Annotated in this window: 104 protein-coding genes and 2 tRNA genes (1 of these 106 running past the window's edge); 67 read left to right on the top strand and 39 right to left on the bottom strand. The window is 56.8% G+C overall.

Annotation, left to right across the window (positions count from 1 at the left end):
* The 3 genes from HZB23_07840 to HZB23_07830 all read left to right on the top strand — a co-directional run.
* Window positions 1-1,086 carry the 3' end of a leucine--tRNA ligase gene (locus tag HZB23_07840; GenBank protein MBI5844562.1) on the top strand. The gene continues 1,512 nt to the left of window position 1, outside the view, so the window shows 1,086 of its 2,598 coding nt (coding positions 1,513-2,598); the start codon falls outside the window, past its left edge; its stop codon occupies window positions 1,084-1,086.
* Between the two features lie 147 nt (window positions 1,087-1,233).
* Window positions 1,234-1,782, top strand: a complete 549-nt coding sequence (locus HZB23_07835) for an LptE family protein (protein MBI5844561.1) — start codon at window positions 1,234-1,236, stop codon at window positions 1,780-1,782.
* A 1-nt stretch (window position 1,783) separates the two neighbouring features.
* The gene (locus HZB23_07830) at window positions 1,784-2,638 is read left to right on the top strand and encodes a methyltransferase domain-containing protein (GenBank protein MBI5844560.1); all 855 of its coding nucleotides are present in this window, start codon (window positions 1,784-1,786) and stop codon (window positions 2,636-2,638) included.
* A 162-nt stretch (window positions 2,639-2,800) separates the two neighbouring features.
* Here the strand turns inward: HZB23_07830 and rpsT are convergent, their stop codons facing one another.
* Window positions 2,801-3,076, bottom strand: a complete 276-nt coding sequence (gene rpsT, locus HZB23_07825) for a 30S ribosomal protein S20 (GenBank protein ID MBI5844559.1) — start codon at window positions 3,074-3,076, stop codon at window positions 2,801-2,803.
* A 230-nt stretch (window positions 3,077-3,306) separates the two neighbouring features.
* Here rpsT and HZB23_07820 point away from each other — a divergent pair, with 230 nt between their 5' ends.
* The 8 genes from HZB23_07820 (at window position 3,307) to HZB23_07785 (ending at window position 9,705) form a co-directional block, all read left to right on the top strand.
* Complete coding sequence (locus tag HZB23_07820) at window positions 3,307-4,074, top strand: AAA family ATPase (protein ID MBI5844558.1); 768 nt, start codon at window positions 3,307-3,309, stop codon at window positions 4,072-4,074.
* A gap of 61 nt (window positions 4,075-4,135) precedes the next feature.
* Complete coding sequence (locus HZB23_07815; GenBank protein MBI5844557.1) at window positions 4,136-5,038, top strand: ParB/RepB/Spo0J family partition protein; 903 nt, start codon at window positions 4,136-4,138, stop codon at window positions 5,036-5,038.
* Between the two features lie 28 nt (window positions 5,039-5,066).
* Window positions 5,067-5,579: an NYN domain-containing protein gene (locus HZB23_07810; GenBank protein MBI5844556.1), complete on the top strand. Its 513-nt coding sequence runs from the start codon at window positions 5,067-5,069 to the stop codon at window positions 5,577-5,579.
* Between the two features lie 29 nt (window positions 5,580-5,608).
* Entirely contained in the window at window positions 5,609-6,031 is a 423-nt protein-coding gene (locus HZB23_07805; GenBank protein ID MBI5844555.1) for a DUF3842 family protein, read from the top strand.
* 138 nt (window positions 6,032-6,169) lie between these two features.
* Window positions 6,170-6,361, top strand: coding sequence for a CooT family nickel-binding protein (locus HZB23_07800; protein MBI5844554.1), 192 nt, complete (start codon window positions 6,170-6,172; stop codon window positions 6,359-6,361).
* 20 nt (window positions 6,362-6,381) lie between these two features.
* Complete coding sequence (gene ispH / locus HZB23_07795; protein MBI5844553.1) at window positions 6,382-8,106, top strand: 4-hydroxy-3-methylbut-2-enyl diphosphate reductase; 1,725 nt, start codon at window positions 6,382-6,384, stop codon at window positions 8,104-8,106.
* A 237-nt stretch (window positions 8,107-8,343) separates the two neighbouring features.
* Window positions 8,344-9,030 (top strand): NAD(P)H-binding protein, encoded by a 687-nt coding sequence (locus HZB23_07790; protein ID MBI5844552.1) that lies wholly within the window; start codon window positions 8,344-8,346, stop codon window positions 9,028-9,030.
* Window positions 9,031-9,033: 3 nt separating this feature from the next.
* Window positions 9,034-9,705, top strand: coding sequence for an HAD-IB family hydrolase (locus HZB23_07785; protein MBI5844551.1), 672 nt, complete (start codon window positions 9,034-9,036; stop codon window positions 9,703-9,705).
* Between the two features lie 99 nt (window positions 9,706-9,804).
* On the opposite strand, the gene dctP is transcribed toward HZB23_07785, so the two are convergent.
* Complete coding sequence (gene dctP, locus HZB23_07780) at window positions 9,805-11,100, bottom strand: TRAP transporter substrate-binding protein DctP (protein MBI5844550.1); 1,296 nt, start codon at window positions 11,098-11,100, stop codon at window positions 9,805-9,807.
* Between the two features lie 402 nt (window positions 11,101-11,502).
* Here dctP and HZB23_07775 point away from each other — a divergent pair, with 402 nt between their 5' ends.
* Genes HZB23_07775 through HZB23_07755 form a run of 5 tightly spaced genes read left to right on the top strand, consistent with a single transcriptional unit; the run spans window position 11,503 to window position 16,657 of the window.
* Window positions 11,503-11,868 carry a hypothetical protein gene (locus HZB23_07775; GenBank protein ID MBI5844549.1) on the top strand — a complete coding sequence of 122 codons (366 nt, stop codon included), beginning with the start codon at window positions 11,503-11,505 and terminating at the stop codon, window positions 11,866-11,868.
* Window positions 11,865-12,800, top strand: a complete 936-nt coding sequence (locus tag HZB23_07770; GenBank protein MBI5844548.1) for an ATP-binding cassette domain-containing protein — start codon at window positions 11,865-11,867, stop codon at window positions 12,798-12,800. The genes HZB23_07775 and HZB23_07770 overlap by 4 nt, the downstream gene beginning before the upstream one ends.
* A 51-nt stretch (window positions 12,801-12,851) precedes the next feature.
* Window positions 12,852-13,565: an ABC transporter permease subunit gene (locus tag HZB23_07765; protein ID MBI5844547.1), complete on the top strand. Its 714-nt coding sequence runs from the start codon at window positions 12,852-12,854 to the stop codon at window positions 13,563-13,565.
* A gap of 45 nt (window positions 13,566-13,610) precedes the next feature.
* Window positions 13,611-15,524: a GldG family protein gene (locus HZB23_07760; GenBank protein MBI5844546.1), complete on the top strand. Its 1,914-nt coding sequence runs from the start codon at window positions 13,611-13,613 to the stop codon at window positions 15,522-15,524.
* Window positions 15,521-16,657 (top strand): DUF4340 domain-containing protein, encoded by a 1,137-nt coding sequence (locus HZB23_07755; protein MBI5844545.1) that lies wholly within the window; start codon window positions 15,521-15,523, stop codon window positions 16,655-16,657. The genes HZB23_07760 and HZB23_07755 overlap by 4 nt, the downstream gene beginning before the upstream one ends.
* 93 nt (window positions 16,658-16,750) lie before the next feature.
* Here HZB23_07755 and HZB23_07750 read toward each other — a convergent pair whose 3' ends face one another.
* From HZB23_07750 to HZB23_07725, 6 genes are all read right to left on the bottom strand, one after another.
* Window positions 16,751-17,704, bottom strand: coding sequence for an NAD-dependent epimerase/dehydratase family protein (locus tag HZB23_07750; GenBank protein MBI5844544.1), 954 nt, complete (start codon window positions 17,702-17,704; stop codon window positions 16,751-16,753).
* A gap of 28 nt (window positions 17,705-17,732) precedes the next feature.
* On the bottom strand, window positions 17,733-18,686 hold the full coding sequence (locus tag HZB23_07745) for an NTP transferase domain-containing protein (protein MBI5844543.1): 954 nt from the start codon (window positions 18,684-18,686) through the stop codon (window positions 17,733-17,735).
* 26 nt (window positions 18,687-18,712) lie between these two features.
* On the bottom strand, window positions 18,713-19,450 hold the full coding sequence (locus HZB23_07740) for a glycosyltransferase family 2 protein (protein ID MBI5844542.1): 738 nt from the start codon (window positions 19,448-19,450) through the stop codon (window positions 18,713-18,715).
* The gene (locus tag HZB23_07735; protein ID MBI5844541.1) at window positions 19,447-21,630 is read right to left on the bottom strand and encodes a tetratricopeptide repeat protein; all 2,184 of its coding nucleotides are present in this window, start codon (window positions 21,628-21,630) and stop codon (window positions 19,447-19,449) included. The genes HZB23_07740 and HZB23_07735 overlap by 4 nt, the downstream gene beginning before the upstream one ends.
* Window positions 21,631-21,720: 90 nt before the next feature.
* Window positions 21,721-22,167, bottom strand: coding sequence for a CBS domain-containing protein (locus HZB23_07730; protein MBI5844540.1), 447 nt, complete (start codon window positions 22,165-22,167; stop codon window positions 21,721-21,723).
* 87 nt (window positions 22,168-22,254) lie between these two features.
* Window positions 22,255-23,553 (bottom strand): CBS domain-containing protein, encoded by a 1,299-nt coding sequence (locus tag HZB23_07725; protein MBI5844539.1) that lies wholly within the window; start codon window positions 23,551-23,553, stop codon window positions 22,255-22,257.
* Between the two features lie 241 nt (window positions 23,554-23,794).
* On the opposite strand from HZB23_07725, the gene HZB23_07720 reads away from it, so the two are divergent.
* The 5 genes from HZB23_07720 to HZB23_07700 all read left to right on the top strand — a co-directional run bounded on the left by HZB23_07720 (window position 23,795) and on the right by HZB23_07700 (window position 29,836).
* Window positions 23,795-24,679 carry an ankyrin repeat domain-containing protein gene (locus HZB23_07720; GenBank protein MBI5844538.1) on the top strand — a complete coding sequence of 295 codons (885 nt, stop codon included), beginning with the start codon at window positions 23,795-23,797 and terminating at the stop codon, window positions 24,677-24,679.
* 70 nt (window positions 24,680-24,749) lie between these two features.
* Window positions 24,750-26,342, top strand: a complete 1,593-nt coding sequence (locus HZB23_07715; protein ID MBI5844537.1) for an acyl-CoA dehydrogenase family protein — start codon at window positions 24,750-24,752, stop codon at window positions 26,340-26,342.
* A 249-nt stretch (window positions 26,343-26,591) separates the two neighbouring features.
* Window positions 26,592-26,960, top strand: a complete 369-nt coding sequence (locus tag HZB23_07710; GenBank protein ID MBI5844536.1) for a prepilin-type N-terminal cleavage/methylation domain-containing protein — start codon at window positions 26,592-26,594, stop codon at window positions 26,958-26,960.
* A gap of 102 nt (window positions 26,961-27,062) precedes the next feature.
* On the top strand, window positions 27,063-29,144 hold the full coding sequence (locus HZB23_07705; protein ID MBI5844535.1) for a tetratricopeptide repeat protein: 2,082 nt from the start codon (window positions 27,063-27,065) through the stop codon (window positions 29,142-29,144).
* On the top strand, window positions 29,141-29,836 hold the full coding sequence (locus tag HZB23_07700; GenBank protein ID MBI5844534.1) for a glycosyltransferase family 2 protein: 696 nt from the start codon (window positions 29,141-29,143) through the stop codon (window positions 29,834-29,836). Before HZB23_07705 ends, HZB23_07700 begins: the two co-directional genes overlap by 4 nt.
* Before the next feature lie 144 nt (window positions 29,837-29,980).
* Here HZB23_07700 and HZB23_07695 read toward each other — a convergent pair whose 3' ends face one another.
* Window positions 29,981-31,543: a hypothetical protein gene (locus tag HZB23_07695; GenBank protein ID MBI5844533.1), complete on the bottom strand. Its 1,563-nt coding sequence runs from the start codon at window positions 31,541-31,543 to the stop codon at window positions 29,981-29,983.
* A gap of 359 nt (window positions 31,544-31,902) precedes the next feature.
* Here HZB23_07695 and HZB23_07690 point away from each other — a divergent pair, with 359 nt between their 5' ends.
* The 8 genes from HZB23_07690 (at window position 31,903) to HZB23_07655 (ending at window position 40,085) form a co-directional block, all read left to right on the top strand.
* Entirely contained in the window at window positions 31,903-32,943 is a 1,041-nt protein-coding gene (locus HZB23_07690; protein MBI5844532.1) for an alcohol dehydrogenase catalytic domain-containing protein, read from the top strand.
* 79 nt (window positions 32,944-33,022) lie between these two features.
* Window positions 33,023-33,331: a hypothetical protein gene (locus HZB23_07685; GenBank protein MBI5844531.1), complete on the top strand. Its 309-nt coding sequence runs from the start codon at window positions 33,023-33,025 to the stop codon at window positions 33,329-33,331.
* Between the two features lie 550 nt (window positions 33,332-33,881).
* Complete coding sequence (locus HZB23_07680; GenBank protein ID MBI5844530.1) at window positions 33,882-35,261, top strand: exodeoxyribonuclease VII large subunit; 1,380 nt, start codon at window positions 33,882-33,884, stop codon at window positions 35,259-35,261.
* Window positions 35,258-35,488, top strand: a complete 231-nt coding sequence (gene xseB, locus HZB23_07675; GenBank protein ID MBI5844529.1) for an exodeoxyribonuclease VII small subunit — start codon at window positions 35,258-35,260, stop codon at window positions 35,486-35,488. Before HZB23_07680 ends, xseB begins: the two co-directional genes overlap by 4 nt.
* A gap of 13 nt (window positions 35,489-35,501) precedes the next feature.
* Window positions 35,502-36,389: a polyprenyl synthetase family protein gene (locus tag HZB23_07670; GenBank protein ID MBI5844528.1), complete on the top strand. Its 888-nt coding sequence runs from the start codon at window positions 35,502-35,504 to the stop codon at window positions 36,387-36,389.
* A gap of 26 nt (window positions 36,390-36,415) precedes the next feature.
* Window positions 36,416-38,275: a 1-deoxy-D-xylulose-5-phosphate synthase gene (locus HZB23_07665; GenBank protein ID MBI5844527.1), complete on the top strand. Its 1,860-nt coding sequence runs from the start codon at window positions 36,416-36,418 to the stop codon at window positions 38,273-38,275.
* The gene (locus HZB23_07660) at window positions 38,275-39,018 is read left to right on the top strand and encodes a TlyA family RNA methyltransferase (GenBank protein ID MBI5844526.1); all 744 of its coding nucleotides are present in this window, start codon (window positions 38,275-38,277) and stop codon (window positions 39,016-39,018) included. The genes HZB23_07665 and HZB23_07660 overlap by 1 nt, the downstream gene beginning before the upstream one ends.
* The gene (locus HZB23_07655; protein ID MBI5844525.1) at window positions 38,991-40,085 is read left to right on the top strand and encodes a tetratricopeptide repeat protein; all 1,095 of its coding nucleotides are present in this window, start codon (window positions 38,991-38,993) and stop codon (window positions 40,083-40,085) included. Before HZB23_07660 ends, HZB23_07655 begins: the two co-directional genes overlap by 28 nt.
* A 72-nt stretch (window positions 40,086-40,157) precedes the next feature.
* Here the strand turns inward: HZB23_07655 and HZB23_07650 are convergent.
* From HZB23_07650 to HZB23_07615, 8 genes are all read right to left on the bottom strand, one after another.
* Window positions 40,158-40,232: transfer RNA gene (locus HZB23_07650), tRNA-Cys, on the bottom strand.
* 10 nt (window positions 40,233-40,242) lie between these two features.
* Window positions 40,243-40,317 (bottom strand) — tRNA-Gly (locus tag HZB23_07645).
* Between the two features lie 321 nt (window positions 40,318-40,638).
* The gene (gene pgsA / locus HZB23_07640; protein ID MBI5844524.1) at window positions 40,639-41,178 is read right to left on the bottom strand and encodes a CDP-diacylglycerol--glycerol-3-phosphate 3-phosphatidyltransferase; all 540 of its coding nucleotides are present in this window, start codon (window positions 41,176-41,178) and stop codon (window positions 40,639-40,641) included.
* 166 nt (window positions 41,179-41,344) lie between these two features.
* On the bottom strand, window positions 41,345-41,878 hold the full coding sequence (locus tag HZB23_07635) for a prepilin-type N-terminal cleavage/methylation domain-containing protein (protein ID MBI5844523.1): 534 nt from the start codon (window positions 41,876-41,878) through the stop codon (window positions 41,345-41,347).
* Entirely contained in the window at window positions 41,875-42,327 is a 453-nt protein-coding gene (gene gspG / locus HZB23_07630; protein MBI5844522.1) for a type II secretion system major pseudopilin GspG, read from the bottom strand. Before gspG ends, HZB23_07635 begins: the two co-directional genes overlap by 4 nt.
* 48 nt (window positions 42,328-42,375) lie before the next feature.
* On the bottom strand, window positions 42,376-43,605 hold the full coding sequence (gspF, locus tag HZB23_07625; protein MBI5844521.1) for a type II secretion system inner membrane protein GspF: 1,230 nt from the start codon (window positions 43,603-43,605) through the stop codon (window positions 42,376-42,378).
* 3 nt (window positions 43,606-43,608) lie between these two features.
* Window positions 43,609-44,121 carry an NUDIX domain-containing protein gene (locus HZB23_07620; protein ID MBI5844520.1) on the bottom strand — a complete coding sequence of 171 codons (513 nt, stop codon included), beginning with the start codon at window positions 44,119-44,121 and terminating at the stop codon, window positions 43,609-43,611.
* Window positions 44,122-44,220: 99 nt separating this feature from the next.
* A complete protein-coding gene (locus HZB23_07615; GenBank protein MBI5844519.1) occupies window positions 44,221-45,501 on the bottom strand; it encodes a class II fructose-bisphosphate aldolase in 1,281 nt (426 codons plus the stop codon).
* A 367-nt stretch (window positions 45,502-45,868) separates the two neighbouring features.
* Between HZB23_07615 and HZB23_07610 the strand changes: the two genes are divergently transcribed.
* The 5 genes from HZB23_07610 to HZB23_07590 all read left to right on the top strand — a co-directional run bounded on the left by HZB23_07610 (window position 45,869) and on the right by HZB23_07590 (window position 51,250).
* Window positions 45,869-47,452: an AMP-binding protein gene (locus HZB23_07610; GenBank protein ID MBI5844518.1), complete on the top strand. Its 1,584-nt coding sequence runs from the start codon at window positions 45,869-45,871 to the stop codon at window positions 47,450-47,452.
* A 54-nt stretch (window positions 47,453-47,506) separates the two neighbouring features.
* A complete protein-coding gene (locus HZB23_07605; protein ID MBI5844517.1) occupies window positions 47,507-49,378 on the top strand; it encodes a GNAT family N-acetyltransferase in 1,872 nt (623 codons plus the stop codon).
* Between the two features lie 93 nt (window positions 49,379-49,471).
* Complete coding sequence (locus tag HZB23_07600; GenBank protein MBI5844516.1) at window positions 49,472-49,714, top strand: hypothetical protein; 243 nt, start codon at window positions 49,472-49,474, stop codon at window positions 49,712-49,714.
* Between the two features lie 63 nt (window positions 49,715-49,777).
* Entirely contained in the window at window positions 49,778-50,029 is a 252-nt protein-coding gene (locus HZB23_07595) for a hypothetical protein (GenBank protein MBI5844515.1), read from the top strand.
* A gap of 108 nt (window positions 50,030-50,137) precedes the next feature.
* Window positions 50,138-51,250 (top strand): FAD-dependent oxidoreductase, encoded by a 1,113-nt coding sequence (locus HZB23_07590; GenBank protein MBI5844514.1) that lies wholly within the window; start codon window positions 50,138-50,140, stop codon window positions 51,248-51,250.
* A 237-nt stretch (window positions 51,251-51,487) separates the two neighbouring features.
* Here HZB23_07590 and HZB23_07585 read toward each other — a convergent pair whose 3' ends face one another.
* The 5 genes from HZB23_07585 to HZB23_07565 all read right to left on the bottom strand — a co-directional run bounded on the left by HZB23_07585 (window position 51,488) and on the right by HZB23_07565 (window position 58,120).
* Window positions 51,488-52,672, bottom strand: a complete 1,185-nt coding sequence (locus tag HZB23_07585; protein MBI5844513.1) for a lipid-transfer protein — start codon at window positions 52,670-52,672, stop codon at window positions 51,488-51,490.
* 38 nt (window positions 52,673-52,710) lie between these two features.
* On the bottom strand, window positions 52,711-54,273 hold the full coding sequence (locus tag HZB23_07580; GenBank protein ID MBI5844512.1) for an AMP-binding protein: 1,563 nt from the start codon (window positions 54,271-54,273) through the stop codon (window positions 52,711-52,713).
* A gap of 330 nt (window positions 54,274-54,603) precedes the next feature.
* Window positions 54,604-54,957, bottom strand: a complete 354-nt coding sequence (locus HZB23_07575) for a hypothetical protein (GenBank protein MBI5844511.1) — start codon at window positions 54,955-54,957, stop codon at window positions 54,604-54,606.
* A 441-nt stretch (window positions 54,958-55,398) separates the two neighbouring features.
* Window positions 55,399-57,909 (bottom strand): formate acetyltransferase, encoded by a 2,511-nt coding sequence (locus tag HZB23_07570; GenBank protein MBI5844510.1) that lies wholly within the window; start codon window positions 57,907-57,909, stop codon window positions 55,399-55,401.
* 46 nt (window positions 57,910-57,955) lie between these two features.
* Window positions 57,956-58,120 (bottom strand): benzylsuccinate synthase gamma subunit family protein, encoded by a 165-nt coding sequence (locus HZB23_07565; GenBank protein MBI5844509.1) that lies wholly within the window; start codon window positions 58,118-58,120, stop codon window positions 57,956-57,958.
* A 359-nt stretch (window positions 58,121-58,479) separates the two neighbouring features.
* Here HZB23_07565 and HZB23_07560 point away from each other — a divergent pair, with 359 nt between their 5' ends.
* The 16 genes from HZB23_07560 to nuoB all read left to right on the top strand — a co-directional run bounded on the left by HZB23_07560 (window position 58,480) and on the right by nuoB (window position 80,407).
* The gene (locus tag HZB23_07560; protein MBI5844508.1) at window positions 58,480-59,973 is read left to right on the top strand and encodes a TetR/AcrR family transcriptional regulator; all 1,494 of its coding nucleotides are present in this window, start codon (window positions 58,480-58,482) and stop codon (window positions 59,971-59,973) included.
* Window positions 59,974-59,985: 12 nt separating this feature from the next.
* Window positions 59,986-60,576, top strand: a complete 591-nt coding sequence (locus HZB23_07555; protein MBI5844507.1) for a YceI family protein — start codon at window positions 59,986-59,988, stop codon at window positions 60,574-60,576.
* 103 nt (window positions 60,577-60,679) lie between these two features.
* The gene (locus HZB23_07550) at window positions 60,680-61,420 is read left to right on the top strand and encodes a 16S rRNA (uracil(1498)-N(3))-methyltransferase (protein ID MBI5844506.1); all 741 of its coding nucleotides are present in this window, start codon (window positions 60,680-60,682) and stop codon (window positions 61,418-61,420) included.
* Window positions 61,417-62,514, top strand: coding sequence for a hypothetical protein (locus tag HZB23_07545; GenBank protein ID MBI5844505.1), 1,098 nt, complete (start codon window positions 61,417-61,419; stop codon window positions 62,512-62,514). Before HZB23_07550 ends, HZB23_07545 begins: the two co-directional genes overlap by 4 nt.
* A gap of 258 nt (window positions 62,515-62,772) precedes the next feature.
* Window positions 62,773-65,853, top strand: a complete 3,081-nt coding sequence (locus tag HZB23_07540; protein MBI5844504.1) for a PAS domain S-box protein — start codon at window positions 62,773-62,775, stop codon at window positions 65,851-65,853.
* Window positions 65,854-65,978: 125 nt separating this feature from the next.
* Window positions 65,979-68,183: a PAS domain S-box protein gene (locus tag HZB23_07535; protein ID MBI5844503.1), complete on the top strand. Its 2,205-nt coding sequence runs from the start codon at window positions 65,979-65,981 to the stop codon at window positions 68,181-68,183.
* 55 nt (window positions 68,184-68,238) lie between these two features.
* Window positions 68,239-69,108 (top strand): class I SAM-dependent methyltransferase, encoded by an 870-nt coding sequence (locus HZB23_07530; protein MBI5844502.1) that lies wholly within the window; start codon window positions 68,239-68,241, stop codon window positions 69,106-69,108.
* A 30-nt stretch (window positions 69,109-69,138) separates the two neighbouring features.
* Window positions 69,139-69,894, top strand: a complete 756-nt coding sequence (locus HZB23_07525; protein MBI5844501.1) for a DUF3047 domain-containing protein — start codon at window positions 69,139-69,141, stop codon at window positions 69,892-69,894.
* Window positions 69,895-70,355: 461 nt separating this feature from the next.
* Window positions 70,356-72,023 carry a long-chain-fatty-acid--CoA ligase gene (locus HZB23_07520; GenBank protein ID MBI5844500.1) on the top strand — a complete coding sequence of 556 codons (1,668 nt, stop codon included), beginning with the start codon at window positions 70,356-70,358 and terminating at the stop codon, window positions 72,021-72,023.
* Between the two features lie 189 nt (window positions 72,024-72,212).
* Window positions 72,213-72,908 carry a PTS sugar transporter subunit IIA gene (locus HZB23_07515; GenBank protein MBI5844499.1) on the top strand — a complete coding sequence of 232 codons (696 nt, stop codon included), beginning with the start codon at window positions 72,213-72,215 and terminating at the stop codon, window positions 72,906-72,908.
* 4 nt (window positions 72,909-72,912) lie between these two features.
* Window positions 72,913-74,868, top strand: coding sequence for a hypothetical protein (locus HZB23_07510; GenBank protein ID MBI5844498.1), 1,956 nt, complete (start codon window positions 72,913-72,915; stop codon window positions 74,866-74,868).
* Between the two features lie 178 nt (window positions 74,869-75,046).
* Complete coding sequence (locus tag HZB23_07505) at window positions 75,047-75,958, top strand: NADH-quinone oxidoreductase subunit H (protein MBI5844497.1); 912 nt, start codon at window positions 75,047-75,049, stop codon at window positions 75,956-75,958.
* Between the two features lie 6 nt (window positions 75,959-75,964).
* On the top strand, window positions 75,965-76,606 hold the full coding sequence (locus tag HZB23_07500) for a hydrogenase (GenBank protein ID MBI5844496.1): 642 nt from the start codon (window positions 75,965-75,967) through the stop codon (window positions 76,604-76,606).
* Between the two features lie 5 nt (window positions 76,607-76,611).
* Window positions 76,612-78,099, top strand: a complete 1,488-nt coding sequence (locus HZB23_07495; protein MBI5844495.1) for an NADH dehydrogenase FAD-containing subunit — start codon at window positions 76,612-76,614, stop codon at window positions 78,097-78,099.
* Window positions 78,099-79,589, top strand: coding sequence for an NADH-quinone oxidoreductase subunit C (locus HZB23_07490; GenBank protein ID MBI5844494.1), 1,491 nt, complete (start codon window positions 78,099-78,101; stop codon window positions 79,587-79,589). Before HZB23_07495 ends, HZB23_07490 begins: the two co-directional genes overlap by 1 nt.
* 35 nt (window positions 79,590-79,624) lie before the next feature.
* Entirely contained in the window at window positions 79,625-80,407 is a 783-nt protein-coding gene (gene nuoB, locus HZB23_07485; GenBank protein MBI5844493.1) for an NADH-quinone oxidoreductase subunit NuoB, read from the top strand.
* A 22-nt stretch (window positions 80,408-80,429) separates the two neighbouring features.
* On the opposite strand, the gene HZB23_07480 is transcribed toward nuoB, so the two are convergent.
* The 11 genes from HZB23_07480 to HZB23_07430 all read right to left on the bottom strand — a co-directional run bounded on the left by HZB23_07480 (window position 80,430) and on the right by HZB23_07430 (window position 90,976).
* Window positions 80,430-80,840 (bottom strand): response regulator, encoded by a 411-nt coding sequence (locus HZB23_07480; GenBank protein ID MBI5844492.1) that lies wholly within the window; start codon window positions 80,838-80,840, stop codon window positions 80,430-80,432.
* A 7-nt stretch (window positions 80,841-80,847) separates the two neighbouring features.
* Window positions 80,848-81,630 carry a sigma 54-interacting transcriptional regulator gene (locus tag HZB23_07475; GenBank protein MBI5844491.1) on the bottom strand — a complete coding sequence of 261 codons (783 nt, stop codon included), beginning with the start codon at window positions 81,628-81,630 and terminating at the stop codon, window positions 80,848-80,850.
* Window positions 81,624-81,860, bottom strand: coding sequence for a hypothetical protein (locus HZB23_07470; GenBank protein MBI5844490.1), 237 nt, complete (start codon window positions 81,858-81,860; stop codon window positions 81,624-81,626). Before HZB23_07470 ends, HZB23_07475 begins: the two co-directional genes overlap by 7 nt.
* 297 nt (window positions 81,861-82,157) lie before the next feature.
* Window positions 82,158-83,045, bottom strand: coding sequence for a 4Fe-4S binding protein (locus HZB23_07465; protein MBI5844489.1), 888 nt, complete (start codon window positions 83,043-83,045; stop codon window positions 82,158-82,160).
* Window positions 83,042-83,572 (bottom strand): tRNA (N6-threonylcarbamoyladenosine(37)-N6)-methyltransferase TrmO, encoded by a 531-nt coding sequence (gene tsaA / locus HZB23_07460; GenBank protein ID MBI5844488.1) that lies wholly within the window; start codon window positions 83,570-83,572, stop codon window positions 83,042-83,044. Before tsaA ends, HZB23_07465 begins: the two co-directional genes overlap by 4 nt.
* A 324-nt stretch (window positions 83,573-83,896) precedes the next feature.
* The gene (locus HZB23_07455; protein ID MBI5844487.1) at window positions 83,897-84,841 is read right to left on the bottom strand and encodes an NAD(P)H-binding protein; all 945 of its coding nucleotides are present in this window, start codon (window positions 84,839-84,841) and stop codon (window positions 83,897-83,899) included.
* Window positions 84,834-85,376 carry a hypothetical protein gene (locus tag HZB23_07450; protein MBI5844486.1) on the bottom strand — a complete coding sequence of 181 codons (543 nt, stop codon included), beginning with the start codon at window positions 85,374-85,376 and terminating at the stop codon, window positions 84,834-84,836. Before HZB23_07450 ends, HZB23_07455 begins: the two co-directional genes overlap by 8 nt.
* Window positions 85,377-85,545: 169 nt before the next feature.
* Window positions 85,546-86,637 (bottom strand): alanine dehydrogenase, encoded by a 1,092-nt coding sequence (gene ald / locus HZB23_07445; protein MBI5844485.1) that lies wholly within the window; start codon window positions 86,635-86,637, stop codon window positions 85,546-85,548.
* An 11-nt stretch (window positions 86,638-86,648) separates the two neighbouring features.
* A complete protein-coding gene (gene nadC, locus HZB23_07440) occupies window positions 86,649-87,521 on the bottom strand; it encodes a carboxylating nicotinate-nucleotide diphosphorylase (protein ID MBI5844484.1) in 873 nt (290 codons plus the stop codon).
* Between the two features lie 118 nt (window positions 87,522-87,639).
* Window positions 87,640-90,315 (bottom strand): valine--tRNA ligase, encoded by a 2,676-nt coding sequence (locus HZB23_07435; protein ID MBI5844483.1) that lies wholly within the window; start codon window positions 90,313-90,315, stop codon window positions 87,640-87,642.
* Between the two features lie 307 nt (window positions 90,316-90,622).
* Window positions 90,623-90,976, bottom strand: coding sequence for a hypothetical protein (locus HZB23_07430; GenBank protein ID MBI5844482.1), 354 nt, complete (start codon window positions 90,974-90,976; stop codon window positions 90,623-90,625).
* 261 nt (window positions 90,977-91,237) lie between these two features.
* Here HZB23_07430 and typA point away from each other — a divergent pair, with 261 nt between their 5' ends.
* Together typA and HZB23_07420 are read left to right on the top strand one after the other, a co-directional pair.
* Window positions 91,238-93,094 (top strand): translational GTPase TypA, encoded by a 1,857-nt coding sequence (gene typA, locus HZB23_07425; protein MBI5844481.1) that lies wholly within the window; start codon window positions 91,238-91,240, stop codon window positions 93,092-93,094.
* A 101-nt stretch (window positions 93,095-93,195) separates the two neighbouring features.
* Window positions 93,196-94,533, top strand: a complete 1,338-nt coding sequence (locus HZB23_07420; GenBank protein ID MBI5844480.1) for a hypothetical protein — start codon at window positions 93,196-93,198, stop codon at window positions 94,531-94,533.
* 68 nt (window positions 94,534-94,601) lie between these two features.
* On the opposite strand, the gene HZB23_07415 is transcribed toward HZB23_07420, so the two are convergent.
* Window positions 94,602-95,303, bottom strand: coding sequence for a hypothetical protein (locus tag HZB23_07415; protein ID MBI5844479.1), 702 nt, complete (start codon window positions 95,301-95,303; stop codon window positions 94,602-94,604).
* A gap of 125 nt (window positions 95,304-95,428) precedes the next feature.
* Here HZB23_07415 and hemL point away from each other — a divergent pair, with 125 nt between their 5' ends.
* A complete protein-coding gene (gene hemL, locus HZB23_07410; GenBank protein ID MBI5844478.1) occupies window positions 95,429-96,724 on the top strand; it encodes a glutamate-1-semialdehyde 2,1-aminomutase in 1,296 nt (431 codons plus the stop codon).
* Between the two features lie 88 nt (window positions 96,725-96,812).
* Here hemL and HZB23_07405 read toward each other — a convergent pair whose 3' ends face one another.
* On the bottom strand, window positions 96,813-97,307 hold the full coding sequence (locus HZB23_07405) for a cyclic nucleotide-binding domain-containing protein (protein MBI5844477.1): 495 nt from the start codon (window positions 97,305-97,307) through the stop codon (window positions 96,813-96,815).
* 219 nt (window positions 97,308-97,526) lie between these two features.
* On the opposite strand from HZB23_07405, the gene HZB23_07400 reads away from it, so the two are divergent.
* From HZB23_07400 to HZB23_07375, 6 genes are all read left to right on the top strand, one after another.
* The gene (locus HZB23_07400) at window positions 97,527-98,006 is read left to right on the top strand and encodes a MarR family transcriptional regulator (protein MBI5844476.1); all 480 of its coding nucleotides are present in this window, start codon (window positions 97,527-97,529) and stop codon (window positions 98,004-98,006) included.
* Between the two features lie 60 nt (window positions 98,007-98,066).
* Complete coding sequence (locus tag HZB23_07395; protein MBI5844475.1) at window positions 98,067-98,645, top strand: DsrE/DsrF/DrsH-like family protein; 579 nt, start codon at window positions 98,067-98,069, stop codon at window positions 98,643-98,645.
* 78 nt (window positions 98,646-98,723) lie between these two features.
* Entirely contained in the window at window positions 98,724-98,954 is a 231-nt protein-coding gene (locus HZB23_07390; protein ID MBI5844474.1) for a sulfurtransferase TusA family protein, read from the top strand.
* A gap of 61 nt (window positions 98,955-99,015) precedes the next feature.
* Window positions 99,016-99,723 carry a respiratory nitrate reductase subunit gamma gene (locus HZB23_07385; GenBank protein MBI5844473.1) on the top strand — a complete coding sequence of 236 codons (708 nt, stop codon included), beginning with the start codon at window positions 99,016-99,018 and terminating at the stop codon, window positions 99,721-99,723.
* 3 nt (window positions 99,724-99,726) lie between these two features.
* Window positions 99,727-100,986, top strand: coding sequence for a (Fe-S)-binding protein (locus HZB23_07380; GenBank protein ID MBI5844472.1), 1,260 nt, complete (start codon window positions 99,727-99,729; stop codon window positions 100,984-100,986).
* A 60-nt stretch (window positions 100,987-101,046) separates the two neighbouring features.
* Window positions 101,047-102,309, top strand: coding sequence for an outer membrane protein transport protein (locus HZB23_07375; protein MBI5844471.1), 1,263 nt, complete (start codon window positions 101,047-101,049; stop codon window positions 102,307-102,309).
* Between the two features lie 54 nt (window positions 102,310-102,363).
* Here the strand turns inward: HZB23_07375 and HZB23_07370 are convergent, their stop codons facing one another.
* Genes HZB23_07370 through HZB23_07360 form a run of 3 tightly spaced genes read right to left on the bottom strand, consistent with a single transcriptional unit; the run spans window position 102,364 to window position 104,492 of the window.
* Complete coding sequence (locus HZB23_07370; GenBank protein MBI5844470.1) at window positions 102,364-102,894, bottom strand: hypothetical protein; 531 nt, start codon at window positions 102,892-102,894, stop codon at window positions 102,364-102,366.
* Between the two features lie 10 nt (window positions 102,895-102,904).
* Window positions 102,905-103,855, bottom strand: a complete 951-nt coding sequence (locus HZB23_07365; GenBank protein MBI5844469.1) for an MBL fold metallo-hydrolase — start codon at window positions 103,853-103,855, stop codon at window positions 102,905-102,907.
* A 13-nt stretch (window positions 103,856-103,868) separates the two neighbouring features.
* Window positions 103,869-104,492 carry an XTP/dITP diphosphatase gene (locus HZB23_07360; protein MBI5844468.1) on the bottom strand — a complete coding sequence of 208 codons (624 nt, stop codon included), beginning with the start codon at window positions 104,490-104,492 and terminating at the stop codon, window positions 103,869-103,871.
* Between the two features lie 143 nt (window positions 104,493-104,635).
* Between HZB23_07360 and iorA the strand changes: the two genes are divergently transcribed.
* From iorA to HZB23_07335, 5 genes are all read left to right on the top strand, one after another.
* The gene (iorA, locus tag HZB23_07355) at window positions 104,636-106,486 is read left to right on the top strand and encodes an indolepyruvate ferredoxin oxidoreductase subunit alpha (protein ID MBI5844467.1); all 1,851 of its coding nucleotides are present in this window, start codon (window positions 104,636-104,638) and stop codon (window positions 106,484-106,486) included.
* Window positions 106,487-106,716: 230 nt separating this feature from the next.
* The gene (locus HZB23_07350; protein ID MBI5844466.1) at window positions 106,717-107,304 is read left to right on the top strand and encodes an indolepyruvate oxidoreductase subunit beta; all 588 of its coding nucleotides are present in this window, start codon (window positions 106,717-106,719) and stop codon (window positions 107,302-107,304) included.
* A gap of 3 nt (window positions 107,305-107,307) precedes the next feature.
* The gene (locus HZB23_07345; protein ID MBI5844465.1) at window positions 107,308-108,108 is read left to right on the top strand and encodes a TatD family hydrolase; all 801 of its coding nucleotides are present in this window, start codon (window positions 107,308-107,310) and stop codon (window positions 108,106-108,108) included.
* Window positions 108,105-108,680 carry an HD family hydrolase gene (locus HZB23_07340; GenBank protein ID MBI5844464.1) on the top strand — a complete coding sequence of 192 codons (576 nt, stop codon included), beginning with the start codon at window positions 108,105-108,107 and terminating at the stop codon, window positions 108,678-108,680. Before HZB23_07345 ends, HZB23_07340 begins: the two co-directional genes overlap by 4 nt.
* A gap of 54 nt (window positions 108,681-108,734) precedes the next feature.
* Entirely contained in the window at window positions 108,735-109,682 is a 948-nt protein-coding gene (locus tag HZB23_07335) for a DUF3786 domain-containing protein (GenBank protein ID MBI5844463.1), read from the top strand.
* Between the two features lie 131 nt (window positions 109,683-109,813).
* Here HZB23_07335 and HZB23_07330 read toward each other — a convergent pair whose 3' ends face one another.
* A complete protein-coding gene (locus tag HZB23_07330; protein ID MBI5844462.1) occupies window positions 109,814-112,966 on the bottom strand; it encodes a hypothetical protein in 3,153 nt (1,050 codons plus the stop codon).
* A gap of 721 nt (window positions 112,967-113,687) precedes the next feature.
* Here HZB23_07330 and HZB23_07325 point away from each other — a divergent pair.
* The 3 genes from HZB23_07325 (at window position 113,688) to HZB23_07315 (ending at window position 114,948) form a co-directional block, all read left to right on the top strand.
* A complete protein-coding gene (locus HZB23_07325; GenBank protein MBI5844461.1) occupies window positions 113,688-113,900 on the top strand; it encodes a type II toxin-antitoxin system HicB family antitoxin in 213 nt (70 codons plus the stop codon).
* Window positions 113,897-114,094: a type II toxin-antitoxin system HicA family toxin gene (locus HZB23_07320; GenBank protein MBI5844460.1), complete on the top strand. Its 198-nt coding sequence runs from the start codon at window positions 113,897-113,899 to the stop codon at window positions 114,092-114,094. Before HZB23_07325 ends, HZB23_07320 begins: the two co-directional genes overlap by 4 nt.
* Window positions 114,095-114,177: 83 nt before the next feature.
* Complete coding sequence (locus HZB23_07315) at window positions 114,178-114,948, top strand: DUF4393 domain-containing protein (GenBank protein ID MBI5844459.1); 771 nt, start codon at window positions 114,178-114,180, stop codon at window positions 114,946-114,948.
* Window positions 114,949-115,343 lie beyond the last annotated feature (395 nt).

Here is a 115,343-nt window from a genome sequence, read left to right as displayed (position 1 = left end):
TCCTGGTATTTCGAGCGCTACTGCAGCCCGCGCTGGGACAAGGGCATGTTCGACGAGAAGGCCGCCGCATACTGGATGCCCGTTGACCAATATATAGGAGGCGTGGAGCACGCCATCCTGCACCTTCTGTATTCGCGCTACTTCACCCGCGTATTGCACGACTTCGGCCTCGTGCCCTTCAAGGAGCCCTTCACCCGACTGCTCACCCAGGGCATGGTGTGCAAGGAAACCACCCACTGCGAAAAGGACGGCTATCTCTTCCCCCAGGAGGTGGAGGGAACCGGCGAAAAGCGCACCTGCAAAAAGTGCGGTGGGCCGGTGGTTGTTGGGCGCAAGGAGAAGATGAGCAAGTCCAAGAAGAACGTCATCGACCCGGGGGACCTCATCGACCGTTACGGAGCGGACGTTGTGCGGCTCTTCTGCCTTTTCGCGGCTCCGCCGGAGAGCGATCTCGAATGGAGCGAGCAGGGGGTTGAAGGCGCTTCCCGTTTCATGAACCGGGTTTGGCGCATGGTTTTGGGCTGGAAGGACAAAATCGCCGGAATCAAGCCGTACAGGGGCCCTGTGGCCGATCTGCCCGAAGACGCGGCGGCCCTTTACCGCAAGACCCATAAGACCATAGCCAAGGTCAGCCGGGACATCGAGGACCGCTATCACTTCAACACCGCAATCGCGGCCCTTATGGAACTCGTGAACGTGGTTTATGAGACCGACTCCCAGGCGGGAACCTCAAAGCTCTTCAACCGGGTAATGGCTGGAGCGGTGGAAAGCACGGTGACCCTGCTCTCTCCCATGGTTCCGCATTTTTCCGAGGAGCTTTGGGTGGCCCTGGGCAATGCCCCAAGCATTCTCGACACCCCCTGGCCTTCCTTTGACCCGGAAGCCCTTGAAGACGACACCGTTCTGGTGGTGATCCAGGTCAACGGGAAACTTCGCGGAAAGATCACGGTTTCCGTGGATGCCCCGGACGAGGATGTGAAGGCCCTGGCTCTGGAAGACGCCGGGGTAAAAAAATTTGTGGACGGCAAAACCATCCGCAAGGTGGTTTATGTCAAGAACAAGCTGGTGAACGTGGTGGTTGGCTGACGGAGGCTTTGTTTGCAAGCTATGAATCATTACGCCTTCGAAAGCTGAAAGGCTTTTGAAATGGCATGGTCTTTCCGGCTCCCTCTTTTCATTTGATTCCGTAAACCATCGCCCGGGCTTGACGCCGGGTTAAAAACATGAGGCTGGATGCATAAAATCATTTCAAGGTTCGCGCTGGTTCTTGTTCCGGTCATAGCGGTATCGGCCCTGTCATGCGGTTACAGGCTCGGTGGCGGCGATGTCGCATCGCCTTCCGGAGCTTCGGGGGGCCTTCGGCGGAGCGTGTTCGTGAACGTTTTCGATAATGACACCATCGAAAGCGGCCTGTCCGTAATGGTATCGAACGCGTTTTCCAGGAGGTTTTCCGCCGGGGGGCGCTTCATTCCCGACCGCACGGGGGCCGATCTCACGCTCACCGGAAGGGTGGTTTCGCTTACGGATCAAAGCTCGGCAAGAAAGGCCGGGGGGGATTCCGTGGAGCGCACCCTTCGTATGACAGTCGCCGTGTCTCTTGGCGACAAGGCGGGAAAGGTGGTTTTCAGCCACCCAAGCCTTGCCGATTTCGAGAATTACACGGTGCTTTCAGGCGATACGCTTACAACCGAACAGAACCGCCAAAACGCCCTTTTAAGGCTTTCCGAGCGGCTTGCCCAGAAGGGCGCTGTTCTGGCGGAGGCATCCTTGGAGGGATTTTAAGATGCAAACCGACTCATCCGATAAGATCAACGAGGCATTTTCCATAGTTGGCAACGACAAATTTCCCCGCTCCGGCAAGTACGACCCCATGTGGGTGCTGGAAAACCAGATGGGCCCCAACGCCCTCTGGCTTCTGGAATGGCTGTGCGAAAAGATGGATTTCAAGCCCGGAATGCGGGTCTTGGACCTTGGCTGCGGAAGGGCGCTCACCAGCGTTTTCCTCGCCCGCGAGTTCGGCGTCAAGGTCTGGGCAGCGGATTTGTGGATTGACCCGGATTACAACTGGCAACGTGTGCTTGAAGCAGGTTGCGGCGATTCCATCTGCCCCGTGCGCTGCGAGGCCCATGCGCTTCCATTTGCCAAGGGGTTTTTCGACGCAGTCGTTTCAATCGACGCCTACCAGTATTTTGGAACCGACGAGCTTTACCTGGATTACCTCTCCCGGTTCCTCAGGCCCGGAGGCCAGATCGGGGTGGTGGTGGCGGGACTTGCCGCTCCCTTTGAAAACGGGGTGGTGCCGGACTACCTTTTAGAGCCCCAGTCAAACGGGAAGGTATTCTGGTCGGATGGTTGCAGGTGCTTCAAAACCGCCGAGTTCTGGCGTAATCTTTGGGCCGGCAACGCCAAGGTGGCCGACGTTTCCGTCGACACCCAGCCGGAAGGCTGGAAGGACTGGCGGGACTTTGAAAGGGCCATCGAACTGGCCGGAAAGGGGATTTTCCCCTCAGAGGCCGAGGTTCTTACCACCGACGGCGGGCGTTACATGGGCTTTCACCGGCTTGTGGCGCGAACCAGCGGACTGGATGACGTGAACATCTATGACTCCAATCTCGGAGCCAAGGTGGGAATTTACTAGACCCTAAACCGGGGCGCATGGCGAAAATTCCGCCGTGCGCCCCGCTTCCATTGGAAAAAGGCGATAGGGCCTTGAACGCAAAAAGGCGTAAGGGCTTCCCGATAATTTCGGAAGCCCTTACGCCTTGATTTATTAATGCAAAAAGCAGGAACGAGGGGCGGCTTAGGAAACCTGGGCTTTTGCCTTGTTCAACTGCTTGGCCAGCCTGGAAATTTTCCTGGAAGCCTTATTCTTATGTATTACGCCCTTGCCCGCGCCCTTTGCTATGATCGACTGGGCGGTGGAAAGAGCGGTGGAGGCGGCCTCAAGGGCGTTTGCACCCACTTTTTCGGCAAAAGCCTTCACCACGTTCTTGATACGGGTTTTGGCCGAGCGGTTGCGAAGTTGCCGAAGTTTGTTCTGTCTGACTCTTTTTAATGCGGATTTATGGTTTGCCAACTGAAAATGTCCTCCTTTGTCAGTACGTTATCGGGTTTGATGCTGCCAATAAACGATAAGCATGTACGGATAGCCCAAAACCAGAAGCATGTCAAGAAAATTAAGGCGCGATTCGGGGCGGCGGAGCATGAAAGTCGGCAGGCCGCCCTTCATCTGCTTTTTCAAATATTGTTTTCCGGCTCTACATGTTGCGCTTTTCAATAAGGTTCAATTGTGGTAGGACGGCAGCCATGAGCCAGATAATCTCGATAGCCAATCAAAAGGGAGGCGTTGGTAAAACCACCACCGCCACGAATCTTGCCGCCGCCCTGGCCCTTTCGGGCAAGCGGACCCTCCTGGTGGACCTCGATCCCCAGGGAAACGCCACCACGGGGCTGGGCCTGGACAAAAAGGCCCTGGAAACCACCTTCTACCATGCCCTCATGGGGCAGGCGGCCATAACCGACGTTGTGCGGCCCACGGAAATAAAAAAGCTGTCCGTGGTTCCGGGCCGGGTGGAGCTTGCCGGGTTCGAGGTGGAGTTCGTGGACAGGCAGGGCCGCGAGCAGGTGGTCAAAAACACTCTGGCCGCTGTGGCGGACGCTTACCAATATATAATAATCGACTGCCCGCCAGCCCTGTCGCTTCTCACCATCAACGCCATGACTGCGGCTGACGCCCTTATCATCCCGCTCCAGTGCGAGTTTTACGCCCTGGAGGGCCTTGGCCAGCTTGTGGCAACCATCCGCAGGATAAAGCAGAGCCTGAACCCGCGCCTGGGAATAATGGGAATACTTTTAACCATGTTCGATTCCCGCGTCAATTTAAGCCATCAGGTTGCGGAGGAGGCGGACAAGCACTTCAAGGACCTGGTTTTCAAGACCAGGATTCCACGCAACGTGCGCCTGGGCGAGGCTCCCAGCTTCGGAAAACCCATCTGCCTTTACGATCCGAATTCCGCAGGGGCCAGAAGTTACAAGGATTTGGCAAGGGAGATCATCAAGACCCGCGCAAAGTGAGCGGTTTTGAGGATTGAGGCTGACTTTTATTGACCCACCTTCCTTACAAGGATCTTCCTCCATGAGTACTGAAAAGGACAAATCGGCGAAACCAAGGCGATCAGCCTTGGGAATGGGCCTGGACGCCCTTTTTCCCGACATGGGGGTGGTGAGCACCAGGGAGGCTTCCGCATCATCGCCGGATCATTTTTTCTGCGACATAAATCTTCTTGCCCCCAACCGCTACCAGCCCCGAAAGCATTTCAACGACGAGGACTTGCGGGACCTCGCAGATTCCATAAAAACCCAGGGCATTATCCAGCCCCTTCTTGTGAGGCCCGATGGCAAGGGTTACGAGATCGTGGCGGGCGAGCGCCGGATGAGGGCCGCCGTCCTTGCAGGGTTGACCCAGGTGCCTGTTGTGGTGCGCAGTGTGGATAACGAGGAGCTTCTCCTCTTCGCCATCGTGGAAAACGTCCAGCGCGCCGATCTCAACCCCATGGAGGAATGCGAGGGCCTGCACAAGCTGGTGTCAGAGTTCGGCTTCACCCAGGAAGCTGTGGCCGAAAAACTCGGCAAGAAGCGCTCCACCGTGGCCAACACCCTGCGCCTTCGCAACCTGCCTGCCGTTATCCAGGACGCAGTGAGAACCGGCCTCATCAGCATGGGCCACGCCAGGGCCATTCTGGGCCTTGAAAACACGGCCCGCCAGGTTCTGGCCTTCAAAACCGTGTGCTCGAAAAATCTTTCGGTCCGGTCCACGGAAGAGCTTGTGGACGCCCTTAAAGGCGAGCGCGCCGAGGCGGAAAAACCGGCGAAGGCCAAAAGGCCCGATTCCGTTTACATGGCCGATCTGGCCGACGAGCTTTCCCGCAGCCTTGGAACCAAGGTGCAGATTCTGAAAAAGGGCAAAAAGGGGATGCTCACCATAGAGTTTTACGCTGATTCCGACCTGGAAAGGCTCCTTGCGATTCTGAAGCAGTAACCTGCAAATCCTGCGGTGCGGTGGGAAAATGGGCGTACACGTCGTAATCGACGGCTACAACATGATCTTCACCGGAAGCGCCGGGACCAGCGATCTGGAGGCGGCGCGGGAAGAGCTTGCCGGGCTTCTCACCCTTTACAAGAAGGCGAAGGCCCATACCGTAACCGTTGTTTTCGACGCCCATCATGCCCCGGTTGCCGGAGAGCGCAGCGGGCGGATAAAGGGAATTCCGGTGGTTTATTCCCCCGCCGGAAAAACCGCAGATACGGTGATCGCCGAAATGGCTAAAAGGCTTGGCCCCAAGGCCGTGGTGGTGACTTCCGACCGGGGCCTTCAGATTCGCGTGAGCCAGGCTGGGGCCGCCTTCATAAGCTGCGCAGATTTTTCCGTTAAACTCGACGAGGCCCTTTACGAGAGCATGGGCAAGGCGGACGACACCGGCGACAAGGGGCCGGTAAAGGAAGCCGACCGGAAAAAAGGCCCTGCCCGCCGCCTTACCAAGGCACGCAGAACCCTTTTGAAAAAAAGGGAAAAACTATAATATTTAAAGCTGCACCGGAAGGAATCTTAATGCCCAGAATATGCATCATGGACGGGCAGGGAGGCGGCATAGGGGCCGCCGTGATCAAGCGCCTCAAAGAGGTTTACGGGGAATCGGTGGAACTGATAGCCCTTGGAACCAACGCCATTGCCACGGCCCAGATGCTCAAAAGCCGCGCCAACAGGGGGGCTTCGGGGGAAAACGCCATAGTGCGCACCGTTATGAAGGCGGACGTCATTATAGGCCCCATAAGCATAGTTCTGGCTCACTCCATGATGGGGGAGGTGACGCCCGCCATGGCCGCCGCAGTAAGTGAAAGCCCGGCCAAAAAATTCCTTCTGCCCCTTTCCCAGGAAAACGTGGAAATAGTCGGGGTGGCCCACACGCCGCTTCCCAGGCTGGTGGAGGCGCTTGTCACGGAAAACCTCGCGAAGTTCTACCAGCCTGTCTAAAAACGCGAATCGCTGTGTCAGGCGTCGCGCTTCATCGTTTTTATCCAGGCTTCTCATAGTGCCTTTTGCAACGGGCTGATATCCAACGCACCGTGAACAGTATAATAAGTATCGCCAAATCAATCGGGAGAATCAAGCATGTGCGAAGCAAACGCCTATTACGTTGAAGACGGCGGGGAAACACTCGTCATGGAAGCCGTGGACACCGTGGCCCCTGAGCCTGACGGGCTCCTGCTCACGAGCATCTTCGGGGACCAGAAGCTGGTTAAGGCCTCCATCCACTCGCTTTCCCTGGTGGACCACAAGATTTACCTCAAGAAAACCGCATAACGCGGAATCCGGGTTCTTCCATGAAAATCACTCTGGCCAGGACAGCCGGTTTTTGCATGGGCGTACGCCGCGCCGTGGAAATGGTGCTCGATACCGCCAACCGTGCGTCCGGCCCGGTTTACACCTTTGGCCCCCTGATCCACAACCCCCAGGTCATGGGGATTCTTGAGGAAAAAGGAGTCAGCGTTCTTGACTCCGTGCCTGAAAAGGGCGTGGGAACCGTGGTGATCCGCGCCCACGGCGTAAGCCCGGAGATAGAGGAGAATCTCGCCCGCGCCGGTTTCAGGGTGATGGACGCCACCTGCCCGCGAGTGATAAAGGTGCAGACCCTTATCCGCAACCATGCGGCCAGGGGTTACACCCCGGTGATAGTGGGTGACGCCGAGCACCCGGAGGTGGAGGGCCTCGTCGGCCACGGCCAGGGCAGGGCGGTGGTGGTTCGAGGGCCGGAGGAAATCGATTCTGTCCCCTCTGGCAGCCCCCTTGTTGTGGTGGCCCAGACCACACAGGACGTGGAGCTTTTCGCCGAAGTCTGCCGTTTGATCAAGGGCAGGTTCTCTGACGTTAAAATCTTCAACACCATCTGCGACAGCACCGAAAAGCGGCAGGCCGAGGTAGCCGAACTGGCCCGCAACGTGGACGCAGTGGTGATTGTGGGCGGCAAAAACAGCGGCAACACCCAAAGGCTTTTCCAGGTGGCGGCGCGTTCGGGAAAACCGGCGCTTCATGTGGAGACAGAAAAGGAACTCGATGTTTCCGCGCTGAACGGCGCCCGCCACGTGGGCGTCACCGCCGGGGCCTCCACCCCCACCTGGATCACCAGAAGGGTGTGCCGAACCCTGGAAGCCCCGCCCGGAACCGGCCACGGCCTCTCCGAACGCCTGTTTTCGGTTATAAGGGCCTTGGTCCTCACCAACGCCTATATAGCCCTTGGCGCGGGCTGCCTGTGCCTTGCGGCGCTGGCCCTCATAGGCCGCGAGCCCGCATTCGCGCCGGTTGTGATGGCGGTGTGCTACGTTTATTCCATCCACACCTTCAACAACTACATAGGCCGCAACGCCTACCGGTACAACGACCCGGACCGTGCGCTTTTTTACGAGGAGCACAGGACCGCGCTTCTGGCCGTTTCCGGGGCCAGCCTTGCCGTCGGCCTTGGGGCCGGGCTTCTTTTGGGCAAGGCCGCGTTCGCCATTCTTCTGTTCATGACAGTGATGGGGCTTTCCTACAACGTGCCCCTGCTTCCGGGCCGCCTTTCAATGGAATCGCGCTATCCGCGCATAAGGGCCATTCCAGGGTCCAAGACGCTTTCCGTATCCCTGGCCTGGGGCGCGGTTACAGCCTTTCTTCCGGCGCTCTCACACGATTTTTCGCCCTCGTTTTTTGATATCCTGGCCGCGAGCCTTTTCGCCGGGGGCCTCGCCTTCGTTCGAGCCGCCTTTTTCGACGTTCTGGACGCCCAGGTGGACCGCATCGCAGGCAAGGAAACCCTTGCCACCTGGCTCGGCGACGAGGCGACCCTGGCCCTGATCGGGAAGGTGCTGCTTGGCCTGAGCGCCGGACTCGCCCTGTTCAGCCTTTTCGGATGGGTAAGTTCCCTTGGCTATCTTCTTCTCATAAGCGTGGCCTTTCCAGCGGCAATTGTGTGGGCCTACGAAAAGGGCTACGCGCATCCCGGCTACAGGCTTGAATTTCTGATGGACACCACCTTCGTTCTTGCGGGCTTCCTGGCCCTTTTGTGGATGTGAATTTTTCAATGCTTTTTATCAATTGCTGCAGCCTTTTGAAAAGGCTGGCTATTAAGCCTGGATATCAATTTGAACTTGGGCGATGAACACGTCGCGCGAAAAGCCATAAGAGCCACGCGTACCCGCCCAAGAAATCGCAGAGTTCTTGGGCTAAATCAGGATGTTCGTACGTGGCGGAATTGGCTTTAACGCTCGACACTAAAGTATCGCGTTTTTAAACGGGCTGATGGGGGAAACATGGCGGGAAACGGAAAAAGGGTGCTATTGGCCGGAGCCACGGGGCTTGTGGGCGGCCTTTGCCTTTCAAGGCTTTTGGCGGATGACTCCTTTGAGGCCATAATATCGGTGGGAAGGCGTCCGCTCGACCCCGCGCCGTCCGATCCCAGGTTCAAAGAGGTTTCGGTGGATTTTTTCGATCTCGGCTCCCGCTCCCGGGACCTTGTTGCCGACACCGTAATCTGCGCCCTTGGGTCCACCATGAAAAAGGCCGGTTCCAGGGACGCCTTTTATCAGGTCGATTATACGCACTGCCTGAATCTCGCAAAAATTTGCAGGCAAAACGGCGCGTCCCGGTTCATTCTTGTAAGCGCCCTTGGAGCCAACCCCAAGGCATTCAGCTTTTATTCAAGGGTGAAGGGCAGGCTCGAAGAGGCCATCGGGGACTTGAGTTATGACAGCCTCACCATTCTGCGGCCCTCGCTCATCATGGGAAAACGCGGCGAATTCAGGCCATTCGAGGAAATCGCCAAGCTCTTCACCCCGATGGTCAGTTTTCTGATTCCCGACAAGTTTAAGCCCATAGAGGCCGAAACCGTGGCTGCGGCCCTGTGGATTTCCGCCCGGCTGGAAAAGCCCGGCGTCAACATCCTGGAGTCGAACGAGATAAGAAAACTTTACGAGGATGTTACCGGAAAGGGGAGATGACAGGTGGAAACCAAGCCGGAGTTGCGGCCAGCCGCCTTTTTCGATTTCGACAAGACCCTTCTGGCCATCAATTCGGCCAAGGCCGGATTCCGCTATCTATGGGACGAGGGTCATCTGTCCAGGCGCTTCGCCCTTTCGGTGATAATAAGGGGAATGTTTTACCAGAGAAACCTCATTTCCGAAGAGGCCATGGGTCGGCACATGATCCGGTTCTACAGGGGGAAAAAACTGGACACCTTCAAGGCCGGGGCCGAGGGCTTCTACCGCCAGTGCATCGAACCCAACTTCGCCCCGCGAATTCTTGCCCGCGCCAAGGCCCACAAGAACCTTGGACACGTAACGGTGCTCATATCCGGGTCCATCCGCTATTACCTCGAACCCGTGGCCAGGGAGCTTGGATTTGACCACCTCATCTGCTCCGACCTGGAAGAGGACGAAAACGGAATCCTGACGGGCCGCCCCAAATTTTTATGCATTGACGCCAACAAGAAAATACTATTAACCCGGCTGGCCCAGGAGGAAAACCTCGACCTGACGCGATCTTCCGCCTACGGCAATCACCATGCCGACATCCCCATGCTGTCCTCGGTGGGCTACCCCTACGCGGTGGAACCCACCGCCCCCCTTCGCCGCAAAGCCAGGGAAATGGGCTGGCCCATACTTACCTTCAAGTGACCAAAAAATGGCGGAAAGACCTTTCGGCCCTCCCGCCATTCCCTGTCCCCCCCATTTTTCCAAAACAGAAAACCCCGATTCGCGTTATTCAACAGGCGGTCACTTCACGCCCAACGAGTCGGTTGTAGCCTTGTCAGCGGCTCCGGTGACCTTGAGGCCCTTTTCCTTCTGGTACTTGCGGATGGCGTCATAGGACATGGGCCCCAGAACGCCGTCCACAGTGCCGCTGTAATGCCCAAGGGCCCTCAAGCGTTCCTGGACCTGAGTCACCTGTTTGCGGCGCTCCTGCCAAGTGGCGTCCTTGGCTCCGTTGCCGCCTTTCTTGGCCTTCCATTCCGGCTCGGAGGCCTGGCCCTTCCCGGACCGGAAGGCTTGGAGATGCCGCATAAGCTCGTCCAGGAGGTCGGAAGGATATTCCCTGTCCGCCAAAGTGTCGTAAACGGTCATGGCCTTTGTCTTCAGCTTTGCCATCTCGGCCTTGGACATCACGGTTTCCTTCACTCCGTAGCCAAGCATGGCGGCTATGCTTTTCTGGTTGTCCCTGCGGGTTCCCTCGGTGAAACGCCTCGTGATCTGCTCCCGCCTGTCCCATATGGCGTCCAGATAAGCGGTCGGGACGGCATTCCAGGCCTTTAGGGACACCACTATTGCCGCCGGGGAATACCTGATTTTTACGGTGTTGATGAAGCGCACCGTTGAATACATCTGTGCGCCCACCATCCAGATTGCGGGTGATATTCCGCTGTCTATCCTGCCTGAGCGCCATGACGTGGCTATCTGGGGAACATCCAGGGGAACCGTCTGGGCTCCGAGGGCGTCGAAAAGGGTCTTTTCTATGGGGCCGTACCATGTCACGAAGCGGAGCGCCTTGAAATCCTCCAAAGAGGCCATTGGGGACTTGGACGAGTAAAGCTGGTCAAAGTCCTGGTCAATCCAGAAGGCCAGTTTCAGTCCCCGTTTTTCAAAGTAGTAATCGAAACTGTGGATCATGCGCTCGCGGATGTAATCCACCTCGTCGTAATTCCTGAAAAGAAAGGGAAGCTCCACCACCGCAAATTCCGGGCAGGCCACCCGTGCGCCCTGGCCGGAAAGCCCGGCTGCCTGAAGCTGGCCTATCTTCATCTTGGCGATGTACGCCTCGTCATCCCCCACAGCCCCGCCCCAGAAAACCTTGAGGCGAAGCTGGTTGTTGGATGCCGCAGCGATTTCGGGCATGAGGATTTCCTCCACCTGCTTGGCCCAGCCTATTCCTTTGGGGGCCAGGGTTCCCACCTTCCAGATGTATTTTGCGGAATCCTCCTGCGCGCCGAAGACAGGAGCCGCATTTCCCGCCAAAAGCGAACACAGGACCATGCAGGGTAATAAAGCCGCAACGGCGTTTCTGATGCTTTTCATCTCGATCCCCCATTTTGCTGATTCCGCCGGGCTTTCCGGCGAAAAGGTGCAGGCCTTTTTGCAGACCGGCGTGAACCGGAAAAAAACGCGCCTTTGAGTTAACGGCGGTCTTTCGCCAAAGTCAGGTCTGGCACAGGCCTGATAACGGCCCGGAGCTTGACGGATAACACTCCAAAAAAAAATGCAGATGCAACACGGCCATCGACCATGCCTGAGTCAAAACCTCCCGACGGCTGGCTGTCCCGCCCTGTTCCGGAAGGTTTTCATCACGATTTGATTTATAAATGAATCATAATCATCTACATGCTAAATACCAATTTTGCAATACTTTTACATAAGTTTTACATTAGTGGACACAGTATTCTTTAATGATTCCCAATAACAATACGAGAAGGTCAAAAAATGCAGTCCGGCAAGGTTCGACGCAGGCTTCACAGAGCCAGCGCAAAATTTTCAGGCTGCAAACACCATGGAGGACGCCTCAAAAGCCGGAATTTTTCACTGACGCCGGTTTTCAAAGGAAAATTTGGGGCAAAAGGCCGCGCGTTCTTGACAACCGGCCCTGTTTCTGTTTTGTTGCCACACCTGACAGGAAGGCGGGGCCGCCCCCTTTCTTCGGGTCTTTTTTTTTGCCGTGATAACTCTCGCTTGCAGACAAAGCGGCAGATCCTTTGCAATATTTCCGGAAAAGTTGTTCCCCATTTCATCCCGGCCCGTCTTTACCAAAAGACAGGGGCCATTCTAACCCAACAGGACGCCCATCCATGATCGAAGCCAGGCAACTGACCAAGTTCTTCGGGCAAAGCAAGGTTGTGGACAACGTATCCTTTTCAGTCAGGAAGGGCGAGGTCCTGGGTTTTCTCGGCCCGAACGCGGCTGGAAAATCCACAACCATGCGCATGATCGTGGGCTATCTTCCGCCAAGCGCGGGGACTGCCCTGATCGGAGGCTCGGACGTCACCACCGATTCCCTGGCCGCCCGGAAAAAAATCGGGTATCTGCCGGAAAATGCACCGGCCTACCAGGACATGAGCGTAACGGCCTTTTTGGATTTCGTGGCCCGGATAAGGGGTTTTTCCGGGGCGGAGAAGAAAAGGGCCATAGACGCCACCATCGAGAAATGCTTTCTCACCGAGGTGCGCCGCCAGAACGTGGGAACCCTGTCGAAGGGCTTCAAGCAAAGGGTCTGTTTCGCCCAGAGCATACTTCACGACCCGGAATACCTCATTCTGGACGAGCCCACGGACGGGCTCGACCCCAACCAGAAGCACGAGGTAAGAAGCATGATCCGGGCCATGGGCAGGGAAAAGGCCATAATCCTTTCCACCCACATCCTGGAAGAGGTGGACGCGGTCTGCACCAGGGCCATCGTCATCGCCAAGGGAGTCATAGTGGCCGACGACACACCCGAAGGCCTGCGCCGCATGTCCGCAGTCCACGGATGCGTCAACTTCACCGTGCCCAAGGCGTCGGAAAATGAGGCTCTATCCGCCATCCGCGCCCTCGAAGGGGTGATCAAGGTGGAGGTGCTGGATAGGGCAGGGACCGACGTGGTTTTAAGGGCCTACCCTGCGCCGGGCGAGGCCGCCCTTGCCGACGGCGTGGTGAAGCGCCTGGCTCAATCGGGCGTGGCGCTTTCGGCCCTGGATACGGAAAAAGGCCGCCTTGACGAGGTTTTTCGCAGGATTACCCAAAGGTAGGAGCGGGAGCTTACCATGGACAAGCGGTTCGTGCCCAATGTTAGGGCCGTGATGGCCCGTGAGCTGTGGAGCTATTTCGGCTCGCCCATAGCATACGTCTTCATAGTGATCTTCCTGCTTTTATGCGGGTTTTTCACCTTCAATATTTCAAAATTCTACGAGGCCGGCCAGGCTGACCTGCGGCCCTTTTTCGAGTGGCACCCCTGGATATTCCTTTTCATGGTGTCGGCGGTGGCCATGCGCCTGTGGGCCGACGAGCGCAAGAGCGGGACGATGGAGCTGATGCTCACCCTGCCTCTCACCCTCACCCAGGCCATTCTGGGGAAATTTCTTGCAGCCTGGATGTTCATGGGAATCTCCCTCGTTCTCACCTTCCCGCTCGTCATTACGGCGATGTACCTTGGTGATCCGGACCTGGGCGCGGTGTTCACCGCCTACGTGGGAAGCATGTTGCTTGCCGGAGCCTATCTTTCCATAGGCACCATGACCTCCGCCATGACCCGGAACCAGGTCATTTCCTTCGTGGTTTCGGTGGTGATCGGACTTTTTTTCGTCATGGCGGGCTGGCCGCCCGTGACCGACGCTTTGGCGGGAAAACTTCCGAGGCTCGTCATCGAACTCATTTCGGGCTTTTCCATCATGACCCACTACATGGGCATGCAAAAGGGAGTGCTCGATCTGCGGGATTTCATCTACTATTTTTCGCTCATGTCCTTCATGCTCGTCCTGACCGGCGTGATTCTTACGGGCCGCAGGAGCTCATAGTCCAAAAAGACCCGTAATCCGGATAGCGTTCAAGGAGACCAACCAATGCCCGGCAAGGAAGGCAATATCAGCAAGCATCTTTTGTCCACCACGGGAGTCCTGATTCTTCTGGCAAGCCTCATTCTGGTCAACGTGATTTTTTCATTCGTGAGACTCAGGTGGGACATAACCCAGGAGGACCTTTACTCGCTCACCAAAAACACCAAGACCATAATCAGGAACATCGATGAGCCGGTTGTGTTCAAGGTGTTCTTTTCAAAGTCCAACGAGCGCATTCCCATACCCATCAAGGAATACGCCAAAAAAGTGGTGGAGATTCTCAAGGAATACGAAAGCGTCAGCAAGGGCAAGGTGAGGGTTGAGGAATACGACCCCAAGGAGGACTCCGACGAGGAGGACTGGGCCAACAAATACGGCATCGAGGCCCGGACCACCGGAGACGGCAACCGGGTGTACTTCGGCATGGTGGCCGTGGCCGCAGAGCGCGAGGAGGCCATGCCCTTCCTCGACCAGGCCCGCGAGCAGCTTCTGGAATACGACATCACCCGCACCATCATGACCCTTCAGGAAAACAAGAAGAAGACCATAGGCATCCTTGCGGGCCTGCCGGTTTTCGGTGTGCAGAACCAGCCCAACGTGCCGCCCGGAACTCCGGGAACCGAACCCTGGTTCTTCATTTCCGAGCTTAAAAAGACCTACGAGGTAAAGCAGATTTCGCCCAACGCCACGGATATCGATCCCACCATAGACCTCTTGCTGGTGGTCTATCCCAAGCGGCTCGGTTATCGCATGGCCTACGCCGTTGACCAGTTCGTTCTTTCCGGCAAAAACGCAGTCATCTACCAGGACCCCCTGTGCCTGAACGACCCCGAAGCCCGGCCCAACCAGGCCCAGGCCCTTCAGACTTCCGAGCTTGACAGGGTTTTCGCGGGCTGGGGCTTCAACATGGTGGCGGGCAAGGCGGTGGCCGATCTGAAGCAGGCCACCCAGGTGCGCAACCAGTTCAATTTCGTGGAATTCAACCCCGCCTGGATCACGGCCAGGGAAAAGGCCCTGAACACCAAGAGCATACTCACCGCCAACTTGAATTCCATGCTCTTCCCGGTGGCGGGCTCGTTCGAAAAAAGCGAAAAGTGGAAGGGTGAATGGGAGGTCCTCATCAAGAGCACGGCCCAGTCCGGCCTTGTGGAAGCCTTCACCACCACACTGGGCGAGCGCATGATCCAGGAGGAATTCAAGGACGGCCAAAAGGAGCTTGCGCTGGCCGTGAGGGTCAACGGCAAGTTCAACTCGTCCTTTCCCGAAGGCCCGCCCCACGACCCGGAATCTCCGGACGCCGCCGTTGACAAGAGTCGGCACATCGCGCAATCGGCCAAGGAATCCACGGTCATTCTGGTCTCCGACTGCGACGGGCTGGCCGACGATTCCTACATGATAAAGCAGAACTACATGGGCTTTCTGCGCATGGGGCTTTTCAACGACAACCTGACCTTCCTTTTAAACACCTGCGAGCTTCTCACCAGCGGCGACGCGCTCATCGGCATAAGAAGCCGGGGCAAGTTCGACCGCCCCTTCACCAAGGTCCTGGATATTCAGTCCAAGGCCAAGGATAAATGGATGGAGCGGGAAAACGAGCTGATGAAGAAGGAGGAGGAGGCCACTGCAAGGCTGCGCCAGCTGGAGCAGCAGAAGGACGCCTCCCAGCGCATGATAATCAGCCCGGAGCAGCAGAAGGAAATCCAGACCTTCAAGGACCAGTCCGTGGCCATTGCCAAGGAACTGCGGGATGTCCGCAAAAAGCTTCGTGAGGACGTGGATGACCTGGGCACCCTGCTCAAGTTCATCAATATCTTCCTGATGGCCTTCCTGGTGGCGGTCTTCGGAGTCGCCTTCGGCCTGTACAGGACCCGCCGAAGCAGGTCTGACAGGGAAATCGCGAAAGGAACCGACAGGCCATGAGAAACAGGACTTTGCTTGTGATGCTCGCGGTTCTGGTGGCGCTTTCGGGCGTAACAGCCCTGATTCTTTACCTTTCGAGCCAAAAAGACGCCGAAGTCAGCATGGGCTCGCTTCTTTTCGAGAAACTGGACGTCAACAAGGCAACGCTCATCAAGGTCGCATCCGCCGATGGCTCCTTTACGGTCACCCGCAAGGCAAATGGCTGGCAGGTGGACAAGGGCTTCGACTACCCCGCCGATTTCGACAAGGTCTCCCGGTTTTTAAGGGGCCTTACCGAGCTCAAGGTGGGCCGCTCCTTTGACGCCACCCCGGAAAGAATCGCGCGCCTCACCCTGGCGAGCCCGGCGGATTCCGCATCCAAAAAGGACAATCGCGGCGCGCTCTTTATTGTCATGGACGACAAGGGCGGCGAAATAGTGCGGCTTCTGGTGGGCAGGGAACGCAGCGGCAAGGACCAGTTCGAGGGAATGCCCCAGGGCCAGTTCGTCCTTACCGGCGATGGGAAAAAGATTTACCTGGTGGATCGCTTTTTCGAGATGGAGGAGCAAAAACCCGCCGACTGGATGGATAAGGCCCTTGTCAGCGTGGAGGCGACCGAAATAAAGTCAATAACCTGCAGGGCAGCAGGGCAGGGGATCAGCCCCGTCGCGGTCTACGAGCTTGCCAGGGCGGAAAAGGGCAAGGAAATCACCGCAGTGGTTTTTCCGGCGGGCAAGAAGACCAGCCGTGGAAGCATTGAGCGCATGACCCAGTTCCTTGGGTCCCTCACCTGCGATGACGCTGACAGGCCCGATCCCGGAATATTGGCGACCAGCATCATCGACTTCGTGAGCTTCGCGGGCGTCACCTACAGGGTGAGCGTTCTGGGAGCCACCACCGAGGACGGATGCCCGGTGCGCATTCAGGTGCTTTATTCCGGCGCTGACAAGAAGGTGGCGGCAGAGGCGAAAAAGGACAACGACCGCCTCTCTCCCTGGGTTTTCCGGGTCGGGAAATGGCGTTGCGATTACCTGGCAAGGGACGCCGAAGCACTGGAGGAAAAACCTGTAGCAGAGCCGCAAGGCCCTCCGTCCGGCATGGAGATGGGCCAGATGCCGCCGGGCTTTGATCCTTCAATGTTCGGCGCGCCGTAGCTTTTTGCAGGCAGGCTGTAAGATAAAAATGGCGGCCATTCCGGTTCGATTCTGGAATGGCCGCCTTTTTCATTTTTAAATTCCTGTTTTCGTTCAAGCTGAAAATGCTTCGGAGACACGTTCCTTTCTGATGTATTCCACCACTTCGAAAAGGCTCTCGGAAAGCTCCTTTTGTGGCTCGTAGCCCAATACCTTCCGGGCCGCGCCTATATCGGCCACCGAGTTTTTCAGCTCCGAGCCCTGTGCGGGAGCAGGGATAAAATCCCCCCGGCCAAGGGTCTTTCGCACCAGGGCCGCAAGTTCGTTCACAGTGGTGCCGACTCCCGTGCCCACGTTAAGAATCCGGCCTGCGGCCTCATTTTTTTGCGCCGCGAGAAGAAAGGCCCTGGCCACATCCGAAACATGCACGAAGTCCCGGCGCTGGAGCCCGTCCCCGAAAATGGGGGAGGGCTTTGACAGAAGGGCGTTGGTGATGAAGATGGTGGCCGCTCCCACGTAGGGGGTGAATCCCTGGCGGGTGCCGTATGTGTTGAAAAGCCGGAGAACCACGGGTTCTACGCCGAGGGTTTTCGCCAGCATGAAGAGATACCTCTCCGCCGTGAGCTTTCCCAGGCCGTAAGGGGAGAGGGGCTCCGCCGGGTGGCCTTCGTCAACATTGCCCCCATGCTCCTCGTCCGCGTAGACTGCCATTGAGCTTGCCAGGATCACGCGCCGCGCCCGCCCCAGGCTTGCCGCCCTGAACACGTTGAGGGAACCCATGATGTTGGTTTTTGCGTCATCCGCAAAACTGTCCACCGAGTGGCGGATGGAAACCCGCGCCGCCAGATGGAAGACCGTGTCAACGCCTTTTAAGGCGTCCATCACCCCTGCCTCGTCGCCCACGTCGCAATTGACGAACTCGGCTTCGGGGTTCAGGTTTTCGGCAAGGCCGGTGGACAGGTCATCCAGAACCCGGACCCGGTATCCTTCATTTATCAGAAGGTCGGTGAGGTGCGAGCCTATGAAGCCTGCGCCGCCGGTCACCAGGAACAGAGGTGCGGATTTCAAGAGGCTGACTCCTTTCCTGTATGGCTCGTCACTTCTTCCATTGCCCCTCGCGGGTCAGGACCACGCGGTCCAGTTCCGCGCCATTAGGAACCTTAACGCCCGCGAAAAGGACCGATCGGCTGACCTTGGCTCCGGCCCCGATTTCGACCCCGTCCCCAACCACCGACTCCGTTACCTCGGAGCCCGCGCCAAGGGTCACGTTTTCCCCCAGAAGCCTTGAAAGCCCCCTGCTTTCCAGGAGCCTTAAGTTGATGTCCAGAAGGTCGCCCGGATAAGTGACGTTTAAGTCCGCATCGATGCAGGTGGAGGCCAGAAGGCGGTAGCCGTCGTCGATCATGATCTGTATGCTGTCGGTGATCTCGTACTCGTCGCGCATGGCGGTGCGGGGGGTGCGGCGAATGGCGTCGAAGATCACCGGCGAGAAGAGGTAGAGGCCGGTTCCTTTGAGGTCCGTCTTGGGGTACCGGGGCTTTTCGATGACCCTGGAGACCCGTCCATCGTGGTCTTCGATTATGGAAAAATTCTTCTTTATTTCATCGAGGCGCTCTGTATGCACCGCGCCCAGAACCCCGTCAACGCCGGGCTTTCTGAAAAGCCGGACCATCTCCTCCATGCGGGGGGCCTCGAAATAGATGTCACCCAGAAACATCAGAAAAGGCCCGTCAACGCTGGCTTCGAGCTGGCCCACGCAATGGGCGATGCCCAAGGTCTGGTCCTGGCTCAGATAATGGATGGAAAGCCCCAGGCTTGGCAGCCGCTCGATCTCCCGCACCACCAGATAGCCCTGGTGCCCCACCACCAGGAAAACGGTCTTGATGCCAAGGCGGGCCATGGCCGAAAGCTGGTGGTAGATGATGGGCCGGTTGAGTATGGGAAGCACGGGCTTGGGGAGCGCGCTGGGCAGAAGCCCCATGCGGCTGCCCTTGCCTGCGGCCAGGATAACGCCCTTGATTTCCTGTTCCTTGACTGTATCGGAATCCATGAATTCCCCCCTCCGGAAAAACCGCGTCATGGTCTCTGGATAATGCCTCGCTTGAAAAGCGAAAGCCGGAGCCTCAAATATAAGAGGAACCACAGCATTTTCCACCCGGTGTCCCAGACCTTCAAATGGCTTTTCCCGGAAGCCCTTTCGTAATGATTGGCGGGCATTTCGGCGATTTTTGCCCCCTTGGCTTCCAGTTTCAAAACAAGCTCGGTGGGAAAGGGGTAGCCCCTGGCATCAAGGGTGAGTTCCTTGAGAAGTTCCCGGCGGATGAGTTTCAGGGCGCAGTTGGTGTCGGAAAGGCGCGTGCCGAAAAGAACCCGGACAATAAGGTTCAGGACCCGGTCCGCCAGGACCCGAATAAGGGAGTCCTTCTTCCCCATGCGTCTGCCGTTCACGCCGTCCAGGCCCTCCTGCCGGGCCTTTTGGAGGAAGGAGAGGGCGTCAGCCGGATCGAACTGGCCGTCCGAGTCGAGGGAAGCCACATAGAGCCCGGCGGCGCTTTTCATGGCAAGGCTCACTGCGTGGCCGTACCCGTGGTTGACCTTTTCGTGCACCACCCTAAGCTGGGGAATTTCGGCTGCGAGCCGGTCGAGGACCTCGCCGGTCCCGTCAGAGCTGCCGTCGTTCGCCACCACGATCTCGAAGCTCTCGCCCGACCCGGAAAGCACCCTCACCCAGTCCCGCACCACGGCCTCGATTCCGCCGGCCTCGTTGTAGGCCGGGGCGGCAAGGCTCAACATGGGGGTTTCGGCGTCAGTCATCTCGCGCCCTTTCTTTCCCGGCCTGTTTCCAGAAGCCCCAGGTTTTTTATCGCCATTTCGTTTTTGGGGTCCTGGGCCAGCACCTTTCCATACTCCTCCACTGCGTCTTCGGGCTTGCCCGTCTGGGAAAGGGCCACTGCCAGATTCAGGCGGGCGGCGAGGAATTCCGGGTCGGCGGCAAGGGCCTTTTTGAAACTTGGGATCGCCTCCAAGGGCTTGTTCTGAACAACCTGACTAAGTCCCAAGAAGAATTCCGCCCTGGCCGGATCAGCCCCACGGACCAGGGCTTCCCGAAAAGCGGCCTCCGCTTCCATGGCCTCATTAAGTTCAAGGAGCGCCTGGCCAAGCCCCAGAAGGGCCGGGGCCGACCCCGGTTTCAGCTTCAGGGCTTCGCCATAAAGGGCCTTGGCTCCTTCGGTCCTTCCGGTTTGGAGCAAGGCGGAGGCAAGGTTTACAAAGACATCAGGGTTCCCGAGCCTTTCCGGGTATCCGGGGTCGGCTCTCAAAAGTTTCCCGTAGGTCTCAGCCGCAGCCTTTGGGTTTTCCTGTAAAAGAAAAAGCGTGCCCAGGCGATAGAGGGCCTCAGGATGGTCCGGGTCGGTGGAAAGGACCTTTTCGTAATGGGCTCCGGCTGCCCTGTAATCGCCCTGCCTCGTTAAAATTCCCGCAAGGTTGAGACGGGCCTTGGCCATTCCGGGCTGGCTTTTGAGGGCCTTTTCAAAATGATCCACGGCATCAGGGGTCCGTCCGAGCCGGTCCAGGGCCACGCCCATGTTGTTGTGGGCGTCCGAGTAATGGGGCTTGACCCTTACGGAATTTTCAAATCGGACAAGGGCTTCATTCACCCTGCCTTCCTGAAAAAGAACCGCGCCCAGGTTGTTCTCCATGGGCCAGTTGTCCTTAACGACGCTTAGGGAATGGGTGTAGAGCGTGAAGTTGTCCTTCCATTTGGGCACGTAGTCCTTAGTATCGGCGGCGAGATAATAAATGGCCGTGCATGCCAGGATGGCGTAAGCAGCTTTTCCGCGAAAACCGCCAAGGTGGGTTGAGATGTCCCAAGCCCCGAAGGCCAGGGCCAGGGAGAGCCCAAGATAAGGCACGTAGGTGTAACGGTCGGCCATGGCGTGGGGGCCTAATATGAAAAGCCCGCTCATGGGCAGAAGGGTTCCCAGAAACCACAGCCAGCCCACCAGGAGGTACGGCCTTTTGCGGACGAGAACAAGGCAGAACGCCGTGACTGCGGCAAGTATTAGAAGGCTTGTTATGACTGAGGCCGAGGCTACTGCCTCCGGCCTCGGAAACATGACCGAAAGGGGATGGGGGTGGAAAAATTTTAAAAGGTATCCGGCATAAGATGTGATGGCGATCTTTACCCGAAGGATAAAGTCCACCTGGTCGAGCCCGATGTCCTGGGTCATGGCCTTGAAAGCCAGCATGTTGATAATTACGATGACAAGGGCCAGGGCCTGGAGCGGGAGCTTCTCCAGCACGAGTCGGCCTAAAGAGGCCCTTTCAATGGACTCCTCAGGTTCATCGTTTCCGGCCCGCCCGAACCTTTTCAATGGCCAGAAATCCAGAAGCAAAAAGACGCATGGCAGAGTCATGGCTGTGGATTTGGCCATGAGGGAAAACGTCATGGCAAGGGCCGTCATCGCGTATCGCCCGGCTGAGGGCCTTTTGCAGTAGCGGGCGTAGGCAAGGATGGCCAGAAAAAGGAAAAACGTCGAAAGCACGTCCTTTCTCTCCACCACCCAGGCCACGGACTCAACGTGTGTTGGGTGGGCCGCAAGAATGAAAGCTATGAAGGCGCTTTTAAGGGGGGCCTTCGTGATGGTGAAAAAGATCCAGAAGGCAAGAAGCACGTTAAAAAAGTGGAAAAGGACGTTGACCAGATGAAAGGCTCCGGGGTCCATGCCGAAAAGGGATGAGTCCAGCATGAAGGAGAGCCACAGAAGCGGCAGCCACTGGCCTGCCGGAGCCGTGGTGAAGGCCCTGGCGGCGTTTTCAAGGGAAAGCCCCCCGATCACCAGGTGGTTTTCATAGACGTAGTGGGGATCGTCAAAATTCAGAAAGGAGAATGTACGGGTTTCAAGGTAAAGAAAGGCCGTGAGGCCCATAAGGCCAAGAAGGATGAGGCTTACGAGGTATCTGTCGAGCTTCCGCCCCGGATTCTGATTCAAGTTCATCTCGTTTTTGGAGGTTGTTCCATCTGAGGGGACACCCCAAGGCAGGGCCGACCGGCCTGCCTTTTTCAGGTTGAAACGGGATGATCAGGGAACCATGGTCCGCAGAACGTCCTCCTTGCCCACCACCCCCACAAGAAGGCCGTTTTCAACAACCGGGAGGGTGTGAAATTTCTTCTCCACCATAAGTGTCGCGGCCTCCTCCACCGTTGAATCGGGAGCCACGAAAACCGGCTTTTCGGTCATTGCCTGGCCCACGGTGGCGGCGCTCATCTTGGCAAGCTCCTTTTCCATGCGCCCGCTTCCTATGGGCAGGATTCCGTCCAGAAGGGAAAAGAAGGAGGGCAGGGGGAAGCGCTTCTGGGTGGCTATTATGTCGCTCTGGCACAGAATGCCCACAAGCCTGCCATTTCCGTCCACCACCGGCACGCCGTTTATGCGCCGGTCCAGAAGAATCTGGGCGGCCTTTGCTATCTCAAGGTCGGGCGTAACCGTCACCACGTCTTTTGTCATTATTTCGGACACCTTGCGCATAAATAATCCTCTCGTTTCCAGGTGTGGGAAAAGAATATATTGGGGAAACCAAATTTTTTCAAAGCCGTGTTCATGCCTTGAAAAAAGCTACTCCGGCAGAAGGTCGTAATAGTAGATCATGGCGTCCGAACGGGTGAAAATGCCTATGAGCTGGCCCTCGTCCACCACGGGAAGCCTTCCTATGTCGTGTTTCACCATGAGCCTGGCGGCTTCGGGAACCCCCATGTTGGGGGGCGCGGTGGTTACGTCCGTTGACATGAAGGCCCTTACAGGCGCTCTCCACTGGGAGGTCTTTTTCAGCTTGTTGACGTCGCGCCGCGAGATTACGCCCAAGAGCCTGCCTTCCGACACCACAGGCATTCCCGAATATTTCTTGTTTTCCAGGATTTTCGCCACCTCGTCCATCTTCATTTCAGGATCGATGGATTCCACTGGAAAGGACATGAGGTCGCCTATGGTGGCGGAGCTTCTTCTGTTGTCGCGGATGAGTTCCAGGATCCATTCCTTGACGCCCTCGGAGCTGACGTCCTTCAGCATGGCCGAGGCCGCCGCCGGGTGCCCGCCGCCGCCCATGGTCCGCATCATCTTGCCAACGTCCAGTCCGTCAACCCCGCTCCGGGCGATGACTATGGTTCTTTTCTGCTCCGGGTCGGTAAAAATGCCGAAGGCGGCATCGAGGTTCAAGATGTCGCGGTACATGTGGACAACCAGGGAGAGCCCGTTTATGTGGCCCTTTATCTCCATGGCGCAGATGCTTATGCGGAAACCGTTGGCCTTTATGCGTTCCGCGTTTTGAAGCATCTCGTAGAGGATGTCCTTTTGTTTTGGGCCGTAGGTGGGGCGAAGGAAATTTTCAAGCACGCTCAAGTCGGCGAAGTTGGCCAGCAAAAATGCGACGGCGTAGGCGTCCCTTGAGGTGGTGGAGGGAAAGGTGAGGTTGCCGGTGTCCTCGTAGATTCCGGCCAGAAACAGGGTTGCCTGCATGGGTGAAATGGGGATGGCCCGCTTCTGGATTTCCTCCACTAGTATGGTCGTGCATGCGCCCGTGGTCTCCTGGTGGATTTCTTCGGGGTCCATGTCCGTTTCGGCGTTGTGGTGATCCCATACGTGAACCGTAAGGCCCTGCTTTTTTTTGAGCTGGGCGAGCTGGTCTATCCGGCCCCACTGGTTGACGTCCGTAACTATCAGCCGGTCGGCCTGGGAAAGGTCGAGGTCCCTTGCTAGGGAGAAGTTGAACAGGTCCTTGTGGATGGACAAAAAGCCTTTTACGTTGGCGTTGATCCTGCCTGGAATGACGAGAACCGCTTCGGGGTATAACAGTCCAGCCGCAACCAGCGAGGCCACGGCGTCAAAATCGGAGCTGTTGTGGGTCGTTACGATGTCCACGGGGTTCCTTTTCGTCGAGTGCCGGAAAAACAGCCCATTGAAGGCGTCCTGGCCGTTTTAAGATAATGCCGCTGCGTTTGCTTGAATTGCGGCGGCCCGATGTTTGAGAAGGTCCGCCCCCGGGCCGGCATCTTTGGGATTGAAGGGAGAAATTGCTTCCATCATCGATCAATACTATATAATAAAGGTGTAAAGCGTGTAAAGAAAGACATGAGCGCGGACCTTGAAAGGCGGGTGGGGTATGAAGATTGTCTTTTCGGGATTTCTGGCCTTTTTGCTCCTTTGCGGTTCACCCGGCCTGGGCCGGGCGGGCGCTGAAAGGATCGATACGTCCTGGACCCCTCTCATGAAGGCCGCATTTTCGGGAGACATAAAGGCGCTTGCCGCTCTTCTGGCTCAAAAGCCGGGGCTTGAAAAGAAAAACAGGGACGGCGACACCGCCCTCGTCCTTGCAAGCGAGGCCGGATACGTTCCATGCGTCACAGCCCTGGTTGAGGCGGGGGCGGACATCAACGTAAAATCCGGCAGGATAGGGCTCACGCCCCTGATGCTTCTGGCGGACAAGGGGCTCACGAACCCGGTGGAGGACCTTTGCCGGAAAGGGGCCAGGGTGGACGCAAAAACCGTTCACGGCCAGACCGCGCTTTACCTTGCCTCTTTTCGGGGACACGCCGAAACTGCGGCGGTTCTTCTAAGGTACAAGGCCGACCCCAACGCCAGGGACAAGGTGGGCCAGACGCCGCTTCTTCTGTCGATCCAGGCGGGGCATCACCACGTTGCCAAAATGCTTCTGGGATACGGCGCGAAACCGAACATTCCGGGAGGCCCGGAACAGCAGGACGCGCTCATGGCCGCAACCATAACCGGAAACCCGGAACTGGTGAGGCTTTTACTTAAAAAGGGGGCGAGCGTCCGAACCAGGGACTTTGACGGCATGACCGCCCTCATGTACGCGGCGGAAAGCGGCCACGCGGAAATCGCAAGGATTCTGCTGGAAAACGGCGCGGACTACGATGAAAAGGACAACGAAGGAATGTCCGCCCTGGGCTGGGCCGCCCAGTCCGGATACACCGACATAGTGAACCTCATGCTTTCCGGCAGGTACAACAGGCCCGGAAAAAAGTGACGGGCAAAAAATTCAACCGTTTCGGCCTAAAAGGCTTAAGGCTCAATGTTATTGAAGGAAGGATCAGGCCATGACTTATCCGAATCCCGACAATCCTTACAGCTTCAATGAATTTCTGGAATGGCGCAAAAATTTCGATTTCTACGCAGATGACCCCTTTCTTCAGAAGGTCCTGGCCCGTTTTGCAGGCGCGGACTTTCCGGCGGTGGACAAGGCTGCGAGGCTCCTGTCCCCAAAGGCGTCCTTTCGATGGAGGGATCTGGCCGAGGCCGCAGCCTCGCCTGAAAACCGGCCCTTTCTGGTGAATTACGACGGCCACGGAAACAGGGTGGACCGCATCGTAAGGCCAATGGAAACCCTTCTTATGGAGCGGGAGGTCTTTTCCGAAGCCCTGTTTTCCGAAAGGACATCGCCCTGGGAGCGGGTGATAAAGATGTTCCTCATCGCCGAAAATTCCGAATCCTGCCTGGTCTGCCCCATTACCTGCACAGAAGGCCTGGCGGAACTTATCAGGCGTTTCGCCGACACCGATGAACTTAAGGGCATACTGGCCCACATCGCTGAGGGTATTGACGGAAATTTCGCAATAGGCGCGCAGTACCTTTCCGAAATCCAGGGCGGAAGCGACGTGGCGGCCAATCTCCTGGAGGCTGTCCCCGAAAACGGGCATTTCAGGCTCTACGGAAAAAAATTCTTCTGCTCCGCCACCCACGCCGACTACGCGGTGGTCACGGCCAAGCCGCGCGGAAGCGAAAAGGTGGGCGTCTTCGTGGTTCCATCCTGGCTGCCCGGAAACAGGGAACGCGAGATCAGAAACGGCTACACCATAGACCGCATAAAGTGGAAGATGGGAACCGCCGAGCTGACCACGGGCGAGATAACCTACAACGGCGCGCTTGCCTATCAGGTCGGCCCGCTTGACCGTGGGATCGCAAACGCAGTGGGAATAGTGCTTACCCTTTCGCGCATGACCATAGCCTTGGGCGGGGCAGCCGGGCTTGTCCGGGCTTCGAGGGAGGCCCTTCGCTACGCGGATTTCCGAAAGGCCTTCGGGGTGAAATTGACCGATTTCCCCATGGTGAGGATGGATTTGGAGGTCGTTTCCGACGCGGCCATGCGCTCCACCGTTGGGTGTTTTGCGGTTTACGACGAATTTTTCAGGATGCCGGGGGGCCTGGAAGGCGGCCTGGGCAAGAACGAGGAGCCGGAGATCAAGAAAAGACGGTTTCGCCTGCGCCAGCTCATAATGCTTCAAAAGATAACCGTAGCCCAGGATTCGGTGGACATGCTCAGAAAGGCCATGTCTATTTTCGGCGGGCACGGCGTTATGGAGGATTTCTCCATATTGCCCCGCCTGTACCGGGACGCGGCGGTGAACGAGCTATGGGAAGGTCCCAGAAACGTGCTTCTGACCCAGATGTACAGGGATTTCAAGAGGGCCGCCGCGTGGTATCCGCCTAAAGCCTTTGTGCGTGACCTGCTGAAAGGGGCCGAAACGGATGTGGTATCGGAATTTTCAGGTGAAATAACCGATCTTACGGGGCCTGACGATCTTTTTGGCGAGGGCGCGGAAGAGCTTTGCCTGCGCTGGGACTGTTTCTGCGAGGACCTTTTTCACGCCTGGCAGGCGGTTCAGCTCGATCTTTTGGAGTCAGATCAATAATCAGGCCCGGCGAGAGGGAAAAATTCCCGCTTTAACCGGTGAAAATCCCCGCATCGATGGCCAACGGGTCCGGGAGGGGGGTTGTTTTCATTGATCATGCGATTTGTTTTGTCTTGGCACGCATCATGCATTCATATAAAACCAAACACCGAGTGTCAAAGGGGGCCAAAAACCCGGAGTCCTGAGACACCCAATTCCACGGCCGAAAGGCTCTGTAACACCACACTAAAAAAAGGAGATACTACCATGATGCTTCAGAAACTCACCCGCAAGGACAAAGGCTTCACCCTCATCGAACTCATGATCGTCATCGCCATTATCGGTATCTTGGCGGCCATCGCAATCCCGAACTTCATCGCCTATCGTAAGCGTTCCTACAACGCGGCAGCCAACTCCGATGCCAAGAACGCCTACACTGCGGCCCAGGCCTATTTCACCGACAACCCCACCGGAACTGCGACTCTGGCATTGATCAAGAGCAACGGCTATGTCCAGAGCGCCAACGTGACCACCACCGTTGCGGCTGGCACCCAGGGCACACTGTCCATCACCGCGACCCACGGCTCCGGCGACAAGACCTACACCGTAGCCTCCGACGGCACCATCACCGCTGCATAGCAGTAGCATGAAGAGGGGAGGAGGAGACGAAAGTTTCCTCCTCCCTTTTTTTTTGTATCATATAGAGTCTGCCTCCCGGAAACGCCAAAGCAAGAAAAAAACATGCGAGACAGAAGCCTTGCTTCGATCGTCGAAAATGGCGCGTCCAGCCTGCGCGGTAAGGAACTCGTTGCGGTTGCGCTTCTTTTTTTCGCGATTCTTGCAGGATACGCGAACAGCTTTTACAGCCCATTTGTTTATGACGATTTAAACAATATCGTAGCCAACCCCAATGTACACGCCTCGCATTTTTCACTTCGGGAATTATCCAAAAGTTTTTTCAACAACGAAATCAATTCAAGGCCCTTGGCCTATCTCTCATTCGCCGTAAACCACGCCTTTCACGGCCTTTCGGTTTTCGGCTATCATCTGGTCAATTTCATCGTGCATTTCGCCGTTGCGGTGGTCCTGTTCTTTCTTTTCCGAACCATGCTTTTACTGTTGAAACCGGAAAACGGAAAAAGCGCCGCTCTTCTCGGCGCATTTTTGGCCGCCCTTTTATGGGCCGTCCATCCCATCCAGGCAAACGCGGTAAGCTTCATCGTCCAGCGCATGACATCCATGTGTGGCCTGTTTTTTTTCCTCGCCATCTGGTTTTATGTTATGGCCCGCACCGGCAGGATGCCCGCCTTTTTCTTCGTTCTTTGCGGGGCGTGCTTCCTTCTGGCCTTGGGCTTCAAGGAAAACGCGCTGCTTTTGCCCCTCAATTTCGGGCTGATCGAAATAATTTTTTTTGAAACCAAGTGGAGCAGACGCCAAAAATTGATCGCCGCCGTCATGGCCGTGGCCTTGCTGACGATAGCGGCTTTAAGGGCCTGGATGCTCTGGGGCCGCCTGGAAGCGGCTTATGCGGATCGTTACTTCACCGTATTCGAGCGCCTTCTCACCGAACCCAGGATTTTGTTCTTCTACCTTGGCCTTATGGCATTTCCCTGGACGGAGCGCTTCGCCCTTCTTCACGACGCAGAGGTCTCCCGATCCCTTTTCTCCCCCGCCACAACCTTGCCAGCTGTCTTCGGGGTGCTGCTTCTCATTTTCTGGGCCCTGTGGATGGCAAGGCGTCAACGCCTCCTGTCCTTCGCCATTCTTTTCTTTTTCCTAAATCACCTGCTGGAAAGCACAATTTTGCCCCTTGAGCTCGTCTACGAGCATCGAAATTACGTCCCATCGGCCTTTTTGTTCCTTCCGGTGGGCGCAGCCCTTGCGAGCGTATGGGAAAAAGGCGTCCGGCAGTCCCTCCCGGCTTTGCTGGCTGTAATTTTCGCGGGCCTTTTCGTGGCGCTCTCAATTTTTTCGGTGCACGAAATAAACCGCAACTTTTCCTCCGAAGAGCGCCTGTGGCGATATCACATAAAAAAATACCCAGCCTATTCGCTTCCCCATTCCCATCTTGGTGAGGCTTACTGGCAAAGGAGCATGACCAAAGCCTGCGTCGAGTGTCGGGCTGCAGTTGAATTAAACAGGTTCAACAGTAAATCCCAGGCGGCCATGGCCCTTTACAATACCGGCGTATGCCATCTTCATTTGAATAAGGACCCGAAGACGGCGATTTCCCTGTTCAGGCAGGCCCTTAAAACGATTCCCGATTACATTCCGGGCTTAAACTCCCTTTCTCTGGCGCAGCTTGCGGCTGGCGATACCGAAAACGCCCTTGAAACCGCCACCGGAAGCCTTTCGTATTTTCCCAAAAATCCGGCGCTGTCGGAAACACTCGCCCTGATCTTCGTTCAGAAAAAGGAGTATGAAAAGGCGGTGGAAACTGCGAAAAAGGCCCTTGCCGCCAAGGCCGGGGCAACGTCTTTTCACGCGGTTATAGGGGCTGCTTTCGCAAGGATGGGGGACCTCGAAAAAAGCGCCGCCCATTGGGATATCTTTCTCAAGGATTATTCCATGGATATTCGCGGACTGGTCTCTCTGGCCTATCTGAACGCGAGGCTTGGGCGCAGGGATTCGGGAGGAGTCGTCGACAGGCTTTTCGGCATGATTCCTCCCGGGCAGGTTGATGAATTCATCGCCTTTTGCAAGGCCGATCCGGTATTCATGCTTTATGTTCCTCTTGATGACGATTTATGGCCTATAATAAAGCGGATACTGGAAGACAGGCAGGCCCGGAATTCCGAAGGCGGCAAAAAGGAGGTCCATTGAAACTTTCCATAGTGATTCCGGTATATAATGAGGAAAAAACCATAAGCCAGGTGCTCGATGGGGTTTTGGCGGTAAACCTTCCCGGAATTGAAAGGGAAATAGTGGCGGTTAACGACTGCTCCACAGACCGTACCCTGGACGTGCTTAAAGGAATCGAAAAATCCGGGGCCATAAGGCTTTTCTCCCACGAAAAAAACATGGGCAAGGGCGCGGCCCTCAGAACCGGGTTCGCCTCGGTAACGGGCGACATAGTCCTTGTTCAGGACGCCGATCTCGAATACGACCCTGCCGAGTACCCAAGGCTTCTGGCCCCCATACTTCAGGGCAAGGCCGACGTCGTTTACGGCTCCCGCTTCGTTGGCGGCGACGTGCACAGGGTGCTCTATTTCTGGCATTCGGTGGGCAACCGCTTCCTGACCCTTTTGTCCAACATGTTCACGAACTTGAATCTTACCGACATGGAGGTCTGTTACAAGGTTTTCAGACGCGAAATACTGGACAAAATCAAAATTGAGGAAAACCGCTTCGGTTTCGAGCCGGAAATAACCGCCAAGGTTGCGAAGCTCAAATGCAGGATTTACGAGGTGGGCATATCGTATTCGGGCCGGACCTACGCGGAAGGAAAAAAAATCGGCGCAAAGGACGGGTTCAAGGCCCTGTGGTGCATCATCAAGTATAATCTTTTCAGATAAGGGCAGGGCAGGGGGCCTGCCGCTTTGGCCTTAAAAAAGGGAAGGGCGGGTTTATCAAAACCGGGCCGCCCTTTCAAAATTCAGCCTTTCTGCTTATTCCCTTCACCTCGCGGCTTTTCTCCCCAAAAACTGCCAGCGGTCCTTTTACGGAAAAAACGGCTCGATGGGAGATGCGGAATAATCGAAACTCCCGGTAACGACCCTTGCCAGCATTTCATGGTTTTTGGGGCTGTTTTTTATGAAGACCATGGAAAGCCTGTCATAATAAACGCAAAGCCAGGCCATGTCCTTTTGGGCCGCAAGTTTTTGAAAATATGGAATCTGGCGGGCGATTATAACGTCCGACGGGAATTTTTCCACCAGCCTTTTCCATCCCGCCTCGTCGTCAATGGCCAGAAAATGCGGGTCGATCACCGAATCCGGGTAGGATGTGGTGAACCTGCCGTCTATGGAAACCTTCGATTCCGGGTAAAGGTGCCATAAAACGTATTCGCCCCAGTCGAAAGGCACCAGCATGTTCCCATGTATCCTGTTCTTTTTCATGAAGGCAACCGCATGGGCCGGGTACTTGTCGAAGTCCACGAATATCCGGCTGCCGGAGGCTGCGTAAATGCTTGCTCCACGGGCCGTGAGCATGGCCGCCGAAAGGCATATGAAAACGGTGATGGCCAATTTCGAGGGCGGCGAGATGGACACCCCCGGATATCTGCTTTTCAAATCCCGGACCTTGTTTGATGCGTGATTCACGATAAAGGGCATTGCAGCCATGGCGAAAAAGACGCTGTGGCGCTCGTGTTTTAGGGTTGCGAAAAGGGTCATGGCGACAGCCCAGAATTCCCAGCCTCGCACGTGTTTCCGGTCGAAGATTGCGCACAGAAGGTAAAGGGCCATTAGCGCCTTTACGTAAGGATAGGAAAGATCGAAAAGGTGGAGCCGGTTCCACTCGGTTATGTCGGGCGTGAAGGTGAGGGTCTCCCAGAGGAAAACGTGGAGCCGGTATCCGTAAGGGTTGATGAGGGTCGCAAGGTTTAGGGCGATGAAGGCGGCCCAGATTTTCCAAAGGCCATCCCTTTTCCTTCTCAATATTACGTGGGAAAAGGTCTCCCAGCCCGTCACCACAAGCATCAGTGCCCAGCCCATCAAAAAGCCGCCGTGCAGGTTGACCCAAAGGGCCGTAAGTATCGGAAGCAGGAACAGGAGGTTCCGTCGGCCGGTGAAGTAAAGCTGCAGCACGTACAGGAATACGCCGAAAAACAGGAAGGAAAAAAGCTGGGGCCTTATCATAAATCCGGGGGACATGCCGATTACCGCCAGCACCCCCGTTACGGCCAGCACCAGGGGATTTACCGTGCGCCTGAAACAGGCAAGAATCAGAAATCCCAGGGCGGCAAAGCCCATCAGCAGTTTCCCGTACAAGAGCCCGGCGTCGGAAAAGGCCGTGTAGACGAGGTAAAAGATTACCTCGCAAAGCCATTCGTGGTTGATCCAGGTGTAGCCGTAGGCGGTGAAGGAATAGGGGTCGGTCCATTCGAGCGCCCCCTGTTTGACGTGGTCCATGCCGAACTTTAAGTGCCCCCACAGATCGGGGTCGGCTGTGACCAGTGAGAACAGATGAAAGGCCGATGCGAAAATGATAAAAAAAACCGATATGGTCAGCAGCTTTTCGTAATCGGCTTTTGAAGATGTCGTGTTTGCGAGGGGTTCCATCGATGGAGGGCTTTCTTCATCAATTTTTTGGAGTGAGGGCAAGGATTGACGCTTTTTTGAAAAGCCTTGCAATGCCTTTGGAATCGAAAACCTTTAATTTTCATAGTTTATCAGCGGGCAAAGCCCGTGCGCAAGCATATTGTAAAACAAAACGTACCGGCCTTGACATGCTGGTTTTACGGTCGTAAAACATTTGCGAATGCCTTATAAGCCGACAATAGCCTGTTGCCGGTGTTTTAATCATACCCATCGGGCGTCAAAAGTTCAGTCATCAGTTTAAATATTAGTTTAAGATTCAATGATTACAGAAAGGAAGACAACTTATGGCCGCCGAGGACCACAACACCGTTCCCGATGTCATGAACGTCGCCGTCTACTACAATAACCGGGACGTGCGCCTGGAAACAAGGCCGGTACCCGCCATAGGAAGCCGGGAAATCCTGGTGAAAATTCTGGCCAGCGGCATCTGTGGCAGCGACGTCATGGAATGGTACCGCATCAAAAAGGCCCCCATAGTACTGGGACATGAAATAACCGGCGTCGTGGTCAAAACCGGCTCGGAGGTGAAAAGGTTCAAGCCCGGCGACAGGGTCTTCGTGACCCACCATGTGCCTTGCAACACCTGCGCTTACTGCGCCGAGGGCCTTCACACCGTGTGCGACACTTTGCGCACCACAACCTTCGATCCGGGCGGCTTCTCACAGTACGTGCGGGTTCCTGAAATAAACGTTGACCGGGGGACGCTCAAACTGCCGGACGAGGTGAGCTTCGAGGACGGCTCCTTCATCGAGCCCCTTGGCTGCGTGTGGCGGGCGCAACAGCGTATGGCGCGCCTTCAGCCCGGCTGGAGCGTCCTGGTCCTGGGAGCCGGAATATCGGGCCTTTTGCACGTGGCCCTGGCAAAGGCCCTTGGGGCAGGGCGCATAATGGCCACGGACGTTAACGAATACCGGCTTGAAGCGGCCAAAGCCGTCGGGGCCGACAAGGTGATCCACGCCGGACAGGACGTTCCGGCCTGGGTGAGAAAGGTCAACGACGGGCGGGGCGCAAGGCTGGTCCTTGTCTGCGCGGGGGCACTATCGGTATACAGGCAGGCATTGCAGAGTGTGGACAGGGGTGGCACGGTCCTGGTTTTCGCCCCCACAGATCCTGGCGTGGAGTTTCCCATACCCATAAACACCCTCTGGCAGGACGGTGTCACCTGGACCCAGTCCTACGGCGCAGGCCCGGCGGACTGCGCTGCGGCGCTTTCCCTCATACGCCACAACAGGGTGCCGGTCAAAAGCCTCATAACCCACAGGCTGCCCCTGAGCGGGACGGGCCGGGGCTTTTCGCTGGTTTCAGGCGCAGCGGGGGAGGACTCCATAAAGGTCCTCATAATGCCTCACGAGGGCATATGATTCCGATTTTTCCTTAAAGGGGCGTCCCGAAAAGGGACCGGCACTTGACGGACGCCCCGATTTACGCAAAAAGAGCTTCATGAACAAGACCGCCATACTGACGGAGCTGAAAAACCTCGCTGAAAAGCTCGGCATCGGCGTGGTGGAGCGGGTTTTGCTCAAAAGCCCGGTGCACGTGAGAAGCGGCCTGTGCGTGGTGCGCGGCAAAACCCGCATAATCCTCGAACGCAAGCTCGCCGAAAGCGAGAAAATCGCCATTATGGCCGAAAGCCTGGCCAAAATGAATCTGGACGACGTCTACGTGATGCCTCACATAAGGGACATAATCTCGCAGCACGCCAAAAGCCCGTCCAGCAATGAATCCGGTCATTCCCGCAACAGCCATTGACTTTACGCAGATTTTCCCGCCGAATATTTCCTGGGCTTTGGATTCTTAAGATTACCAGCATCATCTTTGTCCGATTCGTGGGGGTGACAGGCAAAGACGGCGATCCCGTTCGCGCCGAGCCCGTCACGGGGCCGGTTTTCTGGAGAACTGCGCAGTTGAGGTTTCCGGCATATCAATAACGTCCGATAATATATATTATGTTAACTTTTGGAATCGTGAAGATGATTCCAAAAATTAACATAATATATGGGAGGCTTCGGGGTTCGCCCCGCCTCCCCCACAGGAGGCTTTCGGGCCGGGCTTAGATTAAAAACTGAAAAGCAAGGAAAAGGCTTGCTGGGAAGATGGACTATCTGAATGTAGGTTGGGTGATCCCGGACCTTCGGCCCGGAACCACCCAACCTACCGGAGACCGCCCGCTGCCGACCGTCGACTTTCACCATCGCCCCTATCTCGTTAGTTCCTTGCGGGTAATCGCCTTCTGTGGTACGTGCAGTATGGAATTTATTGAATATCCGGCGTCGAATGGACTTTTTCCCAGGGCTTATTCATGGACACCCCATACAGGCCGGTTCAAAGGCGGATTCTCACGATTTCCGAGTTTTCCGGGCTCGTCAAAAAGACCCTGGAGGATGCCTACCCCTATGTCTGGGTCACGGGCGAAATCTCCAACTTTTCGGCCCCGTCCTCCGGCCACTTTTATTTTTCCCTCAAAGACCTTGGCGCGCAGGTAAAGTGCGTGATGTGGAAAGGCATCAACCGGCACCTGAAATTTTCCCCCGCCGACGGCATGGCCGCCATCGCCCTTGGCCGGGTTTCGGTCTACGAGCCCCAGGGCGCGTACCAGCTCATCATCGAGCACCTGGAGCCCGCCGGTATCGGCGCTTTGGCGGTGGCCTTCATGCAGATGAAGGAAAAGCTGGAAAAGGAAGGCCTCTTCGACCAGAAACGCAAAAGGCCCCTGCCCTTTCTGCCCGGTTTCGTAAGTGTCATCACCTCGCCCACCGGCGCGGTCATCCACGACATCCTCCGGGTAGCCGGGAAAAGATACGAAAACGCAAGAATCCAGGTGGTCCCGGTAAAGGTCCAGGGCGAGACCAGCGCGGCTGAAATCGTGGCCGCCCTCGAAACGGTGAACAGGAGGGCCGAGGCTGACGTCATAATACTGGCCCGTGGCGGCGGAAGCCTGGAGGATCTGGCCCCCTTCAACACCGAGGCCGTGGCCAGGGCCGTTCATAGCTCCGCAATTCCGGTGGTCTCCGCCGTGGGCCATGAGACCGACACCACCATCTGCGACTTCGTGGCCGACCAAAGGGCCCCCACCCCAACCGCCGCCGCCCAGATGGTGTGGCCGGAAAAGGAGGCCTGGGTCCAGCGGATCGACGAAAACGCCATGCGCCTGACAAACCTCATGAAAAGGCTTCTGGAGAGAAAATCCCTGGTCCTCGAACACAACACCCGCCGCCTGATCCCGCCCAATGAAATGGCGGCCCGGTCCAAGGCCCGGCTCGAAAGCCTGATGTATAAGCTGGAATCCTCGATTCTGCGAAACATCGAAAACCGCGCCCGCCTTTCCCTTGGGCTCAAAGACCGGCTCATGGATTCCGGCCCCCAATCACGCGCACAAAAACTTAAATCAACACTTGAACTTTTTGATCTCAAGCTGCGCCATTCGCTGGCCGGGGCCATCACTGGCCGGGAAGCCTCTTTGAACGGCGCAACCGGACGCCTTAAAGCCCTCTCCCCAAGAGCGGTGCTGGAACGAGGCTACTCCATAACCCTAAGCGTTCCCAGAAAGGCCGTCATTCGGCGAAGCGACATGGTTCATGAAGGTCAACCCGTCGAAATAACCCTTGGGTCCGGCTCTCTGATCTGCCGGGTGGAAAAAACCGCAGGCCCCAAGCCCGGAAAGGAAACGGAATCACCATGAAAAAGCCCTCCTTTGAAACGGCCATGGCCGAGCTTGAAAAAATCGTAAGGGAAATGGAAACCGGCGAGCTTTCCCTTGACGCATCCCTGAAAAAATTCGAGGACGGAATGCGCCTCTCGCGCCTGTGCGCCGAAAAGCTTGATGAAGTGCAGAAAAAAGTGACCATATTGATGTCGGGCGATAACGGCTCGCGGGAAGAGGCTTTCGAGCCCGGCTCTGACGAATAGGAAAATTCCTGCAATGAATATCAAATCCTATCTTGCCGAAAAGAGCGCCCTGGTTGAAAAAGCGCTTGAAAAAATTTTGGGCGGGCTTCCACAAGACAGCCGGGTGGCCGCCGCCATGTGCTACAGCGTGCGTGCGGGCGGAAAGCGGATACGTCCCATTTTGTGCATCGCCTCAGCCGAGGCCGTGGGAGGGCGCGCCAAGGATGTAATGGACGCGGCCTGCGCCCTGGAGCTCATCCACACCTTTTCCCTGATTCACGACGACCTTCCGGGCCTGGACAACGACGACCTCCGTCGCGGAAAGCCAACCTGCCACAAGGCCTTTGACGAGGCCACCGCCATCCTGGCCGGGGACGCCCTCTTGAACCTGGCCTTTGAAATGCTGACGGAAAAAGCCGATGGTGATGCGGATGAGCTTGCCCGGCGTTTTCGGGTGATTCACTCCATAGCAAAAGGCGTGGGTTTGAGCGGCATGATAGAAGGCCAGATGCACGACATCCTTGGTGAAAAATGCCGGCTTGATCTGGCCGAACTTGAAACCATGCACGGCCTGAAAACCGGCGCTCTGATATCGGCCTCGGTTTTTGCCGGTGCGTGTATGGCCAAGGCCAGACCGGAACAGATCGTGGCCCTGGAAAAATTTTCGCGTTTGATCGGCCTGGCCTTTCAGGTGGCTGACGATATCTTGAACGTGGTGGGCGACCCTGCCATAATGGGCAAGGCTAAAGGAACCGACGCCGCCCGCAGCAAGAGCACCTACCCTGCCCTTCTGGGCCTTGACGGGGCAAGGGATTTCGGAAACAGCCTCGTCGCCGATGCGTTGGAGGCCCTTTCCGGCTTTGATGAAAAAAGCGCTCCGCTTGCAGCAATCGCCAGATATGTCATTGAACGCACCCATTAGAATAAGGCCTTAAACGCTTGAACGCGATTAAATACCTGGATAAGATTGAAGGCCCCCAAGACCTCAAGAAGCTCTCCGAAAGCGCCCTTGCCGACCTTGCCGACGAGGTGCGCTGGACCATAATCGAAACCGTTTCCAAGACCGGCGGCCATCTGGCCCCCAGCCTTGGGGTGGTGGAGCTTGCCGTTGCCATTCACAGGGTTTTCGACGCCCCGAAAGACAAGATCGTATGGGACGTGGGCCACCAGGCCTATGCCCACAAGATTCTGACCGGCAGGTACGACCGCTTTGACACCCTTCGCCAGGACGGCGGGCTTTCGGGCTTCGTGCGCATGAGCGAAAGCCCCTACGACGCCTTCACCGTGGGCCATTCCAGCACATCCATTTCAGCGGCCCTGGGCATGGCCTGCGCCAAGTCGCTTTCACACGACCCGGCCAAGGTGGTGGCCATAATCGGCGACGGGTCCATGACCGCCGGAATGGCCTACGAGGCCCTGAACCAGGCGGGCGGCCTGCACAAGGACCTCATCGTCGTTTTGAACGACAACGAGATGTCCATAGCCCCCAACGTGGGCGCGCTTTCCTCCTTCGTGAGCCGGAAGCTGTCCTCGTCGCGCAGGTTCCTTGGGCTTAGGAACGAGTTCAAGCGTTTCCTCAAACCAGGCTCCATGCGCTACGGCCTGATGAAGCGGGTTGAGGAATCCCTGAAAACCTTTCTCACCCCAGGAATGCTTTTCGAGGCCTTTGACTTCCAGTATCTGGGACCCATTCCGGGCCACAGGCTGGATCATCTCATTGAGGCCCTGGAAACCGCGAAAACCGTGAACGCCCCCGCCCTGGTCCACGTCATCACCAAAAAGGGCAAGGGCTACCCCCCTGCGGAGGCCAACCCCACCTATTTTCACGGCGTGGGCTCCTTCGAGATTTCCACCGGCGCTTGCGCAAGCTCCGACAAGACCCGGCTCACCTACACCCAGGCCTTTGGGGACACTCTCCTGCGCCTTGCGGAGAAGAATGAAAAAATCGTTGCCGTCACTGCGGCCATGCCCGAAGGAACCGGGCTCGCCCCATTCGCCAGGGCATATCCGCTCCGCTTTTTCGACGTGGGGATAGCCGAGCAGCACGGCGTGACCTTCGCTGCAGGGCTGGCCGCCGAAGGATACCGCCCGGTTGTGGCAATCTATTCCACCTTTATTCAAAGGGCCTTTGACCAGGTTCTGCACGACGTCTGCATCGAGCGCCTCCCGGTGCTATTCGCCCTGGACCGGGCGGGCCTTGTGGGCGAGGACGGCCCCACCCATCACGGGGCCTTTGACCTGAGTTTTCTGCGCTCCATACCCAACCTTGTCCTCATGGCCCCCAGGGACGAGGCGGAGCTTGCCCGAATGCTGGCCACGGGCCTAGCGCTCAACGGCCCGTCGGCAATACGCTATCCCAGGGGCGTCGGCGTGGGGACGCCGCTTCCGGACAACCCCGAACCCATCCCCATCGGCCAGGCGGAAATCCTTCGCCGGGGCGGCCACTGCGTCATACTGGCCGTGGGCCGCATGGTCTGCGAGGCCATGAGCGCGGCCACCGAGCTGGCCCTTGGGGGCATCGAAACAACGGTGGTTGACGCACGTTTCATAAAGCCCCTGGACGAGGCCCTCATCCTCGAACTTTGCCGGGAAATTCCGAGGCTTGTCACGGTGGAGGAAAACGCCCTCTGCGGAGGCTTCGGCGGAGCAGTGCTGGAATGCCTTGCGGACAACGGCCTTGGCGGGGTAAGGGTCAGCCGGATCGGGATAATGGACCAGTTCGTTGAGCACGGGCCGCAGCCGGTTCTAAGGCGGCGCTACGGACTTGACGCCGCAGGCATAGCCCACGCCGTAAGGCAGGTGGTCTGATGGCCAAAAAGCGCCTGGACTGCCTCCTTGTGGAAAGGGGGCTTGCGCCTTCCAGGCAGCGGGCCCAGTCCTTCATAATGGCGGGCCTGGTTCTGGTGGACGGCTCCCCGGGCCGCAAGGCCGGGGACATGGTGGCTGAAGACGCCGCCATAACGGTAAAAGGCTGCGACATGCCCTATGTAAGCAGGGGGGGCCTCAAGCTGGAGGCGGCCCTCGACGCCTTTTCGGTGGACCCCACGGGCCTTTTCTGCCTGGACATCGGCGCGTCCACCGGCGGCTTCACCGACTGCCTGCTCTCGCGCGGGGCAAGGGCCGTGCTTGCCGTTGACGTGGGCTACGGCCAGTTTGCCTGGAAACTCAGGCAGGACCCACGGGTCACCCTCCTCGAACGAACCAACATCCGTAACCTGACCATCGACATGATGCCTGGGCCGGCGGATATCATCGTCATCGACGTTTCCTTCATCTCCCTCACCCTGGTCCTGCCCAAGGCCAAGGAGCTGCTTTCCGGGGGCGGAAGAATAATCCCCCTGGTCAAGCCCCAGTTCGAGGTGGGAAAGGGCCTTGTGGGAAAAAAAGGCGTGGTGCGCGATCCTGTTTTACATGCCGGGGTTCTTGACAGTATAATTAAGTTTGCGCAAAATTATGGCTTCAATTGCCTTGGACCCGTGGAGTCCCCTCTTTTGGGACCGGAAGGAAACAAGGAGTTTCTACTATGCCTTGCAATGAATACAGTCGACTGAAATTTTGGCCGGATAGACTCGGCGTTCTCGTTTTTTTCGCCGTTTTTTTCATGGCGGCCTCCCTGGCTGCGGAAACCGACGGACCGCCCTTTAAAGACCCCGACGACGCCATAAAATTCTATACGGCGGAAATTATCAAAAACCCGGAAAACGGCGTTGCTTTCCGGGAGCGCGGGCTTGCCTGGGCGAAGAAAAAGGATGAGGGAAAAGCCCTTTCGGATTTCGACACGGCGGTGAACATCAATCCCAGGGATTACTCCGCCCTGGCCAACCGTGGCATGATATGGGCCGCCAGGGGCTTCCAGGACAAGGCCATGGCCGACTTCACACGGGCGGTATGGATGAACGGGGGCAAGGACCCGGAAATCTTGTTCAACAGGGGCCTTTTGTGGGGGGATTTGGGGCGAAACGACAAGGCGAAAGAGGATTTCAGCCGGGCCATAGCCATAAGGCCCTCATACGGCAAGGCCTACCTTTACCGGGGAAGGCTTCTCCTTGAAGAGGATGAAATCGACAAGGCCCTGGAGGATTTCTCCCTGTGCGTCAAACACCTTCCCGATGACGCGAGGGGCTATTTTTACAGGGGCCTTGTGTTTGATCGCAAGGGGGATTTCAAGGCGGCCTTAAGCGACCTGGACAAGGCCATCGGGCTTAATTCCAAGCAGGACAGATTCTATTTCCACCGGGGAGACGTTCTGGCCAAGTCGGGCGACCTGAAAAAGGCTCTCGCCGACTTTGACCGGGCCATCGCCATGAACCGGGATTTCCTGCGGGCCTTTTACCGCCGGGGAACGGTATGGGCGGGCATGGGCCGCCACGACAAGGCCCTGGGGGACTACACCATGTCCCTTTCCATCCTGTCTCTGGCCCGCAACCTGAGCGGCTCCATGATGGAGACCTTTCTGAAAACCAACGATTGGATCCCGGAAACCTTCTACCACCGGGCCATTTCCTACGAGGCCGAGGGGCTTAAGAAGGAGGCTTTGGAAGACGCTGGCAGAGCCGTGTTTTTCAATCCCGACAGCCCGGCATACAAGGAGCTTAAAGAGAGGCTCTCGAAGCAGTAAGACCCAAAAGCTGATTTACGGCGATAAAAAAGGGTGACCGGAATTTCCGGCCACCCTTTTGATTCTGTGATGTGGAGGCGGCATCCGGATTTGAACCGGAGTATAACGGTTTTGCAGACCGCTGCCTTACCACTTGGCTATGCCGCCAAAAAAAAACTGGAGCGGGAAACGGGATTTGAACCCGCGACTTCAACCTTGGCAAGGTTGCACTCTACCGCTGAGTTATTCCCGCTCAAGCGAGCCCTTTCTATATCCAGGCCCCTTTCATGTCAAGAAAAAGTTACGGTCCCCTTGAAAAAACATTCACCCCTTAGGGCTTTGCTGTAACGGTATCTGTAACTTACTGATATAATGCTATTTTTTCAGCAAGCCCGGGTCCGGCTCAACGCAGGGGCGGCTATATTGCAGTTGCCGTCCTCGATTGTCGGCGGTTTCGGCAGGTTGGACGGTTCCGCACAAAGTGCGGGTTCACCCGGCATTTTCTTGTTCAGGCTCAAATTGTTGGGTGAACCCGTGCCTTCGGCCCGGAACCACCCAACCTACGGTGCCGCACTCAGCGCATCAGGCGGGAAAAGTTTCTGAAGTAGTCCATCCCCGAAAGGATGGTGAGAAAGAGGGCGACCCACAGGGTTATTATGCCCAGAAGGTGGAAGGAAATCCCCAGGTAGGTGAAGTGGATCAGAAGGGGGATGAGAGCGCCGATCTGGAACCCGGTCTTCCACTTGCCGAGCTTTTCGGCGGCGATCACCACGCCCTTTTCGGCGGCTATGCCCCGAAGCCCGGTGATGGCCAGCTCACGGCCCACGATGACGCATACGATCCAGCCCTCCACCCTCTGGACGGAGGTTAGCATTATGAGCGTTGCGATCACCAGGAGCTTGTCCGCCAAAGGGTCCATGAATTTCCCAAGGGTGGACACGATGGCGTAGCGCCGCGCATAGTAGCCGTCCAGGTAATCCGTAATGGCCGCCGCGCTGAAAACCAGGGCCGCGATAAAACAGAGCAGCTGGTTGTCGGGCCAGAAAAGCAGCACCACGATACCGGGCGTGGCGGCTATGCGGCCCAGCGTGAGAAGGTTGGGCAACTGGCGCATGGCCTGTGACGGAGCGGGATTTTCCATGTCGGGCTTTTTTCCGTGAATTGATTATAAGGCGCCTGATATGACCTGTTGGGCGATTATGGAATCAGGCCGCAAAAGGTTATGGGAATTATGACCGAAGACCTGTCTCAACGGCCCGAATTAGCTTTTTTTCAAGAGCTTACGTGTTCTGGCTGTCCAGTTCTGCGAAGCCCTCCACCTGCCTTATGCCGCCCAGAAAGGGCTCGAAAAAAAGGGTGAGCTTTCTGGATTTGTCAGAAACCTGCACCGCCGCCTGCTCCACGTAGCCTTCCTTGCTCACGCGGATCAAAACCTGGCCCTGCCGGACCGTCCCCTTGCCCGGGGTCTCCACCTGGGTTATGGTCACCCCCTCCGGAAAAGGAGTGAGATCGGCTTTTTTTTCCCCGGTCCCGGCCTCGCCTTCCTGGGCTTCCTGGCCGATTTTCTGGGCGTCCAGGTCCAATACCAGGAAACGGGCCTTTTGCTGCGCGACGGCCTCCCGCTTCCGGGCCTCCAACTGGGCCGTTACTAGCCGCACGGTCTTTTCCAGGCCGCCCACCCTGCCCCCAAGGTCAAGCCTTGGTATGACCACCGCAAACATGACGGAAATGAGAACGATCACCACCACCAGTTCCATGAGGGTGAAACCGTCAGGCCTCCCCAAGGTTCCGGGCATGGCGGAAACGGACCTCACTCTATTTCCCAGCTGTTGATGTCGGCGTTATAATCTTCGCCGCCCGCCTGGCCGTCAGCGCCCAGGGACGTCAAATCGAAATCCCCGTGCGTTCCGGGGCAGGTGTAAATGTAATCGTGCTTCCAGGGGTCCTGGGGCGTCTTCCCGCCCTTGATGTAGCCGCCCTTGGCCCAGCGCGCCGCGTCTTCGGCGCTGGTGGGCGGGGTGACAAGGGCCGTAAGCCCCTGGTCGGTTCCGGGATAATGCCCCACGTCCAGCCTGTAACGGTTGATGGCCGTGTCCAGGGCCTCCATGTCCATTTTGGCCCTGGAAACCTTGGCCTTGTCAGGGGCGTCCATGAACTTGGGAACCACCGCAACCGCAAGGATTCCCAGAATGACTATGACAACCATGAGTTCAAGAAGGGTGAAACCCGCCTCATTTGCGGTCCCTTTGCGGATTTTTTTCATTTTTTTTGCCTCCGAAGCAACGGCGATGATTTTTTGGCTCACTTTTTTTCAGCCCGCAAGCTGGCTCATTTCAAAAATGGGCAACAGTATGGATATTACCACAAAACCCACAACCACCGCCATGCAAAGAATCATTACAGGCTCCAGAAGGGTGGTCATGGAGTCTATGGCGGCCTCGGCCTCGCCCTGGTAGAGGTCGGCCACCTTTTCCAGCATGGCTTCGAGCGCCCCGCTGTGCTCGCCAACCCCCATCATCTGCACCGCCACAACCGGGAACAACCCGCCGGCAGCCAGGGATTCCCCAAGGCCCCTGCCCTCCCCCACCTTTTCCGAGGCCTGGGCCACCATGTTCCGCAGAACCTGATTGTCCACCACGGCCTTTACGATTTCAAGGGCCGCCAGCATGGGAACCCCGTTGGCGAGGAGCGAGCCTAAGGTGCGGGAAAACCGGGCTACCGCGAGTTTCAAAACCAGCCCGCCCAGGATGGGGATTTTGAGGATGGTCTCGTCCACGTAGAGCCGCCCCTTTTCCGTGCGGCGGGCGCGGTTCAGCATGAAGGCCGCAGCGGCGATTGCTGCGGCCATGACCCACCAGAAGGAGCGGATGGCTGAGCTTACCCCCAGAAGAATACGCGTGGGCGTGGGCAACGCCCTGTCCACCTCCTGGAAGATGGCGGTGATGGATGGCACGATATAAACCATGAGCACCATCATGACGGCGGTTCCCAGGAACATCATCACAACCGGGTAGACCATGGCCTTCTGGACCCGGAGCTTTGAAGCCTCCTGGCGCTCGAAGAGGTCGGCAAGGCGGGAAAGTACGATTTCCAGAGCGCCGGAGGCCTCCCCGGCCCGCACCATGTTGATGTAAATGGAGGGGAATATCTTGGGATGCCGGGCAAGGGCCTGGGCAAGGCTCTGGCCCTCCACTATGCAGTCCTTAACCTGGGCCATCACCTTTTTGAGGCGAGGGTTGTCGGTTTGGGGAACCAGGATTTCCAGGGCCGTCACAAGGGGCATTCCGGCCCCGGCAAGGGTGGCGAGCTGGCGCGTCATGATGGACACCGACCGGGTTTTCACCCCGCCGAAAAGGCCGGGTATCCGGATGGATTTCGAGGATTGCCCGTCTTCCGCAGTCTTTGCGGTTTCCTTGATCCCGGTGGGGAAAAGGCCGTCGTCCCTGAGCTTCTGGCGGGCGGTGAAGGGGCTGTCTGCATCCACGATGCCCGTGCGTTTTTTCCCCTTTCCGTCAAGGGCGCTGTATTCAAAAACCGGCATGGGCTATATCTCTCTGTAACCTGCCTGGTAGATGCGGACAAAACGCTTGTGGCTCTCGAACACTATTTCCGGAAAATCCTCTTCTGCGAAAAAACCTATGTCGCTCGCATCATCGCCCGCAAGGGGGGAGCCCGAGTAGTCCCTAACGAGATAGCCCACCAGAAGAACGCAGTTGTTGGCGAAGGTGCGGCTTACCGTGACTCCCAGAAGGTCCCCGATGCGCCCCTTAAGGGAGGTTTCCTCGTAAAGTTCCCGGAGGGCGCACTCCTCGGCGCTTTCGCCTATCTCCATGAACCCGCCCGGAAGGCACCAGCCGCCGATGTGAGGCTCGGCCCCCCGCCGCACGAAGCAGATGCGGTCCAGCGCGTCAACCACCACAACGGCGGTGGCGGGAACCGGGTTTTCATAGAGGGGGGCCTGGCAGGCCTCGCACCAGAGGCGTTCCCGGCCCTCGGCCTGCTTAAGAACCAGGGGGTGACCGCAAAAATGGCAGAAATGCTTTTCCCGTGGGGGCATAAAAGCTCATGTAACACTTGAAGTTATTGATGATTCCCCGCTGTTTTTCATGTGGTATGGAAACAGGGGGAAGTTTTTCAAATGGGTTGGGGCAGGCGCTCAGTCATCGAAATTTCCCGCCGTCTCCGCCTCCTGGGCCAGGGTTTTCGCCCTTTCCCGGATTTTTTCCGGCGTCCATTCCGCCGGGTTCTCGATCACTCCCGCCTTGGGGCCGAGGTCGTGGGAGCCCGCCGAAAGAAGGGCTTCAATGGCAAAGGGGGCGGTGTCGGCGCTGTTGAAGACGTTTTTGATGAGTCCGTAGGCGAAATCCTCCACAGCCTTGGCCATGCGCTCCCGAATCGCGGTGGGCTGGGCCATTATGGCGGATTCAAAGGGAAGATTCAACTTTTTGTAGTCTCCGCCCTTTAAGCCCTTGGACGCGGCGTAGGCGGTCATCTCCTCCCAGAGTTCATCCATCACGCCCTGGCCCTTCTTCTTCACGAACTGGCCGTCCGGCCCGAACTGGGCGTTTCCGTAATCGTTGACATCAAGGCCCCAGGCTATCATCTGAAAGGCCGTGGCCACGTTGGCCTTGGTGGTGCGGGTCCTGGCGGCTATGGCCTTCAATTTTTCAGTGGAGTTGCCGCTGGTTCCGTGCTGGGCGCCGGAGACCGCGTAGGGCCTTATGGCCTCGTGGATTTTCGCCGTAAGCTCCACGTTGATTCCCGCTCCGGTGGCCTCGATCCCGTGGGTGGTGCCGTTATTGAGGGCTATCCATTCCGGTGATATGCCGTGGGCGTTTAAGCCCCGTATCAGAAAAAGCGCCTCCTCCGGGGTGGAAAGCCCGCTTTCGCCCTTTATTTCGCCCACCTCGGTTTCAAGGCCGCTCCAGTCGGGAATGACCGGGTAGAGGTCCAGGACCGAGAGAAGGTTTTCGTCGTCGGGAAGATGGCTTGCGTCGATGGCTATGGAGGTGATGCCCGCCTCGAAAATGGTGGGGATTTCCTGCTTGGCGAATTTAAGGTCTGACGGCTTCTTTATTCCGTAGTGGTCGGCGTGGATCACCACCGGAACCGTCATGTGAAGCTCGTTCATGACCTGGTCGCACTGGCGGGCGATGTTAAAGAAGGTGGTGGGACAATAGGTGCCCTCGGAGCGCGCGATCTCCAGTATAACCACCGCGTTGGCCCGCTGGGCTGCGGCCAGAACGCCCCTTATGGTGATGTGGTTGCGTCCGTTGGCGGCCAGGATCATGCACCCGCCCTTGGCGCTTGCCGCCCGGTCGGCGGCCTTGCCGCTCACGATAAGGGCCTTGGAATTGGGGAAAAGCCTTTTGATGTTGGGGGGTCTTCCAACTTCGAGAGCTCTTTCAAAGTCCTTGCTGTATCCCGTGGTGCTCATACCCGTCACTCCTTTTCATTCGTTTGAATCGAAAAAAATTCAAGATGGCGGATTCCGTCGGCAAAAGGCGGATTTTTTTGGCTGCGCGTTAAGTCGGCTTGGAATGAGGCTTGGAACGGATCAGGGTTTACGATTGAAACGGGAACAATGGGCGCTTGGCGACAGCTGTATAAGTATGATTCCGGCCCACATCTCCTATTACCACATACTTATGAAAAAGGAAAATCAAAGAAGGAATTCGGCCCCTATTTTTAATTGTAAAAAAAAGCCCGCATCGCATCTTTAGAGGAAACTTGACCGGAAAGAGATTTTGCGTGTATCTTCGGTTTATTGGGAGTACCACCGGAAAAGCCATCAAGGAGCGCTCGTGATAATCACAGAGATATTGGCCCGTAACGCGCGGATGTACGGCGCGGACACGGCCCTCGTGGAAAGGGACCCCGAAAAGCGGCTGAGGCGCGAGATTTCCTGGCAGGCTTTTCACGAAACCGGCAACCGGCTCGCCAATGCCCTTATCAAAAGGGGCGTCCAAAAGGGCGACCGCGTGATATGCCTTATGACCAACTGCCTGGAGTGGCTTCCGGTCTATTTCGGAATCCTTCGCACAGGGGCGGTGGCAGCCCCCCTCAATTTCCGTTTCGGGGCCGATGAAATCCGCCACTGCGCCAATGTAGCCGAGGCCAGGGCCTTCATCTTCGGGCCGGAATTCACGGGAAAAATCGCCTCCATCAAAAAAGACCTCGATAAAACCGTGGGCACCTACATTTTTTCCGGCGTAAGGGACCTCTGCCCCGACTGGGCCGTGCTTCTTTCGGATTTTATCGATAGCGAGCCCCCGGACGACCCTTCAGTCGAAATCGTCCTTGCCGACCGGGCCGCCATCTATTTTACCAGCGGCACCACCGGAACTCCCAAGGCCGCCCTTCTCACCCACCGGAACCTGGAATTCGCCTGTTATCTCGAAAACCGCCACCACAACCAAACAAGGCGCGACAACTTCCTGTGCATCCCCCCCCTTTACCACGCCGGGGCCAAGATGCACTGGTTCGGCAACTTCATAGTGGGCGCCAAGGCCGTCATATTAAAGGGCGTAAAGCCCGAATGGATACTTGAGGCCGTGAGCGAAGAGGAGGCCACGGTGGTCTGGCTCCTGGTCCCCTGGGCCCTGGACATCCTTTTCGCCATAAAATCCGGCGAGGTCCGTCTTTCCAAGTATAAGCTCTCCCAATGGCGGCTCATGCACATAGGGGCCCAGCCCGTGCCGCCGAGCCTGGTGCTTGAATGGCTGAAGCAGTTCCCGAACCAGCAGTACGACACCAACTACGGCCTGACCGAGTGTTCGGGGCCGGGCTGCGTACATCTGGGCGTTGAAAACCCCCACAAGGTGGGGGCCATAGGACGCCCCGGCTTTGACTGGGAAACCAGGATCACCGATATGGATGGCGGCCCCGTGAAGCCGGGCGAGCCGGGCGAACTCTGGGTGCGCGGGCCGGGAGTCATGACCGGGTATTACAGGAACGCAGAAGCCACGGAAGCGGTACTCAAAGACGGCTGGCTCGCAACGGGCGACATGGCCAAAACCGACGAGGACGGCTTCATCTGGCTGGTTGACCGCAAAAAGGACGTGATCATCTCCGGCGGGGAAAACATCTATCCGGTCGAGATCGAAAACTTCCTGCACACCCATGACAAAATCGCCGACGCCGCCGTTATCGGCCTTCCGAGCCTTCGGCTGGGGGAGATTCCCGCAGCGGTGATAAAGGTGAAGGAGGGGCAAACCATAACGATGGAGGAGCTTGACGCCTTCTGCGAGGGGCTTCCCCGGTACAAGCGTCCCAGGCGCTACTTTTTCGGCGAGGTTCCGCGAAACCCCACGGGAAAGATCGAAAAGCCCAAGCTCCGCAAGCGCTACGCCGGCATGGAGGAAAGTTTCAAGGTGGCCAAGGAATGATTTTTTCCTTTTTGCTGCATGATGGAATTATCGGCCTGAAAAAAGGAACGGTACGTGGAATTTGAAGCCTGGCTGAAACAAAACTGCCCGCAGAAGGTCGCCACAGCCGAAGACGCCATCGGAAAGATCAAGCGGGGAAGCCGTCTGTTCATAGGCACCGGGTGCGGGGAGCCGCAATTCCTTATCCACGAACTCATGCGCAACCCGGCTGTCTCCGACATAATGATCTATCAGATGCTTTCCTCCACCCTGTCGCAATACGTGGACAAGCCCGAATTCCATTTAAGGTTTTCCTTGAAGGCCTTTTTCGTCAGCCAGAGCATGAGAAAGGCCGCGTTTGAAGGCAAGATCGACTACGTGCCCGCCTACCTGTCCCAGATTCCCAAGCTCTTTTCCAGCCAGCGCATCGGCCTTGACGTGGCCCTGATCCAGGTGAGCCCCCCCGACCGCTACGGCTACTGCAGCCTCGGGGTTTCGGTGGACGTTACAAGAAGCGGCGCGGAAAACGCCCGCTTCGTCATAGCCCAGGTGAACCCCCAGATGCCGCGCACCTGGGGCGACAGCTTCATGCATGTGGACGACTTTCACATGATAGTGGTGAAGGACGAGCCTTTGGTGGACTCGCTTCCCACAGTCACGGACGAGGAGGTGGCCCGCAGGATCGCCCTTTACGTGTCCGAACTCGTCGAGGACGGGGCCACCCTCCAGATAGGCTTCGGGCAGATTCCCTTTTCGATCTTAAAATACCTGGACCACAAGAAGGACCTTGGCATTCACACCCAGATGATTACCGACGGCTTTCTTCCCCTGATCGAAAAAGGAGTCATCACCAACAAGAAAAAATCCTTCCTTCCGGGCCGCATAGTGGCGAGCCTGTGCATGGGCACCAAAAAGCTCTACGACCACGTGGACAACAACCCGCTCTACTATTTCCGAAGCTCGGAGTTCGTCAACGACCCCTCGGTGATCGCCCGGAACGACAGGCTCATCTCCATCTCGTCGGCCCTCGAAGTTGACCTCACGGGCCAGGTCTGCACCGACTCCATGGGCTACGTGTTCTATTCGGGCATAGGCGACCAGGTGGATTTTCTCCGGGGCTCGGCCATGTCCAAGGGCGGGTTTTCCATCATCGCCCTTCCCTCCACCGCCAAGAACGGCAGGGTCAGCCGTATCGTGCCGCACCTTTCCGAAGGCGCCGGAGTCGCCACCACGCGCGGCGACGTAAATTTCGTGGTGACCGAATACGGCATAGCCGAGCTTGCCGGCCAGAGCATCTACCAGAGGGTTCTGGAACTGGCCCAGATAGCCCACCCCAAGTTTCGGGGGGAGCTCATAGAGGCCGCCAAGGCCCGGCGCTACATATTCGCCGACCAGATGCCGCCGCCTGAGGACGATCTTCTCTTTTTGGAGGAGTACAAGACCCAGGCCTGCCTCAAAAACGGAAAGACCGTGGAGTTCCGGGCCCTGATGCCTTCGGACGAGGTTTCATACCGCGAGTTCCTTTATTCACTCAACGATGAGTCCATCTACTACCGGTTTTTCCACTTGAAACGCCTGTTCAGCCACGCCGTGGTTCAAAAGCAGTGGGCCAGCGTGGATTACCGCAAGAACATGACCATCATTGGCCTGGGCCCCAAGGGCGGGTACAAGGAAATCGTCGCCGTGGGCTCATACGCGGCCACTGACCGCAAGAACTGGGCCGAGGTGGCCTTTGTCACCCGCGAAAACTACCAGCGCCTTGGAATGGCCTCCTATCTTCTGGGAAGCCTTGAAAAAATCGCCCGTGAAAACGGCTACAGGGGCTTCACCGCAACGGTCCTCCGGGACAACATCCCAATGATCACCGTCTTCGAGAAGCGCTACCCCCACGCCGTGACCTCGGTTGAGCCGGGCGGGGAAGTGGTGATTGACATGGAGTTTAAATGATGCGTCGCAACCGATAGGACCGTTACGAACTTCGATAACTTGAATATATTAAAGCAGCATGGGTGCTAATCGTCGATGAAAGGAGATTAGAACATGACCAATGATGCTTTCGGTGTCTTAGTAGTCAGTGGGTTCTTTGGAACTACAGGTGTTTTATTGGCGTTCTTTCCTCGTGCAATACCTCGTGCTTTAAATGCGTATTCTGAATTAATTGGCATGAAAACGAGAGTGGACGTGAGGGACAATGAAAAACTTGGCGTTCGTATCTCCGGCGGTATATTTATTGTCATTGCAATCTTCGTACTTATAAAGTGGGGGTCGATTCTGTGGAAGTGACGCCTCTTGGGTCGCTTGTTAGATAGCTCCGGCTTTTAGTCGTTGATGAAAGGAAACTATAGCATGACCGATCCAGCTTTCGGTTTATTAGCAGTCACTGCAGTCATTGGGTTGACAGGATCGGCAGGTGTCTTAATGGCGTTCTTTCCCCGTGTAATACCTGATGCGATAAATGCGTATTATAAATTCATTGGGATGAAATCGAGAATGGACGTGAGTGACTATGAAAAACTTGGCGTTCGTATCTCCGGAGGTTTATTTATTGTCTTTGCCATCTACCTGCTTATAAAGGCGTGGTCGCATTTATGGAAGTGACGCCGCTTGAAGTTATTGCTGAATTTTGGTGGTAAGACTTTACGGTACGACTTCAATACGCCATACGATTTGATGATTCATATCCCAAAAGTTACACACGGAGAAGTCATGAAAAAGGTAACCATCGTCGGGGCGGGGCTTTCGGGGCTGACTGCGGCCATCATTCTTGCGCGCGAAGGCTGCGAGGTGACGGTGCTTGAGCAAAAGGGCGGGATCGGCGGGGCGTCTCTCCACGCTTCCACCGTCATCGGGCGCGAGCTCTGCTTCGCGGACATGACTCCTTTAGACCTTGACGCCATGGGCCGGTATCTTGGCTTTCCCATGTCGCTGGGCTCCAGTTCCGCGCCTTTTTGCAATCCCCTGCCTGTTCTTCGCATGAGGGCCTTCGGAGAGGTCATAGAGCTAAAGTTCCCCGATAACGTCCACATGAAGATGGTGGAGCGCGGCTCACGGGCCTCTTCCATAGACATGCACCTTTATAGCCTTGCCAAAGACAGCGGAGTAACCTTTTCCTTCGATACAAAGGTCAGCTCGCGCAAGGATTTCGCGGGTCTGCCGCCCGGCTCCATAGTGGCCACGGGCATGTTCCGGCAGGCCTTCGAGGCCCTTGATATCCCCTACACCAAGGCATACGGATATTTTGCCGGAGGGATAGCGCCTGTCGGTAAAAATCCCTTTTGCGTTGCCTATTTTAACGAACACACCCAGGATTACGCCTATTACGCCTCGGCCAACGGCGTTGGCGCGGCGGTTCTCTTTCAGCGGGGCAAGCCGCTTTCGGTGGAGGCCCTTGATTGGTTCCCGAAGCAACTTGCAATTGATGAGGGCCTCGAATTTCCCGAATGGCGCATGATCGAAAACATGGTGGGCACCCCCACGGAGTCCTTTTCCAATCCACGGCTTTTTTCAGGCAACCTCATTCTTACCGGAACCCTTGCCGGAATGCAGGACCCCTCAATGGTGCTGGGCGTTCACGGGGCTCTCGTATCCGGCAAAATCGCGGCAATGGCGGTGAACGACCGCGATGCGGCCCAAAAGGAATTCGCCCGCATGAACAAGTGGTGGAAGCTGAGCTATTTCACCCGCAGGTTCCTGTGGGCCACCCATCCCTGGGGTCCCAGAAGGCTGGTCCCGGCGGTCCTGAAGCTCCAGTCCCACATGGACCCAAGATACATGTGGATGGTAAACCCGGCTGTACCCGGATATATGCGCCTGCCCTGAAAATATCCCGCAATTAAAAAAGATCGGCCCCGGCAAACTCATTGCCGGGGCCGATCTTTTCAAGCCAGCCTGGAAATAAAGAACAAATTTCTTCCGCCATTATCGAAACAACGGCCTTAAGGGATCACAAGCGATGAAATGCAAGGAAAACAAGCCGGGCGCGGGCGTAAGCGTATCGAGTATACGTGCGCACCGCGCCCGGCGAAGTTTGACACAGCAGTTCGCGCTTGTGGACCCTTAAGCGTCCTTCTTATACATCGCCACCACACAACACCCGCCCAGGCCGATATTGTGCTGAAGGCCGATTTTCGCCCCTTCCACCTGGCGGGGGCCGCACTGGCCGCGAAGCTGCCAGGTAAGCTCGGCGCACTGGGCAAGGCCCGTGGCTCCCAGGGGGTGACCCTTGGATAAAAGCCCGCCCGAAGGGTTGGTCACGTACTTTCCGCCGTAGGTGTTGTCGCCGCCCATTATGAATTTCTCGGCTGTGCCTTCGGGGGTGAGCCCAAGGCCCTCGTAGGTTATAAGTTCGTTTGACGTAAAGCAGTCGTGAAGCTCGACCACGTCCACTTCCTCAGGGCCGGTCCCCGCCATTTCGTAAACTTCCTTTGCCGCCGCCGCAGTGAGGTCGTAACCCACTATCCGCATGGGGCTTGCGCCCTCGAAGGTTGAGGCAAAGTCGGTTTTCATGGATTGGGCCGCGATGTAGACGGGTTTTTCGATTCCGTGCTTCTTGGCGAAATCGTCCGAGCACACTATGGCGGCGGCGGCCCCGCAGGTGGGCGGGCAGCACTGGAGGCGGGTGAGCGGCCCGAATTGCTTGGGGGACTCCAGAACCTGCTCCACGGTGACTTCATCGCGGAAAATGGCCCGTTCGTTATGCTTGGCGTGTTTGCGCGCCTTTACCGAAATCTGCGCGAATACGGAATCGGGGATTCCGTATTTCTGCTGGTACTCAAGCCCCGCTCCGCCGAAAAGAAGTGCCGTGGGCGCGGCTCCGGGCGTGGGGGCCTGGAACTCGAAGAGCTTCTCGAAAAATTTCTGCATGGGAAAGGGCCTGTCGGGAAAAACAAGGCCAAGGGCTCCGGGGGTCATCTGCTCGAAACCAAGGGCCAGGGCGCATTCAACAAGCCCTACCGCCACCGCCTGCCGGGCCAGGAAAAGGGCGCTTGAACCGGTGGAGCAGTTGTTGTTGACGTTCACCACGGGAATGCCCGTCATGCCGAAGGGGTAAAGCACCTGCTGGCCCGCACAGGAATCGGCGTAAACCCAACCGGTGTAGGCCTGTTCGATTTCCCTGTACTCTATGCCCGCGTCGGCGATGGCGTCGGTAAGGGCCGCCTTGCCCATTTCGCTGTAGGGTATGCCCGCCTTGGGGCTGGTGAACTTGGTCATGCCTACGCCGATGACGTTTACTCTGCGCATTTTAAGGATTTCCTTTCAAAGGATTTTAAAACCGCTCTTTAAGCTTTCTCGGCCAGAAGTTTTTTCGCCTCCGCCTTTAAATCAGCCTTCTTGATCTTCATGGTGGCGGTGTACGGCAGGTCCGCCACAAAGGTGATGTGGGTGGGGTGCTTGTACTTGGCGAGCCTGCCGTCGAGCCAGGTGCGGATGTCGGCTTCCGTGGGGGATTTCCCCATCAGCGGCAGAACGAAGGCCATGCCGGTTTCGCCCCACTTGTCATCGGGCACCCCGACAATCGCCGCGTTGGCCACTTCAGGATGTGAGGCCAGCACCTTTTCCACCTCGGCGGGATACACGTTTTCGCCGCCGGAACGGTACATGTCCTTGGCCCGGTCCACGATGTAGAGAAAGCCCTCGTCGTCCATGTATCCAAGGTCGCCGGTGTAGAGCGCTCCTGTGGGGGCTATGGCCTCGCGGGTCTTTTCGGGAAGGTTCCAGTAGCCGCTCATCACCGTCGGCCCCTGGGCCATGATCTCGCCGATCTGGCCGCGCTTCAGTTCTTCGCCCTGGGCGTTTCCGACCCAAATGTGGACAAAAGCGCCCGGTTTTCCCACCGAGCCCATTTTGCGCTGGATGTCGGCAACAGGCATCACGGTCATGGCCGAGCATTCTGTCTGGCCGAAGCCCTGCTGGAGATAGAGCCCGCGTGCGGCAAGGTCGGTGAAAAGGCTGGGGGGCGTGCGTTCGCCGCCGCCCACCACGGTCTGCACCGAGCTTACGTCCACGGTGTCGAGCTTGCCGGAACTCAAGACGAAGCGCCACATGGTGGTTAAGGCGAAAACCACGTTGGCCTTGTAGCGTTCGATGTCTTCGGCGAACTGGTTGGGGTCGAAGCCGGCCCGCATGATCATGGTGGCTCCGCCCATCAAGGACGGGGTGGCCACGATGAAAAGGCCGCCCGAATGGAAAAGCGGAAGCTGGGCCAAAATCACGTTTTCCGGCCCGCCTCCGGTGTAGAGGGCGATCTGGAAAATCTTGAAGTAGGTCTGGCCATGGGACAAAACCGCCCCTTTTGGGTTACCCGTGACCCCGGATGTGTAAACAATGGCCAATGGGTCATTAAGATACACCGGTTCGGGCTGGGGAAGCTCCTCCTCGGAGAGATTTTTCACCAGGGCATAATCTTCGGCCCAGTCCGGGCAGGGCGGAAGGCCGGGCATGAAGCCTGTGAGATAGACCCAGTGGTCAACCTTGACCGAGCTTTTTATGGGCGCCAGGCTTGGAATGAAGGCGTCCTGGAACACGATCATTTTCGCGCCGCTGTCGTTGATCTGGTACTGAAGCTCAGGGGCGGTGAGCCGCCAGTTGAGCGGCACGAAGATGATTCCCAGGCGCGCGCAGGCGAAGTAGACTTCCAGAAATTCCACGCAGTTCAAGGCCACCATGGAAAGCCGGTCGCCCTTTTTCATGCCCTTGGAAATAAGGTAGCGGGCGAAGCGGTTGGCCCCGAAATAAAGCTCGCGGTAGGTTACGGGCGTGTCCTCGAAAATGATGGCTGTCTTTTCCGGGGTGAGGCTGGCCCTTTTGGAAATGACCCGGCTTACGTCCCATCGTGCGTCCATTGCCTGCTTCTCCTTTTATTATTTCGCGTTACAGGACAGGGGAAAATCAGCATGTCCCAAATTGAGTCAAAAATGACCTGCTTTTTCCCTATCATGCAAGGGCCTTGCCATTCCGGTTTCCACCCTACCCCCCCGCTTCATTTCTGTTGCAACTAATTTATTATCGCCGACTCATCCTGGCTGATCACAAGCGATGAACGGAAGCGCCCCTCTGACGGTTTGAAAGAGATGAGATGCAAGGAAGGCGAGACGGGAGGGAAGGACGCGTACTAAAAGTACGCGACGAGCCTCCCGGCGAAGCCTGACACCGCAGATCGCTCTTTCAGGCCGTCAGAGGTCTTGCATCTGTCGCATGGAGCGTCGATATCGCGGGTCCGAGCACTCGGTGCCGTCCTTGTCCACGAAGTCCATGCGCTGGTAGTGGACGCATTTTGCGGCGTTCATCAAATTCATGGTCTTGTAGCCGTTAACGCTTTCCTTGTCGTAGATGGGCGGATCGGCCAGGATGTCCGAGGCCATTTTGAGTATGTCGCAGGTGCCCACGCCTTCGCCCGAAAAGACGCCTTCGGAAAAATGCACGCAAAGCCCGCACATTTTTTCCGGCCTTTCCTGGTTGGCCTTGGGAGCCCTCTGTGCGCCCAGAACCTGCGCCTGAGCCCGCCGCAATGCTTCCCTGTCGATCATTTGTCGTCCTTTCATATTCGTAGCCGGAGCGTTATGCAGTTCCATTCTTTAGGACACCCGCGAGATTCCGTCATTCCGGCGAAAGCCGGAATCCAGTTTTTAATGCCTGCAACCCTTTTCTGGACCCCGGCATGCGCCGGGGTGACGGGCTCTTTCTTTCGATTAAAATAAAAAGCGGGCCGTGGGAGAGGCCAAGCCGGAATCAAGCCGCTCCCACGGCGACACCGGGCGCTTTTCCGCGTAGTTGCGCACCCGGTGTTTATTGTTTATCGTTTCCCTGATCTTTTTCTTTTCATACTCCAAAAAGGACCGCCTCCTGGCCGATCACAAGCGATGAGCCGCAAGGCGCGCGAGCCGGGCGCGGGCGTAAGCGTATCGTGATACGTGCGCACCGCGCCCGGCGAAGCGCAACACAGCGGATCGCGCTTGTGGACGGCCAGGCTAAATGCCCTGGATGGTGCGCTGGATGATATTGTCCTGTGTCTTTCTGGAGATATCCACAAAGTGCGCGGAGTAACCCGCCACCCGCACGATGACCTCCTGGTATTTTTCCGGGTCGCGCTGGGCGGCCTTCAGGGTTTCGTCCGAGACCATGTTGAACTGGACGTGGTCGAGGCCTAAGTCGGCCCAGGTACGGATGTAGGCCTTCCAGAGCTGGTAGCCCTTTTCCCCGGAAAGCTGGGAGGGCGAAAGGCGCTGATTCAAAAGGAAGGCCCTGCCGTCGGCAACGTGGTCGATCTTGCCGCAGGACTTCAACACCGCCGTGGGGCCTTTCTTGTCGAGACCGGGGCCGGGGCTGATGCCGCCGTCGTAGAGGGCGTCCCCAAGTCGCCTTCCGTTGGGAAGCGCGCCCACCATGTTGGCGTAGTGGATGTTGCCGGAGACGTTTTCGGGAAGAAGCGGCCAGGAGTTGCCGGACGGGCATTCCATTTCCATGGAGTAATCGGCCACCATGCGCAGGCAGCGCACCATTATGTCGTCCACGTAGTCGTCGTCGTTTCCCCACTTGGGCGCGTTTTTCACGAAATCGATGCGCATTTCCTCAAAGCCTTCCCAGTTGGCTTCAAGGGCGGTGACGAGCTGGTCCATTGTGTATTTTTTCTCATCGAAAACGAGCTTTTTGACTGCTGCAAGGCTGTCCGGGTTTTCAACCCAGGTGAAGCCGGTTATCCATGCGTTGCCGCGCGAAAGGGACGGGTCGCAAACGTCCTTGCCGGTTTCGACGCTCCGCTCCGACACGGCGGAAAGATAGGGCCTGGGGGTGATTTCAGGAGCCACAGTGCGGCCCCGGTTCACGGCCCGCACCAGAAGGCCGAAAATGCATTTCATCTGGGCCTCCCAGGCCGCCATGACCTCCTCGAAATCCTTGAAGGTGCGCGGGTCCTGGGTTTTTTCACCCATCTGCATGGAAATGACCCGGTCGAATCCGGCAGTGAAGACGTATTCCACGATCTTCGCACAGTTGGCGGTGGCCGAAGCCATGCGCATGGGCTGGAATCCGTGCTTGGTGGTGGGGCACGGGCTCATGCAGGCCTGATGAACCCAGGTGCGGGCCTCCTTCAAAGGGTGCTTGTGCCAGTGCATTGAGTTCTGGATGAGAAGAGGATCGTTTCTGATGGACGGATACCCAAGGCCGTGGCGTATGCACTCGAAGACCTCCCGCATCACCTCGTCCTTCACCTTGGGATGCCAGCGGAAGGCGAAGGTGGGGTTGGCCACCCGAACGAGGCGCGCCGCCTGGAGAAGGGCCACGGTGAGGTCGTTGCAGGCGTCGGTGCCGTCCGGGTTCACGCCGCCCAGGGTCCATACCCAGGTGCCGTCTATGCCCTGGAGGCCCTCCTTGGTCCAGCGGGGCTTGTACTGGCCCACTTCTGCGGCCCTTATGAGGAATTCGCCAACAAGGTCTATGGCCTCATCGCGGGTGATGTTTTTCTCGACGTTGACGTCCTTGTTGTACATGGCCCAGTGGTAATAGTCGGGGCGGGCGGGCCACGCGCCTTCAACGGCCTCGGTGCGGGAAAAGAGCTGGATGAAAAGATCGTACTGAAGGGATTCCTGGAGCGTGCGCGGCGCGTGGGCCGGGACCCGGTCGCAGGTTTCGGCGATCTTTAAAAGCTCATCCTTGCGTGTCGCGTCCGACTCGTAGTTTTCGGCCAGGATGCGGGCAAGCCTCGCGTAGCGCCCGGCGTGGCGGATGGCGGCTTCCAGCACTATCCTCATGGCCTCCCAGTAGTTCAACTGATCCACAAGCTCGCTGGCGTTCTTTTTGGGCGTTCCTGAATGCGACTGGTTGTATACTTCGAGATAGCGGACGTTGATGTCGTCCACGATGTCCGCGAAACCGCGCTCGCCCCTCATGAGGTACTCGTAGTCCTTACCCGAATAGCCGCTTCGAGAGGTGGGAAGGCCCCATCCAACCGCGCCGGACATGATCTTCATCATGTCCTCCAGGTCGAACTGCGGGATGATGCGGCTCTGCATGGTCTTTCCGGCCCAGAAATCGCAGAGTTTGGCGACTTCCTTAAGGTTGTCGTCAACCGGATCGGGAATGACCGTGGCGTCGTTGTAGACTTCCTCGTTCAGCATCTCCCCCATGGCCGGGTCCCAGAAAATGGTGTGGGGAAGGCTTCCAACGTAGCCCACAAGCTGGGCCTTGTCGGTGATGAAGATGGTCTTGTTGTCGAGATAATGGGCCAGTTCCTTGGCAAAGCGTATGGGCTCCGGTTCGGGAAAGGCCTGGTTGGCGGTCCAGGGCTCCATGGCAAGCTGCCCTTTTTCCAGGTCAACCTTCACGCCCGGGTTGTAGAGACCGCCTACTGCGCCCTTTTTCCACATGGCCTTGCGAAGATAATCAAGGCGCTTGGAACGGCGCTTTTCTGCGGCCCACCACCATTGACGCTGGTTTTCCAGCTCCTCTATGCTCTGATCCTTTAAAGCGGCATTGGAAGACATGTAACCCTCCTTGAGGTTCAATACTCTCTGTTCGCGGTCTTATTGATCATCTCGGCTGAAAGTCCGGGCACTGGGAGGCGTTCTTTTCCGCCGTGACGGGACGCTCCATGAAACATGCCTGGGTCATATAAATGACGCGTCTTACGCACCTGCCCCTTTTTGGATTGCTTCCGTCCTCGAAAAACCTGCGGCACATCCGGCATGTTTTCATGGCTCCCTCCTTGGTGTTGGTCCCGTGGGATTTTCCTCCCAAAAAATCACACGCGTAAAAAACTCTCCCCATTCCTTTTTTGCCCGGTAACAATCAGTTATTGCCTAAAATTTATTTTGACGGCCTTTTCAGGCCGCTCTTTTTCAGGCATCAAATTTTACGTATGTAAAAAATTATGAGAAAAAAATTGACTTCAAGAACCGGAATTTTGTCGCCGTCAAAAAGAATTTCCATCTCCAAAAGTTTTCTACGGTCGGTAAATTCTCTATACGCCCCCCTGATGCAGCGTGTCAAGAAAAATTTCTACGCCCGGTAAATTTATTTACCGGACCTGCTTTTATATGTTATTGAAGAAGGATATGAAACGTGAACCCAAAGACGAAGCTCCGGGGTCAGGCGATTCCGGGGTCGGCCCGGTCGGAGGCCGGACGCACCCGAAGGACGCGCAGGGCCTTGGGGAGGCTTTTGCCGGAAAAAGCGCCGAAACCCGGCAGAGGATTTTTTCCGCTGCCGTAAAGGTCTTCACCAGCTACCCCTACAGCGCTGCCAGCATAAGGATGATAGGCGACGAGGCGGGTGTGCGGCACCCGCTTGTGCTTCATTACTTCGGCTCCAAGCTGGCCCTTTTCGAGGAGGTGGCCAAATACCTGGAAGACCGGGTCCTGGATAGCGGTCCGCCCTTTCTGAAAAATCTCCGGAACTTGAGCTCGGACGAGGGCTTTGACAGGTTCCTGGACGACATCATAAATCACGGCTTTAAAAGAACCGAGTCGTACCGGGCCATAATGCTCAACATGGGAGAGGCCAGAAGCCTGGAAAAGGCCCTGCCCGGCTTGAACCGCATGACCGACGTGAGGGAAAAGGCCCAGAAGATGGTGGGCGGAAGAGCCTTAGGAGGCGCGCCGCCCCTGGAAACCGAAATGTTCCTCCTGGTCTTCATCCTCTCCCTTTCCCATTTCGTGGGGGCCGCCGATTTTCACAGGATGGCCCTGGGGATAGAATCTGAAGAGGATTACAGGTCCTGGGTCCATGAAACCTTCAGGTTCCTGTTCCGCCCGGTTCTGAAGGTTCTTTCCAGAAACAGGCCGACTTCGGCTTTACAGGAAACGCCCCAGGCAATCGATGAGGAAAATTCAGCCCATCTTCCTCATCCAACAGGCCCCGCAGACCGGGACGACGAAAAGGCCAGGGAAAAGGCAGGCAACGGGCAGGCGGGAAACGGCGGGGGCAAGAGCGAGGAAACCAGGAAAAGGATAATCCGGGCGGCCAGGAAGGTTTTTTCGCGCCACCCGTACAACGCGGCCAGCATCCGCATGATAGGCCAGGCCGGAAATTTCGACTTCACCAAGATTCATCATTTTTATCCCACCAAGGAGCACCTTTTCGAGGCCGTGGCAAAGGACCTTTTCGAGGAGTTCACCAGGGCCGCCGAGGAGTGGCGAGTTGGGCTCACCGGCCTTGACGTGAACGAGATTTTCGCCCTCTATCTGAAAAGGGCGCTCGACTACATCTTCAAAAATCCCGAAGCCATTGGCCTTCTCATGCACAACATCCCACAGTACGCGCGTTTCCGGCACGTGGTGGGCTTCGATTACATTGCGCGCTTCCACGCCCGGATGCTTTACACCATAAAAGCCTTCATGCCTCCCGATTCCCCGGAGCAAACGGTCCGGCTGTGGCTCTACACCATCATAACTATGGTTTACACCTTTGCCGGAAGCCCGGATTATCTTTCCAACCTCATGGGCGTACCCACCGATTCGGATTTTTACAGGCGAAGGATTTACGAGACCCTGGTTTTCGTTTTCATGCCCTCGTTTTTTCTCTTTACCAACCAGATTGAAAACGGATAGGAGCGTTCCGCCATGCGGCGACCTTCAATGCGAGTCCTGCTTTTCTGCCTTCCGTTTTTTTTCACCGCCGGATTTGCGGGAGGCGCTGATCCCTACAAGCTTGATCCCGTCCATTCAACGGTTGGTTTCAGCATCAAGTGCCTTGGAGCATTTCGGTTTAAGGGCCATTTCAACGAGCTTACCGGCACGATTCTTTTTGATGAAAAGGCGCCCCAAAATTCCCGGGTGGCTTTAGTTGTGAATGCAGATTCAATAGACACGGCAAGTGACACCCTTGACGCCCATTTGAAATCCAAGACCTATTTCAACACAAAAATCTATCCCAACATTGTTTTTATCTCAGATTCGGTAAGACAGGCTGGTAACGATACTTACGAGGTGGCTGGCCGCCTCACTCTTCTATCCGTCACAAAACCCCTGACCGTATCGGCCCGGTTCAAAGGCAGGGGAAATGACTCCGAAGTGGGCGGCCTCATGGGGTTTACGACTAGCTTCATCATAAACAGGCGCGATTTTGGGATGACCGCCGGGCGCTTAATTGTGGGCGACGATGTCACCATGACCATCAGCGCAGTAGGCGGGCCTGCATCAGATGCGCCATAAACTGGATTGGAGACGGAATTGACGGCTTCCTCGCCGAACGGATTCCGGCAGCCCCGAAATTTGACGACCCAGAAAATATGTATCGCCGGAAAGGGTATTGGAAATGCGTCGGTTTCACGTTCCCGGCCAGTATGAGCCGGGGCAGAAAGTATGCCTTACGGGCTCCGAGGCCCGGCACGCCATAAGGGTTCTGCGCCTTGGCCCCGGGGACGCCATCGAGATTCTGGACGGCGTCGGAAACCGGTCCGTTGCGCGCATCGAGAAGGCTGAGGCCGACCGGGTCACGGCCCTTGTAACGGAAACGCTCCTCGCCCCGCCCCCTGCCCTTTCCGTCACCCTGGCTCTGGCCTTTCTCAAATCCGACAAGATGGATTTTGTCGTCAATTCAGCGACCCAGCTTGGAATTTCCGCCTTTGTCCCCTTTGAGGCAAAGCGGTCTGTGGCGCGTCCCAATGCCGAGAAAACAGACAGCCGGATCAAAAGGTGGGAGCGCATAGCCCGCGAGGCGGTAAAGCAGTGCGGGCTTTCCGTTACGCCCAGGATCGAAAGGCCCGTTGATCTTGAGGCTCTTTGCAGCATGGGGCGGGATTTCGATTTCGCGCTGGCCTTTTGGGAGGAGGACAAAACGCCCCTTTCGGCTGTTGCGCCCCAAAATCCGCCGAAATCGGTTCTTGTGGTCATAGGCCCTGAGGGGGGGCTTACCGAATCCGAAATCGAAGGCATGAAAGATGCCGGGTTCAAAAGCGCAAGCCTTGGGCCGCGCATAATGCGGGCCGAAACTGCAGCGGTTTCGGCCCTCGTCCTGGTTCAGTATCTTTTCGGGGATTTGAGGGGCAGGTCGTGACCGCCGAAGACAAGCACACTGTAAACCAGCGCCGCCGAAGGATGGCCCTTCGGGTGCTGACCGCAGGTTTCGTCCTCGCCCTGGCCGCCGTGGTTCCCCCTTTGATTCTGGAGGGCTTTTTTTATCTGGCAGTAAGAAACCCCGGAGTCCTCTCGTACGCCCCGGAGCCTGTCCGGGCCGAAGTCCAGGTCCAGTACTGGATCAACGACGCCAGGGAAATCCAGTACCTTCCCTCCTGCGCCCGGTACGACCCGACCCTGGGATATACCCTGAAACCGGGAACCTGCACTTTTTCCAACATCGAGTTTTCCAACGGGTTTTCGGTCAATCAGGCGGGCTTGAGGGACGACGCTGAAAGCCTTTCGGAGCCTGAAATAATAGTTGCGGGCGATTCCCAGGCAATGGGCTGGGGAGTGGACCAGGAGGACTCCTTTCCGCAGCAGCTTGAACGCCTCACCGGAAAAAAGGTGCTGAACGCCGGGGTCAGCTCCTACGGCACCGTCCGGGAAATGGCCCTGGCCAGCCGGTTTTTCTCGCCCCGCCTGAAGGTCCTCATAATCCAGTACTCGGATAACGACTACAGCGAAAATCTCGCCTTTGAAAAGGGCGGCAACCGGATGAAGCCAATGCCGCGATCCAAATACGACGCTTTGGCCATACTGCCGGGCGACAAGGATTACCGGTTTTTCCAGTACATGAAATACGAGTACGTCAAGCTGCGTTACGAGTCCGGATTCCGCAGGAACATGGCCCCGCCTCCGGTGCCGTCGCGCATTGCGGAACTTTTTCTTAACGCGGTTGCGGCCTACGGAGGCCAGGGCCTTTCGGGCGTTTCGGTCATCGCCTTTGAAGTGGGGCCGCATAACGTTTACACGGGTTTCAGCCAGGGTCTCGTAAAGGAAAGGCTTTCATCCAGATGGCCGGACTGGGCAGGAAAGATCGTGGTTTTGGATCTTTCAAAAATTCTCCGCCCCGAGGATTTTTACATTCTCGACGGGCATCTCACCCGGACCGGCCACGACAAGGTGGCCCGGCTTCTCACCGACGCCTTGGGGGCCGGAACGGCCAAAACACAGGGTATATCAGGAAGATGAGTCCCAGAAGGCGGCCACCTGACATTCATTCTCAAAACAACTCATTGAAAAACTTGACTAAAAATCGAATGGTGTTAAACTGATCACATTTGAAAATCGGAAAATTTTTTATCATCAGCAAAATCCACTTTATGTGGGATGGTCCGTAAAAGCATCCACAACATGATGTGGTATCTCCTTCGTCTCGCCCTGGCCGGGCAATCCGGGGCCGACGGACGCGCCATTTTGTTTACGCCTTGAGAAGCGGGGGGGGGCGGCTTGAATCCGATATCCATACCAGCAGTGATCCTGGGCAGCATCACCTTGTCGGTCGGCGTTTATCTGCTTTTCATTTATGACCGCTGGCGGCAGAGAAGGGAGCTTCTCTCCTTCGCCCTTACCTGCCTGGTGGCTGCCCTTTACGATTTTTTCTGCGCAGGGCTCTACAACGCCCGAAGCCCGGTTGACGGAATAGTCTGGCAGAGACTCCAGCTGTTTTCGCTTGGTTTTTTCGGCATCGCCTTTATCACCTTCATGGCGGATTATGTCAGGATCAGGAGCAGAAAGGCTCTTTCGGTCCTTTACATCTGCCTTGCGGCAAGCTCCTTTCTGATACTCCTCACCGACAACTCATTCACCTTGAGCTTAAGCCGCCTTTCCATCAAACACAGGGCCCTGCCCTTCGGCCTTGGCGTCACCTATTACGAGGCTGCCCTTGGCCCCATGGTCATTGCGCTTTCCGCCTTCGTTCTTGCTGTCATCGCTTATACCTTTGTCCGGGCCATAATGATGTATCGTTCGGGCAAAAGAACTAAGGCCAAGCCTCTTTTGTGGACAGTCGGGGTTTTACTGGCCGTCCTCGTCAACGATTGCCTTGTCTCGATGAACTTATGGCAAGGAATTTACCTTTTCGAATACGGGTTCATGGGCATGGTGAGCCTGATGGCCTTTTCCCTTGCGGCTGAGCTCGGAAACACGGGGCGCATGAGGGCGAGCCTCAAGGAGAGCGAGGCCAGGTATCAGCTTCTGGCCCAAAATTCCCGCGACGTGATCTGGACATCCGATCTTTCCATGAGATTCACCTATTGCAGCCCGTCTGTGGAGCATTTGCTGGGCTACCCGCTTGACGAGTTCTGGAGAAAGAATCTGCGCGACGTCCTCACCCCCGGATCCTATAAAAACGTGATGGCCCTTTATCATGAAGAGGCCCTGAAGGAGATGGGCGGCACAAGCCTTGAAAACCGCACCCGCAACGTTGAAATCGAATACGTAAAAAAAGACGGCGCGACGGTATGGACCGAGGTGAACGTGGCCCTGATGCGTGACTCTGATGGCCGCCCCACCGGTTTCGTGGGCCTTACCCGCGACATTTCGGCCAGAAAAAAGGTTGAGGAATGCCTTCGGAAAAGCGAGGCGCACCTGCGCTCGGTCTTCGACGCAGCCCAAAACGTGGGATTCGTCACCATGGATCTTTCGCCGGACCCGCTGGTTACGGATTTTTCCCCCGGAGCCCAGAGGCTTTTCGGATACCGCCGGGAGGAAGTCATTGGAAGGCGGGCGGCCATGCTGCACATGCCGGAGGACTGGGAAGCGGTAAAGGGCGAAATGGAACTTTTAAACTCGGACGACGGGATATGCAGGGAAGTGACCCTGCTGGCCCGTTCCCGTGGACGGGTTCCGGCCCTCGTCACCATTCATCCGCTGAAGGACGCAGAGGGGAAACTGGAAGGACGCCTGGAAGTGTCCATTGACATGGCCCAGTTGAAAGCCGCCGAAAGCGCTCTTCTGGATTCGGAGGAAAAATACCGCAGCATTCTGGAAGGCATGGAGGAAGGCTATTACGAAGTGGACGTGGCGGGCAATTTCACCTTCTTCAACAGCGCCATGATGGAAATACTGGGTTATTCCCGCGAGGAGCTGAAGGGGATGAACAACCGGACCTATACGTCCCTTGAGACATCCAGGCGGCTTTTCGAGGTTTTCAACAAGGTTTACCGCACGGGCGAGCCCGCCCAGATAAACGATTACGATCTCATCCGCAAGGACGGCACTCTCCGCCGGGTTGAGCTTTCCGCCTCGCTCATGAAAAACGGCCTGGGAAAGGCCGTGGGCATAAGAGGGATCATACGGGACGTTTCGGAAAAAATGGCGGCGGAAGAGGAGCGCAACAAGCTGGCCATGCGCCACGAGCAGGCCCAGAAGATGGAGGCCCTGGGCACCCTGGCCGGAGGGATAGCCCATGATTTCAACAATCTTCTCATGGGCATCCAGGGAAACACGTCCCTCATGCTCTTGAAGGCCCAGCCTAACCTTCCCCACTACGAGCGGCTGAAAAATATAGAGGAATACATAAGGGCCGGAGACGCCCTCACCAAGCAGCTTCTTGGCTTCGCCAGGGGCGGCCAGTTCGAGGTCAAGCCCACCAACATAAACGAGCTTCTGGAAAAATGCGCGGCCATGTTCGGGCGCACCAGAAAGGAAATAAGGGTTCACCGGAAATTCGCGGCGGACGCAAGCACAGTGGATGTGGACCACGGCCAGATGGAGCAGGTCTTCCTCAATCTTTTCGTCAACGCAGACCAGGCCATGCCGGGCGGCGGCGACATCTTCCTGGCCACCGAGAACATAAGCCTTTCCAGGGAGCGCGTCTCCCATCACGGCCTCGCCCCCGGACGCTACGTGAAGATATCGGTCACCGATACGGGCTGTGGCATGGAGGAGGCCACCATGCGAAGGGTTTTCGACCCTTTTTTCACCACAAAGGATCGGGCAAGGGGCACCGGCCTGGGCCTTGCCACGGTTTACGGTATCATCAAGGGCCATCTCGGCATGGTAAACGTCTACAGCAAGGAGGGGCAAGGCTCCACCTTCAGCATCTACCTTCCGGCTTCCGACAGGGAGGCCGCCTGGGAGGAGACCGTGTCCCCCGAACTGGTAACCGGGGACGAGACCATCCTTCTGGTGGACGACGAGGAATCGATCCTGGAAACCAACGCCGACCTTTTAAGGGCCTTGGGCTATACGGTTCTGCCGGCCCAGAGCGGAAGGGAGGCCGTTGAAATCTACAGGGACAATAAAGACGGCATAAAACTCGTGATACTGGACATGGTGATGCCTGAAATGTCCGGGGCCGACGTTTACGCCGGGCTTAGGGAAATCAACCACGACGTTCTGGTGCTCCTGTGTTCGGGATACGCCATCAACAGCCTGGCCGGGCGCATAATGGACGCCGGGTGCAACGGCTTTCTCCAGAAACCCTTCACCATAGAACAGATTTCCCAGTCCATCCGCGCCATTCTTGACTCGGAATGCAGGGAAAATCCGCCCGAACCAGGCCGGAACGAGCCTGCCCCGCCATGACGGCAGGGCCATGACAGGTTGAAGCAGAAAACTCCTTGAAAAATACGGTAAAGATGAATCATAATCAATTCCAGACCACCGGCCACAAATGGGAATAATCCTGCAACCGGGCTTGGAAACGACCCATGAAACATCTTCTCCCATCACGCACCATCACCGGCAACCTTTCCGGCATCCTTTTTATCGCAATAATTCTCGTCGTTACCGTCATCGGCCTTTTCCTTAATCATATTTTTGTCTACAAAATTGAAAACGAGCTGAACTCGCTGGCTGAAAGCCTCACTTTAAGCCTTGCGGACAGCCTTGCAAAGCCGCTTATCGAGAAGGACCGCTCCGCAGTCGCCTCTCTGGCCGGGCAGTTGCGCAATTTCAAGGTGTTGAACGGGATAAAGGTCTCGGACGCAGGCGGGCGCGTGGTTTTTTCAATGCTGGCCCAATCTTCCCCGCAAATGGTGTCTTTCAGGCGACCGGTGATTGACAGGGGCAGGACCGTAGGATGGGTAGAAACCACCTTCACCAAGGATGTGCGAACCAGGGTGCGCCAGGGCATCGCGCTGGCCATGGTTGCCGCCATCATAATTTTATCTGCGGTGATTCTGCTCGCCACCATGCTGGTGCTTAAATTCAGGCTTCTGCGCCAGCTTTCGCTCATCAGGCAAAGCATTCTTAAAATCGCTTCCGGCGACTATGAAATCCGCCTTGGCCCCATGCCCCTGGCCGACGTGAATTCAATCGCCGTGGGCGTCAATGAAATGGCCAGGCAGATCGCCGAGCGAACGGAAAATCTGAAGGCCCAGATCAAGGCCCGGAAAGAGGCCGTCAACCTTCTGGCCGAGAGCGAGCAACGCTACCAGGCCATGCTGGAGGCATCTCCCGACCCGCTTGTGATAGTGGACGGAGAAAGCGCGATTTTGTACTTCAACCCCGCATTCACCGAGGTTTTCGGCTGGAATCTCGAAGATTGCAGGTCCAAGCCCACGGAATGCCTGTTCCCTGAAAACGGCGCAGACTCCATACAGAGGCTTTTCAGAAGGCTTTCGGAGGGAGAGATCATTTCCGGCATGGAGGCCGCCGCGCCGGAAAAGGGTGGCGTTTCCGTCCCCGTGTCGGTGAGCGCCGCAGCCTACCGTGACTCCGAGGGGAAAATCATAGGCTTCGTCATTTCCTTAAAGGACCAGCGCCTTAAAAAAAGCATGGAGCAGCAGCTTACCCAGGCCCAGAAAATGCATGCCATAGGAATCCTCGCGGCTGGAATCGCCCATGACATGAACAACCTCTTCATGGGCATCCAGGGCTACACGTCTTTGATGCAGCTTTCAGCCGACAAAAACAGCCAGTCCTGGGAGAGGCTCAAAAAAATCGAGCAGTGCGTGGCAACGGGCGCAACCCTCACCCGCCAGCTTCTGGGGATCGCGCGCGGCGGCAAGTATGAGGTTAAAACCATAGACGTCAACGTTCTTGTAAGCGATCAGAATTCCTTTTTCGGGCGCTCCCGCAAGGACGTCTCAATCACATCCGAATTTCAGGAGGACCTCTGGCGCGTGGAGGCGGACAAAAACCAGATGGAGCTGGTGCTTCTGAACCTTTACACCAACGCCTGGCAGTCCATGGGGGAAGGCGGCACCATAAGGGTAAGCACCCGAAACGAGGTTTTTGGCGAGGGGGCCTCCATGCCGCCCGAAGCCAAGCCCGGCAATTACGTTATCATAAGGGTGTCCGATACGGGCGGCGGCATGGATGAGGAAACCAGAAAGAGGATCTTCGAGCCTTTCTTCACGTCCAGGGACATGGGACGGGGCGTGGGCCTTGGCCTCTGGTCCGCCTACGGCATCGTGAAGGCCCATGACGGTTTCATCACCGTCGAAAGCGAAGTTGGGCGGGGCTCGACCTTCACGGTATACCTCCCGGCCACCCAGAAGGACGCAGCCGGACTTTCGCTTCACGACGACGGCGTCATGGTCGGAACCGAGACCATACTCCTTGTTGATGACGAGGAAGTGGTGCTTTCCGTTGGAAAGGAACTCCTGGAAACCCTGGGGTACAAGGTTTTCGCGGTTTCCAGCGGAAAAAAGGCCCTGGCCCTGGCCAGGGAACTGGGCGGCAAGATCGACCTTATGGTCCTCGACATGATCATGCCCGAAATGAGCGGCGGGGAGACCTTCACCGAGGTCAAGGCCCTGATTCCTGGAATCAGGGTGCTCCTTGCCTCCGGCTACAGCCGCGACGGCCAGGCCCAGGCGATACTTGACCAGGGATGTGACGGCTTCATCCAGAAGCCCTTCACCATCTTCGATTTTTCCCGAAAGGTGAGGGAGATACTGGACAAGTGAGATTTTTTTAAAACCAGCGAAGAATTTTCAATCCCCTGAAACGGGCTTTTCTGTCATGCCGAAATCCGATCCTGAAACCGACACTTCCCGCGTCAGCATAACCGCCTACCAGACCGGTTACACCTGGGTGAAAAACGGCCTGTCCCACAAGGCATTTTCCACCATCCGGGGCCGGGCCATGTACACGGCCCTAACACCTGTCATGTGGTGCGCAAGGAATCTCCTTGGCGTCACCGACCTGGAAACCAGGCTTTTGCAGCGGCACCTCATGATCGACCATCTTCTTCGCAGGGATATCGAGGAAAAGGGGCTCAAACAGGTTCTTGAAATCGGCTGCGGATTTAGCCCCAGGGGATTCAAGTTCATGCAGGAATACGGGAAGGACGGCCTTAAATACGTTGAAGCCGACCTTCCGGCAATGGCCACTGAAAAAAAGGCGGCTCTTTTGAAAGCCGGTCTGCTTGGGTCCGGGCACGAGGTGATTTTCTGCAACATTTTGGAAAAAGATGGCGAATCAAGCCTTGAAAGCACGATTCAAAGGCATTTTGACCCCAATCTTCCTATTGCCGTAATAACCGAGGGCGTGACCTGTTACTTTGACGCCCCCACGATATCGGATTTCTGGCGGCGTCTTGCATATATTCTCAAAGGCAATCCCCAAAGCGTGTATTTTACCGACAACAACCAGAACATTCCGGGCCCGGGGCGAAGGATATATCTTCTCCTGTGGAAGGGCCTGGTGGGGATTACCGTGAGGGGAAGGATGCATTTTCATTTCGATTCCGACCAAAAGGCAAAAGCGGCCTTTCATGACGCCGGTTTCTCAAGGGTTTCGATACACGCGGCGAAGGATTTTCCGGGAAGGGTCTTTCTTCCGAAAAGTTCCGGCGCGGAACACATGAACATAATAGAGGCCCGCCCGTGAAAAAGGCTACCGGGCTGACGAAGGCGGCGCATGGACCCATCTGAAAGGCGTTTAAGGCTTGGGAAAAAGTTTTTTTCGCTTTTGCTGATAACCGCCGCCCTTGCCTGCCCCGGCGTCCCGAAGGGATTGTGCGGCGAGCCGGTGCCGGAAGTTTTCCACAGGGAAATGTTTCTCTCGCTTGATGCCTGGACTCCGGTGTTTTTTCCCAAGATCAAGCGTCACAGCACCTATGAGGCGGTTGTATCTGACGGAGTCCCCACCCTTCTTGCCCGAAGCGACAAGTCCGCCTCGGCCATCCGCCTTACCAGGGAATACGACGTTTTCCGGTATCCGAAACTTTCGTGGTCCTGGAAGATCAGCCGGGTTTACGACAAGGGCGACGCCACCAAAAAATCCGGCGATGATTACCCCATAAGGGTTTACGTGATGTTCCGCTACGATCCCGCCAAGGCCGCGACATGGCAGAAACTGAAATACGGCGCGGCCAGGAAAATCTACGGTGAATACCCTCCCCACAGCGCCCTCCTGTACATCTGGGCCAACAGGGCCCAGGAAAAGCGCATCATCACCAACCCTTACACCGCCAGCGCCAAAATGGTGATTCTCGAAGCCGGAAAATTGAGGGTCGGCAGATGGATTGACGAAAGCGTGGACGTTCTTTCGGATTACCGCGAGGCCTTCGGGAGCGAACCGCCAGCCGGAGCCTCGCTCGCAGTCATGAACGATTCGGACAACACAGGGGAATCATCCGTGTCCTGGCTCCGTAATATAACAATTCACCGGTAGGCGTTAGGCTGCAAACTTTTCATATCCTCTCCGAAATCGTTCAATTACTCAAATTTTTCTTACAAAACGCCTTGCAGTAGTCAATTGGTTTTTGGTATGCTATAAATTCTTGTTATTACTGGGAGCAGGGTTTAATTCCATTTTTTGAACTCCCAAAAACGACGTAGGAGCAGGCTTCTAGTGTTTCGCCCCTCGGCCAGGTTCCATTAAAACGGAAAAGAACCATGCTCCGCTTAATATCACGGGCAGCAGGTTGTATTTCCATTTTTCGATCTCCCAAAAATGCCGGAGGAGGATTGAAGCATTTCTCCTCTTGGCCAGATTCCCTTAAAATGGAAAAGAACCATGCTCCGATTAATGCCAGTCTGATTTTCCCGCAATTCGGGCCGGTTGCCTGACCAGCCCTGAATTTTTTGTTTTTTTTCGCCCCAATAAACCAAACCCAACGGAAAGGATTCAAAATGGAAAAAATCTGGCTCAAGGAATACACCGAAGGAGTACCTGCTGAGATCGATCTTTCAAAGTACAGCTCCATTCCCGACATCATGGAAAAAGCCTTCGCCAAGTTCGGCACCCTGCCCGCCTTTCACCAGATGGGGAAAAGCATCACCTACAACGAACTTTCCGTCATGAGCAAAAAGTTCGGAAGCTACCTGCAGAACGAATTGAAGCTCCAGCCGGGCGACCGGGTCGCCCTCATGATGCCCAACATCCTCCAGTACCCCATAGCCCTTTTCGGAATTCTGGCCGCCGGAATGGTTGCGGTGAACGTGAACCCGCTCTACACCGCGCGCGAGCTTGAGCACCAGTTGAAGGATTCAGGGGCCAAGGCCATCGTAATCTTCGCCAACTCCGCTTCCGTGCTTCAGAAGATAGTTGACAAGACCGACCTTAAGCAGGTCATCGTAACCAGCATCGGCGACATGCTGGGATTCCCCAAGGCATTCATCGTCAACACCGTCATCAAGTACGTGAAAAAGATGGTGCCCGACTGGAGCCTGCCCGGTTCCGTCTCCTTCAAGGAGGCCCTGTCCAGGGGCGACGAGCGCACCTTCCGGCCCGCAGCGGTCAAACTTTCGGACATCGCCTTTCTGCAGTACACCGGCGGCACCACCGGCGTTTCCAAGGGCGCGATCCTGGTTCACGAGAACATCGTGGCCAACGTGCTCCAGGCCGGGGCGTGGATAGGCAATTACATCGAGGAGGGCAAGGAGATCATGATTACGCCCCTGCCCCTCTACCATATATTCAGCCTCACGGCCAACTGCCTGATCTTCTCGTCCATAGGCGCGCTGAACGTGCTCATCACCAACCCCCGCGACATCCCCAATTTCGTCAAGGAACTGAAAAAGTGGAAGTTCACTTCCATGACAGGCGTCAACACGCTCTTCAACGCCCTTATCAACAACGAGGATTTCAAGAACCTCGATTTCTCGCACCTGAAGGTCGCCCTGGGCGGCGGCATGGCGGTTCAGGAGCCGGTCGCCCGCAAGTGGAAGGAAATCACCGGAACCACCCTGGTGGAGGCCTACGGCCTTACCGAGACCTCGCCCGCAGCCTGCATGAACCCCATGACCATTCCCGACTACACGGGCTTCATCGGCCTTCCCATTCCCTCCACCGAGGTCAGCATAAGGGACGACAACGCCGTGGAAGTGCCCCAGGGCCAGGTGGGCGAAATCTGCATCAAGGGCCCCCAGGTCATGAAGGGATACTGGCAGAGGCCGGAGGAAACCGCCAAGGTCATGACCGCAGACGGTTTTTTCAAGACCGGCGACATGGGATTCATGACGGAAAAGGGTTACGTGAAGCTGGTTGACCGCAAAAAGGACATGATCCTGGTTTCGGGCTTCAACGTGTATCCCAACGAGATCGAGGAAGTGATGGTGGGCCATCCCAAGGTTCTTGAAGCTGCGGCCATCGGCGTTGCAGACGCCAAGAGCGGCGAGGCCGTGAAGCTTTTCGTGGTGAAGAAAGACCAGTCCCTCACCGAGGAAGAGCTTAGAGCCTACTGCAAGGAAAACTTCACCGGATACAAGATACCCAAGTATTTCGAGTTCCGCACCGAGCTGCCGAAGAGCAACGTGGGTAAAATCCTCAGGAAGGACTTGAGGCAGCCCTCCGCATAATTTTGCGGAAACGGACTTACAGGCTAAGGTAAAAAGAGAAAGCGGCGCCGGGAGCATTTCCGGGCCGCTTTTTCTTTTTTCATGAAGATGCCCGGCTTGAAATTGAATTGACACCAAAGTAACCGTTGAAGTAGAAACCATGCTCTTGAGGAAGATTTCTCGTGGCCCTGATACTTGGCGGGATAAGTCATGAAGCTGGTTGTCCGGGATGTTGCTACTCTTTTCGGTGTTTCGGAAAAGGCCGTTTACCGGTGGATTTCCGGGCAAAAACTGCCCGCCCACCGGATTAACGACCAATACCGGTTCAACAGGATAGAACTTCTGGAATGGGCCACGTCCAACCGGGTGCCGCTTCCCCTTGAAATATTCAGGGAGGACGGTCTGGCCGGTTTTTATGAATTGCGGGAGGCGCTGGAATCGGGCGGAATCCACACCCTGGCGTCGATAAAAGACAAGGCGGCCCTGTGCTCGGAGCTTGTCCGGCTCCTGCCCCTGCCCGGCCCCGAAGAAAGAGGCAACCTCAAAGAGGTCCTCCTGGCCCGCGAATCGCTGGGCGCAACGGGAATAGGCGGCGGCGTCGCGATTCCCCACGTTCAGAACCCCGTCGTAATCCACATCAAATCGCCCGTTGTTTCCCTTTGCTTCCTTTCTACCCCGCTTTTGCTGGACTCCATTGACGGCCTGCCCGTCCACGCCCTTTTCACCATAGTCAGCCCGACCATTTCCGGGCATCTGCGCCTTCTGGCCAGGCTTTCCTTCGCCCTTCAGAAGGCCGGGTTCAAAGACGCGATTTCCAAAAGGGCCGGTGTTTCGGAAATACTTTCGGAGGCCGGGGTGATCGACGCCTTGATAAAGAGCCTGCCGCCCGAAACGGAAGGGACGTGAAAACGTGTCGCTAATCCTTGTTTCCCTTGCAATTCTGGTTATAGGCGCTTTGGCTTCCGCTCTATGGGGCCGCACCCGGCTGGCCACGATTGGTCCGCTGGCCGCCGCCTTGGGCTCCGCAGCGGCCTTTGCCGCCGGGATCGCTTGTTTTATAGACGGTGGGAGCCTCGACCTCGCTCTTTGGTGGGACATGCCGCTAGGCAGCTTCCATATAGGCATGGACCCTCTGTCAACCCTCTTCGTCCTTCTCATAAGCCTCGTGGGCGCTCTTGCCGCCGTCTACGGGCATGGCTACCTCGGCAGGGACAGCGGTGACGGCAAAATCGCCATGAGCTGGTGCTGGTACAATCTTTTGATGGCATCCATGCTTCTGGTGGTGGTGGCAAGGGACGGTTTCCTGTTTCTCACCGCCTGGGAGGCCATGAGCCTTGCCTCGTTTTTTCTGGTGATGTACGACCATGAAAAAGACGAAGTCAGCCGCGCGGGATGGATATACCTTGTGGCCACCCACATCGGAACCGCCTTTCTGCTCGTTATGTTCCTCCTGTTGGGTCACGCGGGGGACATGGATTTTTCCCGTCTGGCGGCAACGGGTTCAGAGGCTACGTTCATTTTCGCGGCGGCCCTTATCGGTTTCGGAGTCAAGGCCGGTTTCACCCCCTTACACGTCTGGCTTCCCGAAGCTCACCCGGCGGCCCCTTCGCACGTTTCGGCCCTCATGAGCGGAGTCATGATCAAAACCGGCATTTACGGCATTTTAAGGGTGATGACCTTTCTTGGCGCGCCCGTTCCCTGGTGGGGCTGGGTATTGGTTGCCACAGGCGTGATTTCGGGGGTTGCCGGGGTTCTGTTCGCCCTTGCCCAGCACGACTTGAAAAGGCTTCTGGCCTACCACAGCGTTGAAAACATCGGCATCATAGCCTTGGGCCTTGGAATCGGGATTCTTGGGATCACTTCGGGCAATCAGGCTCTGGCGGCCCTGGGGCTTTGCGGCGGGCTTTTGCACGTCATCAATCACGGCCTGTTCAAAAGCCTTTTGTTCATGGGAGCCGGAAGCGTGCTTCACGCCACCGGAACCCGCGAGATAGACCACATGGGCGGACTCATAAAGCGCATGCCCGTGACCGGGGCGGTTTTTCTGGTGGGAGCGGCGGCCATTAGCGCCCTGCCGCCCTTTAACGGCTTTGTCAGCGAATTTTTGATCTACTCCGCAGGATTCACCGGCATGAGCCAGGGCGCTGCTGCATGGGGCGGATTGGCGGCGGTGGCCGGGCTGGCCCTTATAGGCGGCCTTGCCGCAGCCTGCTTCACCAAGGCCTTCGGGATCGTTTTTCTTGGCGAGCCCCGTACCGGGCAGGCCGCGAAAGCGCACGAATCAAACCGCCTCATGCTTTGGCCCATGATAACGCTGGCCGTTTTGTGCGCGGCCATAGGGCCTCTGGCCTTTCTGGCGGTGGGCCTGGTTATGCCGGCTGCGTCCCAGGTGGCGTCGGGCGCGGTCACCCCGGAAACGCTTGGCGGGCTCGATGGTTTTGCCGCAGGCATAAGCATCATGGCCCTTTGCATGGGGGGGCTGGCGGCTTTCTTTTTCTTCCTGCGCGGCGGCCTTCTAAAAAACCGCTCCGTACAAGAAAGTCTTACCTGGGATTGCGGTTACGCCGCGCCCAACGAAAGGATGCAGTACACCGCATCCTCCTTTGCCCGGCCCATAGTCGGCATGTTCGGAATTTTACTGGGCACCCGGACCGAGATCGAGCAGCCGGAAGGACTTTTTCCCGCCGGGGCGTCTTTGCACACCCACACGGACGACATCTTCGTGAAAAGGGCCTACGGGCCGGCGGTGATGTTCGTCTCAAGGCTGGCCGGCCTTTTCCGGCGGCTCCAGCAGGGGCGGACCAATCTTTACATCCTTTACATAGTGATAGCCATTCTCATCATGCTTTTCTGGAACCTGTGGTGACAGCCTGTCCAAAAACGCGAACTGCTGTGTCAGGCATCGCCTAAAAGTCGGTCACGTACAAAAGCGTACGCTCCCTTCTTTTAGGCTTGCCAACCTTCGCATTTCATCGTTTTTGATCAGGCTGATATCCAGGCCTTGAGTACGGCATTTTCAACAAGATGGTAAGGCTCATTAAAAAATGACCTGGCAAATACTCAACTTTTTTCTGGCTCTCCTTTTAAGCCCGCTTCTTTATTCCGTAATAAACCGGACAAAGGCCTTTTTCGGAGGCCGGAACGGCCCGCCGGTTCTTCAGCCTTACTATGATCTCGTAAAGCTCCTGCGCAAGGGAGCCGTTTACAGCCGCACAACGAGCTGGATTTTCCGCGCGGCCCCATCCATCGAGCTGGCCTCGGTGCTGGCAGCCCTTGCGGTGACCCCCCTTTGCGGGGTTCCCGCCCTTTTGTCCTTTTCGGGCGACCTGGTTTTTCTGGCCTACTCCCTTGGGCTTTCGCGGTTCTTTTTCGTGACCGCCGCCCTGGACACCGGCTCCGCCTTCGAGGGCATGGGAGCAAGCCGGGAGGTGCAGTTTTCCGCCTTGGCCGAGGTAACCCTCATCGTGGGCCTGGCTGCGGTGGCTGCGATGGTTCACTCCTTTTCTCTAACCGACATGTGCGCCACGGCCTGGGACGGGATGACCGTCAACGGCGGCCCGGCCACCCTGATCCTGGTTTCCCTGGCGCTTCTGGTGGTGCTTCTTGCCGAAAACGCCCGCATCCCGGTTGACGACCCCACCACGCACCTTGAGCTTACCATGATCCACGAGGTCATGATCCTGGACCACTGCGGAGTGGACCTTGCCTTCATCGAGTACGCGTCGGCTGTGAAGTTCTGGATTCTGGGCTCCATCCTGGTTTCCATGTCCCTGCCCCTGCGTTCCTTAAACCCCGGCTTGGACCTTCTGGCCGGGCTTTCAGGGCTTTTTCTCATGGCCGTTCTGGTGGGTGTCATAGAATCGACGATGGCGAGGCTCAAGCTGGTAAGGGTGCCCCAGTTGCTGGTGGCCTCAGGCGTACTGTCTTTCCTTGCGCTGTTCAACGTTTTGAGGTGAGCTTTCATGCAATCCTTTTATGAAGCCATGACGATCCTTCTGGTGCTCTTGAATTTCAGGCTCTTGGGCGCAAGCCAGCTTGGCGCATGCGTCCGCACAGTTGCCTTTCAGGCCCTCGTTATCGGAGTGCTGGCGATTCTCACCCACGGCTTTTCATGGACCTGGGTGCCGCTTCTGATTGTCCTGGTCACCCTGGTGAAGGCCATCGTGCTTCCGGGGCTCGTGAAGAGGGCCATGAGCGAGACCGGCGTGGTGCAGGAGATGCAGCCTTTCGTGGGCTACACATTTTCGGTCCTCATAGGCGTCGGAATGCTGGTGGCGAGCTTTCTGGCCATGCGGCCCCTCAGGGTGCCACTGGGCGAGGCCACGCAGCTTCTGGTGCCGGTTACGCTTTTCACCATGCTTACCGGGCTTTTTCTCATCGTGGCCAGAAAAAAGGCCATCACCCAGGTTCTGGGCTTTCTCACCATGGAAAACAGCATCTACCTTTTCGGCGTGGCCTTCGCCATTCAGGAGTCATGGCTGGTTCAGACCGGGGTGCTTCTTGATGTTTTCGCGGCGGTATTTGTCATGGGAATCATGATTTATCATATAAACAGGGAATTCGACGACATCGACACCGGCGATCTGTCGGACTTGAAAGACTGACGAACATGATCTGGGCCTTGATACTGGTTCCCGCCCTTTGCGGCTTTTTCGCCTTTTTCCTGAAATCGGGCCGCGCCGGACTCTTTCTTCTCACCGGAGCGGCTGCACTTCATTTTCTGCTGGTGATGGCCGCGTGGATCATGCCCCTGCCCTTTACGGCGGCGTCGGGCTGGCTTGCCGTCGACTCCGCGTCCCTCCTATTTTTGAGCATAGCGAGCCTTCTTTTCCTTTCGGTGGCCATCTATTCGATCTTCTATCTGGCCCCTTCCCGAAAGGCTCCCATCAACGACTATCTGGAAGGCTACCAGTTCGAGAACCGCCCTGACGCGGTTTTCGTCGGCTGCCTGCTTCTGTTTCTGGCGTCCATGACCACGGTGACAGTTTCCCGGCACCTTGGCGTGCTGTGGGTCGCGGTGGAGGCCACAACGCTGGCCAGCGCCCCCCTTATCTATCATCACCGCCACCACAGGAGCCTGGAGGCTGCCTGGAAATACCTGCTCATCTGCTCGGTGGGGATCTCCCTGGCCCTTCTGGGCAACTTCTTTCTCGCCATGGCCACGCGCTCTTTATCCGGCGGGGAACTGAACCTTCTGCTGCCTGTCCTTGTGGAACACGCGGCCAGGCTTTCGCCGGAATGGCTCAAGGCCGCCTTTCTTCTGATGCTCGTTGGATACGGAACCAAAATGGGCCTGGCTCCCATGCATTCATGGCTGCCGGACGCCCACAGCGAGGCCCCGTCGCCGGTGTCCGCGCTCTTGTCCGGGGCGCTTTTGAACTGCGCGTTTTTGGCTATACTGAGGGTTTACACCATCATGGAGGCTGCGGGCCTTGGCCAGTTCGCAAGGGACAGGCTGGTTCTGTTCGGCCTCATATCAATGGTATGGGCCGCAATGCTGCTGATTTCCCAGAGCGACTACAAGCGAATGCTGGCCTATTCAAGCGTGGAGCATGTGGGAGTGATGGCTGTGGGCGTGGGCGTGGGAGGAGTGGCCGGGTTCGGAGCCATGCTTCACGCGGTGAATCATTCCCTGGTAAAGGCCGCTCTCTTCATGGTTGCGGGAAACATCCTGGCTGTGTACCAGAGCAAGATCACCAAGGACACCAGGGGGCTTTTGGGGGTGATGCCCGTGAGCGGGGTTTTGTGGCTCGCGGGGATTCTGGCCGTGACGGGTTCGCCGCCTTTCGGCCTGTTCGCAAGCGAGCTTACGATTTTAAAAGGGGCGCTTGCCGGAGGCCGCTACTGGGTGGCAGGTGCTTATCTTGCGGCGCTTGTCCTGGCCTTTGCCGGAATAATCTGGGCCGCCATGCGTATGGCCTACGGCCAACCTCTGGTGGCCGCGAACCCGCCAATAATGAAGGTCCGCGAATCCTTTTTTTCCGTAGCAGGTCCGGTGGTCCTTATTTTTTGCGTACTCGCGCTGGGGCTTTGGGTGCCGCCTCCTTTGCGGAATCTCTTGAGCGAGGCGGCTGCCGCCCTGGGCGGAGGCATGTGATGACCGATTCCATCCTTCGCGTATATAACGGCGAGGCCGCGCCGCTTTCCGAGGTTCCGGCGCTTCCCGTGGACTCCTTCCGTGAACTGGTCATAGAAAGGCTCGGCCACGGCGACATCCTTTCCGCCCTGTTCGCAAGGCCTTTCGGCGACAAATTCCGGCTCTACGCGGTTTTATGCGATGCAGCGCGGGAACAGCTTGGGATAGCGGCAGCCGAGATCGGAAAAATTTATCCGTCCATAACCGCCGATTGCCCTTGCGCGCACTGGTTCGAGCGGGAAATCCACGAACAGTACGGCATCATGCCCTTCGGTCATCCCTGGCTCAAACCCATCCGCTTCGAGCCCTCCCGCGTTGGAGGCAAGACCGGCCAGATCGGCGTCACGGATTTTTTTTCCATGCACGGCGCGGAGGTTCACGAGGTGGCGGTGGGGCCGGTTCACGCGGGGGTCATAGAGCCCGGCCATTTCCGTTTTCAGTGCCACGGCGAAACGGTGTATCACCTGGAAATTTCCTTAGGCTACCAGCACCGGGGCGTCGAACGCGCGGTGGAACTCGGCCCCGACGCCCGCACCATCCATTACATGCAGACCCTCGCGGGAGACACCAGCATCGGCCACTCCACGGCCTATTGCTCGGTTCTGGAGGCCCTTTCGGGGGCACAGGTTCCACCCGCAGCCGATTCGATAAGGGCCGTGGCCGCCGAACTGGAGCGCATGGCCAACCACACGGGCGACCTTGGGGCACTTGCGGGCGACATTGGATTTCTGCCCACCCAGAATTACTGCGGGCGCATCAGGGGCGACATCTTAAACCTCACCGCCCTCATCTGCGGCAACCGTTTCGGGAGGAACCTCTTAACGCCGGGCGGGGTGCGGTTCGACCTCGATGCGGATCGAAGGAAGACCCTGCTCACGCGCCTGGACGACGTGGAAAAAGACCTGGAATCGGCGATCTCGATCTTTTTCGGGGCGTCCTCGGCCCTGGCCCGCCTGGAGGGGGTCGGGGGGCTTTCGGCTGAAACGGCTCGGCTGATAGGGCTTGTGGGACCAGCCGCCCGCGCCTGCGGACTTTCACGGGATGTTCGGGTGCGCCTGCCGTATTCGGCCTACAGGTTCGATTCACTGCCCGTGTCCACCTTTCACACGGGCGACTGCTTTGCCAGGGCCTACGTCCGCAAACTCGAAATCGAGCAGTCCATAGGCTTCATCAGAAGACAGCTAAAGTCCCCCATCGGCGGCGGATTTGTGAAGGCCCCTGGGGTCCTTGCGCCCGACAGCCTTGCCGTTGCCCTCACCGAGGGCTGGCGGGGGGAAATCTGCCACGTGGCGGCCACGAACCGCGAGGGCAGGTTCGCCTTTTACAAGGTGGTGGACCCTTCGTTCCACAACTGGTTCGGCCTGGCCCAGGTTCTTCGAGGGCAGCAGATTTCGGACTTTCCCCTGTGCAACAAAAGTTTCAATCTTTCCTATTGCGGGCATGACCTGTAAACAAATTTCACTCCCGCGATACAAAAGGAAAAGCCATGCTGGACATTTTAAGGGCAAGACTTGCGCAGAAGCACCGCACGTTCAAATATCCGAAAGGCCCTCTGCCCGCCTTGCCGGACATGTTCCAGGGCCGCCCGGTGATAAACGGGCCATGTCCCGACAAATGCGATATCTGCCTTTCCGCCTGCCCGGTGAACGCCATCGGGCGAAGGAAGGACGGGGGCGTAACCATAGACACGGGCCGGTGCCTTTTCTGCGGAGCCTGTTCCGGGGCCTGCCCCCATAAGTCGATCGTTTTCACCCGAAACCATCAGCTTGCGGCGGCGCGGCGGGAGGACCTCGTCATTGCGGAGGGTTCTCAAAAGAGCGCAGATGCGGTATCCGTGATGGCGAAAAAATATTTCAGCCGCTCGCTTAAACTACGGCAGGTTTCGGCGGGCGGCTGCAACGCCTGCGAAGCTGACGTGAACGTTCTGGGTACGCCCGCCTGGGACATGGGACGCTTCGGCATCCAGTTCGTGGCATCCCCTCGCCACGCGGACGGCCTTCTGGTCACCGGCCCCGTAACCGCCAACATGGCCCTTGCGCTTCAAAAAACCTACGAGGCCCTGCCTGAGCCAAGGGTGGTCATCGCCTGCGGCTCGTGCGCCATAAGCGGCGGGCCTTTTGCCGATCATCCCGAAGCGAATAATGGTGCGGGCTCTCTTTTGCCGGTCGATCTTTACATCCCCGGCTGCCCCCCCCACCCGCTCACCGCCCTGGACGGGCTTTTGCGCTTTTTGGGAAGAACCGCGCCCGGTTTCGGGGAGGATTCTTAAAAAGGGTATTCTACCGGCATGATCAGCGGGCGAGAATTTTTTCAGTAAGGGCTATGATGTCTTCGGCTTCGGGGGGTTTTTCCAGGTAGGCGTCAGGCTCGGCAACGTTGCATCCGGCTTCCGGGGCGAGACTTTTTATCTTATGGAAAAAGGTTTTTTTGGCGATTGCCGAAAGCATGACCACCGGGACCTTTGAAAGGAGCCTGTGGGTGCGCAGGTTCCGGTAAGCGGCAAGGCCCTCTTCGATGCCCGGCATCATCACATCCAGAATGATAATGTCCGGGGGATCGGCCACAGCCGTTAAAAGGGCTGTTTCGCCGTCTCCCGCAACGGACACCCGAAAGCCCGACGTCTCAAGAACCGTGCTTACGAAGGTCCGCATGTCCGGTTCGTCGTCCACCACCAGAATAAGCCGCCCGGATTTTTCAGTCATCCTGTTTTCAGTCCCCCGCGATTCCATGTTTTTTCATCTTGCGCCACAGCGTTGACCGGTCCATTCCCAAAAGCCTGGCCGCCTTGCCCCTGTTTCCCCGGCAATTTTCAAGAGCCCCGGAAATGGCCGATTTTTCGTGATCGTCCATGCTTTTTTCAAGGGTCGGCGCACAGGTTTCCGGCGAAGGCTCCCTTTTTTCATCCTTTTGAAGATAAAGCGGAAGGTGCCTTGGGGCGATTTCCTCCCCCCTGCAGATTATTGCGGCGTGTTCCAGGATGTTTTCCATCTCCCGCACGTTTCCCGGATAATCGTGGTTGAGCAGAATCTCCATCGCAGGGCCGGTGATCTTGAGCGCCTCCAGCTTGCGCGCAATGGCCAGTCGCTTCATGATGTGGCTGATCAGAAGTGGTAGGTCGCTCCGGCGTTCGGCGAGGGCCGGAATCGAAAGGCGCATGACATTCAGGCGGTAATAAAGGTCCTCCCTGAAGGTTTTTTCCTTAACCATGTCGCAGAGGCCCCTGTTGGTGGCGGAGATTATCCGGACGTCCACCTTAACCACCCGGCGGCCTCCAAGGGGGTAGAACTCCTTGTCCTCCAGGACCCGGAGGAGCTTGGCCTGGAGAGCTACGGGCATGTCGCCGATTTCATCCAGAAATATGGTTCCGCCGTCGGCCTCCTGGAAGCGACCCGGCTTGTCCCTGTCCGCCCCGGTGAAGGCCCCCTTCACGTAGCCGAACATCTCCGATTCCAGAAGATTGTCGGGAAGGGCCGCGCAGTTCACCTTCACCATTGCCTTCGCGGCGCGGGGCTCTCCGGCCCGCCCAGGGTTTCCGCGAGATCAGGCAATATGTCGTTCAACCGGGCCAGGTCGGGATGATTTTTGATAAGGCGAAAAAAACCAGCCAGGGTGAAACCCCGCTCCAAAACAACGGGCATACCCAGGCAGGACAGTATGTCCGCCCCCTGTTTTTTTTCGGGATGCCTGATGGTTCCGTCGTTTTTGATGATGATGGCGTTCATCGCTTCATCCTCCTGACGGACTTTAGAGCATGAAGCGTGCCTAAAATCGAAAAAGCTTTAAATCATGATAGTTAGGCAAAATTGGCGGGAAAATTTTGAAGGAAGACTCAGCCGATGTTGCATTCTGGCAACGAGCGATGCAACAATATCTGCATCAGGCAGGAGACCGATTTTCGGAACGGGAATTTTGAATGACGCAGGGACAAAAAAACGGCGCGTCCGGCCTTGGGTCGCCGAATGCGCCGTTTCATGATTTTTAAGGCGGGTTATGAAAATTTCCGCTAACGGTCCCTGATGTCAGGACGCCAGGGCCGCGATGTCGCCCTCGTGCACAGAAGGCCCCATCAGAAAGAGCCTGGAAGGCCGCCGGGCCTGGTTTTTGGCGGAAAGGAGCATTTGGCGGAAACTCAGACGCAATCGCGGAAGATCATCCACAAGGAGCCTGTTTTCCGATATCGCAGCCGAAATGCCAGGGCTATCCGGAATGCTCAGAAAAACCGGGACCCTGGCCTTCCGGCAAAGCCTTTCAATCCGGCCATCTCCCGCGCCCGACCTGTTCACAACCACCCCGAAGGGAAGGCGTTTTTCCCGCGCTTTCAACAGAGAACGGGAAAGCTCGTAAATCCCGCGCGGCGAAGGCTCCGCCACCCACAGCATCACGTCGCATTCGAGGGGGTTTGGAAAGGCGTCCGGCGGACAGTCCATTATGGTGAGCCCGCCGGGCTCGGCAAATTTCCTGATGGATTTTTCGAGAATCCGCCCCATGTGCTCGTGGTCGCTCATTTTGCCGGAAACCAGGAAAATGTTGCCGGAAACTCCTGTTTCAACGGCTCCGATGAGCCTTGCCGCCAGGGTTATGGCCCCTGTGGGGCAGGCCCTTCGGCACGCTCCGCCGCTGTGGCAAAGGGCCGGAAAAACCTGGGGCGCGCCCCTGAAGGGCCGAAGGGCCTTGTAATAACAGGCGGCCACGCATTCGCCGCAGGAGTCGCACAGGGCCGCGTCAATCCTTGGAACCGGAACGAAGACCGGCTCGGATGCGATTTTTTCGGCACGTATGAAATCCGCGCAACACGGTTTTGAAACATCCATATCCAAAAGAGTCACGGGCGAAAGCGAGGCTCCCGCAAGATTGGCCGCGACAAAGGTCGCTCCGGCCCCTCTTGCGCCCGTTACGGCGATTATCATGATTTTTCCCCGCTATCGGAATTTCCGCCGTTCCCGGCAAAATTCCGCCTTCCACGCTGTTTCATGGTTTGTTCGTCAACATTGTCAACCCACCCGCTTCCCGCGTCAAAGGGACGGTCGAACTTGGCGACCCAGGGTTTTATGTCCAGAAGGGGCGTGCCGTCAAGGATGTCAACGTCTTCGAGCAGCAGCACATTTCCTTCACGAGCGGTCAGTCTCACCATCGAAAGCCCCAGGCCGGAGGGCCTTTTGGGATGGCGGGTGGCGAAAACGCCCTTTTCGACATCCTCCAGAAAGGGCCTTACCGTCAGGGCCGACGGCCCGGCCTGGTGGAAGTGGTATATCAGGATGATGTGGGTGAATTCCTCGATGCCGTCAAGCTCTTCCGCGTATTCGGGAAAGACCACGGCGCGGCCCTTCACGCCCCTTGCGAAAACCGGCTGAATGGGGGTTTTGTCGGCCTCGACGTGAACGGATTCGATGACGCCTATGGGCGCTATCACCACTTTTTCGGATTTTAACGCCATGCCGCCGCCCTTCGATGATCCAAACGTTTTCAATGCATCCACCGCCCTGACGTGGAATGAACCCGCCCCACGGCTTCCACGCCCGAATTATCAATGCATCACCCGTGCCGGATGGGCCAAAACCCGGAAGATTATATTTTATGCCTTTTGAAACAAGATGTTAAGATGTTTGACTTTTTCAACGGGAAACGCCCTGGGCCGCATGAGGAAAGCAGGTGTTGCATTAACGCAACAAGACACCGCTCCACACCGCGAAGTTTCCGGCTTTTTTCCTAAAAGCTTATACCGGCTTGAAGTGTATATATTTCTTTAACATTTGAAATCTCAATATGCCGTTTTACGGTCGCGCCTTCTGGCAAGCTCGCTGGCGTATCTGATTCCAAGCCTGTCCCGGTTTTCCTTCGCCCAGTCAGTCAGCCGGGTCGATCCGGCTGGCGGGGAGTCAACATAAAGCAGATCGTCCATGAGCCCTTCGATTTCCTCCTTTGTCACAAGCACGTCCTTCATCAGCTTTCCCACTGCAAGGGAGACGAGATGGCACAGCCACGGCGGAAGGGGGACTATTGGCCGCCGCTTTCCGATAATGGAACCGATTTCGGACACAAGATTGCGGTATGAAAAAGTTTCCGGACCAATGGCGTCAATTATCGTGTTGCCTTGGTGTCCGCCCTGTTCCACTGCGAGGCGCGCAAGATCGTCCACGAAAATGGGTTGTAGGCGGTAGGAGCCCTCCCCGAAAAGGCCGAATACCGGAAATTTGCGCAACATCCAGGCGATATTGTTTATAAGGATGTCCTCCTGGCCGAAAAGAACAGCAGGTCTTAGGATCGAGTAGGAAATTCCCGAATTCACAAGTGCTTGTTCCAGAACCGCCTTTCCTCTGAAATATTCCAGAGTGGAATTTTTATCGGGATTGGTGATGCTGACGTGAACAATCCTTTTAACCCCCGCCTTTTGCGCTGCGTTAAAAAGAATCAAGGTGTTCCGTACTGCCTCGGAGTGGGAAAATTTCGCGGAGCCGGTGAGCGAATTGAACCTGACCCAGTAGGTGTTGTAGAGAACTTTGGCTCCGGAAAGCGAGGCCGCAAGCTTATCCGGTTCACCAAAATTGAAAGGCGCCGCCTCGACCAACCCGCCAAAGGGGTTCAGACGGTCGGGCGAATCCGTAATGGTTCGCACCTTCGCTCCTTTTTTAAGAAGCCTTAGGGCTATATATTTTCCAGAATATCCGAATGCGCCTGTGACAACGTACAGTCCGTCGTTATGCATTTGCGTTTCCTTTCCCGGTAAAAGATGCAGCCACAGAGGCAAGCCCGGAGCTTTCTATTGAGATCATCACCCTTACGATGCCGTCTATCTGGTCAAAAAAGGTTTTCACGGCTTCAAGGCGGCTGGAGAGGAAATCACGTTCCTTATCCGAGGAATGCCCATCTTTAATGCGAACCATTTCCAGGCTCTCCCCCACCGCAGAAATTGCCAGATCAAACTCCCGTTGTTCCCTTTCCGCCAAAATGTTTTTAACGATCTGCCAGAAATCGGTTTCCGGTACGTAGTAATCCTTGCGGTCGCCGAGCCGCAGCTCCTTTCTCACCATTTTCAGGCGTTCAAGGGCGCGGACGTGGGTTGATACCGCCCCTTTTGTGACCTCTGTGAGGCTTACCAACTCATCCAGATTTACAGGCTCGGGGGCAAGGTAAACGGCCCCGTAAACCGCCCCCATTGCCTTGGGGAATCCCCAAAAACCGGCAATGCGTGAAACAGCCTGTATGAAGTGTTTTTTTGCCTCATCATTTTGAGAACTCATTTTTTTCGTTTCCTTGTAAGTTTAGTTTGTTTAGATTAAACTAAATATTCTATATAAAAAATTTTCACGCCTGTCAAGATACTTATGAATTCAAATGCGAAAAAATTTGGGATTGTGATGGAATCAGCAAGAGGAAAGGATAATGATCTGTATCAATCGGTCATGCGGGTCACGATAGAATTCGTTGGAGTTCGGCGACGCCGGGGCAGGTGACGTGGCCCATGATCACGTTGGCCCCTTCGCGGATTTCGGGGTTTTCGGCGCAGGCCCTTTTCCAGCCCTTGTCGGCGATTTCAAGGGCGTAGGGAAGGGTCGCGTTGGTGAGGGCCTGGGTGCTGGTCTTGGCCACGGCTCCCGGCATGTTGGCCACGCAGTAATGGACCACGCTGTCCACTATGTAAACCGGGTCGTTGTGGGTGGTGGGACGCGAGGTCTCGAAGCAGCCGCCCTGGTCGATGGCAACATCAACGAGCACCGCGCCCTTTTTCATGGTTTTCAGCATGTCGCGGGTGATGAGCCTGGGAGCCTTGGCCCCCACCAGGAGGACCGCGCCCACCACCACGTCGGCGTCGGCTATGTGCCTTCTTATGGCCGAGGGGCTGGCAAAGAGGGTGAAACAGTTGGCGGGCATGACCTCTGCCACCCGGCGAAGGCGGTCCAGGCTGGTATCCATGAGAAAGACCCGCGCGCCAAGGCCGCAGGCCATGCGGGCCGCGTTCACACCCACCACGCCCGCGCCTATCACCACCACCTTTCCGGGATCGACTCCGGGAACGCCGCCCAGAAGGATTCCGCCGCCGCCCGCCGCCATTTCCAGGTACTTGGCTCCCTGCTGGATGGCCATGCGCCCGGCGACCTCGCTCATGGGGGTTAGAAGCGGAAGCGAGCCGTCGGCCTTTTTCACGGTTTCGTAGGCTATAGAGACGCTTTTGCTGTCGATGAGAACCCGCGTGAGTTTTTCCGCAGCCGCAAGATGGAGATAGGTGAAAAGAATCTGGCCGGGCCGCAGAAGGTCGTACTCCGGCGGCAGGGGCTCCTTCACGTGCATCACCATTTCGCAGTATTCGAAAATTTCCTTCGGGGTGTCTTTGATCACGGCCCCGGCTTCGAGGTACTCGGAATCCAAAAAACCGCTGCCCGCCCCTGCCCCGGCCTCGACCCACACCTCGTGCCCGTGGCCCGCAAGAACTTCCGCTCCAGCCGGAGTCATGGAAACCCGGTTTTCCTCGGCCTTGATTTCCTTAAGGATTCCTACGCGCATGGGTGGCTCCTTCAGAGGATGTCCATTTTAATGTCAACGCTTATTGCCGCGTGGGTGAGGGCCCCCGCCGATGCCATGTCCACGCCCAATGTTGACAGGGCCGCGAGGCGGGAGGCGGTTATGCCGCCCGAAACCTCCAGAAGCGCTCTGCCCTTGTTGATCGCAACGGCCTGCCCGATTGTGGCGTCGTCCATGTTATCGAGCAGAATGGCGTCAGCGCCCGCTTCCAGGGCTTCGGCCACCTGTTCCAGGGTGTCGGCCTCCACCTCTATCTTTATGGTGTGGGGGCTAACCCGCCGCACTCGCCGCACCGCCTCGGCCACCCCGCCGCAGGCCGTAACGTGGTTGTCCTTTATGAGCACCCCGTCGTAAAGGCCCATGCGGTGATTGGAGCCGCCGCCCACGCGCACCGCGTATTTTTCCAAGACCCGGAATCCGGGCGTGGTTTTCCTGGTGTCCAGAACCTTGAGGCTTCCAGGCGGCACATCCGCCATGAACTTCCTTACGTGGGTGGCGACTCCTGAGAGCCTTTGAAGGAAATTGAGAGCCGTGCGCTCGCCGGTGAGGAGGGGCCGCATCCGCCCTGAAATTTCGGCGAGCACCTCGCCCTTTTGAACGTAATCGCCGTCCTTGGCGACATGCCGGAATCCGACCTTTTCATCCAGGACCGAAAACACCCGTTCCGCCACGAAAAGCCCGGCCACAACCAGAGGCTCTCCCGCAAGAATCACCGCCTTGCCGGTATCGCAAGGCCCCATCGTGGCCTCGGTGGTGAGGTCGCCGGGGCCGATGTCCTCATCGAGCGCCAGTTCCACCAGCCGGGCTATCAGGCCGCCCGCGTGGATTTCCGGGGTTCGGAAGGGGTCGTGAAAATTATCCGGCATGTCAAATCCTTGAAAAAAAATTTCAGGTGAACCCGCGTCTCGAACTTCAACCACCCAACAGGATAATGCAAAAGTCTCCCAAAACCTGACACAGCAATTCGCGCTTGTGGACAGCCTGTCAACCCTTGCTCAAGGCTGTCAGCTTGCCCATGGTGGTCTCCAGGCGCTCCACCTTCTGAAGGATTTCCTCCTGTTCGGCCCTCACCTTTTCCACGATGTTTTTGGGGGCCTTGCCCAGGAAATCCTCGCTGGAAAGTTTTTTGTTCATGCCCACAAGCTCCTTGGTGAGCTTGCCGATCTCTTTGGATAACCTATCTATTTCCTTGGTAAGATCAATAACTCCTTCAAGCATTACATAAACACCGTGGCCGGATACTGCGGCAAAGGCCGCACCCCTGGGCCGCTCCCTCTCAAGCCCCACGTCGAGATCGGCAATTTTAGCCAGGGCCTTTATGATGCCGTCCTGCTCGGAAAGGACCTCCACGGCCATTTCGTCGGTGGCGTGGACCGCCACTGTGAGAGCAGCGCCGGGCGGAATGTTCATTTCGCCGCGAATGTTCCTCACAGCCGTGATTACGCCCATCACAATCTCCATGTCGGCTTCCGCTTCGGGATCGGGAACCAGTCCCGACTCAGGGTCCGTGGATGCCGGATAAGCCGCGTTCATGATGGAGCCGTCGGTTCCCGGAAACTTCTGCCAGATTTCCTCGGTGACGAAGGGTATGAATGGATGCAGCAGCACCAGAAGGTCCTTGAAAACCCGCGCCAGCACGGTGACCGTGGCCGCCTTGTCGTAGATTCCCTCCTTGTCGTAGAGAACGGGCTTGATTGCCTCCAGGTACCAGTCGCACAGCTCGTGCCAGGTGAAGCGGTACAGTGCGCCCGCAGCCTCGTTGAAGTGGTAGGCGTTAAGGTTTTCGGAAACGTCCGTTATGAGGCGCGAGAGGCGCGAGAGAATCCAACAGTCGCAAAGGGTCTGGGGCGCGGGCGTTGCGGTGGCGGCCTCGGGGTGGGCCGCAAGGTGCGAAAGCACGAACCGGGCCGCGTTCCAGAGCTTGTTGATGAAGTGCCGGTAGCCATCCACCCTTTTTAAGTCCATCTTGATGTCGCGGCCCTGGGCCGCGAAGGCAGCCAGTGTGAAGCGGAAGGCGTCGGTGCCGTAGGTGTCGATGACCTCCACCGGGTCTATTACGTTCCCCTTGGACTTGCTCATCTTCTTGCCCTCGGCATCGCGTACCAGGGCGTGGATGTAAACGTCTTTAAATGGCACGTCGCCCGCGAAATGAAGGCCCATCATCACCATGCGCGCAACCCAGAAAAACAGGATGTCAAATCCCGTGACAAGGACGGCTGTGGGGTAGTAGGTCTTCATCTCCGGCGTGTCGTCGGGCCAGCCCATGGTGGAAAAGGGCCACAGGGCCGACGAGAACCATGTGTCCAGCACGTCGGAGTCCTGGGTCACCGTGTCTTTTCCGCAGGAGGGGCATTGGGTGAGGTCTTCCATGGAGACCGAAAGCTCGCCGCAGGACTCGCAGGTCCAGGCCGGAATGCGGTGCCCCCACCATATCTGGCGGCTTATGCACCAGTCCCGGATGTTCTCCAGCCAGTCGTAGTAGTTCTTGGTCCAGATTTCGGGCACTATGCGGATTTTACCATCTTTGACCACCTTCAGGGCCGCTTCCGCAAGGGGCCCCGCCTTCACGAACCACTGCTTGGAAAGGTTGGGCTCCACCACGGTCTTGCAGCGGTAGCAGTGGCCCACGCCGTGCCTGTGGGGCTCGATCTTCACCAGGAGCCCGGCGGCTTTCAGGTCCTCCACCACCTTTTTGCGGCACTCGTAGCGGTCAAGGCCGGCGTAAGCCCCGGCGTCTTCGGTCATGCGCCCGTCGTCGCCTATCACCTTCACATAAGGAAGATCGTGACGGGTTCCAAGGGTGAAGTCGTTGGGATCGTGGGCCGGGGTGACCTTTAACGCCCCTGTTCCGAAGGACGGGTCCACGTAGTCGTCGGCTATAACCGGAATGGCGCGGTTCATGAGGGGCAGGATGACGTTTTTGCCCACGGCATTCGTGTAGCGGCTGTCCTTGGGATTCACGGCCACTGCGGTGTCGCCCAGCATGGTTTCGGGCCTGGTAGTTGCAACGACAGGGCCGCCCTTGCCGCTCTCGAAGGGATACCGGATGTGGTAGAGGTGGCCGTCAAGCTCCTCGTGTTCCACCTCAAGGTCCGCAAGGGCGGTGTGGCAGCGCGGGCACCAGTTGATGATGTAGTCGCCCCTGTAGATGAGCCCTTCATTATATAGGTCCACGAAGACCCGGCGCACGGCCTTGGACAAGCCCGCGTCCATGGTGAAGCGCTCCCGGCTCCAGTCGCACATGGCTCCCATGCGCTTCAACTGGCTTATGATGGCTCCGCCGTACTGCTTGCGCCATTCCCATACCCGCTCAATGAAGGCTTCCCGGCCAAGGTTGTGGCGGCTGGTTCCCTCTTCGGCGAGCTTTCTTTCAACAACGTTTTGAGTGGCGATTCCTGCGTGGTCGGTGCCGGGCATCCACAGGACGTTATAGCCCTTTGAACGGTGAAAACGGCACAGGATGTCCTGAAGCGTGACGTTCAAGGCGTGGCCCATGTGCAGGACGCCCGTCACGTTGGGAGGCGGAATGACTATGGAGTAGGCGGGGCCGCCCTTTTGGGGGTCCGCCGCAAAGAGTCCTTCCTTTTCCCAGAATTCATACCACCTTGCTTCCACGTCACGGGGCTCGTACCCTTTTTCAAGCTGGGCGTCCTGGCTCATTTCTTCATCCGTCTTGCCGCAAAAGGCGCGGCAAACCTTTCGTTGTGCGCTTTATGGTTAAGAGCGTATCCGTAAATAATCTTTACATTCGATTGCGTCTTCGTCCCTTCCAACTGTTTTGCGCTCCTTGCGAAATAGCTCGCTATTCCGTAAGGGGCGCGCCTTGCTGGTTGGGCGAATCCGCAATCTTAAGTGTTACAACCAAATTTGCGGATAAGCTCTAAAAAAAAAAGGGGATCATGAATACGATCCCCGTAAATTACTGCAAAAAAACCTATTAAAAAGTCCGATAACCAGGGGCGGTTGGTCAGGGCTCGATGATGTACTGCTTGAGCTGGGCCTCGACGGCCTCGGTAACCGCGTGGCTGATTATGTGCTCGATCCTCTCCATGATCATCTCGCGCACGCTGGCGGCGATTTCCGCAGAGATGCGCGCCACGTCCTCGCTGGAAAGGCCGGTGGCCCCCTCCATGGGGATGGAGTCTTGGGGAATGATAATGCCCCGGGCGGGGGTGGCTTCGCCCGGCATGATTTCGATGCCTATGGTAAGATCATCGTTGTCGGACATGGCGTCAAAGACCTCGCTCTTTATGGGTTCGTGGCCGTTCCGGCCTGCTTCGCCGATTTTAGGCCACAATAATCGGGCAAAGAATTTTTCCAACTTGAAATAGCTTCTTTAACAAAGCCTGTAAAGGCTGTCAATAAGGCCCCGCGACCGGATCGCAACAATCGTAAAAACGCCTTAAAGCCCTCAGTACCACTTTTCTGCGAAAAAAACCTGTCGGCCTTGTTGCGTATTGCAATGGTTTTCGGCTATAGCGGCACGGGCGCACTTTTTTTTCGGCGCGGTTTTTATGTTTTTTCCATTTTTTGCGGTTTCGCCCCTCAAGGGCTGTCGCAGGTATTGAAAGGTTTTTTTCAAATGTCTGAAATGAGTACGAATCCCAACCTCAGAAACGTGGCCATCATCGCCCACGTAGATCACGGCAAGACCACCCTTGTTGACGCAATGTTCAGGCAGACCGGCCAGTTCCGGGAAGGGGCAGAGGTTGTCGAGCGCCTCCTGGACAACATGGAGCTGGAGCGCGAGCGCGGCATCACCATCGCGGCCAAGAACTGCTCGGTGGAATACGGCGGCGTGCGCATCAACATAATCGACACCCCCGGCCACGCGGACTTCGGCGGGGAGGTGGAGCGGGCGCTCAACATGGCCGACGGCGCCATTCTTCTGGTGGACGCCTCCGAAGGCCCCCTGCCCCAGACACGGTTCGTGCTCAGAAAGACCCTCCTGGCCGGGCTCAAGGTGATCGTGGTCATCAACAAGATCGACCGAAAGGACGCCCGCCCCGCCGAGGTTCTTGACGAAATTTACGATCTTTTCATCGATCTCGACGCCACCGACCTTCAGCTCGATTTCCCGGTGCTCTATGCAATAGGCCGGGAAGGCACGGCCACCCCTGACCCGGATATTCCGGGAACCGACCTCGAACCCCTTTTCAAGGCCATAGTGGAGAAGCTCCCTCCGCCATCCTACGACCCTGCCCTGCCCTTCCAGATGCTGGTGGTTGATCTCGGCTACTCGGACTACCTTGGGCGTCTCGCGGTTGGCAGGGTGAAAAACGGCTTTGCCAAAAACCGCCAGGATTTGGTATGTGTATCCGAAGGCGACCGCCTTGCCAATCTCAAGGTATCCAAGCTCCAGGTTTATCGCGGGCCTCATCTTGTGGAGACCGACCAGGCCACGCCCGGCGACATCGTTGTGCTTTCGGGCGCGGACGACGTCACCATAGGCGACACTATCTGCACCCGCGAAGCGCCCCTGGCGCTCCCGCGCATCCGGGTGGACGAACCCACTGTCTCCATGAGCTTTTACACCAACACCTCACCCTTTTCCGGGCGCGAGGGGGCGTACGTGCAGGCCCCGAAAATAGAGGAAAGGCTCCGCCGGGAGACCCTCTCCAACGTGGGCATCACCATGAGGCGGAGCGATGACGGGGAAAGCTTCATAGTAAACGGCAGGGGCGAGTTCCAGATGGCCATCCTGGTGGAAACCATGCGCCGGGAGGGCTTCGAGCTCACCGTGGGACGGCCCCAGGTCATCTTCAAACAAAGAGACGGGAAAAAGCTCGAACCCATCGAATACCTCTACATTGACTGCAACGAGGAATTCGCCGGAATCGTCACCGAAAAAATCGCGGCCCGCAAGGGCATCATGAAAAACATGGTGATGAACGGTTCAGGCCGGGCCAGGATGGAGTTTTCCGTGCCCTCCCGCGCCCTCATCGGTTATCGGGACGAATTCATGACCGACACCAAGGGCACCGGCATCATGAATTCCATCCTGGAAGGCTACGAGGAATACCGGGGGGACTTCGTGACGCGTTTTTCCGGCTCGCTTGTGTCTGACCGCCAGGGAAGCGCGGTGGCCTACGCACTTTTCAACCTGGAGCCGCGCGGTCGGCTCTTCATCGTTCCCACGGACCCTGTTTACGAGGGAATGATAATAGGCGAGCACAACCGGGAAAACGACATCAACGTCAACCCGTGCAAGGAAAAAAAGCTCACCAACATGCGGGCTTCGGGAAAGGACGAGCATGTGGTGCTCACATCCATCCGCCCCATGACCCTTGAGCGCGCCCTTCAGTTCATAAGGGAGGACGAGCTTTTAGAGGTGACTCCCAAGAGCCTCAGGCTCAGGAAATCGGCGCTTTCCGCCATAGAGCGCCACCACATGCGGAAAGACAAATTCAAGGAAGGCGCGGAAGCTGATGAAGCCTGATCCTGGGGCTTGCGCCTTTTTTTGGCCTTGATCCGTTTCCGGGAGCGCGGGCCTGACTGCCGCGCTCCCGGCCTATTCTCCCGTATCGAGGAGGCCGCCCCATGCCCTCAGATGAAAAAGCCGTGATCAGGCCCTTGGGAGGAATGGAATACGTCTATTGGCTCATGGACATGGCGGCCAGGGCCAATTTCGTTTTCGTGGCCAAAATAGGCGGACGGATTCCCTTCCAGGTATTGAAGGCCGCAGCGGATGTGGTGCGCAAGGCGAGCCCGCTCCTTGATGCCGCCATTCTGCCCAGTGACGAGCACGGCGCGGTTTTCGTAAAAGCCACGGGCCACGTGTCGGTGACCGAATCGAACGTCGCGGAGGAAGACTTCACATCCTCGGTCGAGGATGAACACCACCTTCGCTTCGATACCGAAACCGGCCCGCTTTTCAGGGTGAAATCCGTAACATGCGGAGGCGTCCAGAACCTTGTCTTCACCTTTCATCATTCCGTAGCGGACGGCATATCCGGCTCCCGAATGGTTCTCCGCTTTCTGGAGGCGGCTGAATCCATAATGCTCAACAAAAGGCCGTCCGTTTCCAGCGTCGCCGACTTCGGCCCTGCGGAAAAACTCTTTCCCAGGGAAAACACGGGGGCGGGCGGATTCCTGAGGGCAATGGGCTGGATGGCCCGGATGAATCTGAATAAAAACGTCCTGAGGAAATACGCGACCCTTCCGGTTGACGTTCCGGCCCCTCCGCATGAGCGAAGGGAGCGCTTCATATTCACGATCATGGAAAAAGACGCCGTGGGCGCCCTGATTGAAAGGGCGAAATCCGAAAACACATCGCTCAACGCCGTGCTTTGCGCGGCCCAGTTGAAGGCGATTTCAGGCGAATTTACTGACGGCTTGGCCAGGGGAATCGGGCACCTGTCCCTGGTTGACTTAAGGAACAGGATGTCCCCCCCGGTTCCGGGAAAGGCCATGAACGTCTTTATCTCAACCGTGGAATCGTTTCACAGGGTATCGCCGGAAACCGGCCTGTGGGAGCTTGCCCGGCAGGTTCAGGAGGGGATATCCGGAGAACTCGACAGGGGCAGCCACTTCGAGCGATTTCCCTTGCTGGCCCGCCTGATCAAGGCCACGAAACGCATTACGCCCAACACTTACGAAGGCTCGGTAAGCCTTCTGAAGCAGGGCCAGATGACCCGCCCCCATGTTTCGGTGGTGAGCAACATCGGGCGGATAGAAGCCGACAAGGGCTTTTCGTCCTTTGAACTCACGGACCTCTTCTTCGCCATAGCCTTTTCGGGAACCGCCCTTTTCGGCTCCGCCATAAATTCATGGCAGGGCCGCCTTCACCAGAGCTTTGTCTACGCCGAGCCCTGCATCAGCGCCCACCGCGCTCAGGCAATGGCGTGCCGCGTCTGCGACATGCTTATGCAATCCTGATTTTAAAACCTACGGGTGAATTTGACCGGCTTACGTATCGACGCAGCGGCTGATTAAGAAGCCTTTCCTCACCCGTCCTTCCAGGTCCTCTTTTTTCGTCCCCTGTTGCCGGATTTTTCCCGCCTGTCGCCCGTCAGGTCAGGATGGAAGCTGCCCCAAAGCGGCGGTTCCGTCGGCGCGGGTTTTTTCTTTTCCGGCTTTTTCTCCTTTTTTTCGACCATCTTCTGAAGGCTTGGGCCGGTGAACGAGCCTTGGGTGATGAAAGCGGCAAGATACAGATTTTCCCCGAAACGCAGGAAGGACGCGCCCCTTTCCCCGGCCATTTTCGTGTTGACGGTAAGAAGCACCTCAGCCCCCCGGCGCTTTCCCCATAAAAGGGCCTTCTCCTTTTCGGGTGAAAGCAAAAGATAGGGCCCGCGCCCCGGCTTGATCCCTTCGTCCACGGCCACAGGATAGCCCTTTTCCCGCACGCAAAGATAAAGGAGCTTCGGAGGATCAACTTCGGGCGACGGAGGGGAAAACCGCCGGACGGCGGCCCGGACGCGCGCGCCGTCAATTTCGATTTCCATTTTTTCCGAAGCAACGGAAGCCGCCTGAAGGTCGCGCTCCCGCACTCCCTTCAATCCATCCTCCTGGGAAAGCGCCGCGAAAAGGTCCTTGAAATCAACCCATCCCCGGTCATCCGGCATGAGCCCGAATTCGTCGGGCCGCTCCCCAAGAACGTAGAGAAGGAATTTCAGAAGCCTCTTCAATTCCAGCGCTCCCTGCATAGCCCCCCCTGTCTTTCATGGGTCAGGTATTGGTGAAAATCTTGACCGCCAGAGCTTTCGTTGCTAATTATCAATTTCGAGCCGATTTTCCCAATTTCCGAAAAATTTCACAAGGAGAAACACGCATGAACACGAGCCGCTCCCAGGCCCTTTTCGAGCAGGCGGGCCGCCTTATTCCAGGAGGCGTCAACAGCCCGGTGCGGGCCGCGAAATCCGTGGGCGGCCTTCCCCGTTTTCTGGCAAGGGGCAAGGGCTCGAAGGTAATAGACGCTGACGGCAACGAGTTCATAGACTACGTGTGCTCGTGGGGCCCGCTGATCCTTGGCCACGCGCCCCTTGCGGTGAACGAGGCCATCTTGGAGGCCCTTCGGGACGGCACATCCTTCGGAGCCCCCACCGAGCGCGAAATCGTCATGGCCGAACTCATCGCAAAGGCTGTGCCTTCAATGGAGATGGTGCGCATGGTGAACTCCGGCACCGAGGCCGTGATGAGCGCTGTGCGCCTTGCGCGCGGTTTCACGGGCCGGGATTTCATAATCAAATTTGACGGCTGCTACCACGGCCATTCGGATGGCCTCCTGGTTGCGGCGGGTTCGGGCCTGGCGACCCTTGGGATTCCCGACAGCCCGGGCGTTCCTGCGGCCATCGCGGGTCTGACCCTAAGCCTTCCCTACAACGATTTGGACGCCGTGACAGAGGCCATGAACCGCGTGGGCGAAAAGGTGGCCGCCATACTGGTGGAGCCCATAGCCGGAAACATGGGGGTGGTGCTCCCGGAACCGGGCTGGCTCGCCCATCTGCGTTCCCTTTGCGACAAGTTCGGAAGCATCCTGGTTTTCGACGAGGTGATTTCAGGCTTTCGCGCGGGAATTTCCGGGGCTCAGGGGCTTTTCGGCATAAGGCCCGATCTCACCTGCCTTGGAAAAATCATCGGCGGCGGGCTTCCTGTTGGGGCCTACGGCGGACGGCGGGATGTTATGGAAAAAATCGCCCCCGAAGGCCCCGTGTATCAGGCCGGGACCCTTTCGGGAAACCCCGTGGCAATGGCCGCCGGAATCGCAGCCATAAAAGAGTTGATGAAGGATGGCGGCGCGGTTTACGCAAAAATCGAGGAAACAGGCGCTCTTCTTGAGGAGGGCCTTAAAAGGGCAGTTGAAATGTCCGGGATAAATGCCTGTATCAACCGGGCAGGCTCGGTGTTGACGCTATTTTTCACCGAAGGGCCGGTCAAAAATTACATTGATGCCAAAAAGAGCGACACGGCCCTTTTCGGCAGGTTTTTCCGGGAAATGGCCCTTGAGGGGATATATCTTCCGCCCTCCCAGTTCGAGGCATGGTTTGTTTCAGCCGCCCACACCAAAGAGGACGTGGAAAAAACCGTGATGGCCGTGGAAAAATCCCTTCTGCGAATCAGGGGCTGATTTCAGGGGTTCAAACACAAACACCCTGCAGCAGGCGGAATATTGCCGGTTGCAGGGTGTCATTGTTTTTTAGGCAGGCAGGCGGCTTTTAAAGCAAAGGCATCATGGTATCCGCAAGCTGAATGGATGTCTTTCTGAGGTTGATGGACAGAAGCCTTGCAATTCCCTTTAGTATTGTGATTCCTATATGGGAGTGCCCGGTCAAAAGATGATGGAAGTCCGGGCTTGAAAGCGTGAGAAGAGTTGCGGGCGAAGTGGCGATCACCGTGGCCGAGCGCGGAAAATTGTCTATCACCGCCATCTCCCCCAGGGAATCGCCCCGCGAGAGCCTGGTTATTATGGCGCGCTCACCGCTTGCGGCGTCCTTTATCACCGAAAGTTCGCCGTCCACCACGAAGCACATGTAGTTGCCCTTTTCGCCTTCCTCGAAAACCATCTCCCCTTCCCCCACCTCCAGAAAATGCATGTGGGCGGCCACGACCTTCAGGTCTTCGTCGGAAAGGCTCTCGAAAAGGCCGATTCCGGCGATGGAATCCAGTATAACCGAAATGCTTCTGGCCGATTTTGCTTCGGGGGTGGGCATGGCGACCTCCATTTTGCTGTATGAAGGAGTTCTGCGGGGCCGGTTGGCGCTCCGCATTTTCCACTAAAAATTCCTCATTGTCATTGGCTTTTAGCATTACATGCCTGCGTTGCCAAGAAAAAACCCGATTTTGACAGGATGCCGGTTTTTAGGGATTCTTTGAAAAACCTCAAAAAACCCCTTGACAGGAAAAATTTCCTGCGATATTTTGTTAACACTATGAACGAAATCGCCGAAATAAGGGGCGTAACGCCCGATCAGTACCAGGTGGCCAAGCTCCAGGCCCTCATTACCGAAATGGTGAGGTGCTGCGAAGACCGCAGAATCTACGAGCACGACCGCTTCGGGCTCCCCTGGGCCGAGGCCCGCTGTCTGGCCCTCTTTCTGGGTGAGCGCTACCTTACGGTCAAGACCCTTGCCGAAAAGATGGACGTGGCCAAGAGCCGGATCACCAAGATCATAGACCACCTGGAAGAAAAAGGCATGGTGAAAAGGCTCCCCGACCCCGGCGACGCCCGCGTCACCCTGATCGGCCTAACCCAGAAGGGGTCGGAAAAAATGAACGAGATCGGGGAGTTTCACAGGGAAATCCACGGACGGGTCCTTTACAGGATAAACCCGGACGAACGCCACGAAATGCTGAGCCAGCTCGAAAAGCTGAGAAACGCCATGGAGTCGGTGAAGGCCACCCTGCGCTGAAAAACAAGGGCTGGCATCACCGGCCTTTTTTTTGCCGTAATCGTTAACACTAATAACCAAATGGAGGAAGTCATGGAAGAAAATCAGGCCAACCCGGACGAGCTTCAGAAAAAGTTCGCGGAATTTTCCGAACAACTCGATGAGGTAAAGGGCAAGGTCACCGAAAACAAGCTCTCGATGGTGGTGTTTTCGGGCGACCTGGACAAGCTGCTGGCCGCTTTCATCATAGGAACCGGGGCGGTTGCCATGGGCATGGAAGTCGTCATGTTCTTCACCTTCTGGGCCACACCTGCCCTCAGGGATCCCAAAAAGCAGCCGGGCCAAAAGGACATGATGGGAACCATGTTCGGGGCCATGCTCCCCAAGGGCGCGGAAAAGGTGAAGCTTTCCAAAATGAACATGGGCGGCATGGGCACGGCCATGATGAAGTCCCTGATGACCAAGAAGAACGTGGCGTCCCTGCCTCAGATGATCGAAATGGCGGGCGACCTTGGGGTAAAAATCTACCTTTGCGAAATGAGCATGGACCTCATGGGCTTTTCAATGAAGGAGATGATCGATTACCCGGACCTTACCGCCTGCGGCGTGGCCACCTTTCTGGCCGAGGCGGGAAACAGCCGTATTCAGCTTTTCATTTAAAAAGTAACGGAGCCGAAGGTTCTGTTCGGAAGACATCCAAAACCGCAAATAAATAAGGAGAACGTCATGAGCGAAGAAATGAAAGCCGACAAGGTGATGGACCTGAAGGGCCTTCCCTGCCCCATGCCGGTGGTGAAAATCAGCAAGGGCATAAAGGAAGTGGCGGTTGGACAGGTGGTTGAGGCGGTCACCTCCGATCCCGGCGCGCGGGCGGATTTTCCCGCCTGGGCCAAATCCTCCGGCAACGAGATTTTGAAAGCCGAGCAGGACGGCAAGATCACCCGGTTCTGGATCAAGAGGAACAAGTGATTCTTGAAAATCGGGCCGGGCCGTTCGCAAGGACGGCCCCAAGCCGGAAAGGAGCCGCCCTGTGGATAAGATTTCCTATTTCATCCTGATCCCAATGGTTTACGCGGCCTTCGCCGTTCTGGTGCTGGGCGTGGCCGTGCAACTCGCGCTTCTCCTGCGGACAAAGCAGGAGCCCGTTGCACCCATCTACCCTTTAAGCCGGTTCAGAATCGCCGGGGCCCTTTACGACACCTTTCTCATGCCCCAGGTAAGGAGGCACGCCAAGGTTCTATGGGTGTTCCTCATGGCCTTTCACGTCTGCCTTCTTCTGCTTCTGGTCGGGCATCTTGAGCTTGTCGCAGACATTCCCCTCATTCAGATCGTACCCCACCAGATTTTTCTCGGAAACGGATTCGTGGGCCTTATTCTGGCCATCTGCCTGCTCTATTTCCTTTTCCGCCGTTTCGCCTCCCCTGTGCGCGACCTTTCGGTGCCTGAGGACTACTACCTTCTCATCCTTCTTTTCCTCACGGTGATCTTCGGAGCGGAAATGGACTGGGCCCGAAACTGGTACGGCTACGGCGAGCTTAACGTTGACCACTACCGCCAGTACCTTTGGAGCGTCGTGACCCTAAAGCCCGAACTCCCCTACGAGGTCACGGTCACCGGACATCGCTTCATGCTGGTGCTTCACGTGTTCTTCGCAAACCTCTTTCTTATGGTCCTGCCTTTTTCCAAGATAATGCATGCTTTTCTGGCCCTGCCCGTGAACAGGCTGAGGAGGGGATAACAAATGGACGACACCACCCGCGACGAGCTGTTAAAACTTTTCGAGTCCAAACTTGCCCGCGCAGCCAAGCTGTACCTTAACACCTGTTCCCGCTGCGGAGTCTGCGTTTCCGCCTGCCACGTTTACGCTTCCATGCCCCAGGCGAAATACATCGCGGCTTACCGGGCCGAAATCGTGCGTCGCATCTACAAAAAATTTTTCACCGTAAAGGGCCGGTTCTGGAAGAGCCTGGGCGAATCGAAAGACCTAAACGAGATGGCCTTGCAGGAACTCTACGAGGCCGCCTACTCCTGCACCGGTTGCCGCCGCTGCATGGTCTTCTGCCCGTTCGGCATAGACACCCAGCTTCTTATGTCCATCGCAAAACTCCTTCTTGTCGGGGCGCACGCCGAGCCGGAAATACTTACCATGCTGGCCGACACCTCGGTGATGAAGGGCGAGTCCCTGGATATTTTCCGGGAAGGCTTTCTTGAAAGCGTGAAGGAACTGGAGGCCGAAGTCCTTGAAAAATGGAGGGGCGAGGCCGGTCAGATTCCCATTCCGGTTGATAAGGTTGGCTCAGACCTCCTCTACGTGGCGCTTGCAGGAGCCCATTCCATCGTTCCCACAGCGGCGGTTTTCAACGCGGCCAAGGAAAACTGGACCCTCTCCTTTTTCGAGGCCGTGAATTTCGGCGCTTTCGTGGGCGATCCCATAAAAACCAGGCAGATTCTGGACCGCATCGTAAACGAGGCCAAGAGGCTTAAAGTAAAGGAAGTGGTTATCTGCGAATGCGGCACGGCTTTTCGGGTGATGAAGCAGATGACCAAGGGCGAGCCTTTCAAGGTGAGCTCCATAACCGAGGTCCACGCCCGCTACATCAGGGAGGGCCGTATAAAGGTCAGGAAGGGCCTTTTCCCGGAACTGGCCACCTATCACGACCCATGCCAGATAGCCAGAAACGGCGGGGTTTTCAACGAGCCACGCGAAATTATCTGTGCGCTTACGGATAATTTCGCGGAAATGTCCCCGGACCCGGTTATGAACTGGTGCTGCGGCGGCGGCGGCGGACTCGTGGCCCTGGGCGAGGAGACCCTTGATTTCCGAATGAAATCAGCAAGGGTCAAGGCTGACCAGGTTAAAGAGAGCAAGGCGAAGATTCTGGTGACCGCCTGCGAAAACTGCCACACCCAGCTTTCCGATCTTAACGAACACTACCAGATGAACGTTGACGTGAAGTTTCTTACGTCCATGGTGGCCGACGCCCTTGTGGGTGCCCCCTGATCCGCGTCGTCCGAAAATTCGCCGCCCTCTAAAGCGGCTTAACGAATAATAGGAGGAGAAATGAAAAGAGGAACCCGTTACACCCTGCTGGCCCTTTGCGCGGCCTTAACCCTTGCCTCGCCCGCATTCGCCACCAACGGCGACAACCTGATGGCCATCGGCCCCATCGCCCGTTCCATGGGAGGCGTGGGCATAGCCGACCCCCAGGACGCCATAAGCGCGGTATTCTCGAACCCCGCCGCCATGTGCTTCGGAGACTGGTGCCCCTCAACCGGAATGGACTTTGCCGCAACCCTTTTCATGCCGGAAGTCTCGACGGAAATCACCCGCCCCGGACAGGTGATCCGCTCGGAAAGCGATGACTCCGTATACGCGATACCCGCCATAGGGCTTTCGGTGCCTCTTTCCAAGAATGCGCCTGAATGGCGTTTCGGCCTTGCGGCCTACGGGGTGTCCGGCCTTGGAGTCAACTACAAGAAGACCGACCTGGAAAGCGCAACCCTCATGCCCGGCGCTCCCCTTGTGGCGGCCACTTACACCGAGCTTCAGATAATGAAGTTCGCCCCGGCGATCTCCTACCAGGTATCGGACAAGTGGTCCCTTGGCCTTGCCCTTAACGCGGACTACGCCACCCTGGACCTCGGAAGCGGAGGCGCTGCAGGCTACGGCTTCGGCGCTCAACTGGGCGCAATTTTTCGCCCCACCGACAAGCTGAGCTTCGGGCTCACCTACACCACGCCCCAGACCGTAACCCACGATGCCGTTACGGATTTCGACGGGGACGGAAAGTGGGATGACCTGAAACTCCAGGCCCCACAGCAGGCGGGCTTTGGAGCGGCTGTCAGCCTTTTCGAGAACAAGGTTCTTCTGGAAGCGGACGTGAAGTGGATAAACTGGGCGAATGCTGACGGCTACGAGGATTTCGACTGGAACGATCAGACCGTTCTGGGCCTGGGGCTTCAGGTGAAACCCACCAGGGCCCTGGCCCTGAGGCTTGGGTACAACTACAGCGAGAATCCCCTTGAGGAGCATGAAAATTTCAACGGCGTTTTCGGCCAGACAACGCTCATTCAGGGCAAAGAGGTTCCCACCTATTATTACGAAACCTTCCGGCTGGTGGGCTTTCCTGCAATAACCAAGCACCACCTCACCTTTGGAGCGGGCTATGCCTTCACGGAACGCTTCACCGTAAACCTTGCCTACACCCACGGGTTTGAGGAAACCATGACGGAAAAGGGCGTGGACATGACCGGCCAGCCCGTGACCCTGGCCTCCACCCTTACCGAGCAGAGCTTCGACTTCGGCCTTTCCTGGAAATTCTGATGCATACTCCCCCCTCCCCGCCGGTTCGGGGGGAGGGGGGAGCCGCCTTCCCTCTCAATTTATGATTCGATGTCCATCCGCAGAAAGGGCCGCAGCCCCGGCCAGAACGGAAAGATCCAAATCCCACTCGGCCTTTAAGGCCGCGTCGGCTATGAGCTTTCTTATGGAGTGGATCATTTCGGGTTTCAGAGCAAGCGTGATCCCAACACCCGCCTCGTTGTTCAAAACAACCACCTTCTGATCCGGCCCCATGCTTTTAAGCTGAATCTTCGAGACCAGAATGGGCGCTTCACCCAAAGGCAGGGCCATAGGGGCGGGCGTGAAGGGAGTGGTGAAGTCGGCCTTCGAGATGGCCTCTTCCTCCTTCCACTGCTTCACCATTTCGCGGGCTTCCGGGTCCACCCTTGGGTCGGTGGCGGTGTCGGCCTCCAGCACCTTTTCAAGGCCGTCCCACAAAAGGCGCACAAGCCGCCGGGTGAGCCAGAAGCGGTACTCGGCGCTTCCATCTTCGGTCTTTCCGGTGATCCTCAAAATAAGTCGGTCCTCAACCGGGCTGAACCCGATGTTCATCTGCTGAAGGCTCATAAAATTTCCGTCATGAGGTAAATGTTAGCGTTGTGCCGCTCATGTTGACCAGAAACTTTTCGCCGAATTTTCTTTCAAATGCAAGCCCCGCGTTGCGTCCGGTGCAGTGGGTGGGGACCACGAAATCGGGAGAAAGTCCCGCAAGGGCCGCCACGGTGGGATCAATGGTTTGGGCAAAGGCGGAGCCGGATAGGTGGAACCCGCCGATAACCGCGTGAACCTTGTCAACGCCGCTAAGCTTCATGGCATGCTTCACCGTGTTCACTATCCCCGAATGGGCGCAGCCTGAAAGCACCACGAGGCCCTTTCCCGCCACGTTCACGGCAAGGGCGGTGTCGTCCACAAGGGGGTCCCAGAGGTATTCACCGTCGTCCGCCGTGTAAAAGGCGTTGGGCATGCCCTTTTCAAACCCGGTGACCCTCTCTATTTCACCCAGAAAGAGGATTTGGCCGTCGGCAAGCACGGTCGGCTCTCCGGTTTTTACCGGGGTAAAACCGGCCTCTTTCACGTCGGTTTCCGAAATCACCGGCATGGTGATTTTAAGCCCCGGAAAGGGCTCAAAGAAGCGGGCCTTCCTGAAGGCCGCCGGATGCACGTAAAGATCGAGCTTTTTCCCGACGGACGCGCCCACGGCCTTCATGCCGCCGAAGTGGTCAACGTGCCCGTGCGAGAGAACTGCGGCTTCCGCCTGGGACAGGTCGAGCCCCATGGCTTCGGCGTTCCTGGCCGAAGCGTCCGGGGAAAGCCCGAAATCCATGATTATGCTGTGCGTCGCGCCATCGGCGGTTACGCGCAACATGGCTGAAAAACCGTGCTCGGCAAGGATGGAGTTTGAAAACACCATGTCCTTCACCGGCATGGCGCGGGTGACGTGTTCGTTGTTATCCATCGAAACAAGGTCGACGTAGTTGTCGGCAAGGGTTATGATTTCCACTTTTTCCACGGGCTTCAACTCTGACATGGCTTTTTCTCCATTATGGGTTGACCGGTTTCTGCAACCGGTCGAACAACTGGCTTATATCGTCGGCAAAAAGAGCCATAGCTTTTCCCCGGTGGCTGACTGAGTTTTTTTCCTCCCGGCTCAACAGGGCGAAAGAACGTTCAAATGGCTGATAGTAAAAAACCGGGTCGTATCCGAAGCCGTTTTCCCCCTCCGGCGATTCCAGGATAAGGCCTTCCACCCTGCCCTCCCAAGTATGCACGGATCCGTCCGGCAGGGCCAGGGCCGCCACGCACATGAAGGCCGCCCTTCTGTCGGCCACATCCTTCAGAGCCTCCAGAAGCCTCTCGCATCGATCTGCGTCGGTCAGGCCCTCCCCGCCGTAACGGGCCGAGAGAACGCCGGGCGCGCCTAGAAGGGCCTCCACGCAAAGGCCGGAATCGTCGGCAAGCGACGCGACGCCAAGATGCCTCATGGTGGCCAGGGCCTTTTTGACGGCGTTCTCGCGGAAGGTTTCGCCGTCTTCCACGGGTTCGGGAAAAGGCGGATAATCGGAAAGGCCCTTGACGGTTATGGGAACCTTTTCCAGAAGCCTTCTCAACTCCTTTATTTTTCCGGCGTTTCTTGTGGCCAGAACCAGAACCGGTTTTCCGGGCATGTGGGAATTCCTTTTGCTTAAGGGCTGATTTTCTGATTGTTCTTTACAGACAAAGCCCCCGTCGTATAAGAAAACCACCATGAAAAATCAACGAAAAGCCAATCGGTTCGCATAAACGGTAACAAAAAATAAGGGAAAAAGCCATGCATAAACTCTTGGAAAATTCACCAGGGAAAAAGGTCTTCTACCTCGGAAACGAGGCCATCGCGCGCGGGGCCCTGGAAGCCGGGGTGGCCTGCGCCACCACCTATCCCGGAACGCCGTCCTCGGAAATCAGCCTTTCTCTTTTCCAGGTTTCCAAAGAGACCGACCTCTACTTCGAGTACTCGGTGAACGAGAAGGTGGCCCTGGAAGTGGCCGCAGCCGCCGCCAATACGGGGGTCCGCAGCTTCTGCATGATGAAGCACGTGGGGATGAACGTGGCCGCCGACGTACTCATGACCCTCTCCTACATCGGGGTCAAGGCCGGGCTGGTTATTCTCACCGCCGACGACCCCTTCATGTTCTCCAGCCAGAACGAGCAGGACAACCGCTATTACGGCAAGCTCGCGGGCCTTCCCATACTTGAGCCCTCCACTCCCCAGGAGGCCAAGGACATGATGATTTCCGGCATGGAGATGTCCGAAAAACTTGGCGTGCCGGTAATTTTGCGCACAACGACCCGCGTGAACCACTCCACCGCCCAAGTCACCCTTGGCGAAATAGGCCCGATCAACATAAAGGGCAGCTTCACCAAGAATCCCTTCATGATGGTGGCCATTCCAGCAGTTTCCCGAAGGCTCCACACCCGGCTGCTTGCGCGTCTCGCCGAGGCCGAAAAACTGGCCGACGACAGCCCCGCCAATTTCATCGAGGGCGGCGGCCCCTTGGGGATAGTGGTGAACGGCGTAAGCTACAACTACGTGAAGGACGCCATAGCCGAGCTTGGAATAGCTGAAAAAGTCTCCGTCTTCCGCATGGGCTTTTCAAACCCCGCGCCCAAGGGGAAAATCGCTGCCTTTCTTAAGGGCAAGGAAAAAATCCTTGTGGCGGAAGAGGGCGAGCCCTTCATGGAGGAAATGATAAAGGCCGTGGCCCAGGAAAACGGCGTAATCATCCCCATAAAAGGCAAGGCCGAGGGGCTTTTTTCGCGAGAGGGCGAGTTCGACCCGGCCCTGGTGCGAGGCGTGATGGCCAGGTTCTTCGGCGTGGCGGACACCCCGCCCGCACGCATAGACCAGGCTGGCATCCCGGAAATCCCGGCCCGTCCGCCCAACCTCTGCGCGGGCTGCCCCCACCGGGCCACCTTCTACGAGGTGCATCAGGCCGCAGGCGACCGGTCCACCATCTTCCCCACGGACATCGGCTGCTACACCCTGGGCGTGCTGCCACCCCTTTCGGCTGCTGATTTCCTTATCTGCATGGGCTCGTCAGCAGGCACATCAGCGGGTTTTTCAAAGTTCACCAAAGATAAGACCATAGCCTTTATCGGCGATTCCACCTTTTTCCATTCCGGCATCGCAGGGCTTGTTAACGCTGTTTTCAACAACCACAACTTCACCCTGGTTATAGTGGACAACGGCACCACCGCCATGACCGGCCACCAGCCCCATCCGGGCGTGGACATGGTGGAAATGGGATTTTCAGGCTACAACCGGGTCTCCATAGAAAACGTGGTGCGAGGCCTTGGGGTGCAAACCGTCGTCGTAACCGACCCCTACAAGGTGAAGAAAAGCATAGAGGCCATAAAGGAAGCCCTGGACGCCCCCGGCATCTCGGTGGTCATAAGCCGCCAGATATGCCCCCTGTACGCAAGAAGCGTCAAGCGCCCCAGGCGCGGCCCCTTCACCGTAACCGATAAGTGCAAGAACCACCGCACCTGCGTTGATAAACTGGGGTGCCCGGCCATGTATGTTGAGGCCGGAAAGGTGAGAATCAATGCGGAGCAGTGCACGGGATGCGCCGTGTGCGCCCAGGTCTGCCCGGAAAACGCTATTGTTCCTTTCAAGGGCTAGCGGCTGTCCAAAAACGCGAACTGCTGTGTCAGGCTTCGCGGGCGGCGTGCTCACGTGCGAAAAGCACGCTCCGCCGCCGCCCGCTCGCCTTCCTTGCATTTCATCGTTTTTGATCAGCCTTTTGCCGATCCTAAAAAAACAGGAAGCTCCGAAGTTTCCTGAATCCAATATAATTTGAATGCAACATTCAATTTTGGCGGCTTTAGCAAGACGCCGGAAAAGGATCAAAAATGAAACCCGTTAGACTCATTATGGTCGCCGTGGGTGGCCAGGGAAACCTTCTGGCGGCGAGGGTGCTGGGGGAGGCCGCGCTTTCCGAAAACATACCCGTGCGCATGAGCGAAATCCACGGCATGGCCCAGCGTGGCGGAGTGGTGGAAAGCGCCATGATCTTCGGCGATGCCGCAAGCCCCATCATTTCGGACGGCTGCGCGGACGTGCTCCTGGGCTTCGAGCCCGCCGAGACTTTGCGGGCCGTAAACCGCGCCAACCCGGACACGGTGGTCATAACAAACACGGCCAAACTTCCGCCCTTCACGGCGGCAATCGGCAAGGGCGTTTACCCTGAAATCGAGACCATCATCTCGCTTTTGAAGGAAAAAACCAAAAAGGTGGTGGCCTTCGACGCCCTGGAACTGGCGAAAAAAGCGGAGAACCCCCTTGCCGTCAACATGGTGCTTTTAGGCGCGCTCATCGCAACCGGAACCATTCCCGTGTCGGCGGATGCGGTAAGAAAAGCAATCGCGGCGGAGACGAAAAAGGCGTTCGTGGCGTCCAACCACGCGGCCTTCGATCTTGGTTTCGGCGAGGCGAAATAGGATATGCCGCTTCGCATATTCGACAGCCACTGCCACGTTGACGACCCGTCTTACGATAAAGACCGCGACCAGGTGATGGACAACGCCCGCGAGGCTGGCGTGGTGGCTGTGTTGGCCGCCGGGATCACCGTTGACACCTGCCGCAAGGCGGTCGCCATGCTTGGACGTTACAGCGGGCTTTTCGCGTCAGTCGGGGTGCATCCCCACGACGCCAAGTCCCTTACGGACGAGGGGATGTCGGAGCTTGTGGCCCTGTCACGGAACCCCAAGGTGAAAGCCTGGGGCGAGATCGGCCTCGACTTCAACCGCATGTTCTCTCCAAAGGGCGACCAGGAAAAATGGTTCGCCCGCCAGCTCGACACGGCGGAAAAGCTGGGTCTTCCCGTGATTCTCCACGAGAGGGATTCACAAGGACGGCTCCTTGAAATCCTTTCGGCTCATCCCGTAAGCCGAAAAGGGGTGGTCCACTGCTTTTCGGGCACCGAAAGCGAGCTTTTCAAGTACCTCGACATGGGTTATTATATTGGAATAACCGGGGTGCTTACACACAAGGAGCGGGGGGAGGAACTGCGGCGGCTTGCCGTAAAAATTCCCAGAAACAGAATTTTGGTGGAAACCGACGCGCCATATCTCACCCCCTGGCCCAGGCGCAACAAGGTGCGGCGCAACGAACCGGCCTTTGTGGCGGACGTTCTTTCAAGGCTTGCCGAAGTTCTGGGTTGCGAGTTGGAACCGATAGCGGAAACCGTTTTTCAAAACACCCTGGCTGTTTTCGGAATAACGGAAGAGGAAATTTTCACTTGACCGAAAACGAGGCTGGCAAACTCGCGCGTTTCCTGTACGAGGCGGGACATCTTAAAAACCTTCCGCGTTCGGGCTGGCTTGTGGCGGGAATAAAAAACCCCGAAAGCGTGGCCGACCACAGTTTCCGGGTGGCGGTGATGGCCGCCCTTCTGGCCAAACTGGAAGGCGCTGACGTGGGCCGGGCGGTTACGCTTGCTGTTTTTCACGATTTGGCCGAAACCCGCACCGGCGACCTTCACAAGATGGCTCAGAAGTACCTTGACGGAAAAGACGGAGCCGAAAAGGCTGGAAACGGGCAGGCGGAAAGCCTTCCGCCACCGTTGAACGCCTTTTTGAAGGACGCCGCCTCTGAAATTCACGAAAAGACAAGCCCCGAAGCCGCCATAGTGGCCGATGCCGACAGGCTGGACTGCCTGTTTCAGGCCCTGGAGTACGGGGCCTGCGGATTTCCCACATCCGAGTGGGTGGAAAACTCGAAAAACAGCCTTGCAACGGAATCCGCCCGCGCCATAGCCAAGGCTGCCCTTGAGCAAGACCCGTTTAAATGGTGGGAGGGGCTTACCGTTACCTGACTCAACCCGATTTTTTTTGCCCTTCCCTGCTTTCTTTCTGAAAGGATTCCCGCCATGCCTACCGGAGCCTGCGGTGTAAATTGCGATGTGTGCGGCTTGAACATCGCCGGGGTCTGCTCGTCCTGCGGCCCCGGAACCAGCCACGAGGCAAGGCTAAAGATGGAAGGCCAGCGCCGTATACTTGGCGCGGCCTGCCCCATACTGGAATGCGCGGCCACCAACCGCGTGGCCCACTGCATTTCAGGCTGCGAATACTTCCCCTGTGAAAATTTCGAGAGCGGCCCCTATCCCTTTTCCCAGGGATTTCTCACCATGCAGAGAAGGCGGCGCAGGGAAAAGCCCCTGGACTCATCGCCCAGCGGGTCCCAAATCTCGGTGCCGCTCCAGTTTTGGGAGGAATTGAAGGAAAGAAAGATCAACGCCATCTGCGAAAACGCAGCCACGCGGCATTTCGCCAAATCGCGCACCAACCCATACGAGGGAATCCTGGTTGACGTTCTTTCCGACACGATTTTGATTGACCTGGAAAACAGGTGCCTTAGGCGCTACTCGGAAGGATTCTGGAAAAAGGCCGAACACCCGCTTCTGGAACTCATGACCCTGATATATCTTCTCCACGCAGGCCCCGCCAGCCCGACCGGGCGCATAGTGGGGCCCACCGAGCTTAAGGAGGGCCATTTTTTCCGGGGGCCGCACGAGCTTCCCACAGATAAGATTTCAGCCCGGTTCGGAAACGATATGGAAGGTTTCAAAAAAGCCGCAGAAAGCCTTGGGGGCGAGGCCGTGGCAATGGCCGACGCCGCGTTCCGCCTGAATCCCTTTCCCAAGATACCGCTTTTCTTTCTTTTATGGGAGGGAGACGACGAGTTTCCGGCAAGGGCTTCCATTCTTTTCGACTCGTCGGTGGAGCTTCACGTCCAAGCCGACGCCGCCTGGGGCATGGCCTCCCTTGCCACCAAGGCCCTTGTAAGAAAGGCCGTCACCGGCCAGGACCCGTTTTGAATGAAAGTGTGTCAGGCTCAATCCATTTGAGGGGCCCATCCCGGCATTCACCCCGGCCATGATTTTTCACGCGATCGGGGGATGAGGCCAGGGGAGGAAACATTTTTTCCTCCCCCGGCCCTTGATTTGAATCAGTGAAAATAGAATGCGTTCATGTGGCCCATCCGCATTATATTGGTAATATGCCGCATGGCCGTTATACGCAAAACCGCTTCCCCGGGTAACGGGACGTCGCTGTCGTTGGAATACCCCATTTCATCCTCAAGAATCACCCGCCGGATGTCCGACTGTTTCCTGTCCGCCTTCTGCCTGGAGGCCGTCAAGGGAAACAGGGAATCCGGCTTGGGAATCCTGAATTTCTGATTTTGCTCCAAAAGCTTCCACAGTCTGGCAACGTCTCTCACGCTGTCAATTCCGGCGCCTGAATGGTTCATGGCGGGGTCCATCTCCATCAGCCTGAAAGCTATTGCCTCAACTTCCTTTTGCGGGGGAAAAACCTCGTCTCTTATCTCGAACATTTCTTTCCAGGCATCCAGGTAGAGGTTATCCGCTTCCCCGGCTTTCCTGAAATAGGAGTAAGCCTGGGCGTACTTTCCCTCTTCCTTTCGTAAAAGGCCCAGAAGGAAATATACCTGGGGCTTGGGCGTCGATGCTTTTTCCAGCCTCGTCAGGACCTCTTCCGCCGCCACCCTGCTTTGCTTCTTCTCGAACGCGCCCTCGCAGCCGAAACAGAAGCTGGCCATCCTTCCGAATTGATCCGGCATCTTCTCAAAAGCCTTGAGGTAATGCTTGCGGGCCTCAACATGCCGACCCAGCGAATAAAGGCGTTCGGCGATGCGCCATTGAATGCAGTATGCATCGGGAAACATGGCTTCGGCTTTTTCGTATTGAGCAAGGCTTCTGGTGTAAAGGCCAACCTCCTTGAATTCATCCCCCTTTTCTGCAAGGCGGACAGACGCCACCACCTTGCGCAAAAAGTCGGCTTCATCCTTTTTGCCCCGGGCATCCAGGATATCCGCCAAAACAACGTAGCTGAAAATGCGGCGGCCTGCCTTCTGTTCTCCGTCCGTGGGGTCCACTTCCAAAGATTTTCTGGCTGCCTGTTCGGCTTCTTCGAGAAGGCCTTGTTTTTTCAGGGCAAACGCTTTCCAGATCAGGGGCCTTTCCTGAAACTGGTCACGCTGGTAAAGGGCGTCCAGCCACGGGACCAGTTCTTTTCCGCCGATATCGGCCAAAATCGAATAGGCCCCGTCATCCTCGGGATTCAACTGGATATGGTATTTCAGGATTGCCTGGGCTTCCTCGTCCCGATTCAGTTCATGGAGGGCCTTGGCCGCGAAAACAGGCAACTGCCTCCCGCCGCCACAGTTGCCGGAGCCCAAATACGCCGAAATATCCCCGGCGTTCCACCAGGGGGCCTTTTCAAGAAGCGTCAAAACGTCCTGATAACGCCCGGTTTTTACATATATTTCAGCCAATTTCGCAAGAACGCCGGGAAAAAAGGAGTCGTTGTCCAGGTTGCATTCATTGGAGTTCGCCTTGATCAGCCTGGCGACGATTTGCATGTTGGTCAAAAGCACCTTTTCCGCTTGGGCGTAATCACCTGATTCGATCAGAAAATCAACCGATTCCGACGAATCAAAACCGCCTTCCAATAAAGAAAGAAAGCTTTCCTGTTTCAGATTCGCCGCGATCCTGCCGAAGGCTTCAATGCCTTCCCGGACCAGCGAAGGGTCGTCAAGGGCTTTGCCGATTTCCCTTATTTTGACTGCCTGGTTGTAACGCAGCCGCTCGATTTCCATGACGGAATCGGGCGACTCCCTTGATACGTCATGGCCCAGAATCTGCCGGATGACGGAAATGCCTTCTTCGATCCGGTCCATCGCTAGATAGGCGGAGGCGAGCTGTTCTTCAATGATAACCCTTTTTTGCAAATCGAGTGAAGGAGCGGCCAGCGTCTTGGCGGCCTCCGCTATGGCCTGATCGCCTTTTCCGATGACGCATGCGGCGTCAAGGTATGAATCCCACACCGGGGCCGTGGGGAGCTTCTTAAGCAGCGCTCCGTAGTAGCCAAATAGCTTTTCCGGCGAGTCCACAAGCCTGACGATGTTGCGATCCAAAATATTTTCGAGGGAATCAGGGCGGTCGGCATGCAATTTAACCGTGTAATTCACCGCTTCCTGGATTTTGTTCCCGATAATGAGGCTCGATATGTAAACGCTTTGTGCGTTGTCATAATCGGAATCGTCCTGGCGCCCGATATGACTCCGCATCATTTCCCGGACCAGTTCGGGCGATCCCTCAACTGCAATTTCCTGCTCCTTTGCTTCGGAACGCCTGGGAAACCTTTGTTTCATGGCGAGAAACAGGGGAACATCGCCAATGGATTTGACAAGAGCCCATTGGGGCCTGTCAATGGTCTTGATTTGCTCGAGAACGATTTTTCCGGCGAGTTTCCTGGTCTCCTCGCCCTCGCTGACTTCAATCACGACTCCTTTGATTTTTAACGCTTCACGGATGATTGACGCCGCTTTTTCCCGCGTGGTGAGGCTCAAGAGATCGGGCAAATTAAGGGTTTCGTCGCTTGCACCATTTGCCCTCTGGAGTTTTATGATCCTTTCGAGTGAGCTTATTACCTGGGACGGACTCAAATCTGCAACGCTCGCGAAAAGCTCTTCAAACGCCATTTTTATCTGCAATTTTTCCTGGCTGCCGGAAGAAAGGTCTGATTTGATGAATTCCCTGCCCGCCATTTTAAGACCTTCAATGTCTCCGGCAAGGTAACACGTGAGCATCCTCAATCCGACATCCTTATATTTGTTCGGGCTTTTGCCCCGGCTTTCCACTAACTTTTTCAAGTGGCTCCATGAATCGGGGCCGGGCATGGCTTCAAAAAGGGAATTAAGGCCGATGATTTTGAAATTCTCGGGGAGCCTCGATACAAAAAGCGCAAGGACATCTCCCTGAAGGGGCTCGGCGTCAAAATACCTGTCCATCAAAGAGAGCCAGGTTTCGGCGGCTTGTTCTGGCGTCATGCTTTTGCCGGTTTTCCTGAATTCCTCCACGTCATGTTGCAGGGCGATGTATTCCACAATTCTTGGGTCCAGGGCCTGCTCCACCACCGGCGGGGTGCTCATGGCTTCGGTTATTTCAGCGATCATCCTGTCGGCCCCCATCATATCCGTGGCTGAAGCCAGAGCCCAGGATGGAGAAAAGAAAAGGCCCAGGAATGAAAATAGGCAAACTGCCCTGGTGACTGAAAAGGTCCTGCCGGAAATTCGCATCTGTTCCTCCTTAAAATGAAAAGAAACCCGAATTCATGACCCCTTATTGTCTTTTCGGCTTGGGCGGGCATCTGTTCTATGAAATTTTGATCATTCGTCCCTCCTTGCGGGATTCTCCGCTCGAAATGAGTTTAAAGACCTGTTTGATTTTGGCGAAGGGGCTTCTTAATCATGTGGATACGCCCAAAAGGGCCTACGCCGCATCTGAGCCGCTTATGCCCATAAAAAGGGCTGTGGCCGCAAAGGCGAACCCGGAACCTGTTCACGGCGCCTCGATCATCCCGGAAAGTTCGTTTATCGGAAGTTCTTCGGTGCAAAGCGGGACTGGGGGTTGAAAACCGGCTTTTCAATCTCCAAACGAAAATTTCAGGCCGGGTATGGAGTTTCACTGACCGGTTTACCGGTCATGGGAAAGGTCATACCAAAAATTTCCCCGGGAATAAAGAAATAATTGCAGATTCGGTCCGAAGGGTTAATTTACAGTCGGATGGATTATGCTCACAGGGCCGGGCCTGCGGCCTAGCCTCCTTTTCGGCCAAGGCTCTGATAAAGAAGGCCATAACCGGCCAGGACCCTTTCTGACCAACGCGCCGGGTTTTATCCTCTAAGCCGGTTGCGTTCCATTTTTTAATGCAGTATACTATAAAATAAGTATCTGCAAAAATTCGATATACCGGGTTACAAAAGGACGAAGGCAATTCCGAAAGCAAGGTGATCCGTCATGCCGAATAAATTCACAGCGGTAACAAAGAAAGATGGCGACTGGTGGATCGGGTGGATCGAGGAGGTCCCCGGCGTAAATTGCCAGGAACAAACGCGCGAAAAACTTCTTGAAAGCCTTCGCGCCACGCTTGCCGAAGCCATTGAAATGAACCGGGAAGAGGCCATTTTTGCAGCGGCGTCCGACTATACCGAAGAAATCGTCACCTTGTGAAGAGAACGGAGCTTATCAAACATTTGCATCAGTTTGGGTGCGTCCTCATCCGCGAAGGCGGGAGCCATTCATGGTGGGGCAACACAGAGCAAAACCGGCGCTCCTCCGTCCCCCGGCACACGGAGATAAGCGACACCCTTGCACGCAAGATATGCAAGGATTTAGGAATTCCCTTTGTAAAAGCATACCGGTAAAGATGATTTCATAAGCAACAGGCCGCATGTGTTTAGGGTGGCAAAATTTTGATGGATTTAATGGACTGGACGGAGCACAAGATATGGAAGAAGACAAACAAATAATAGATGCAGTTAAAGCCCTTGGGCTCGGAGAAGTGGTCCCCGAGGTCTACCGAGATATGTTACAGCCTGCTGCACGGCAAATTGGAGACGGTCTTGCCACAATTGCAAAAGCAGTGAAGATATCGCTTGCCCCTCTGGAAGCCGGAATATGGGGATATGAGCAAATCAAAGAATGGCTTTCTATCAGAGTTACGCGTATCCTTGCTGATAGAAAAACAAAGGATATCGTTAAGCCTCCTTTATCTATTGCAGGCCCGCTGGTTTTTCAATTGATTTTTGTTAAGGATGAACCAGAGCTTAGAGAGATGTATGCTTCATTGCTATCATCGGCAATGGATTTGAACAATACTTCGGCCCACCCATCGTTTGTATCGATAATCCAACAATTAACGCCAGATGAAGCAAAGGTTCTCAAGTATATAAATACGATTGACAAACAATGGCCATTCTTAAGCGAAAGTTCAATACTATCTATAGAGTTAAAGTTTAAGGCATGGTGTGAGAAGGCAAATGTAGTACTTCTAAATCGCGCTGAAGCTTATTTGGATAACCTTGTTCGCCTGCGTATTTTTTCACTTGTTACCGGCAGTAATGCTGAATATCAACCAGCATACTCTTCCCATTACGCTGATGAGCCGGAATCTATTTCCAACGAAGAATATGCGATATTAGAATTATCTGCTTTCGGCCGACTATTTCTTGACGCATGCATTGAAAATGATAAGGCCAGCAACGCTGATTCAGTCTGATCGGGTGGTTCTTGCACGAAGCGTAAAATTCACCCATATTTGGCTATGTATTGTCTAAAATTTTTCCACCCGGTTCAGGTTTCAAGCGAGCCGATGAAATCCCTTATCCGCCCTATTCCCTTTTCCCGGCAGAAAATTTTTTGGATGGACCTTCCCCCGTGAGGATATTTACGAACACGGTTGTCAATACCGCCAAGGCCTCGAAATCAATCAACAGGGTGGCGTTTCGATCGCACAACAGGGTGGCCCATGCGGGAGGTAGCGTCAAGAATTTTTCGCACATTTGAAAATTGCATCGACCCTCAAGCTGGCCGGTTGACATTTCCAGGTTGAGGTTTTGACCTCCTTTGAGTAAAAGGCAAATACCCGCTCGGAGGATAGGGCAACGCTGGGGA

Source organism: Deltaproteobacteria bacterium, from assembly GCA_016235345.1.
Taxonomy (GTDB): Bacteria; Desulfobacterota; Desulfobacteria; order Desulfobacterales; family Desulfatibacillaceae; genus JACRLG01.
Note: the sequence above shows the minus strand (reverse complement) of the source record. Positions and strands in the feature narration are given on the sequence as shown.

Coding starts and splice junctions, on each gene's coding strand:
- HZB23_07835 (MBI5844561.1), top strand. CDS start 1,234: ATGCATAAAATCATTTCAAGGTTCGCGCTGGTTCTTGTTCCGGTCATA.
- HZB23_07830 (MBI5844560.1), top strand. CDS start 1,784: ATGCAAACCGACTCATCCGATAAGATCAACGAGGCATTTTCCATAGTT.
- HZB23_07820 (MBI5844558.1), top strand. CDS start 3,307: ATGAGCCAGATAATCTCGATAGCCAATCAAAAGGGAGGCGTTGGTAAA.
- HZB23_07815 (MBI5844557.1), top strand. CDS start 4,136: ATGAGTACTGAAAAGGACAAATCGGCGAAACCAAGGCGATCAGCCTTG.
- HZB23_07810 (MBI5844556.1), top strand. CDS start 5,067: ATGGGCGTACACGTCGTAATCGACGGCTACAACATGATCTTCACCGGA.
- HZB23_07805 (MBI5844555.1), top strand. CDS start 5,609: ATGCCCAGAATATGCATCATGGACGGGCAGGGAGGCGGCATAGGGGCC.
- HZB23_07800 (MBI5844554.1), top strand. CDS start 6,170: ATGTGCGAAGCAAACGCCTATTACGTTGAAGACGGCGGGGAAACACTC.
- ispH (MBI5844553.1), top strand. CDS start 6,382: ATGAAAATCACTCTGGCCAGGACAGCCGGTTTTTGCATGGGCGTACGC.
- HZB23_07790 (MBI5844552.1), top strand. CDS start 8,344: ATGGCGGGAAACGGAAAAAGGGTGCTATTGGCCGGAGCCACGGGGCTT.
- dctP (MBI5844550.1), bottom strand. CDS start 11,100: ATGAAAAGCATCAGAAACGCCGTTGCGGCTTTATTACCCTGCATGGTC.
- HZB23_07775 (MBI5844549.1), top strand. CDS start 11,503: ATGCAGTCCGGCAAGGTTCGACGCAGGCTTCACAGAGCCAGCGCAAAA.
- HZB23_07770 (MBI5844548.1), top strand. CDS start 11,865: ATGATCGAAGCCAGGCAACTGACCAAGTTCTTCGGGCAAAGCAAGGTT.
- HZB23_07765 (MBI5844547.1), top strand. CDS start 12,852: ATGGCCCGTGAGCTGTGGAGCTATTTCGGCTCGCCCATAGCATACGTC.
- HZB23_07760 (MBI5844546.1), top strand. CDS start 13,611: ATGCCCGGCAAGGAAGGCAATATCAGCAAGCATCTTTTGTCCACCACG.
- HZB23_07755 (MBI5844545.1), top strand. CDS start 15,521: ATGAGAAACAGGACTTTGCTTGTGATGCTCGCGGTTCTGGTGGCGCTT.
- HZB23_07745 (MBI5844543.1), bottom strand. CDS start 18,686: ATGGATTCCGATACAGTCAAGGAACAGGAAATCAAGGGCGTTATCCTG.
- HZB23_07740 (MBI5844542.1), bottom strand. CDS start 19,450: ATGACTGACGCCGAAACCCCCATGTTGAGCCTTGCCGCCCCGGCCTAC.
- HZB23_07730 (MBI5844540.1), bottom strand. CDS start 22,167: ATGCGCAAGGTGTCCGAAATAATGACAAAAGACGTGGTGACGGTTACG.
- HZB23_07720 (MBI5844538.1), top strand. CDS start 23,795: ATGAAGATTGTCTTTTCGGGATTTCTGGCCTTTTTGCTCCTTTGCGGT.
- HZB23_07715 (MBI5844537.1), top strand. CDS start 24,750: ATGACTTATCCGAATCCCGACAATCCTTACAGCTTCAATGAATTTCTG.
- HZB23_07710 (MBI5844536.1), top strand. CDS start 26,592: ATGCTTCAGAAACTCACCCGCAAGGACAAAGGCTTCACCCTCATCGAA.
- HZB23_07705 (MBI5844535.1), top strand. CDS start 27,063: ATGCGAGACAGAAGCCTTGCTTCGATCGTCGAAAATGGCGCGTCCAGC.
- HZB23_07695 (MBI5844533.1), bottom strand. CDS start 31,543: ATGGAACCCCTCGCAAACACGACATCTTCAAAAGCCGATTACGAAAAG.
- HZB23_07690 (MBI5844532.1), top strand. CDS start 31,903: ATGAACGTCGCCGTCTACTACAATAACCGGGACGTGCGCCTGGAAACA.
- HZB23_07685 (MBI5844531.1), top strand. CDS start 33,023: ATGAACAAGACCGCCATACTGACGGAGCTGAAAAACCTCGCTGAAAAG.
- HZB23_07680 (MBI5844530.1), top strand. CDS start 33,882: ATGGACACCCCATACAGGCCGGTTCAAAGGCGGATTCTCACGATTTCC.
- xseB (MBI5844529.1), top strand. CDS start 35,258: ATGAAAAAGCCCTCCTTTGAAACGGCCATGGCCGAGCTTGAAAAAATC.
- HZB23_07670 (MBI5844528.1), top strand. CDS start 35,502: ATGAATATCAAATCCTATCTTGCCGAAAAGAGCGCCCTGGTTGAAAAA.
- HZB23_07660 (MBI5844526.1), top strand. CDS start 38,275: ATGGCCAAAAAGCGCCTGGACTGCCTCCTTGTGGAAAGGGGGCTTGCG.
- HZB23_07655 (MBI5844525.1), top strand. CDS start 38,991: ATGCCTTGCAATGAATACAGTCGACTGAAATTTTGGCCGGATAGACTC.
- pgsA (MBI5844524.1), bottom strand. CDS start 41,178: ATGCGCCAGTTGCCCAACCTTCTCACGCTGGGCCGCATAGCCGCCACG.
- gspG (MBI5844522.1), bottom strand. CDS start 42,327: ATGAAAAAAATCCGCAAAGGGACCGCAAATGAGGCGGGTTTCACCCTT.
- gspF (MBI5844521.1), bottom strand. CDS start 43,605: ATGCCGGTTTTTGAATACAGCGCCCTTGACGGAAAGGGGAAAAAACGC.
- HZB23_07620 (MBI5844520.1), bottom strand. CDS start 44,121: ATGCCCCCACGGGAAAAGCATTTCTGCCATTTTTGCGGTCACCCCCTG.
- HZB23_07615 (MBI5844519.1), bottom strand. CDS start 45,501: ATGAGCACCACGGGATACAGCAAGGACTTTGAAAGAGCTCTCGAAGTT.
- HZB23_07600 (MBI5844516.1), top strand. CDS start 49,472: ATGACCAATGATGCTTTCGGTGTCTTAGTAGTCAGTGGGTTCTTTGGA.
- HZB23_07595 (MBI5844515.1), top strand. CDS start 49,778: ATGACCGATCCAGCTTTCGGTTTATTAGCAGTCACTGCAGTCATTGGG.
- HZB23_07590 (MBI5844514.1), top strand. CDS start 50,138: ATGAAAAAGGTAACCATCGTCGGGGCGGGGCTTTCGGGGCTGACTGCG.
- HZB23_07585 (MBI5844513.1), bottom strand. CDS start 52,672: ATGCGCAGAGTAAACGTCATCGGCGTAGGCATGACCAAGTTCACCAGC.
- HZB23_07580 (MBI5844512.1), bottom strand. CDS start 54,273: ATGGACGCACGATGGGACGTAAGCCGGGTCATTTCCAAAAGGGCCAGC.
- HZB23_07575 (MBI5844511.1), bottom strand. CDS start 54,957: ATGATCGACAGGGAAGCATTGCGGCGGGCTCAGGCGCAGGTTCTGGGC.
- HZB23_07570 (MBI5844510.1), bottom strand. CDS start 57,909: ATGTCTTCCAATGCCGCTTTAAAGGATCAGAGCATAGAGGAGCTGGAA.
- HZB23_07565 (MBI5844509.1), bottom strand. CDS start 58,120: ATGAAAACATGCCGGATGTGCCGCAGGTTTTTCGAGGACGGAAGCAAT.
- HZB23_07560 (MBI5844508.1), top strand. CDS start 58,480: ATGAAACGTGAACCCAAAGACGAAGCTCCGGGGTCAGGCGATTCCGGG.
- HZB23_07555 (MBI5844507.1), top strand. CDS start 59,986: ATGCGGCGACCTTCAATGCGAGTCCTGCTTTTCTGCCTTCCGTTTTTT.
- HZB23_07550 (MBI5844506.1), top strand. CDS start 60,680: ATGCGTCGGTTTCACGTTCCCGGCCAGTATGAGCCGGGGCAGAAAGTA.
- HZB23_07535 (MBI5844503.1), top strand. CDS start 65,979: ATGAAACATCTTCTCCCATCACGCACCATCACCGGCAACCTTTCCGGC.
- HZB23_07530 (MBI5844502.1), top strand. CDS start 68,239: ATGCCGAAATCCGATCCTGAAACCGACACTTCCCGCGTCAGCATAACC.
- HZB23_07525 (MBI5844501.1), top strand. CDS start 69,139: ATGGACCCATCTGAAAGGCGTTTAAGGCTTGGGAAAAAGTTTTTTTCG.
- HZB23_07520 (MBI5844500.1), top strand. CDS start 70,356: ATGGAAAAAATCTGGCTCAAGGAATACACCGAAGGAGTACCTGCTGAG.
- HZB23_07515 (MBI5844499.1), top strand. CDS start 72,213: ATGAAGCTGGTTGTCCGGGATGTTGCTACTCTTTTCGGTGTTTCGGAA.
- HZB23_07505 (MBI5844497.1), top strand. CDS start 75,047: ATGACCTGGCAAATACTCAACTTTTTTCTGGCTCTCCTTTTAAGCCCG.
- HZB23_07500 (MBI5844496.1), top strand. CDS start 75,965: ATGCAATCCTTTTATGAAGCCATGACGATCCTTCTGGTGCTCTTGAAT.
- HZB23_07495 (MBI5844495.1), top strand. CDS start 76,612: ATGATCTGGGCCTTGATACTGGTTCCCGCCCTTTGCGGCTTTTTCGCC.
- HZB23_07490 (MBI5844494.1), top strand. CDS start 78,099: ATGACCGATTCCATCCTTCGCGTATATAACGGCGAGGCCGCGCCGCTT.
- nuoB (MBI5844493.1), top strand. CDS start 79,625: ATGCTGGACATTTTAAGGGCAAGACTTGCGCAGAAGCACCGCACGTTC.
- HZB23_07480 (MBI5844492.1), bottom strand. CDS start 80,840: ATGACTGAAAAATCCGGGCGGCTTATTCTGGTGGTGGACGACGAACCG.
- HZB23_07475 (MBI5844491.1), bottom strand. CDS start 81,630: ATGGTGAAGGTGAACTGCGCGGCCCTTCCCGACAATCTTCTGGAATCG.
- HZB23_07470 (MBI5844490.1), bottom strand. CDS start 81,860: ATGAACGCCATCATCATCAAAAACGACGGAACCATCAGGCATCCCGAA.
- HZB23_07465 (MBI5844489.1), bottom strand. CDS start 83,045: ATGATAATCGCCGTAACGGGCGCAAGAGGGGCCGGAGCGACCTTTGTC.
- tsaA (MBI5844488.1), bottom strand. CDS start 83,572: ATGGCGTTAAAATCCGAAAAAGTGGTGATAGCGCCCATAGGCGTCATC.
- HZB23_07455 (MBI5844487.1), bottom strand. CDS start 84,841: ATGCATAACGACGGACTGTACGTTGTCACAGGCGCATTCGGATATTCT.
- HZB23_07450 (MBI5844486.1), bottom strand. CDS start 85,376: ATGAGTTCTCAAAATGATGAGGCAAAAAAACACTTCATACAGGCTGTT.
- ald (MBI5844485.1), bottom strand. CDS start 86,637: ATGCGCGTAGGAATCCTTAAGGAAATCAAGGCCGAGGAAAACCGGGTT.
- nadC (MBI5844484.1), bottom strand. CDS start 87,521: ATGCCGGATAATTTTCACGACCCCTTCCGAACCCCGGAAATCCACGCG.
- HZB23_07435 (MBI5844483.1), bottom strand. CDS start 90,315: ATGAGCCAGGACGCCCAGCTTGAAAAAGGGTACGAGCCCCGTGACGTG.
- typA (MBI5844481.1), top strand. CDS start 91,238: ATGTCTGAAATGAGTACGAATCCCAACCTCAGAAACGTGGCCATCATC.
- HZB23_07420 (MBI5844480.1), top strand. CDS start 93,196: ATGCCCTCAGATGAAAAAGCCGTGATCAGGCCCTTGGGAGGAATGGAA.
- HZB23_07415 (MBI5844479.1), bottom strand. CDS start 95,303: ATGCAGGGAGCGCTGGAATTGAAGAGGCTTCTGAAATTCCTTCTCTAC.
- hemL (MBI5844478.1), top strand. CDS start 95,429: ATGAACACGAGCCGCTCCCAGGCCCTTTTCGAGCAGGCGGGCCGCCTT.
- HZB23_07405 (MBI5844477.1), bottom strand. CDS start 97,307: ATGCCCACCCCCGAAGCAAAATCGGCCAGAAGCATTTCGGTTATACTG.
- HZB23_07400 (MBI5844476.1), top strand. CDS start 97,527: ATGAACGAAATCGCCGAAATAAGGGGCGTAACGCCCGATCAGTACCAG.
- HZB23_07395 (MBI5844475.1), top strand. CDS start 98,067: ATGGAGGAAGTCATGGAAGAAAATCAGGCCAACCCGGACGAGCTTCAG.
- HZB23_07390 (MBI5844474.1), top strand. CDS start 98,724: ATGAAAGCCGACAAGGTGATGGACCTGAAGGGCCTTCCCTGCCCCATG.
- HZB23_07380 (MBI5844472.1), top strand. CDS start 99,727: ATGGACGACACCACCCGCGACGAGCTGTTAAAACTTTTCGAGTCCAAA.
- HZB23_07375 (MBI5844471.1), top strand. CDS start 101,047: ATGAAAAGAGGAACCCGTTACACCCTGCTGGCCCTTTGCGCGGCCTTA.
- HZB23_07370 (MBI5844470.1), bottom strand. CDS start 102,894: ATGAGCCTTCAGCAGATGAACATCGGGTTCAGCCCGGTTGAGGACCGA.
- HZB23_07365 (MBI5844469.1), bottom strand. CDS start 103,855: ATGTCAGAGTTGAAGCCCGTGGAAAAAGTGGAAATCATAACCCTTGCC.
- HZB23_07360 (MBI5844468.1), bottom strand. CDS start 104,492: ATGCCCGGAAAACCGGTTCTGGTTCTGGCCACAAGAAACGCCGGAAAA.
- iorA (MBI5844467.1), top strand. CDS start 104,636: ATGCATAAACTCTTGGAAAATTCACCAGGGAAAAAGGTCTTCTACCTC.
- HZB23_07350 (MBI5844466.1), top strand. CDS start 106,717: ATGAAACCCGTTAGACTCATTATGGTCGCCGTGGGTGGCCAGGGAAAC.
- HZB23_07345 (MBI5844465.1), top strand. CDS start 107,308: ATGCCGCTTCGCATATTCGACAGCCACTGCCACGTTGACGACCCGTCT.
- HZB23_07335 (MBI5844463.1), top strand. CDS start 108,735: ATGCCTACCGGAGCCTGCGGTGTAAATTGCGATGTGTGCGGCTTGAAC.
- HZB23_07330 (MBI5844462.1), bottom strand. CDS start 112,966: ATGCGAATTTCCGGCAGGACCTTTTCAGTCACCAGGGCAGTTTGCCTA.
- HZB23_07325 (MBI5844461.1), top strand. CDS start 113,688: ATGCCGAATAAATTCACAGCGGTAACAAAGAAAGATGGCGACTGGTGG.
- HZB23_07315 (MBI5844459.1), top strand. CDS start 114,178: ATGGAAGAAGACAAACAAATAATAGATGCAGTTAAAGCCCTTGGGCTC.